Origin of the sequence: Nocardioides luteus (assembly GCF_015752315.1) — a bacterium.
Lineage (GTDB): Bacteria > Actinomycetota > Actinomycetes > Propionibacteriales > Nocardioidaceae > Nocardioides.
Window position 1 is genome coordinate 679,234 of record NZ_JADOVJ010000001.1, and the last position, 109,830, is coordinate 789,063.

The 109,830-nt window shown below is 69.5% G+C and carries 120 protein-coding genes and 1 pseudogene (2 of these 121 cut by a window edge); 87 read left to right on the plus strand and 34 right to left on the minus strand.

What is annotated here, in order from left to right; translation table 11 throughout:
- From HD557_RS03245 to HD557_RS03255, 3 genes are all read right to left on the minus strand, one after another.
- Positions 1-2,553 carry the 5' portion of a family 78 glycoside hydrolase catalytic domain gene (locus tag HD557_RS03245; protein ID WP_307785528.1) on the minus strand. It extends 2,112 nt beyond the left edge of the window, so only the first 2,553 of its 4,665 coding nucleotides appear in the window; its start codon is at positions 2,551-2,553; the stop codon falls past the left edge of the window.
- 109 nt (positions 2,554-2,662) lie between these two features.
- The gene (locus HD557_RS03250; RefSeq protein WP_196872803.1) at positions 2,663-4,312 is read right to left on the minus strand and encodes a DNA repair helicase XPB; all 1,650 of its coding nucleotides are present in this window, start codon (positions 4,310-4,312) and stop codon (positions 2,663-2,665) included.
- A gap of 49 nt (positions 4,313-4,361) precedes the next feature.
- Entirely contained in the window at positions 4,362-6,377 is a 2,016-nt protein-coding gene (locus HD557_RS03255) for a helicase-associated domain-containing protein (RefSeq protein WP_231380158.1), read from the minus strand.
- 282 nt (positions 6,378-6,659) lie between these two features.
- Between HD557_RS03255 and HD557_RS03260 the strand changes: the two genes are divergently transcribed.
- The 3 genes from HD557_RS03260 to HD557_RS28575 are packed head-to-tail and all read left to right on the plus strand — an operon-like array spanning position 6,660 to position 10,553.
- Positions 6,660-7,487, plus strand: a complete 828-nt coding sequence (locus HD557_RS03260; protein ID WP_008360931.1) for a PP2C family protein-serine/threonine phosphatase — start codon at positions 6,660-6,662, stop codon at positions 7,485-7,487.
- Positions 7,484-9,352, plus strand: a complete 1,869-nt coding sequence (locus HD557_RS28570) for an FHA domain-containing protein (RefSeq protein ID WP_196872805.1) — start codon at positions 7,484-7,486, stop codon at positions 9,350-9,352. The genes HD557_RS03260 and HD557_RS28570 overlap by 4 nt, the downstream gene beginning before the upstream one ends.
- 46 nt (positions 9,353-9,398) lie before the next feature.
- Entirely contained in the window at positions 9,399-10,553 is a 1,155-nt protein-coding gene (locus HD557_RS28575) for an RDD family protein (protein WP_196872806.1), read from the plus strand.
- A gap of 85 nt (positions 10,554-10,638) precedes the next feature.
- On the opposite strand, the gene lepB is transcribed toward HD557_RS28575, so the two are convergent.
- Complete coding sequence (gene lepB / locus HD557_RS03275) at positions 10,639-11,400, minus strand: signal peptidase I (RefSeq protein WP_196872807.1); 762 nt, start codon at positions 11,398-11,400, stop codon at positions 10,639-10,641.
- A 125-nt stretch (positions 11,401-11,525) separates the two neighbouring features.
- Between lepB and HD557_RS03280 the strand changes: the two genes are divergently transcribed.
- A complete protein-coding gene (locus HD557_RS03280; protein ID WP_050800896.1) occupies positions 11,526-12,371 on the plus strand; it encodes an ATP-dependent sacrificial sulfur transferase LarE in 846 nt (281 codons plus the stop codon).
- Positions 12,372-12,450: 79 nt separating this feature from the next.
- On the plus strand, positions 12,451-13,158 hold the full coding sequence (locus tag HD557_RS03285; protein ID WP_196872808.1) for a M50 family metallopeptidase: 708 nt from the start codon (positions 12,451-12,453) through the stop codon (positions 13,156-13,158).
- A gap of 25 nt (positions 13,159-13,183) precedes the next feature.
- Here HD557_RS03285 and HD557_RS03290 read toward each other — a convergent pair whose 3' ends face one another.
- Positions 13,184-13,582: a cold-shock protein gene (locus tag HD557_RS03290; protein ID WP_008360941.1), complete on the minus strand. Its 399-nt coding sequence runs from the start codon at positions 13,580-13,582 to the stop codon at positions 13,184-13,186.
- Positions 13,583-14,054: 472 nt separating this feature from the next.
- Here HD557_RS03290 and HD557_RS03295 point away from each other — a divergent pair, with 472 nt between their 5' ends.
- From HD557_RS03295 to HD557_RS03315, 5 genes and pseudogenes are all read left to right on the plus strand, one after another.
- Positions 14,055-17,363: a nitrate- and nitrite sensing domain-containing protein gene (locus HD557_RS03295; RefSeq protein WP_196872809.1), complete on the plus strand. Its 3,309-nt coding sequence runs from the start codon at positions 14,055-14,057 to the stop codon at positions 17,361-17,363.
- 77 nt (positions 17,364-17,440) lie between these two features.
- A pseudogene (locus HD557_RS03300) lies at positions 17,441-17,754 on the plus strand (roadblock/LC7 domain-containing protein).
- Positions 17,755-17,781: 27 nt separating this feature from the next.
- Positions 17,782-18,132, plus strand: a complete 351-nt coding sequence (locus HD557_RS03305) for a DUF742 domain-containing protein (protein WP_008360948.1) — start codon at positions 17,782-17,784, stop codon at positions 18,130-18,132.
- 13 nt (positions 18,133-18,145) lie between these two features.
- Entirely contained in the window at positions 18,146-18,724 is a 579-nt protein-coding gene (locus HD557_RS03310; protein WP_008360949.1) for a GTP-binding protein, read from the plus strand.
- Positions 18,725-18,911: 187 nt separating this feature from the next.
- Positions 18,912-19,706 carry a DUF3027 domain-containing protein gene (locus HD557_RS03315; protein ID WP_040756142.1) on the plus strand — a complete coding sequence of 265 codons (795 nt, stop codon included), beginning with the start codon at positions 18,912-18,914 and terminating at the stop codon, positions 19,704-19,706.
- Here HD557_RS03315 and HD557_RS28025 read toward each other — a convergent pair.
- Positions 19,703-20,089: a DUF2530 domain-containing protein gene (locus HD557_RS28025; RefSeq protein WP_008360952.1), complete on the minus strand. Its 387-nt coding sequence runs from the start codon at positions 20,087-20,089 to the stop codon at positions 19,703-19,705. The two genes, HD557_RS03315 and HD557_RS28025, sit on opposite strands and share 4 nt — an antisense overlap.
- Before the next feature lie 72 nt (positions 20,090-20,161).
- Between HD557_RS28025 and HD557_RS03325 the strand changes: the two genes are divergently transcribed.
- The 9 genes from HD557_RS03325 to HD557_RS03365 all read left to right on the plus strand — a co-directional run bounded on the left by HD557_RS03325 (position 20,162) and on the right by HD557_RS03365 (position 28,249).
- Positions 20,162-20,311 carry a DUF1059 domain-containing protein gene (locus HD557_RS03325; protein ID WP_008360959.1) on the plus strand — a complete coding sequence of 50 codons (150 nt, stop codon included), beginning with the start codon at positions 20,162-20,164 and terminating at the stop codon, positions 20,309-20,311.
- 77 nt (positions 20,312-20,388) lie between these two features.
- Positions 20,389-20,850: a MarR family winged helix-turn-helix transcriptional regulator gene (locus HD557_RS03330; protein ID WP_040756146.1), complete on the plus strand. Its 462-nt coding sequence runs from the start codon at positions 20,389-20,391 to the stop codon at positions 20,848-20,850.
- The gene (locus HD557_RS03335) at positions 20,847-22,097 is read left to right on the plus strand and encodes an MFS transporter (protein ID WP_196872810.1); all 1,251 of its coding nucleotides are present in this window, start codon (positions 20,847-20,849) and stop codon (positions 22,095-22,097) included. The genes HD557_RS03330 and HD557_RS03335 overlap by 4 nt, the downstream gene beginning before the upstream one ends.
- Before the next feature lie 263 nt (positions 22,098-22,360).
- Positions 22,361-22,732 carry a 30S ribosomal protein S12 gene (rpsL, locus tag HD557_RS03340; protein ID WP_008360965.1) on the plus strand — a complete coding sequence of 124 codons (372 nt, stop codon included), beginning with the start codon at positions 22,361-22,363 and terminating at the stop codon, positions 22,730-22,732.
- 1 nt (position 22,733) lies between these two features.
- Positions 22,734-23,204: a 30S ribosomal protein S7 gene (rpsG, locus tag HD557_RS03345; RefSeq protein WP_008360967.1), complete on the plus strand. Its 471-nt coding sequence runs from the start codon at positions 22,734-22,736 to the stop codon at positions 23,202-23,204.
- 83 nt (positions 23,205-23,287) lie between these two features.
- The gene (gene fusA / locus HD557_RS03350; RefSeq protein ID WP_008360969.1) at positions 23,288-25,402 is read left to right on the plus strand and encodes an elongation factor G; all 2,115 of its coding nucleotides are present in this window, start codon (positions 23,288-23,290) and stop codon (positions 25,400-25,402) included.
- Positions 25,403-25,486: 84 nt separating this feature from the next.
- Complete coding sequence (tuf, locus tag HD557_RS03355; RefSeq protein ID WP_196872811.1) at positions 25,487-26,680, plus strand: elongation factor Tu; 1,194 nt, start codon at positions 25,487-25,489, stop codon at positions 26,678-26,680.
- 162 nt (positions 26,681-26,842) lie between these two features.
- The gene (trmB, locus tag HD557_RS03360; protein WP_196872812.1) at positions 26,843-27,574 is read left to right on the plus strand and encodes a tRNA (guanosine(46)-N7)-methyltransferase TrmB; all 732 of its coding nucleotides are present in this window, start codon (positions 26,843-26,845) and stop codon (positions 27,572-27,574) included.
- Between the two features lie 57 nt (positions 27,575-27,631).
- Positions 27,632-28,249, plus strand: a complete 618-nt coding sequence (locus tag HD557_RS03365) for a hypothetical protein (RefSeq protein ID WP_196872813.1) — start codon at positions 27,632-27,634, stop codon at positions 28,247-28,249.
- On the opposite strand, the gene HD557_RS03370 is transcribed toward HD557_RS03365, so the two are convergent.
- Positions 28,246-29,100, minus strand: coding sequence for an RDD family protein (locus HD557_RS03370; protein ID WP_196872814.1), 855 nt, complete (start codon positions 29,098-29,100; stop codon positions 28,246-28,248). The genes HD557_RS03365 and HD557_RS03370 overlap by 4 nt on opposite strands.
- Before the next feature lie 23 nt (positions 29,101-29,123).
- Here HD557_RS03370 and HD557_RS03375 point away from each other — a divergent pair, with 23 nt between their 5' ends.
- Complete coding sequence (locus HD557_RS03375; protein ID WP_008360982.1) at positions 29,124-30,119, plus strand: stage II sporulation protein M; 996 nt, start codon at positions 29,124-29,126, stop codon at positions 30,117-30,119.
- Positions 30,120-30,121: 2 nt separating this feature from the next.
- Here HD557_RS03375 and HD557_RS03380 read toward each other — a convergent pair whose 3' ends face one another.
- From HD557_RS03380 to HD557_RS03400, 5 genes are read right to left on the minus strand one after another with little or no spacing between them, the layout of a single operon-like run.
- Positions 30,122-31,423, minus strand: a complete 1,302-nt coding sequence (locus HD557_RS03380; protein WP_196872815.1) for a DUF58 domain-containing protein — start codon at positions 31,421-31,423, stop codon at positions 30,122-30,124.
- Positions 31,420-32,403 (minus strand): AAA family ATPase, encoded by a 984-nt coding sequence (locus HD557_RS03385; RefSeq protein WP_196872816.1) that lies wholly within the window; start codon positions 32,401-32,403, stop codon positions 31,420-31,422. The genes HD557_RS03380 and HD557_RS03385 overlap by 4 nt, the downstream gene beginning before the upstream one ends.
- The gene (locus HD557_RS03390; protein WP_196872817.1) at positions 32,400-33,545 is read right to left on the minus strand and encodes a DUF4350 domain-containing protein; all 1,146 of its coding nucleotides are present in this window, start codon (positions 33,543-33,545) and stop codon (positions 32,400-32,402) included. Before HD557_RS03390 ends, HD557_RS03385 begins: the two co-directional genes overlap by 4 nt.
- Positions 33,542-34,153: a DUF4129 domain-containing protein gene (locus HD557_RS03395; RefSeq protein WP_196872818.1), complete on the minus strand. Its 612-nt coding sequence runs from the start codon at positions 34,151-34,153 to the stop codon at positions 33,542-33,544. The genes HD557_RS03390 and HD557_RS03395 overlap by 4 nt, the downstream gene beginning before the upstream one ends.
- A complete protein-coding gene (locus HD557_RS03400) occupies positions 34,153-35,214 on the minus strand; it encodes a hypothetical protein (RefSeq protein ID WP_196872819.1) in 1,062 nt (353 codons plus the stop codon). Before HD557_RS03400 ends, HD557_RS03395 begins: the two co-directional genes overlap by 1 nt.
- A gap of 413 nt (positions 35,215-35,627) precedes the next feature.
- Here HD557_RS03400 and rpsJ point away from each other — a divergent pair, with 413 nt between their 5' ends.
- The 39 genes from rpsJ (at position 35,628) to rplQ (ending at position 59,782) form a co-directional block, all read left to right on the plus strand.
- Positions 35,628-35,936 carry a 30S ribosomal protein S10 gene (rpsJ, locus tag HD557_RS03405; RefSeq protein ID WP_008360994.1) on the plus strand — a complete coding sequence of 103 codons (309 nt, stop codon included), beginning with the start codon at positions 35,628-35,630 and terminating at the stop codon, positions 35,934-35,936.
- Between the two features lie 10 nt (positions 35,937-35,946).
- Complete coding sequence (gene rplC, locus HD557_RS03410; RefSeq protein WP_008360995.1) at positions 35,947-36,603, plus strand: 50S ribosomal protein L3; 657 nt, start codon at positions 35,947-35,949, stop codon at positions 36,601-36,603.
- Between the two features lie 2 nt (positions 36,604-36,605).
- Positions 36,606-37,505 (plus strand): 50S ribosomal protein L4, sunset domain variant, encoded by a 900-nt coding sequence (gene rplD, locus HD557_RS03415; protein WP_008360997.1) that lies wholly within the window; start codon positions 36,606-36,608, stop codon positions 37,503-37,505.
- The gene (gene rplW / locus HD557_RS03420; RefSeq protein ID WP_008360999.1) at positions 37,502-37,798 is read left to right on the plus strand and encodes a 50S ribosomal protein L23; all 297 of its coding nucleotides are present in this window, start codon (positions 37,502-37,504) and stop codon (positions 37,796-37,798) included. The genes rplD and rplW overlap by 4 nt, the downstream gene beginning before the upstream one ends.
- 16 nt (positions 37,799-37,814) lie before the next feature.
- On the plus strand, positions 37,815-38,651 hold the full coding sequence (gene rplB / locus HD557_RS03425; RefSeq protein WP_008361002.1) for a 50S ribosomal protein L2: 837 nt from the start codon (positions 37,815-37,817) through the stop codon (positions 38,649-38,651).
- Between the two features lie 3 nt (positions 38,652-38,654).
- Positions 38,655-38,936, plus strand: a complete 282-nt coding sequence (gene rpsS, locus HD557_RS03430) for a 30S ribosomal protein S19 (RefSeq protein ID WP_008361004.1) — start codon at positions 38,655-38,657, stop codon at positions 38,934-38,936.
- Positions 38,933-39,352: a 50S ribosomal protein L22 gene (gene rplV, locus HD557_RS03435; RefSeq protein WP_008361005.1), complete on the plus strand. Its 420-nt coding sequence runs from the start codon at positions 38,933-38,935 to the stop codon at positions 39,350-39,352. Before rpsS ends, rplV begins: the two co-directional genes overlap by 4 nt.
- Positions 39,352-40,179 carry a 30S ribosomal protein S3 gene (gene rpsC, locus HD557_RS03440; RefSeq protein ID WP_008361007.1) on the plus strand — a complete coding sequence of 276 codons (828 nt, stop codon included), beginning with the start codon at positions 39,352-39,354 and terminating at the stop codon, positions 40,177-40,179. The genes rplV and rpsC overlap by 1 nt, the downstream gene beginning before the upstream one ends.
- Before the next feature lie 3 nt (positions 40,180-40,182).
- Entirely contained in the window at positions 40,183-40,602 is a 420-nt protein-coding gene (gene rplP / locus HD557_RS03445) for a 50S ribosomal protein L16 (protein WP_008361009.1), read from the plus strand.
- Complete coding sequence (gene rpmC, locus HD557_RS03450) at positions 40,602-40,844, plus strand: 50S ribosomal protein L29 (RefSeq protein WP_008361011.1); 243 nt, start codon at positions 40,602-40,604, stop codon at positions 40,842-40,844. Before rplP ends, rpmC begins: the two co-directional genes overlap by 1 nt.
- 1 nt (position 40,845) lies before the next feature.
- On the plus strand, positions 40,846-41,121 hold the full coding sequence (gene rpsQ / locus HD557_RS03455; RefSeq protein WP_008361013.1) for a 30S ribosomal protein S17: 276 nt from the start codon (positions 40,846-40,848) through the stop codon (positions 41,119-41,121).
- 172 nt (positions 41,122-41,293) lie between these two features.
- Complete coding sequence (rplN, locus tag HD557_RS03460; RefSeq protein ID WP_008361015.1) at positions 41,294-41,662, plus strand: 50S ribosomal protein L14; 369 nt, start codon at positions 41,294-41,296, stop codon at positions 41,660-41,662.
- Positions 41,662-42,021 (plus strand): 50S ribosomal protein L24, encoded by a 360-nt coding sequence (gene rplX / locus HD557_RS03465; protein ID WP_008361017.1) that lies wholly within the window; start codon positions 41,662-41,664, stop codon positions 42,019-42,021. Before rplN ends, rplX begins: the two co-directional genes overlap by 1 nt.
- Before the next feature lie 2 nt (positions 42,022-42,023).
- Positions 42,024-42,584 (plus strand): 50S ribosomal protein L5, encoded by a 561-nt coding sequence (gene rplE, locus HD557_RS03470; protein WP_008361018.1) that lies wholly within the window; start codon positions 42,024-42,026, stop codon positions 42,582-42,584.
- 1 nt (position 42,585) lies between these two features.
- On the plus strand, positions 42,586-42,771 hold the full coding sequence (locus HD557_RS03475) for a type Z 30S ribosomal protein S14 (RefSeq protein ID WP_008361020.1): 186 nt from the start codon (positions 42,586-42,588) through the stop codon (positions 42,769-42,771).
- 86 nt (positions 42,772-42,857) lie between these two features.
- The gene (gene rpsH, locus HD557_RS03480) at positions 42,858-43,265 is read left to right on the plus strand and encodes a 30S ribosomal protein S8 (protein ID WP_040755997.1); all 408 of its coding nucleotides are present in this window, start codon (positions 42,858-42,860) and stop codon (positions 43,263-43,265) included.
- Between the two features lie 23 nt (positions 43,266-43,288).
- On the plus strand, positions 43,289-43,828 hold the full coding sequence (gene rplF, locus HD557_RS03485; RefSeq protein ID WP_008361023.1) for a 50S ribosomal protein L6: 540 nt from the start codon (positions 43,289-43,291) through the stop codon (positions 43,826-43,828).
- Positions 43,828-44,211 (plus strand): 50S ribosomal protein L18, encoded by a 384-nt coding sequence (gene rplR / locus HD557_RS03490; RefSeq protein ID WP_008361025.1) that lies wholly within the window; start codon positions 43,828-43,830, stop codon positions 44,209-44,211. The genes rplF and rplR overlap by 1 nt, the downstream gene beginning before the upstream one ends.
- Positions 44,212-44,245: 34 nt before the next feature.
- Positions 44,246-44,860 (plus strand): 30S ribosomal protein S5, encoded by a 615-nt coding sequence (gene rpsE, locus HD557_RS03495; RefSeq protein ID WP_008361027.1) that lies wholly within the window; start codon positions 44,246-44,248, stop codon positions 44,858-44,860.
- The gene (gene rpmD, locus HD557_RS03500; RefSeq protein ID WP_008361029.1) at positions 44,860-45,042 is read left to right on the plus strand and encodes a 50S ribosomal protein L30; all 183 of its coding nucleotides are present in this window, start codon (positions 44,860-44,862) and stop codon (positions 45,040-45,042) included. Before rpsE ends, rpmD begins: the two co-directional genes overlap by 1 nt.
- A gap of 1 nt (position 45,043) precedes the next feature.
- Complete coding sequence (gene rplO / locus HD557_RS03505) at positions 45,044-45,484, plus strand: 50S ribosomal protein L15 (RefSeq protein ID WP_008361030.1); 441 nt, start codon at positions 45,044-45,046, stop codon at positions 45,482-45,484.
- Between the two features lie 183 nt (positions 45,485-45,667).
- A complete protein-coding gene (gene secY, locus HD557_RS03510; RefSeq protein WP_008361031.1) occupies positions 45,668-46,978 on the plus strand; it encodes a preprotein translocase subunit SecY in 1,311 nt (436 codons plus the stop codon).
- Positions 46,975-47,550, plus strand: coding sequence for an adenylate kinase (locus HD557_RS03515; protein ID WP_008361032.1), 576 nt, complete (start codon positions 46,975-46,977; stop codon positions 47,548-47,550). Before secY ends, HD557_RS03515 begins: the two co-directional genes overlap by 4 nt.
- Positions 47,551-47,595: 45 nt before the next feature.
- Positions 47,596-48,411 (plus strand): type I methionyl aminopeptidase, encoded by an 816-nt coding sequence (gene map, locus HD557_RS03520; RefSeq protein ID WP_008361033.1) that lies wholly within the window; start codon positions 47,596-47,598, stop codon positions 48,409-48,411.
- A 23-nt stretch (positions 48,412-48,434) separates the two neighbouring features.
- Entirely contained in the window at positions 48,435-49,046 is a 612-nt protein-coding gene (locus tag HD557_RS03525; protein WP_196872820.1) for a 4'-phosphopantetheinyl transferase family protein, read from the plus strand.
- 270 nt (positions 49,047-49,316) lie between these two features.
- Complete coding sequence (locus HD557_RS03530) at positions 49,317-50,402, plus strand: enterochelin esterase domain-containing protein (RefSeq protein WP_196872821.1); 1,086 nt, start codon at positions 49,317-49,319, stop codon at positions 50,400-50,402.
- Positions 50,403-50,432: 30 nt separating this feature from the next.
- Positions 50,433-51,470 carry an LLM class flavin-dependent oxidoreductase gene (locus HD557_RS03535; protein ID WP_008361036.1) on the plus strand — a complete coding sequence of 346 codons (1,038 nt, stop codon included), beginning with the start codon at positions 50,433-50,435 and terminating at the stop codon, positions 51,468-51,470.
- Positions 51,471-51,778: 308 nt separating this feature from the next.
- Positions 51,779-53,104: an ATP-binding protein gene (locus HD557_RS03540; protein WP_196872822.1), complete on the plus strand. Its 1,326-nt coding sequence runs from the start codon at positions 51,779-51,781 to the stop codon at positions 53,102-53,104.
- 29 nt (positions 53,105-53,133) lie between these two features.
- The gene (locus tag HD557_RS03545; protein ID WP_091052410.1) at positions 53,134-53,583 is read left to right on the plus strand and encodes a roadblock/LC7 domain-containing protein; all 450 of its coding nucleotides are present in this window, start codon (positions 53,134-53,136) and stop codon (positions 53,581-53,583) included.
- Positions 53,580-53,924: a DUF742 domain-containing protein gene (locus HD557_RS03550; RefSeq protein ID WP_008361041.1), complete on the plus strand. Its 345-nt coding sequence runs from the start codon at positions 53,580-53,582 to the stop codon at positions 53,922-53,924. The genes HD557_RS03545 and HD557_RS03550 overlap by 4 nt, the downstream gene beginning before the upstream one ends.
- Positions 53,902-54,492, plus strand: coding sequence for a GTP-binding protein (locus HD557_RS03555; protein ID WP_008361042.1), 591 nt, complete (start codon positions 53,902-53,904; stop codon positions 54,490-54,492). Before HD557_RS03550 ends, HD557_RS03555 begins: the two co-directional genes overlap by 23 nt.
- Positions 54,493-54,525: 33 nt before the next feature.
- Entirely contained in the window at positions 54,526-55,770 is a 1,245-nt protein-coding gene (locus HD557_RS03560; RefSeq protein ID WP_196872823.1) for a styrene monooxygenase/indole monooxygenase family protein, read from the plus strand.
- Positions 55,771-56,002: 232 nt separating this feature from the next.
- Positions 56,003-56,224 (plus strand): translation initiation factor IF-1, encoded by a 222-nt coding sequence (gene infA, locus HD557_RS03565; RefSeq protein ID WP_011757309.1) that lies wholly within the window; start codon positions 56,003-56,005, stop codon positions 56,222-56,224.
- Positions 56,225-56,250: 26 nt separating this feature from the next.
- Complete coding sequence (rpmJ, locus tag HD557_RS03570; RefSeq protein WP_008361054.1) at positions 56,251-56,364, plus strand: 50S ribosomal protein L36; 114 nt, start codon at positions 56,251-56,253, stop codon at positions 56,362-56,364.
- Between the two features lie 145 nt (positions 56,365-56,509).
- On the plus strand, positions 56,510-56,887 hold the full coding sequence (gene rpsM, locus HD557_RS03575) for a 30S ribosomal protein S13 (RefSeq protein ID WP_008361056.1): 378 nt from the start codon (positions 56,510-56,512) through the stop codon (positions 56,885-56,887).
- Between the two features lie 76 nt (positions 56,888-56,963).
- Positions 56,964-57,365: a 30S ribosomal protein S11 gene (gene rpsK / locus HD557_RS03580; RefSeq protein ID WP_008361058.1), complete on the plus strand. Its 402-nt coding sequence runs from the start codon at positions 56,964-56,966 to the stop codon at positions 57,363-57,365.
- A 34-nt stretch (positions 57,366-57,399) separates the two neighbouring features.
- A complete protein-coding gene (gene rpsD / locus HD557_RS03585) occupies positions 57,400-58,008 on the plus strand; it encodes a 30S ribosomal protein S4 (protein WP_008361060.1) in 609 nt (202 codons plus the stop codon).
- Positions 58,009-58,157: 149 nt separating this feature from the next.
- Positions 58,158-59,174 (plus strand): DNA-directed RNA polymerase subunit alpha, encoded by a 1,017-nt coding sequence (locus HD557_RS03590; protein ID WP_008361061.1) that lies wholly within the window; start codon positions 58,158-58,160, stop codon positions 59,172-59,174.
- Between the two features lie 74 nt (positions 59,175-59,248).
- Entirely contained in the window at positions 59,249-59,782 is a 534-nt protein-coding gene (gene rplQ, locus HD557_RS03595) for a 50S ribosomal protein L17 (RefSeq protein WP_008361063.1), read from the plus strand.
- A gap of 54 nt (positions 59,783-59,836) precedes the next feature.
- On the opposite strand, the gene HD557_RS03600 is transcribed toward rplQ, so the two are convergent.
- Positions 59,837-60,784 carry a ketopantoate reductase family protein gene (locus HD557_RS03600; RefSeq protein ID WP_196872824.1) on the minus strand — a complete coding sequence of 316 codons (948 nt, stop codon included), beginning with the start codon at positions 60,782-60,784 and terminating at the stop codon, positions 59,837-59,839.
- 68 nt (positions 60,785-60,852) lie between these two features.
- On the opposite strand from HD557_RS03600, the gene truA reads away from it, so the two are divergent.
- The 3 genes from truA to HD557_RS03615 all read left to right on the plus strand — a co-directional run bounded on the left by truA (position 60,853) and on the right by HD557_RS03615 (position 62,768).
- Positions 60,853-61,716, plus strand: a complete 864-nt coding sequence (truA, locus tag HD557_RS03605; RefSeq protein ID WP_307785529.1) for a tRNA pseudouridine(38-40) synthase TruA — start codon at positions 60,853-60,855, stop codon at positions 61,714-61,716.
- The gene (locus HD557_RS03610) at positions 61,703-62,311 is read left to right on the plus strand and encodes a class I SAM-dependent methyltransferase (protein ID WP_196872826.1); all 609 of its coding nucleotides are present in this window, start codon (positions 61,703-61,705) and stop codon (positions 62,309-62,311) included. The genes truA and HD557_RS03610 overlap by 14 nt, the downstream gene beginning before the upstream one ends.
- Positions 62,312-62,387: 76 nt before the next feature.
- Positions 62,388-62,768, plus strand: coding sequence for a hypothetical protein (locus tag HD557_RS03615; RefSeq protein ID WP_196872827.1), 381 nt, complete (start codon positions 62,388-62,390; stop codon positions 62,766-62,768).
- Between the two features lie 4 nt (positions 62,769-62,772).
- Here the strand turns inward: HD557_RS03615 and HD557_RS03620 are convergent, their stop codons facing one another.
- Positions 62,773-64,113, minus strand: coding sequence for a cytochrome P450 (locus tag HD557_RS03620; protein ID WP_231380161.1), 1,341 nt, complete (start codon positions 64,111-64,113; stop codon positions 62,773-62,775).
- A gap of 116 nt (positions 64,114-64,229) precedes the next feature.
- On the minus strand, positions 64,230-65,144 hold the full coding sequence (locus tag HD557_RS03625) for an alpha/beta hydrolase (RefSeq protein ID WP_231380162.1): 915 nt from the start codon (positions 65,142-65,144) through the stop codon (positions 64,230-64,232).
- A 118-nt stretch (positions 65,145-65,262) separates the two neighbouring features.
- Between HD557_RS03625 and HD557_RS03630 the strand changes: the two genes are divergently transcribed.
- Positions 65,263-66,960 carry an ABC-F family ATP-binding cassette domain-containing protein gene (locus tag HD557_RS03630; protein ID WP_196872830.1) on the plus strand — a complete coding sequence of 566 codons (1,698 nt, stop codon included), beginning with the start codon at positions 65,263-65,265 and terminating at the stop codon, positions 66,958-66,960.
- Positions 66,957-67,979, plus strand: a complete 1,023-nt coding sequence (locus HD557_RS03635; RefSeq protein ID WP_196872831.1) for a GNAT family N-acetyltransferase — start codon at positions 66,957-66,959, stop codon at positions 67,977-67,979. The genes HD557_RS03630 and HD557_RS03635 overlap by 4 nt, the downstream gene beginning before the upstream one ends.
- A 117-nt stretch (positions 67,980-68,096) precedes the next feature.
- Here HD557_RS03635 and HD557_RS03640 read toward each other — a convergent pair whose 3' ends face one another.
- From HD557_RS03640 to HD557_RS03650, 3 genes are all read right to left on the minus strand, one after another.
- On the minus strand, positions 68,097-69,380 hold the full coding sequence (locus HD557_RS03640; protein WP_231380163.1) for a S1C family serine protease: 1,284 nt from the start codon (positions 69,378-69,380) through the stop codon (positions 68,097-68,099).
- Between the two features lie 68 nt (positions 69,381-69,448).
- Positions 69,449-70,351 (minus strand): TIGR03621 family F420-dependent LLM class oxidoreductase, encoded by a 903-nt coding sequence (locus HD557_RS03645; RefSeq protein WP_196872832.1) that lies wholly within the window; start codon positions 70,349-70,351, stop codon positions 69,449-69,451.
- A 74-nt stretch (positions 70,352-70,425) separates the two neighbouring features.
- The gene (locus tag HD557_RS03650; RefSeq protein ID WP_196872833.1) at positions 70,426-70,989 is read right to left on the minus strand and encodes a MarR family winged helix-turn-helix transcriptional regulator; all 564 of its coding nucleotides are present in this window, start codon (positions 70,987-70,989) and stop codon (positions 70,426-70,428) included.
- Between the two features lie 70 nt (positions 70,990-71,059).
- Here HD557_RS03650 and HD557_RS03655 point away from each other — a divergent pair, with 70 nt between their 5' ends.
- Complete coding sequence (locus HD557_RS03655; protein ID WP_196872834.1) at positions 71,060-72,301, plus strand: MFS transporter; 1,242 nt, start codon at positions 71,060-71,062, stop codon at positions 72,299-72,301.
- On the opposite strand, the gene HD557_RS03660 is transcribed toward HD557_RS03655, so the two are convergent.
- From HD557_RS03660 to HD557_RS03680, 5 genes are all read right to left on the minus strand, one after another.
- Complete coding sequence (locus HD557_RS03660) at positions 72,298-72,948, minus strand: HAD-IA family hydrolase (protein WP_196872835.1); 651 nt, start codon at positions 72,946-72,948, stop codon at positions 72,298-72,300. The two genes, HD557_RS03655 and HD557_RS03660, sit on opposite strands and share 4 nt — an antisense overlap.
- The gene (locus tag HD557_RS03665) at positions 72,945-74,249 is read right to left on the minus strand and encodes a citrate synthase (RefSeq protein WP_008361084.1); all 1,305 of its coding nucleotides are present in this window, start codon (positions 74,247-74,249) and stop codon (positions 72,945-72,947) included. Before HD557_RS03665 ends, HD557_RS03660 begins: the two co-directional genes overlap by 4 nt.
- Before the next feature lie 69 nt (positions 74,250-74,318).
- Positions 74,319-74,510, minus strand: coding sequence for a hypothetical protein (locus HD557_RS03670; protein ID WP_008361086.1), 192 nt, complete (start codon positions 74,508-74,510; stop codon positions 74,319-74,321).
- 34 nt (positions 74,511-74,544) lie between these two features.
- Positions 74,545-75,573 (minus strand): helix-turn-helix domain-containing protein, encoded by a 1,029-nt coding sequence (locus HD557_RS03675; protein WP_196872836.1) that lies wholly within the window; start codon positions 75,571-75,573, stop codon positions 74,545-74,547.
- Between the two features lie 51 nt (positions 75,574-75,624).
- Positions 75,625-76,629: an alpha/beta hydrolase gene (locus tag HD557_RS03680; RefSeq protein WP_196872837.1), complete on the minus strand. Its 1,005-nt coding sequence runs from the start codon at positions 76,627-76,629 to the stop codon at positions 75,625-75,627.
- A 183-nt stretch (positions 76,630-76,812) separates the two neighbouring features.
- On the opposite strand from HD557_RS03680, the gene hrpA reads away from it, so the two are divergent.
- The 4 genes from hrpA to HD557_RS03700 all read left to right on the plus strand — a co-directional run bounded on the left by hrpA (position 76,813) and on the right by HD557_RS03700 (position 83,505).
- A complete protein-coding gene (gene hrpA, locus HD557_RS03685; RefSeq protein ID WP_196872838.1) occupies positions 76,813-80,706 on the plus strand; it encodes an ATP-dependent RNA helicase HrpA in 3,894 nt (1,297 codons plus the stop codon).
- Positions 80,707-80,760: 54 nt separating this feature from the next.
- Entirely contained in the window at positions 80,761-81,357 is a 597-nt protein-coding gene (locus tag HD557_RS03690; protein ID WP_040756003.1) for a hypothetical protein, read from the plus strand.
- Positions 81,358-81,600: 243 nt separating this feature from the next.
- A complete protein-coding gene (locus HD557_RS03695) occupies positions 81,601-82,011 on the plus strand; it encodes a type II toxin-antitoxin system PemK/MazF family toxin (protein WP_196872839.1) in 411 nt (136 codons plus the stop codon).
- 147 nt (positions 82,012-82,158) lie between these two features.
- Positions 82,159-83,505, plus strand: coding sequence for an ABC transporter substrate-binding protein (locus tag HD557_RS03700; RefSeq protein ID WP_196872840.1), 1,347 nt, complete (start codon positions 82,159-82,161; stop codon positions 83,503-83,505).
- Between the two features lie 162 nt (positions 83,506-83,667).
- Here HD557_RS03700 and HD557_RS03705 read toward each other — a convergent pair whose 3' ends face one another.
- Together HD557_RS03705 and HD557_RS03710 are read right to left on the minus strand one after the other, a co-directional pair.
- Positions 83,668-84,936 (minus strand): HRDC domain-containing protein, encoded by a 1,269-nt coding sequence (locus HD557_RS03705; protein WP_196872841.1) that lies wholly within the window; start codon positions 84,934-84,936, stop codon positions 83,668-83,670.
- Complete coding sequence (locus HD557_RS03710; RefSeq protein ID WP_050800902.1) at positions 84,933-85,571, minus strand: DUF3000 domain-containing protein; 639 nt, start codon at positions 85,569-85,571, stop codon at positions 84,933-84,935. Before HD557_RS03710 ends, HD557_RS03705 begins: the two co-directional genes overlap by 4 nt.
- 70 nt (positions 85,572-85,641) lie before the next feature.
- Between HD557_RS03710 and hemE the strand changes: the two genes are divergently transcribed.
- On the plus strand, positions 85,642-86,724 hold the full coding sequence (hemE, locus tag HD557_RS03715; protein ID WP_196872842.1) for a uroporphyrinogen decarboxylase: 1,083 nt from the start codon (positions 85,642-85,644) through the stop codon (positions 86,722-86,724).
- Here the strand turns inward: hemE and HD557_RS03720 are convergent.
- Positions 86,703-87,617, minus strand: a complete 915-nt coding sequence (locus tag HD557_RS03720; protein WP_196872843.1) for a LysR family transcriptional regulator — start codon at positions 87,615-87,617, stop codon at positions 86,703-86,705. The genes hemE and HD557_RS03720 overlap by 22 nt on opposite strands.
- 141 nt (positions 87,618-87,758) lie before the next feature.
- Between HD557_RS03720 and HD557_RS03725 the strand changes: the two genes are divergently transcribed.
- The 11 genes from HD557_RS03725 (at position 87,759) to hemG (ending at position 98,755) form a co-directional block, all read left to right on the plus strand.
- The gene (locus HD557_RS03725; RefSeq protein WP_196872844.1) at positions 87,759-89,000 is read left to right on the plus strand and encodes an acyl-CoA dehydrogenase family protein; all 1,242 of its coding nucleotides are present in this window, start codon (positions 87,759-87,761) and stop codon (positions 88,998-89,000) included.
- Positions 89,001-89,010: 10 nt separating this feature from the next.
- Positions 89,011-90,300, plus strand: coding sequence for an acyl-CoA dehydrogenase family protein (locus HD557_RS03730; protein WP_196872845.1), 1,290 nt, complete (start codon positions 89,011-89,013; stop codon positions 90,298-90,300).
- Positions 90,301-90,415: 115 nt separating this feature from the next.
- Positions 90,416-91,522: a dimethylsulfone monooxygenase SfnG gene (gene sfnG / locus HD557_RS03735; RefSeq protein WP_196872846.1), complete on the plus strand. Its 1,107-nt coding sequence runs from the start codon at positions 90,416-90,418 to the stop codon at positions 91,520-91,522.
- The gene (locus HD557_RS03740) at positions 91,519-92,727 is read left to right on the plus strand and encodes an SfnB family sulfur acquisition oxidoreductase (RefSeq protein ID WP_196872847.1); all 1,209 of its coding nucleotides are present in this window, start codon (positions 91,519-91,521) and stop codon (positions 92,725-92,727) included. The genes sfnG and HD557_RS03740 overlap by 4 nt, the downstream gene beginning before the upstream one ends.
- Positions 92,728-92,758: 31 nt before the next feature.
- Positions 92,759-93,904 carry an LLM class flavin-dependent oxidoreductase gene (locus HD557_RS03745; RefSeq protein ID WP_196872848.1) on the plus strand — a complete coding sequence of 382 codons (1,146 nt, stop codon included), beginning with the start codon at positions 92,759-92,761 and terminating at the stop codon, positions 93,902-93,904.
- Positions 93,901-94,767: an ABC transporter permease gene (locus tag HD557_RS03750; RefSeq protein WP_231380165.1), complete on the plus strand. Its 867-nt coding sequence runs from the start codon at positions 93,901-93,903 to the stop codon at positions 94,765-94,767. The genes HD557_RS03745 and HD557_RS03750 overlap by 4 nt, the downstream gene beginning before the upstream one ends.
- Positions 94,764-95,468 carry an ABC transporter ATP-binding protein gene (locus HD557_RS03755; protein WP_196872849.1) on the plus strand — a complete coding sequence of 235 codons (705 nt, stop codon included), beginning with the start codon at positions 94,764-94,766 and terminating at the stop codon, positions 95,466-95,468. The genes HD557_RS03750 and HD557_RS03755 overlap by 4 nt, the downstream gene beginning before the upstream one ends.
- Before the next feature lie 31 nt (positions 95,469-95,499).
- Positions 95,500-96,480, plus strand: a complete 981-nt coding sequence (locus tag HD557_RS03760; RefSeq protein ID WP_196872850.1) for an ABC transporter substrate-binding protein — start codon at positions 95,500-95,502, stop codon at positions 96,478-96,480.
- A 26-nt stretch (positions 96,481-96,506) separates the two neighbouring features.
- Positions 96,507-97,010, plus strand: a complete 504-nt coding sequence (locus tag HD557_RS03765; RefSeq protein ID WP_008361120.1) for a flavin reductase family protein — start codon at positions 96,507-96,509, stop codon at positions 97,008-97,010.
- 116 nt (positions 97,011-97,126) lie between these two features.
- Positions 97,127-97,417 carry a ribosomal protein L7/L12 gene (locus tag HD557_RS03770; protein WP_196872851.1) on the plus strand — a complete coding sequence of 97 codons (291 nt, stop codon included), beginning with the start codon at positions 97,127-97,129 and terminating at the stop codon, positions 97,415-97,417.
- Positions 97,418-97,450: 33 nt separating this feature from the next.
- A complete protein-coding gene (hemG, locus tag HD557_RS03775; protein ID WP_196872852.1) occupies positions 97,451-98,755 on the plus strand; it encodes a protoporphyrinogen oxidase in 1,305 nt (434 codons plus the stop codon).
- A gap of 1 nt (position 98,756) precedes the next feature.
- On the opposite strand, the gene HD557_RS03780 is transcribed toward hemG, so the two are convergent.
- From HD557_RS03780 to HD557_RS03800, 5 genes are all read right to left on the minus strand, one after another.
- Complete coding sequence (locus HD557_RS03780) at positions 98,757-99,392, minus strand: protein TPRXL (RefSeq protein ID WP_196872853.1); 636 nt, start codon at positions 99,390-99,392, stop codon at positions 98,757-98,759.
- Entirely contained in the window at positions 99,385-100,026 is a 642-nt protein-coding gene (locus HD557_RS03785; protein ID WP_196872854.1) for a hypothetical protein, read from the minus strand. Before HD557_RS03785 ends, HD557_RS03780 begins: the two co-directional genes overlap by 8 nt.
- Positions 100,026-101,234, minus strand: a complete 1,209-nt coding sequence (locus HD557_RS03790) for a hypothetical protein (RefSeq protein ID WP_196872855.1) — start codon at positions 101,232-101,234, stop codon at positions 100,026-100,028. Before HD557_RS03790 ends, HD557_RS03785 begins: the two co-directional genes overlap by 1 nt.
- 16 nt (positions 101,235-101,250) lie before the next feature.
- On the minus strand, positions 101,251-101,547 hold the full coding sequence (locus HD557_RS03795) for a flagellar protein FlgN (protein ID WP_196872856.1): 297 nt from the start codon (positions 101,545-101,547) through the stop codon (positions 101,251-101,253).
- A 197-nt stretch (positions 101,548-101,744) separates the two neighbouring features.
- Positions 101,745-102,665 carry an alpha/beta hydrolase gene (locus tag HD557_RS03800; RefSeq protein ID WP_196872857.1) on the minus strand — a complete coding sequence of 307 codons (921 nt, stop codon included), beginning with the start codon at positions 102,663-102,665 and terminating at the stop codon, positions 101,745-101,747.
- 58 nt (positions 102,666-102,723) lie between these two features.
- Here HD557_RS03800 and hemQ point away from each other — a divergent pair, with 58 nt between their 5' ends.
- The 4 genes from hemQ (at position 102,724) to HD557_RS03820 (ending at position 105,690) form a co-directional block, all read left to right on the plus strand.
- Positions 102,724-103,443 carry a hydrogen peroxide-dependent heme synthase gene (gene hemQ / locus HD557_RS03805; protein WP_008361137.1) on the plus strand — a complete coding sequence of 240 codons (720 nt, stop codon included), beginning with the start codon at positions 102,724-102,726 and terminating at the stop codon, positions 103,441-103,443.
- Positions 103,444-103,597: 154 nt separating this feature from the next.
- Positions 103,598-104,305, plus strand: coding sequence for a WXG100-like domain-containing protein (locus HD557_RS03810; RefSeq protein WP_196872858.1), 708 nt, complete (start codon positions 103,598-103,600; stop codon positions 104,303-104,305).
- A 9-nt stretch (positions 104,306-104,314) separates the two neighbouring features.
- Entirely contained in the window at positions 104,315-104,908 is a 594-nt protein-coding gene (locus HD557_RS03815; protein WP_008361140.1) for a Tox-REase-5 domain-containing protein, read from the plus strand.
- Between the two features lie 83 nt (positions 104,909-104,991).
- Positions 104,992-105,690: an Imm52 family immunity protein gene (locus HD557_RS03820; RefSeq protein ID WP_196872859.1), complete on the plus strand. Its 699-nt coding sequence runs from the start codon at positions 104,992-104,994 to the stop codon at positions 105,688-105,690.
- 6 nt (positions 105,691-105,696) lie between these two features.
- On the opposite strand, the gene HD557_RS03825 is transcribed toward HD557_RS03820, so the two are convergent.
- Positions 105,697-106,980, minus strand: a complete 1,284-nt coding sequence (locus HD557_RS03825; RefSeq protein ID WP_196872860.1) for a uracil-xanthine permease family protein — start codon at positions 106,978-106,980, stop codon at positions 105,697-105,699.
- 104 nt (positions 106,981-107,084) lie between these two features.
- Here HD557_RS03825 and HD557_RS03830 point away from each other — a divergent pair, with 104 nt between their 5' ends.
- Positions 107,085-107,855: an LLM class F420-dependent oxidoreductase gene (locus HD557_RS03830; protein ID WP_196872861.1), complete on the plus strand. Its 771-nt coding sequence runs from the start codon at positions 107,085-107,087 to the stop codon at positions 107,853-107,855.
- A gap of 25 nt (positions 107,856-107,880) precedes the next feature.
- Entirely contained in the window at positions 107,881-108,699 is an 819-nt protein-coding gene (locus HD557_RS03835; protein WP_196872862.1) for a hypothetical protein, read from the plus strand.
- A gap of 4 nt (positions 108,700-108,703) precedes the next feature.
- Here the strand turns inward: HD557_RS03835 and HD557_RS03840 are convergent, their stop codons facing one another.
- Both HD557_RS03840 and HD557_RS03845 read right to left on the minus strand, forming a co-directional pair.
- Positions 108,704-109,594 (minus strand): aminotransferase class IV, encoded by an 891-nt coding sequence (locus HD557_RS03840; RefSeq protein WP_196872863.1) that lies wholly within the window; start codon positions 109,592-109,594, stop codon positions 108,704-108,706.
- Positions 109,594-109,830, minus strand: partial view of a sulfotransferase-like domain-containing protein gene (locus HD557_RS03845; protein ID WP_269210699.1) — the 3' end only. The gene runs 459 nt beyond the window's last position; 237 of the gene's 696 nt are visible here — the last part of the coding sequence; its start codon lies off the right edge, out of view; it ends in the stop codon at positions 109,594-109,596. Before HD557_RS03845 ends, HD557_RS03840 begins: the two co-directional genes overlap by 1 nt.

Genomic DNA, 109,830 nt, shown 5'->3' on the forward strand with positions numbered 1-109,830 from the left:
GCCCTTGACGGAGCCGTCAGCGGCGATGAACGCCTGCTGGTAGGCAGCCCGGATGGCCTCGAAGCGCGCCTGGTAGGCAGCGGCGTCGGCGTCCCTGCCGATGGCCTTCGCCATCTGCGCGAACTCCCGCGTGCTCTTCGCGACGAACGCCGTGTCCAGGACGTCCGCAGGCGTCGGGTCGTCGAGGTTGAGCCAGTCCAGGTAGCCACCGGCGGACCGGATGTGTCCGGTCGAGTCGGCGTCGAGGAAGTCGACGTACCGCTTCATCATGTCGTAGTTCTCCGTGATGACGCCGGTGTCGCCGTAGGCCTGCCACAGCGTCCAGGGCACGTGCACGCCCGCGTCCATCCAGCCGGCAGACTCGTAGCCGCCGTCGAAGCGGCCCGGGACGACCGGGGCGACGCCGGGCAGCGACCCGTTCGGGCGCTGGGTGTCGCGCAGGTCCTGCAGCCACTTGGTCAGGAACGACTCGGAGTCCATGTTGTAGACCGCCGTCCGGGCGAACACGTTGATGTCGCCGGTCCAGCCCATCCGCTCGTCGCGTGCCGGGGTGTCGGTCGGGATGGACAGGAAGTTGCCGCGCATCCCCCACACGATGTTGCGATGCAGCTGGTCGACCAGGTCGGAGCTGGTGTCCAGGGTGCTGGTCAGGTCGCCGTCGGTGCCGACCACGACGCCGACGATGTCGGAGGCGTCGGGGGCCTCGTCCAGCCCGGAGATCTCGACGTAGCGGAAGCCGTGGAAGGTGAAGGACGGCTCGAAGGTCTCGGGCTCGTCGGAACCGATCGTGTAGGTGTCGGTGGCCTTCGCCGAGCGCAGGTTGGCCGTGTAGAGGGTGCCGTCGGGGTTGAGCACCTCGCCGTGGCGGATCGTGACCGTCTGGCCCTTCTCGCCCTGCACGGTGAGGCGGACGTGGCCGACCATGTTCTGCCCGAGGTCGTAGAGGTAGACGCCGTCGGTCGGCGAGTCGATCCGCTCGGCGGTCTCGAGCTCCTCGGTGACGCGTACGTCGACGGCCGTCTGCGGCTCGAGCACGTCGGTCGGCTCGTCCCTGACGGCGACCGCTGCCCAGTCCTGGGCGTCGAAGCCGGCCTCGTCCCAGCCGTCGACCTCGGCCGCGCGGCGGGCGTCGTACCACTCGCCGTCGAGGAGGTCGGCCTCGCGGGTCGGTCCGCCGGTCGTACGCCAGCTGTCGTCGGTGCGGACGACCTCGCTGGTGCCGTCGGAGTAGTCGACGACGAGCTCGGCGATCAGCGAGTTGTCGGTGCCGTAGACGTCGGTGCCGAACATCGCGACCTTGCCGGAGTACCAGCCCGGGGCGACCTCGGCCCCGAGCACGTTCGAGCCCGACCTCACCAGGTCCGTCACGTCGTAGGTCTGGTAGTCGATGCGCTTGTCGTAAGCCGTCCAGCCGGGCGCCAGCTCGGCGTCGCCGACCCGCTTGCCGTTGAGGCGCAGCTCGTAGACACCGCGTGCCGAGGCGTAGACGCGGGCGCGGGTGACCGTCTTCGACCCCAGGTCGACCTCCTTGCGCAGCAGCGGGACCGCGTCGTCGCCCCGCAGCCACGCCTCGCCGCCCGCGTTGTCGACACGGAGCCCGTCGGAGGTGACCGTCCCGGCGGTGAAGGTGCGGTCGCCGGTCGGGAAGTCGGTGTCCACGAGGACCGTGCCGCTCGCGCTGGTGACGGTCACGTCGTGGACCAGTCCGTGCTCGGACCCGCTCGTGCGGAAGCCCATCACCCCGGGCCCGCCGAAGGTGGCATCGGTGCGCCGGTCCAGCTGCTGCCCGTCGATCGTGGTGGTGATCGTGTCGCCGGCGACGGTGATCGCGTAGTCGTGCTCGGCGGCGAAGTCGAAGCCGCTCGGGACCGGCTTCGCCGGGAGAACGGAGTAGCCGCCCTTGCGCTTCACGTGCGGGCGGAGCGAGTCTTCGGCATCGCTGAACTGCCACATGTAGGCGTTCTCGGTGTTCTGGCCCCGGAAGTAGACGCCGAGCGCTCCGCCGATGTCGGAGGCGGTGAACTCGATCGTGTAGTCGGTCCACTCCGCGCCCAGCTCAGGAGTCTTCGCGCCGATCCAGTCCGCCGTCCACGCCTCGTTCCCGAGGCCGGTCGCGAACGTCGCCGGCTCGCTCCATGCGGACGCGACGCCCTCGTCGTCCCAGACCCGCACCGACCACACGTAGTCGGTGCGAGGCTTCAGCGCGGGCCCGGCGTACCGGACGTCGACGGACTGCCCGGACCGCACCTTCCGGCTGTCCCACACGTCGGGCGAGCTGAGCCGCCGCTCCGAGGTCGCGACCCGGATCTGGTACGCCTTCTGGGTCACCCCGCGGCGGTCGGAGTCGAGCTGCCACCCCAAGGTCGGGGCGGTGGTCGCGATGCCGAGCGGGTCGACCAGCGCATTCGTACGCAGCTCGCCGACGACGGGGACGGAGCCCGTCACCACGTCCTCGGTCGATGGGACGGCGCCGGCGGCGAGCGAGGGCAGTGCAGGCGAGAGGACGAGGGCGAGGGTGGTGGCCGTGACCAGCCCGGCGATGTGTCGGCGCACGCGGACTCCTGAAGGCGAGGGATTGAAACGCTTCAGCGAGTATGACGCTCGTCACATCGGATCGCAGTGAATTGACCGCATCCGGCCACGGCTAACGATTCAACGACCGTCAGGGCGTGAGGTCGCCGAGGGATTCGGCGTCGACGATCCGGTACGCGTAGCCCTGCTCGGCCAGGAATCGCTGACGGTTCTGAGCGAAGTCGGCGTCGACGGTGTCGCGGGAGACGATCGTGTAGAAGTGCGCGGTCTTGTTGCCGTCGCCGGGACGCAGCAGCCGCCCGAGCCGCTGGGCCTCCTCCTGGCGGGAGCCGTAGGCCCCGGAGACCTGGATCGCGACCTCGGCCGAGGGCAGGTCGATGGAGAAGTTGGCGACCTTGGAGACGACCAGGAGGTCGATCTCGCCGGAGCGGAACGCGTCGAAGAGCCGCTGCCGCTCCTTGACCGACGTCTTGCCCTCGATCACCGGGGCGTCGAGCGAGGCGGCGATCTCGTCGAGCTGCTCGAGATACTGCCCGATCACCAGCGTCGGCTTGTCGGCGTGGGAGGCGACGATCTCCTTGACCACGTCGATCTTGTGGTGCGTGCAGGAGGCGATCCGGTAGCGCTCGTCGGGCTCGGCGGTGGCGTAGACGAGCCGCTCGTCGGTGGGCAGGGTCACCCGCACCTCGACGCAGTCCGCCGGCGCGATCCAGCCCTGCGCCTCGATGTCCTTCCACGGAGCGTCGTAGCGCTTGGGGCCGATCAGGGAGAAGACGTCGCCCTCGCGCCCGTCCTCACGCACCAGGGTGGCGGTCAGGCCGAGGCGGCGGCGGGCCTGCAGGTCGGCGGTCATCCGGAAGATCGGGGCGGGCAGGAGGTGGACCTCGTCGTAGACGATCAGCCCCCAGTCGCGGGCGTCGAGCAGCTCCAGGTGCGGGTAGGCACCCTTCCGGCGAGCGGTCAGCACCTGGTAGGTGGCGATCGTGACCGGCCGGATCTCCTTGACCGACCCCGAGTATTCGCCGATCTCGTCCGGGGTCAGCGAGGTGCGGCGTACCAGCTCGTCCTTCCACTGGCGCGCGGAGACGGTGTTGGTGACGAGGATCAGCGTGGTCGCCTGGGCATGTGCCATGGCGGCGGCGCCGACCAGCGTCTTGCCGGCGCCGCAGGGGAGCACGACGACGCCGGAGCCACCGTGCCAGAACGACTCGGCTGCCTCGGACTGGTAGGGACGGAGCGCCCAGTCGGTGGTGTCCAGTGCGATCGGGTGGGCCTCACCGTCGACGTAGCCCGCATAGTCCTCGGCGGGCCAGCCGAGCTTGAGCAGCGCCTGCTTGAGGTTGCCACGCTCGGAGGGGTGGACGACGACGGTGTCCTCGTCGAGCCGCTCACCCAGCATCCCGGCGACCTTCTTGGCCCGGACGACCTCCTCCAGCACCGCGCGGTCGGAGGAGACCAGCACGAGCCCGTTGGCCGGGTTCTTCTCCAGCCGCAGCCGGCCGTAGCGGGCCATCGTCTCGGCGACGTCGACCAGAAGGGAGTGGGGAACCGGATAGCGCGAGAACTCCAGCAGCGTGTCCACCACCTGCTCGGCATCGTGCCCGGCGGCGCGCGCGTTCCACAGCCCCAGCGGGGTCAGGCGGTAGGTGTGGATGTGCTCCGGCGACCGCTCGAGCTCGGCGAAGGGCGCGATCGCCTTGCGGCACTCGGCGGCCCGGGCATGGTCGATCTCGAGCAGGAGCGTCTTGTCCGACTGGACGATCAGGGGGCCGTCGTTCACCGGACCAGCCTACGGGCCGAGCGATGCCGCGAGGTCCCGTGGCGGCGGCTCACGCCGGCCGGACGCTCCTGATCCGGGACAGTGCGAAGGAGCGCTCGTCGTCGTCGACCCGGGCCGTGAGCGAGCCGCCGTCGAGGTTCAGCGGCTCGACGCGCGCCTCGCCGGCGACCCCGCGGCCGTCGACGTAGGAGATGACGACCGGCTCATCGGCGTCGATGGCCTCATGGAGGATCGCCATCGTCGAGGCCGGCTCGGTCGGCGCCGGCTCGGCCGGGGCCGGGCGTGAGGCGGCGGTCTCGTCGCCGCCCTTGATGCGCGCCGCCACGGCGGTCGCACGCACGGTGAGATGGGCCTGCTGGGCACCGGCCGGGCGTGGGGCGTTGCGGGTCTTGGCGCGCATGGCGTCGGGCCGCGCCACGTGGACCGAACCGTCGGGCGCTTCGACGACCGGAGCCAGGCCGAGCTCGCGCAGCCGGGGGAGGAGCGAGTCGAGCGCGACGGTGCTGACCACCACCGTCGGCGCCAGGCGGCGCAGTCCCAGGGACTCGGCGGCCGGGTGGGCCAGCAGCTCGGCCAGCGCGGCCTCGTCGTCGCTGCGCAGGTAGGCGGCGGCGAACCCGACCCGGACCGTGCCGAACGTACGCGCTGTGTCGTCGACCAGGTAGGTCAGCGCCTGCGGCACCGGCGTGCGGGAGGCGGCGGTGAGGAACGCATGGATCTCGGTGGCGGTCCAGCCGCGGTCCATCGCCCGGCGCACGGACTCCTTGGTGAACCGGTAGACCGTCGCCCCGCCGTGCGACTCCACCGTCGCCACCACGGCCAGCGTGCGGGCCAACGCGGGCTCCAGGGGCCCCGGCGCGACCGCGGTCAGGTCACCCTGCAGCAGCACGTGGTCGACCGGCTCCGGCAGCAGGTCCGCCAGGATCGGGACCGGGTCCTCGCCCGCCACCAACCCCCGCCCGTACGCAGCCAGCCCCCCGAACGCCGCGAGCCCGAGCGTCTCCGCCTCGGTGAGCGTCCAGGACACCAGCGACTCCCGGGACTCGGTGCGGCTGCGCGGCCGGCGCGGCCGCTCCCAGGCCAGCCGTGCCACGACGGCGGCAGGGCCGGTGCCGGCGGCGAGCACCTCGCCCTCCGGGATGCCCGCGAGCAGCCCCAGCGTCAGCCGCCGCATCTCGACGGCCGACGCGCCGGCCATGTCGGGCGCCAGCGCGTTCCACGTCTTCCCGGCCGGGTCCCGCTGGCCGACAAGGCCGGGGAGCCGGGGCGAGGCGAGCCAGGCGGCGGCCACGTGCGCCCACCGGGCAGCCAGCGGCTGCTGCAGCCACTGGTCGAAGAGCTCGGTCGGCATCCAGGAGGGGTCGCCCTCCTCGTCGGTGCCCAGCGCCAGCAGCCCGGAGGCCCAGGACACCTCGATCAGCAGCGCGGCGGTGGGCTCGGTGACATGGAGCCGCTCGGCGGTCGCCCTCAGGTCGCGCACCGTCAGACCGGTGCCGCCGCGCAGCGAGCGCGGCGGGGTGGCGCCCCAGGCGTCGAGCAGCAGCTCGAGGTTGCGGACGAGCTCGAAGGCGGCGCCGGCGGCCGCCCGGTCGACGAGCGCGGATGCTCGCGAGGAGGTCGGCAGGGAGGGCGGGAGGTCCACCCGTTCGCGCGTCGTCCGCCCACCGCGCAGTGTGAGTCCGACCTCACCGGGGAGGATCAGCATCTCCTCGCCCGAGGACACCAGCAGCCCGTGTGCGATCAGCTCCTCCGCGGGTCCGGAGGCCTCAGCCACCGCCACGCGCGGGCGCGCGCGAGAGGAAGAGGCCTGCCCGCCGCCGGCGTCGACAGCCTCCAGCATCGCGCGGGCGTCGGCGGAGACGGCCGCCAGGCGGCGTACGACTTCTTCCTGGTCAGCCCCGAGATGGCCGGCGAACGGCTGCAGGCCGGAGGCTCCCGGGGAACCCCGCAACAGGGTCGCGACACCGGTGACGGCGCGCAGACCGCCGAGGGAGTGCCACACCAGGCCGCAGTCCTCCAGATGAGAAAGTGCCCGTGTCGCGGCGTCCACTTCCGCGTTCACCATGGAAGATAAGTGAGCTCGGGTGGTTTGATTCGCGAGGACAACGGCATCAAGCACGATCAGCTCGAGATGGTTAAGGTCATCCATCGCGTAGTGCAAGGATGTGCGAGTGGCTGCTCGGGCGGCGAGTTGGCCGGAGTCATGAGGGGACGGCGTGGCGAGATCAGGACGAGCAAGAAGCAGGCGTGAGATGCGCTCTGTGGGCCAAGAGCGCAACTGGTCTGCGAGTGAGCGGAAGCCTGTGTCCATCGGCATCACGCTATCCCGGCAGGCCTAGGGGGCGAGATGTCCAGGAAAGTAGTGATCGCGCACGGGGCCGCGACCGACGTCGGCCAGGTGCGGAAGGTCAACGAGGACTCCCACGTGGCCGAGCCACCCGTCTTCGTCGTCGCCGACGGCATGGGCGGCCATGACGGTGGTGACATCGCCAGCGAGATGGTGATCCAGGAGTTCGCCAAGCTCGGTGGCACCCATTACGTGTCCGAGTCCGGCAGCCAGGCGATGGTCGAGGCCCTCCAGGCCGCCCAGGACCGGATCGTGGCCTTCGCGCTCGAGCAGCGCTCGCGCGGAGCCTCGGACTACCAGTCCGGCACCACCTGTGCGGCGGCCCTGATCGCCGACGGCGGAAGCAGCCCGTTGTGGATCCTGCTCAACGTCGGCGACTCGCGCATCTACCGCTTCTTCGACGGTACGTTGAGCCAGCTCAGCCGCGACCACAGCCTCGTCCAGGAGCTGGTCGACTCCGGCCAGATCACCCGCGAGCAGGCCGAGCACCACCCCGAGCGCAACGTGGTGACCAGGGCGCTCGGCGGGATGGCCCCCGCGGTCCCCGACATCTTCCAGGTGACCCTGCCGGTGGGCGCCCGGCTGATGCTGTGCTCGGACGGCGTGAGCGGAATGATCTCGGATGCCGAGATCGCCGACATCCTCGCCGCCGAGGACACCGATGCACGTGACACGGCCGAGAAGCTCGTCGCCGCCGCGGTCGAAGCGGGTGGCAGGGACAACGCCACCGCGATCGTGGTCGATGTGATGGGATTGGCCGAGGAGAACCCGTATGACTCGGAGCAACAAAGGGTGAGTATGGAGCAGAAGCTAGGAGTGCTGCCATGAGTGAACAAGGAACCATCGCGAGCACGTCCTACACGCCGGGCACTTGGTTCGGCATCATCGGTGAGAGCGCCACGGTGCTGCTCCCGCCCTCGGAGAAGAGCCGCGCGGGTGCCCTGTGGGCTCTCGTCGACGACGGTGCCGGGTTCGACGAGGTGCTCGACGCCCTCGTCGCGACCGGGCTCAGCTCGTTGCCGGGCTTCGTCCTCGTCTCCGGGGACGTGACGCCTGACGGCGGCAGCGTACGCACCGTCGTGCGCGGTCCGTCGGTGGTCTCCTTCGAGGCCGGCGAGGGTGCCGTCGAGGTCGACGGCTCGTCGTCGAAGACGTGGGTCGAGCGCACCCTCGAGGGCGTCACCCGGATGTCCATCTCGCTCGGCGAGGAGGGCGCGACCGGTGAGCCGATGACCGCGCTCGGTGGCCTGCTGCGCGTCTCGGGCCTCGAGGTCCCGCCGCCAGCCCCGGAGTCCAGCCAGGACGACTCGCCCGAGAGCCGCGCGGGTTTCGTGCCCGCTCCGGTGGCGGTCGAGGAAGCCTCCGACGACAGCGACGACGGCGTGGACGAGCCGGTGCAGGCCGACCCGCTCACCGACCCGCTGCCCGAGGAGACCTACCCCGAGTCCGCCGAGGAGCAGGGTCTCGACGAGGAGGAGCCGGCCGCGGCTCCGCCGTCGCTCTCGGTCGTGCCGCCGATCCCGGTCTCGGGTGACCTCCCGGGTCTCGGGGCCGACGCCGACTCGGACGCCGACTCGGACGAGCCGGTCTCGGTCAACCGTGGTGAGGAGTCCGGCGAGGCGTCGGCGCCGCGCCACGACGACCTGACCGAGCCGACCGAGGCGTTCGAGATGCCGGCCGCGTCGGAGAATGCCGACGACCAGGACTACCCCGAGTCCGCCTCCCGGACCTACGAGGACGACTACGCCAGCGACGAGCACGCCGCCGCGGTGGCCTCGTCCTTCGGGCCGTCCGCGGTCTCCCCGGAGCCGGTGGCCGAGGACGAGGTCGCCCCCGACGCGGAGACCGAGGTTCTCGCCGCCGTCGAGGAGCAGCCCTACGACGAGCAGCCCTATGACGAGCCGCAGTCCTACGACGAGCCCGAGTCCTACGAGCCCGAGTCCGCCCAGGCGCCCGACTTCGGTCCGCCGTCGATGCCGCCTCCGCCGCCGCTGACCACGCCTCCGCCGCCGCCCGTCGACGTGCCGGCCGACGGTCTGATCGACTCCGCGCCGGTCGACGCCCCGATCGAGGCACCGCCCGTGGACGGCCCGCCGGCCCCCGCGCCGGTGACCGACATCCCTCCGGCGCCCCCGGCCCCGCCCGCCTTCCCGGCCCCGCCCGCGCCTCCGGCTCCGCCGGTGGCTCCGGTCCCGGAGACCCACGACGAGCCGGTCTGGGAGGAGCCCAACCCCGATGAGGACGACCACGACGGTCTGACCCGCATCGGTGTGGGCGAGGACCTCAACGCCGGACTCGCCGGGATCCCCGGCCAGCCCGAGGCCCCGAAGGTGACCGCCTACCCGGTCGCGCGGCTGGAGTTCTCCAGCGGCGACCGCGTCGAGGTCGACCGGGTCGTCCTCGTCGGCCGTGCCCCCGAGGCGAGCCGGTTCACGCCCACCGAGCAGCCGATGCTGGTGACCGTGCCGAGCCCTCACCAGGAGATCTCCTCGACCCACTGCGAGATCCGTCCGGGTGCCGGCGTCGACCACGGCGCCGCGGTGGTCACCGACCTCGGCTCGACCAACGGCACCGTCCTGGTCCAGCCCGGGCTCGGCCCGGAGGACCTGCGTCCCGGCGTACCCGTCCAGCTGATGCCCGGCGCCGTCATCGACCTCGGCGACAGTCTGACGATCCGGGTGACCAACCCGTGACCGAACGGCTCTCGCTCGTGTCGCCGCTCTCCTCGGAGGCGGCGGCATGAGCGTGGCCGGCCTCCAGGCTCCGTCGGTCGAGGCAGCGATCGCGGAGCCGGACCGCCGGTTCTACGCCTTCGCCATCGACCGGGTGATCGCGTGGGCGATCTTCGCCGCGGCGGGAGTCGCCGCCTGGCTGATCTTCTTCCGCAACGGGAACACGCTGGCCGGGACCGGCCTGATCGCCGGTGTGGTGCTGGTGGTCTGGCTGGTCGGCACCATCCTCACCGGCTCCGGTGGCAAGACGCCCGGCAAGATGGCCCTCGGGCTGCGCGTGGTCAGCGATGACTCCGGCGCCGCGGGCCGCCCGATCGGCGTCGGCAAGGCGTTCGTACGCCAGGCCCTGCTCGGTCTCTGCACGATCCCGACGCTCGGCATCGGCACCGCCACCTTCGCCTGGGTCGCGGCGATGGACGAGCGCGGCCGCCGCCAGGGATGGCACGACCGCCGTGCGGGCTCGGTCGTCGTCGACGTACGTCCTCCGGCCGTCGTCGAGGCCGAGGAGGAGGCCCCGGCGCCGCGTCGCATCGTCAACCTGACCACCATGCGTCTCAAGCAGGCCGAGGCCACCCCGGAGCGCGCCGAGCGGCCGCAGACTCCGGCGGCTCCGACCCAGAGCCCCGCCGCCCACGCAGCGGCTGCCCAAGCCGTGGCCGAGGCTCAGGCGGCTCCGACCCAGGTCGGTATGCCGGTCGCTCGTCAGGCGCCGCCGGCTCCCGTGCCGACACCGGCACCGCCCGCCCCGCCCGCCCCGCCGGCAGTGCCGCCCGTGGCCCAGCCCGCTCCTCCGGCGCCGCCCACAGCGGCTCCGCAGCCCGCGGTGACGGCTCGCTGGCGGGTCACGTTCGACACCGGCCAGAGCTTCGTGGTCGAGGGTCTGGCGATCGTCGGCCGCGGCCCCGAGCCGCGCCCCGGCGAGGAGGTCTCCCACCGGGTGGCCCTCTCCTCGAGCGACATGTCGCTGTCCAAGACCCACGCCCAGTTCCAGGTCGCGGCCGACGGCACCCTCGTGGTCATGGACCGTGGCTCCACCAACGGCACCACCCTGATCCGTCAGGGTGCCGCACGAGCCCTCGGCGCCCGCCGCCCCGCGGCTCTCATCGACGGCGACAAGGTCAAGTTCGGCGACCGCACCATGGACGTGGTCCGCGAGGCCTGACCCTCCCGCCGAATCTGTAGTTGTGGGCGACGAGACGACAGTTTCGTCGCCCACAACTGCGTTCTCGCCCGAGACAACGGCAGATTCAGTCGACGGAGTCGAAGGTCTCCGGGCGGTGCTCGACGTCGAAGTGGTCGGTGGGCCAGAAGACGACGGCGACGCGCCCGACGACGTCGGAGACCGGTACGAACGCGCTCTGGCACCCCTCGTCACCTGACTTCTGACGCTCGGGGCTGCACAGGTGGAAGGACGAGTCGGCGGAGTTGGCGCGGTTGTCGCCCATCACGAAGAGCCGGCCCTCGGGGACGACGGCCTTCCAGCCCCGGCAGCCGCCCTCGACGTACGACCCGTTGTCCTGCGCCATCGGACCGTCACAGGTATCGGACGGGGCGATGAACGAGGACTCGTCCAGAGGCGTCCCGTTGACCACGATGCGACCCGACTCGCAGCACTCCACGGTGTCGCCGGCGACTCCGATGACCCGCTTCACCAGGTGGTCGCCGGTCGGGTAGAGCCCGATCTTGGCGAGCACGGCCCGGAAACCGGTCGGCGCCGGCGGCACCTGGTTGGTTGAGAGCCAGTCGCCGGGATCGGCGAAGACGACCACGTCGCCGCGCTCGGGTGTGCCGGTCCAGTAGGACGGCTTCTCCACCAGCACCCGGTCGTTGACCTCCAGCCCGGGCCGCATCGACTCCGAGGGGATGTAGAACGCCTGGGCCAGGAAGGTCTTGATCACCACCGCGAGCAGGATGGCAGTCACCGCGATGATCACGATCTCGACGACCGACCTCAGACACCCCCTCGACTGCCCGCCCGACCTCGCCGTCCCCTCCACCTCTGCCCCCATGGCCCCGACCCTATCCAGAGGAGGGTCCACGTCCGGCGCAATCCGGAATTCGGGAGCGCGCGGCGTTCCCCGCCCTGGTAGCTCCTCGCTCCGGGCCCTCTGGCGCACGTCGATAAGGTCGGAGCGTGTCCGATCTCGACCAACGCCTCCACGCTCTCGAAGCGGATCTCAGGACTCGGGGGAGCGTGCTGGTCGCCTTCTCCGGTGGTGCCGACAGCGCCTTCCTCCTCGCGGCCGCGACCAGGGCTCTGGGCAGCGCCGACGTCGCCGCGGCGACCGGCTACTCACACAGCCTGCCGGTCTCCGAGCGGGATCCGGCCGCCGAGTTCGCGAGGAGCCTCGGCGTACGCCTCATCACCCCGCAGACCCATGAGATGGAGCGGGAGGGCTACCGGGCCAACGGCACCGACCGGTGCTTCTTCTGCAAGGCCGAGCTGCTCGACACCCTCACCCCGTTGGCCCGCGAGCTCGGCCTGGCCCACGTCGCGACCGGCACCAACGCCGACGACGCGATCGAGGGGCTCAACGGTCTCCGGCCCGGCATCCGCGCGGCCGCCGAGCGTGGCGCGATCACCCCGCTCAAGGACGCCGGCCTGACCAAGGCGCAGATCCGTGAGGCATCGCGCCGCTGGGACCTGCCGACCTGGGACAAGCCGGCGGCCGCCTGCCTCTCCAGCCGGATCGCCTACGGCCTCGAGGTCACCCCGCGACGGCTCGCGCGCGTGGAGCAGGCAGAGCAAGGCGTACGCAGCCTCCTGGCCACCCACGGCCACGACGCCGCCCGGGTGGACCTGCGCGTGCGCGACCACGGGGAGAAGGCGACGGTCGAGCTGTCGGCTAACCTCCTGCCTCTCGACCCCGACCATGCCGACGAGGTGCTCAGGACCGTGACAGACGCAGGATTTCCCGCCGCGGAGATCGACCCGCGGGGCTTTCGCTCCGGATCGATGAACCAGAAGGCCGTGAAGTGAGCGAGCGCCAGCGAGCGAGCCACGAGCACAACACGCCGTCTCCTTCGTATTCTCGCGCTTGCGCTACGGAGGTGGCGGCGTGAGGGAATTCTGGGCCACGATCACCGCCACCCAGACCGTTCCTGAAGCACCCTGGCTGATCGGCGCCGGGCTCGTCGCCCTGGCACTCGTCGTGTGGCGTACGTCCTGGCGCACCGTACGCCTCGGCGTCACCGTCGTCCACGAGGCCGGCCACGCGGTGGTGGCGGTCCTGGTGGGACGGCGTCTGGCCGGGATCAAGCTCCACTCCGACACCTCGGGCGTCACGCTCTCGCGCGGCAAGCCGTCCGGGCCGGGGATGGTGGCGATGCTCGCCGCCGGCTACCTCGCCCCGGCGCTCCTCGGCCTGCTCAGCGCGACCATGCTCGCCGCCGGCCACGCCCTCGGGCTGCTGTGGCTCCTGGTGGCGGCGATGCTCGTGCTGCTGGTGTGGGTACGCAACGGCTACGGCCTCGTCGTCCTGCTGGTGCTCGGCGCCGCGCTCGGCGCGATCAGCTGGTACGGCGACGACCGCATCCAGACCGTCGTCGCCACCCTGGTGACGTGGCTGCTCCTGCTCGCCTCGCCGAGGCCGCTCCTGGAGCTCCTCGGTCGCGGCGAGCGAGGCCGCCGCGGCTCCGACCCCGACCAGCTCGCCGGCCTGACCGGCATCCCGTCGGTGCTCTGGATCCTCGTCCTGCTGGTCGTGAACATCGCCGGCCTCGTGGTCGGCGTGCAGACCCTGATCCCGGACCTGAGCTGGATCTAGCCGGATCCAGCTCAGGTCCAGCCGGTCAGAGCTCGAACTCGTCGGCGATCTGGCGCAGCGCGGGGGAGACCTTCTTGGCCAGCTCGCGGGTGGGCGGGCGGCCCTGGGCGTAGCCGTCGCGGATGTCGTCGAGGAGCTTGATGACGTTCTCGACGATCAGCTCCATCTCCTCGGGCTTGCGGCGCTTGGCGGCGCGCTGGCGACCGGAGACGGAGGGGGAGCGCTCGAGGACGGTCACCGAGAGCGCCTGCTCGCCGCGGCGCCCCTGGGCGATGCCGAACTCCACCCGGGTGCCGGCCTTCAAGGTCTTGGCAGCGCCCTCGGGGAGCGCGTCGGCGTGGACGTACACGTCCGGACCGTCGTCCTGCGACAGAAACCCGAAGCCCTTGGTGGCGTCGAACCACTTGACCTTGCCAGTAGGCACGGCAGCTTGCCCCTTCCTCGCGCATCTGCGCTTCAAACGTACGTCGCCCGGCGACTGTGACGGCCGACGCGGGAGAGCCTAGTCCTCAGCGCCCAGCGACGCGTGAGGTATTCCCCTCTCCGGTCGCCTGCTGGCATCGACGGCATCCACGGACGGCTCGGTGTCTCGTCCCTCGTGCGGGTGGGGCATATACTCCGCCTACCCCTCCATAGATTTGCAAATGATTTCGTACACCATTGGTAATCGAGACCACTTATGACGTAAGTTTACGTCGCCAAAGACTGCAGACAGGCACGCCCGGGTGCCAGCAGGCTTCGCGGCGGGGGACTGGGGTGTGTGCCACAGACGGCGCATACCTCTCGGGAATGATGTGACATGGCCACGAGAGGGAGTAATGGCCGAGCCATACGCAAGCACAACCCACCGTCCGGAACGCAAGCCCTGGCAGGGAATTCGAGCGCGTCTGATCTTCGTGCTGCTCATCCCGACCATCGCGGCGATGGTGTTCGGCGGGTTGAGCATTTCGCGCGCCCTCTCAGCCCAGGCGGAAGCACGCCAGGCCGAGACTGTCGCCCAGGCACTGCCTGACACCTACAACCTCGCGATCAACATCCTGTTCGAGCGTGACGGTGCGCTCGCGGGTGTTCCCGAGGTCGTCATGCGGCCGCTGCAGCAGACGACCGACGAGTCGATCGAGGCCTGGAGCGCCAAGGCGAAGGAGATCGACGCCGGCGACGACAAGGACCTCGAGAACAGCATCGTCGAGATCCAGCAGGCGCTGAACGGCATCGACGACCTGCGCGCGCAGATCCAGGAACGGGACACCCAGGTCGAGGCCCAGCTGGCCTACACGACCGTGATGAACAACCTCTTCGGGATCTCGGCGCAGATGCCGACCCTGGAGAACGACGAGGTCTTCTCCAAGATCGCCGCGATCAGCAACGTGCGTCCCGCCTCGGAGGCGATGGGCACCGAGCGCGTGATCATGATGGAGGCGCTGAGCAAGAAGGCTGCCGCCGAGAAGAACGGCCAGGTCAACCCCGACGTCCTCACCGACGAGCAGTTCGCGGAGCTCGCCCGTGCCGAGGCCAAGTGGCGCCTGTCCACGGCCGACTACTACCTCAAGACCTCCGACGAGATCCGCCAGCAGCTCGACGAGCTGACCAACGAGACCACCACCAACGGCTCGATCGGGGCACCTGCCCACCGGGTCGTCAACCAGGTGATCACCAGCGGCGGCATGGACCGGGTCAAGATGACCCCGGACCAGTACACCGGCGCCAGCACGGAGTTCATCCGCGGTCTGCAGAAGATGATCGTCGAGACCGCGCAGGAGATCAGTGACGACGTCGAGCAGATCAAGAAGGACGCGACCCGCGACGCGATCGTCATCGGTGTCCTCGTCCTCGGTGTGCTGATCTTCGCCCTCGCCGTCGGTCTGGTCGCCGCCCGCTCGATCCTGTCGCCGCTGAGCCAGCTGCGCCGCCTGGCCTACAACCTGGCCAACCACGACCTGCCGGAGCGAGTCGCCTACATGAACCAGGCCGACGGCCCGGTCGACACCCATGTGGAACCGCTGGACATCGCCCGCCGAGACGAGATCGGTGACGTCGCGGACGCGTTCGATGCGGTCCACGTCGAGGCGATCCGGCTGGCGGGCGAGCAGGCCGAGCTGCGTACGAACGTCGACAAGATGTTCATGAACCTCTCCCGCCGTTCGCAGAGCCTCGTCGAGCGCCAGCTCCAGCTCATCGACCAGCTCGAGGCCAACGAGCAGGACCCCGACGACCTCGCGAACCTGTTCCGCCTGGACCACCTCGCGACCCGTATGCGCCGCAACGACGAGTCCCTGCTGGTTCTCGCGGGCGGCGAGATCGGTCACGCTGCTCGTGGCCCGGTCCCGGTCCTCGACGTGCTCCGTGCCGCGGCCTCCGAGATCGAGCAGTTCGCCCGGGTCGACATCGACTCCGAGGAGAACGCCGAGTTCGAGGGCGCGATCGCGGGTGACCTCGTGCACCTGCTCGCGGAGCTGATCGAGAACGCCACCAACTTCTCCCCGCCCGACACCGCGGTCACGATCCGCACCTTCCGCGCCGGCCCCGCCGCGCCGCTGCTGGTCGAGATCGAGGACCTCGGTATCGGCATGACGCCGGAGGAGCTCGACGCGGCCAACATGAAGCTGCGCCGCGCGACCGGCCTCGACGCCGACGTCGCCCGGATGATGGGTCTGGTCGTGGTCGCGCGCCTGGCGGCGCGTCACGGCCTCTACATCGAGCTCGTGCCCAACCGCCCCCGCGGCGTGGTCGCGCGCGTCGAGATGCCGGTCACCACGATCGTCGGCGCTCACGCCGAGGCCCCGTCGGGTCAGCAGCAGGGCTTCGACGCCTACGCCTTCCAGCAGGGCGCCTACGGCCAGCAGACCGGTGCCTATCCGGTGGCCGGCGAGCTTCCCTACGAGATGCAGTACGGGATGCCCGCCTACGACGCGCAGCCCTACGCCGGTGGCAATCCCTACGACGTGCCCGTCGGTGCGCTCCCGGCACCCGAGGCGCCCGCCGCCTCCGCGGCCGCGCCGCCGGCCCTGCCGAGCCGTACGCCCGGTGCGTCCAACCACCCCAACCTCTCCAACAACGGCGGTGGCGGCGGCTTCTCGCAGCAGGGCACGAACGGCCACAACGGCTTCGGCCAGAGCGGACCGCACACGGGCCAGCAGCCTGCCTTCGGCGGCGTTCCGCCGATGCCGGGCGACCCGGGCTTCGAGTCCCCGGCCGCGCGCACGGGCAGCTTCCCGGCCCAGCCCCAGCAGTACAGCGGCGGCCAGCCGCAGTACGGCGGCGACCCGTTCGGTGGTGACCCGTTCGGCGGCAACCAGCCGTCGCAGCCGGCGCAGTCGAGCGGACCGCAGCAGAACTTCCTGTCCAACATGCTGCCGGTGCGCAAGGCCGAGGACCTGGCCGCGCGCTTCCCCGACGGCCGCTTCGACCCGGGCACCGAGACCGGCGACCTTCCTCGCCGCGACCCGGGCGCCCAGGGTGGCAGCCCGTTCGGCACCGACACCGGCGCGTTCCGCACCTTCGAGCGTCCCGCCGAGCGCACCACGCCGCGTACGCCGCCGCCGGGCTTCGGTCCCGACGACGACCCGTTCGGTCCCGCCGGTGACGCGATCGCCCCGATGAGCCCGATGGCCCCGGAGCCGACCAACTCGCCGAACCCGCTCGACTCGACCACCGAGGTCCCGATCCTCGACGACGAGGGCAGCTCGATCTTCGACGACCTCCAGTCCGAGTGGTTCACCCGTCGCCGCCCGCTCGGCGCGCGCCGGGCGATGGAGGCGAAGGGCGGTGACCCGCTGAGCGACCCGCTCGCCGGCCCGGCTGCCGGCCCGGCCGCCAAGGCCGGCCAGGGCCCCACGCCCGGCGACGCCGCTGCGCCCGCCCCCGCGGCGGACCGCAGCGAGGCTCCGGTCGTCCAGGACGACGAGCCGACCACGCCGGTCAGCTGGTCCTCGCCGGGTGATGAGGGCTGGCGTCGGGCGCAGGAGCTGGAAAAGCTGCAGGAGCAGGAGCCGGCGACGGTCACCCAGGGTGGCCTCCCGGTGCGTGTCCCGGGTCAGAACCTCATCCCAGGCGCGGCCCCATCGGTCACACCACCGTCATCAGGTCCGCGTAACATGGACGCGCGCCGCACCCGTGGCATGTCCAGCTTCCAGAAGGGCGTCAGCCGCGCCCGCAACAACCCCGCTGAGGCGGAAAGCAACCCCGAAGGTGAGGAGCAGCAGTGACAACGGCCCCCGCAGGACTGGACTGGCTTGTCGACAGCCTGACCCAGCGCACCCCCGACATCGCTCACGCGATCTTGGTGTCGGCTGATGGCATGCCGATGGCCAGCTCCGTCGACTTCCCCCGGACCGGGCCGACCAGCTCTCGGCGATCGCCTCCGGTCTCACGAGTCTTACCCAGGGAGCTGCTCGGTGCTTCGCCGCGGGTAATGTCCAGCAGATGGTCATCGAGATGGACGGTGGCTATCTGGTCCTCATGGCGGTTGGTGAGGGTTCCAGCCTTGCTGCCCTCGCCGCCCCCGACTGCGATCTGGGACAGGTTGGCTACCAGATGCAGCTGCTGATCTCGCGCGTTGCCACCGCCCTCACCCCCGATACCAGAACCGGCGCCTGATGCGCGCCCGAGCTTAGGACCGAGATCGTGAGCAACCACGCCTCCGAACCGCCGCCCCTGGTCAGGCCGTATGCCCTGACTCGAGGCCGCACGCAACCCAAGCGCGTCTTCCCGATGGAAGCCCTGGTGATCACCGACCGCTACGTGATCGACGGCTACGTCCGGTCGCCAGAGGAGCGGACGATCGCGGAGCTCTGCCGCGAGAGCCGTTCCGTCGCCGAGGTTGCGGCGCTCATCCGGGTGCCCCTGGGTGTTGCCCGAGTCCTGATCGGTGACCTTGCGGAGCGCGGCGTGGTGCAGGTGCACGCCAGCAAGGTCCCGGACGCCCCGGACACCGCTCTCCTCGAGCGCGTGCTGTCCGGCCTGAGGAAGCTTTGACAGGAGTAATGCAGTGACCACCGACTCCAAGCAGGCGACGATGTCTGCGAAGATCGTCATCGCCGGCGGGTTCGGCGTTGGTAAGACGACCTTCGTCGGCTCCGTCTCGGAGATCGTCCCCCTGACGACCGAGGCCGTGATGACGCAGGCGACCGCCGGCGTCGACGACCTCTCCGCCGTGCCCAACAAGAAGACGACGACCGTCGCGATGGACTTCGGGCGGGTCTCTCTCGACTCCGACCTGATCCTCTACCTGTTCGGCACGCCCGGCCAGAACCGCTTCTGGTTCATGTGGGACGACCTGACCCAGGGTGCCATCGGCGCCGTGGTGCTCATCGACACCCGTCGACTCGCCGACTCCTTCGGCGCGATCGACTACTTCGAGTCCCGCAACGTGCCGTTCGTCGTGGCCCACAACGTCTTCGGCGCCAACCAGGCCTACAAGCCGGAGCAGATCCGCGAGGCCCTGGCTCTGCGCCCGGACATCCCGATCGTCACCTGTGACGCCCGCGACCGCCAGTCGACCAAGGCGACGCTGATCTCGCTCGTCGAGTACGTCCTCTCCATGGTCTCCACGCGCGCGCTCCAGTAGCCGAGCGTCACCCGACGCCCGCCGTAGCCACGCTCCGGCGGGTGTCGGCGTTTTGATGAGATCTCAATGGCTGCCGTGACTGTGCAGTAGCGGCGTGGGTCTGGGAGGATGACGCGTTGTGCGGAAGTTCAGGTTGTGGTGGCGCAAGGTGACCCCGAAGTGGAACCTGAGGCGCCTGTGGGCGAAGATGTGGTCCGTGATCACGACCCCGTACGCCGATGCGACGGCCGTCGCTGCCGTCGACGAGGCCCGCGCCGCGCTCCTGTCCGACGTCCCAGCCGGTGACGTCGGAGAACATCTCGGTCATGTGGCCGAGAATGGTGCCGGCCCAGGCGTCGTGACCCACCTGTTCGCCTGCACCCGCAAGGGCTACGTCGGCTGGCACTGGTCGGTCACGGTCGTCTACGTCCCGGTCCTGGGCGAGGCCTCCGAGGTGACCGTCAACGAGGTCGTCCTCGTTCCCGGCGACGCCGCGATCGTGGCCCCCGCCTGGGTGCCCTACCGCGACCGGATCAAGCCCGGCGATCTCTCGCCCGGCGACCTGCTCCCGGTCGAGGACGACGACGCCCGGCTGGTCCCGACGTACGCCTTCGGCGACGACCCGCTCGACGCCGACGAGAAGGCGCAGGTGCGCGAGGTCGCCAAGGATCTCGGTCTCGGTCGTGTCCGCACCCTGTCGACCTCGGGCTTCGATGCCGCCGCCGAGCGGTGGTACGCAGGTGAGGGCGGCCCCGAGGCGCCGCTCGCCCAGGCCGCCCCCGACCAGTGCCACAGCTGTGGCTTCCTGGTCCGCCTGACCGGCCACCTGGCCTCGACCTTCGGCGTCTGCGCCAACGGTGACGCCAACGACGACGGCAAGGTGGTCAGCCTCAACCACGGGTGCGGTGCGCACTCGGAGGTGCGGCTGGCGAAGAAGCACGAGCCGCAGCCGCTGCCGGACCCGGTCTTCGACACGATCAGCGACGACGTCGAGGCGTTCTAGCCGAGGCCCTCGGCCCGCAGCCGACGGGCCTTGCGGCGCCGGGTCAGCTCGATGCCGATGGCACCGATGCCGAACGCGGCCAGGCAGGTCCAGATCCACCAGGTCCAGCCGCGGTCGTTGAGCAGACCCCAGAAGGGGAGCAGGGCCACGAACCCGACGAGCCAGCCGAGGGTGGCGAGCTCGAAGGCGCGGATACCGTCCTCGTCGACCAGCTCGATCTTGGGCTCGGGTCGGACCTCGACCGGCTCCTCGACGGGCGGCTGGTCGTAGCCGTAGTCCTGGGAGTAGTCGCCGTCCGCGGGGTAGTAGTCGCCCTCGTACCCGTCGTACTGCTGCTCCGGGTAGCCGCCGGAGTAGTCGTCATCCCGGTACTGGTCACTCATGGCCCCAATCTATCGGGGGCTAGTCTGGAGACGCTGAGCCCCTGCGTACGACTCGACGACCTGGAGGTCCTGATGGCTTCGCTCCGCTGCCCTTGCGGCACCAACTTCCGCACCGAGACCGATGACGAGCTGGTCGAGCAGGTGCAGGAGCACCTCGCCGAGGCTCACCCCGGCCGCACCTACAGCCGGGACGACATCCTCATGCTCGCCGCGATGTCCTGACCGTGTGACGGCGCCCTCATCAGGGCGCCGTCTCTTTCCGGAATAGTTAGCGCCGGTAAGCAGTTATGCTTACCGACATGCCTACCGCACAGCCCGTCTCCGCGCCCGACGCGGCCTCCGACATCCCCGAGGTCGCCTCGGAGCTGCGCACCTCCGTCATGCGGATGCGCCGCCGCCTGGCCAACGAGCGCCACCCCGACAACGACCTCTCGCTGGGGTCGATGGCGGTCCTCGGGGCGCTGTACGCCAACGACGAGATGACCCTCGGCGCTCTCGCCGCACGCGAGCGGGTCCAGCCGCCGAGCATGACCAGGATGGTCAACTTCCTCGAGGAGGGCGGCTACGTCGTGCGCCGCCAGGGTGAGACCGACCGCCGCCAGGTGCTGGTCTCGATCACCGACAAGGGCCGCCGGACCGTACGCAAGGACCGGCTGAGCCGCGACGCCTGGCTCGCCCAGCAGCTCGTCGGCCTCGATGCCGACGAGCTCGCCGCCCTCCGCACCGCCGCTTCGATCATGGAGAGAATAGCCACCAGTTGAGTCCCACGTTCCGTTCCCTGCGCAGCCACAACTACCGCCTCTACCTAGCCGGAAGTGTCGTCTCCAACGTCGGCACCTGGATGCAACGCATCGCCCAGGACTGGCTCGTGCTCAGCCTGGGCGGCGGGGGAGCGGCACTCGGTATCACCACCGGTCTCCAGTTCCTCCCCATCCTCCTGCTCAGCCCCTACGCCGGCGTCATCGCCGACCGCTTCCCGAAGCGCCGCCTGCTGCAGGCCGCCCAGGGCTGGATGGCCCTGATGTCGCTGCTCCTCGGTGTGCTGGCGGTGAGCGGCCACGCCGAGGTGTGGATGGTCTACGTGATCGCCTTCCTGTTCGGCACCGGTGCCGCCTTCGACGGCCCCGGCCGGCAGTCGTTCGTCTCCGAGATGGTCCACCCCGACGACCTCACCAACGCCGTCGGTCTCAACTCGGCCTCGTTCAACCTCGCCCGCCTGGTCGGGCCGGCGCTGGCCGGTCTCCTCATCGGCTGGCTGGGCAGCGGCCCCGAGGCGACCGGCTGGGTCATCCTCGTCAACGCGGTCTCCTACCTCGCCGTGATCGGGCAGCTGCAGCGGATGAACACCGCCGAGCTGCACTCGCCCGAACCGGTCGCCCGGCGCCGCGGGATGCTGCGCGAGGGCATCGGTTACATCCGTACGCAGCCCAAGATGCTGATGGTCCTCGTCATCGTGTTCTTCGTCGGAACCTTCGGTGCGAACTTCCCGATCACCTCGGCGCTGATGGCGACCGAGGAGTTCGGCAAGGGCGCCAGCGAGTACGGCCTGCTCGGCACCGTCCTGGCCGTCGGCTCCCTCTCCGGTGCGCTGCTCGGCGCCCGCCGCACCCGGATCCCGCTCAAGCTGATCGTGGGGGCGGCCACCGGGTTCGGGCTGTCCATCATCGTGTCGGGGTTCATGCCGACGTACGCCTTGTTCGCCCTGACCGGGCCGATCGTCGGGTTCTGCACCATCACGGTCCTCAACGCCTGCAACGCCACCATGCAGACCGAGGCGGCCCCGGCGTTCCGCGGCCGGGTGATGGCGATCTACATGACCGTCCTGATGGGCGGCACCCCGCTGGGCGCCCCGCTCATCGGCTTCGTCGGCGAACACTTCGGCGCCCGCACGACCCTCTACGCCAGTGGCGCCCTTGTCCTCTTCGGTACGCTTGCGGGGGTGCTGCTCCTAGCCGCACTCCGAGGTGGTATCCGGGCCGTTTTGACCCCCTCTCAAGCCGCCGGGTAGCCTCTGAAGCGTGTCTGGGACAACCAGGCCGTCGCGCGTGCCCGGAACAAGCTCGAGAAAAGGGTCTCGGACCCGGGCTCGGCGCCCTCAAGTGGGGATTCGGTTCGAAAGATCCGTCTTCGTGCTGTTGAGGTAAGGGCGACACGCCCGACCTCGGGGGCGAGGCGGGACCAGTTGGTATCGCACCACCTGGACGCACACCATTGGATCCTTCGTGGCAGAGCGCCGCGTCGTGAGAGCAGAATAGAAGGGGAACCACCGAGGTGCCCACCATCAACCAGCTGGTCCGCAAGGGCCGCGAGGACAAGGCGACGAAGTCGAAGACGCCTGCCCTCAAGGGATCGCCGCAGCGCCGTGGCGTCTGCACGCGCGTCTACACCACCACCCCGAAGAAGCCGAACTCCGCCCTCCGGAAGGTCGCCCGTGTGCGCCTCTCCTCCGGCGTCGAGGTCACCGCTTACATCCCGGGTGTGGGCCACAACCTTCAGGAGCACTCCATCGTGCTCGTCCGCGGCGGTCGTGTGAAGGACCTCCCCGGTGTTCGTTACAAGATCATTCGCGGCTCGCTCGACACCCAGGGCGTGAAGAACCGCAAGCAGGCCCGGAGCCGCTACGGCGCCAAGAAGGAGAAGTGAGATGCCTCGTAAGGGTCCCGCTCCCAAGCGTCCGCTCGTCGTCGACCCCGTCTACGGCTCGCAGCTCGTAACCCAGCTCGTCAGCAAGGTCCTCCAGGACGGCAAGAAGCAGGTTGCGCAGCGCATCGTCTACACCGCCCTCGAGGGCTGCCGCGAGAAGACCGGCACCGACCCCGTGGTCACCCTCAAGCGTGCGATGGACAACGTGAAGCCGGCCATCGAGGTCAAGTCCCGCCGCGTCGGTGGCGCGACCTACCAGGTTCCGGTCGAGGTCAAGGGCACGCGTGGCACCACGCTCGCGCTGCGCTGGCTCGTCGGTTACGCCCAGGACCGTCGTGAGAAGACGATGGCCGAGCGCCTCATGAACGAGATCCTCGACGCGAGCAACGGCCTCGGTGCCGCTGTGAAGAAGCGCGAGGACACTCACAAGATGGCCGAGTCCAACAAGGCCTTCGCGCACTACCGCTGGTGACGTACGGCGGGGTGCTTGCAGAACCACGTGGGCACCCCGCCCATCCAGACCGAAGACAATCTCTTTAAGGAACGCTGAAGACAGTGGCCGTCGACATCACCACGGACCTCAATGTGGTCCGCAACATCGGCATCATGGCGCACATCGATGCCGGTAAGACCACCACCACCGAGCGCATCCTGTTCTACACCGGTATCTCCTACAAGATCGGTGAGGTCCACGAGGGCGCAGCCACGATGGACTGGATGGAGCAGGAGCAGGAGCGCGGCATCACGATCACGTCTGCCGCGACGACCTGCTGGTGGAAGGACCACCAGATCAACATCATCGACACCCCGGGACACGTCGACTTCACCGTCGAGGTGGAGCGTTCGCTGCGCGTCCTGGACGGTGCTGTCGCCGTCTTCGACGGTGTGGCCGGTGTCGAGCCGCAGTCGCAGACCGTGTGGCGTCAGGCGAACAAGTACTCCGTCCCGCGGATGTGCTTCGTCAACAAGCTCGACCGCACCGGTGCCGACTTCTACATGGTCGTCGACTCCATCGTCGACAAGCTGCACGCCACCCCGCTGGTCCTGCAGCTGCCGATCGGTGCCGAGTCCGACTTCATCGGCGTCGTCGACCTGATCGAGATGAACGCCAAGGTCTGGCGCGGCGAGACCCAGCAGGGTGAGGACTACGTCATCGAGGCGATCCCCGCCGACATGACCGACAAGGCCGCCGAGTGGCGCGAGAAGCTCGTCGAGACCCTCGCCGAGGCCGACGACGACATCATGGAGGTCTACCTCGAGGAGGGCGACGTCTTCGACGTTCCCACCCTGAAGGCCGCCATCCGTCGCGCGACCCTCGCCGACAAGCTCAACCCGATCCTCACCGGCACCGCGTTCAAGAACAAGGGCGTCCAGCCCCTGCTCGACGCGATCGTCGACTACCTGCCCTCGCCCATCGATGTCGAGTCGATCATCGGCCACGACGTCAAGGACGAGGAGGTCGAGGTCTCCCGCAAGCCTTCCGAGGACGAGCCGTTCTCCGGTCTGGTCTTCAAGATCGCCTCCGACCCGCACCTGGGCAAGCTGTTCTACCTGCGCGTCTACTCCGGCAAGGTCGAGGCGGGTGCGACCGTGGTCAACCCGATCAACGGCCGCAAGGAGCGCATCGGCAAGATCTACCAGATGCACGCGAACAAGCGTGAGGAGATCAACTCGGTGGGCGCCGGCCAGATCGTGGCCGTCATGGGTCTGAAGGACACCAAGACCGGCCACACCCTGTGCGACCCGTCCAACCCGGTCGTGCTCGAGTCGATGAGCTTCCCGGCCCCGGTGATCGAGGTCGCCATCGAGCCGAAGACCAAGGGTGACCAGCAGAAGCTCGGTACGGCGATTCAGCGCCTCACCGAGGAGGACCCGACCTTCACGGTCAAGACCGACGAGCAGACCGGCCAGACCATCATCGCTGGTATGGGCGAGCTCCACCTCGAGGTCTTCGTCGACCGGATGAAGCGTGAGTTCAAGGTCGAGGCGACCGTCGGCAAGCCGCAGGTCGCCTACCGCGAGACGCTCCGCAAGAAGGTCGAGAACCACAGCTACACCCACAAGAAGCAGACCGGTGGTTCGGGCCAGTTCGCGAAGGTCGTCATCTCCGTCGAGCCGAACGTCGACGAGGAGACCGGCCAGGGCGCGGGCTACGAGTTCGTCAACAACGTCACCGGTGGTCGCGTGCCGAAGGAGTACATCCCCTCGGTCGACCAGGGTGCTCAGGACGCCATGGAGTTCGGTATTCTCGCCGGCTTCCCCATGGTCGATGTGAAGGTCTCGCTCGAGGACGGCGCCTACCACGACGTCGACTCCTCCGAGCTCGCCTTCAAGATCGCCGGCAACCAGGCCTTCAAGGAGGCCGCCCGCATGGCGAAGGCCGTCCTGCTGGAGCCGATGTTCGCCGTCGAGGTCACGACCCCCGAGTCGTTCCTCGGCACCGTTATCGGTGACATCAACTCCCGTCGCGGCCAGGTGTCTTCGCAGGAGGAGCGCCACGGCGACATGGTCGTCCAGGCTCTCGTCCCGCTGTCCGAGATGTTCGGGTACGTCGGTGACCTCCGGTCCAAGACCAGCGGTCAGGCGTCGTACTCGATGGAGTTCGACTCGTACGCCGAGGTTCCCACGAACGTCGCCGACGAGATCATCAAGAAGGCCCGTGGCGAGTGACCTTCGGGTCGCCCGTCCAGGGACTTCGGCAGCAACACCACTCAGTACGAGTCAGTAAGAAAATCACACCAGGAGGAGCCCACAGTGGCTAAGGCGAAGTTCGAGCGGACCAAGCCGCACGTCAACATCGGTACCATCGGTCACATCGACCACGGTAAGACCACTCTTACCGCGGCGATCTCGAAGGTGCTGCACGCGAAGTACCCGGACCTGAACCCGGAGTTCGCGTTCGAGGACATCGACAAGGCTCCCGAGGAGCGCCAGCGCGGGATCACGATCTCGATCGCGCACATCGAGTACCAGACCGAGTCGCGTCACTACGCCCACGTCGACTGCCCGGGTCACGCGGACTACATCAAGAACATGATCACCGGTGCCGCGCAGATGGACGGCGCGATCCTCGTGGTCGCCGCCACCGACGGCCCGATGCCGCAGACCAAGGAGCACGTGCTCCTGGCCCGCCAGGTCGGCGTGCCGTCGATCGTCGTCGCGCTCAACAAGTGCGACATGGTCGACGACGAGGAGCTCATCGAGCTCGTCGAGATGGAGGTGCGCGAGCTCCTCAGCGAGTACGAGTTCCCGGGTGACGACATCCCGGTCGTGCGCGTTGCCGCCTTCCCCGCCCTGCAGGGCGAGGAGAAGTGGATGAACTCGGTCGCCGAGCTCATGCAGGCCGTCGACGACTACATCCCGACCCCGGCTCGCGAGACCGACAAGCCGTTCCTGATGCCCGTTGAGGACGTCTTCACGATCACCGGTCGTGGCACCGTCATCACCGGTCGTATCGAGCGCGGCGTCGTCAAGGTCGGCGAGGAGGTCGAGATCGTCGGCATCCGCGAGACCTCTCAGAAGACCACCGTCACCGGTGTCGAGATGTTCCGCAAGCTGCTCGACGAGGGCCAGGCCGGTGAGAACGTCGGTCTGCTGCTCCGTGGCACCAAGCGCGAGGACGTCGAGCGCGGCATGGTTGTCATCAAGCCGGGCACCACCACCCCGCACACCAACTTCGAGGGCTCTGTCTACATCCTCTCGAAGGAGGAGGGTGGCCGTCACACCCCGTTCTTCAACAACTACCGTCCGCAGTTCTACTTCCGGACCACGGACGTGACCGGGGTTGTGACCCTCCCCGAGGGCACCGAGATGGTCATGCCGGGTGACAACACCGAGATGTCGGTCGAGCTCATCCAGCCCATCGCGATGGACGAGGGTCTGAAGTTCGCTATCCGTGAGGGCGGTCGCACCGTCGGCGCGGGTCGGGTTACGAAGATCATCAAGTGATCGTCTGATCCACAGTGAAGGGCCCCCGGAGCCGCAAGGCGAAGGGGGTCCTTTGCTGTGGTCAAGCGATCGAACGAGCGCTGACTCGGCGCAAACGGACCGGAGCGAAGCGAGGACCGGATTGCGCCGCGTCGGCGCGGGCACGAGACCAAGGCGAAAGAAATGACAGAGCCAGACAAGGGCGTACGCCCCGCAAGACCTCACCAAAAGCTCCTGGACGACGGCCGCACGGTACGAGAGGTCCTCACCTACACCCGCCGAGGCAGCCGCCTGGACACCAAGCAGCAGAAGGCCTGGGACGCGTACGCCGCCGAATGGGTGATCCCCGACGAGGCGGTCGACGAGGCGGGCTTCTCGCTGGAGAGCTGGTTCGGTCGCCAGGGTCCGCTGGTCGTCGACATCGGCGGCGGCGTGGGGGAGGCGACCGCGGTGCTGGCGGCCAACCGACCCGAGGCCAACATCCTGGCGCTGGAGGTGTGGCGGCCCGGTGTCGCGGAGAGCCTCGGCCGTGTGGGCGCGGCGGGCGCGACGAACGTGCGGTTCTGCAGCGTCGACGCGCTCTGGATGCTCGAGAACATCGTCGCCCCGGAGTCGGTCCGCGAGATCTGGACGTTCTTCCCCGACCCGTGGCACAAGACCCGCCACCACAAGCGCCGCCTGGTCACTGCCACCAACGCGCGGATGATCGCGGAGCGGCTCGAGTCGGGCGGGACCTGGCGGCTGGCGACCGACTGGGTCGAGTACGCCGAGCAGATGGTCGAGGTCCTCGACGCGGAGCCGCTGCTGAGCGGTGGGGTGGTCGAGCGCTGGGACGAGCGCCCGGTGACCAAGTTCGAGCGCAAGGGTCTGGCCAAGGATCGGGTCATCACCGATCTGCTCTACCGGAGGCGTTGACCCCAACTACCCGTGTCGTCACTGATCTGTGGGCTCGGAGCCGTCAGGATCGACGACATGAAGTTGTACGCCGACACGCCCTCGCGCCGCGTTGCCCAGCTTTTCGCCGACCTGCTGACGGTGGCGTGGATCGTCGGTTGGGTCCTCCTCGGGAAGCTCGTCCACGAGCTGGTCTCGGCGCTCGCCGTGCCCGGCGAGAAGATGGACGAGGCCGGCACCGCGCTCTCCGCGAAGATGCTCGAGGCGGCCGGCCGGGTCGATGACCTGCCGCTCGTCAAGGACGGCATCGCCGCGCCGTTCGAGGGGGCCGCGAAGGCGGCCGACCAGCTCCGCGCGGCCGGGGAGGCCCAGGTCGATGCCGTCTCCACCATCGCGATCGGGCTGGCGATCGCCGTCGTGGTCGTCCCGGTGCTGATGTGGCTGCTGGTCTACGTCCCGCTGCGGTGGCGGTTCATCCGCACCGCGACCTCGACCCAGCGGTTCCTGGAGGCAGGCACCGGCGCCGACCTGGTGGCGCTGCGGGCGATGTCGACCCAGCCGCTGCACAAGCTCGTCAAGATCAGCGACGACCCGGTCAGGGCCTGGCGCGACGGCGACGCCGACGTGGTGGCGAAGCTCGCCGAGCTGGAGCTGAAGGCGGTCGGGCTCAGCGCCAAGCGGCTCAGGAAGCCCTAGCGAGCGGTGAGGCGAGCCCGGAGCTCCTCGTCGCGGGCCAGCCGGGCCGCGTCGCGGTCACGGCGGGTGGCGAGCACTGCGGCCAGGTACGCCTCCGGCGGTGTGCCCGGGGGAGGGCCGGGGGCGACGTACTCCTGCACGCTGGTCGCCAGACGCTCGGCCAGCGCGTGGCGGCGGACCGGGTCGGTGTGCGTGCCGACTTCCCCGGACAGGAACCGCCGCACCGCCAGGGACAGCCCGACCGGGATGGTGGCGACGTCGGCACGGGAGGCCCAGGCGGCGAGCGGCGGAGGCATCTGGATCGGTGCCGGCGGGCGCAGCGGGACCCGCACCCGGATCACGTACGTCCCGGCCGCGATGTCACCCAGGCGCTTGCCGCGCGGGTGGATCATCGCGGTGAGGAAGGCCGCCGCGCCGCTGGTGCCGTAGATCTCGATGACGCCGACCAGGGCGCGCACGAACGCATGGTGGAAGCTGATCGCGCCGCCGTCGTCGCGCACCGTGCGCAGGCCGAGCGCGAGCTTGCCGAGCGAGCGGCCGCGCGTGAGCGTCTCGATGATCGTCGGGAAGACCAGCAGGACCGAGGCGGTGGCGGCGATGTAGGCGGCCCAGGCGAGGGCCTCGTCGGTCGCCGGAGCGGCGGTCATGAAGACGAACAGCGTCACGACGAGCAGCGCGGTCACCACGAGCACGTCGATGAGGCCCGACAGCAGCCGCATCCCCAGGCCGGCGGCCGGAAGGTCCAGGGCTACCGCGTCTCCGGTGATCAGATCGTCCTCGGTGAGCAGTGCCCGCTCGGGACGTGCCCGCTCCTGGGGGCGCTGCTCGGGCGATTGCGGCGCGGGGGTCATGGCGGTCAGCGTACGCTGCGGGCGTGGATCTCGATGCGTATCTGGCTGCGACCGCGGCCGACCGGACCAGGCTCGAGCAGCTGCTGGGGGAGCGCCGGCTGAGCGGTGCGCAGGCCGACGAGCTGGTCGAGCTCTATCAGCGGGTGAGCACCCAGCTGTCCGTGGTCCGCAGCAACGCCCCCGACCCGACCGTCGTCCAGCACCTATCGGTGCTGCTGGCCGCGGCCCGCAACCGCACCACCGGCACCCGGACGAGCACCTGGTCGGGCTTCCTGCGGTTCTTCACCCACCGGTTCCCGGCCGCGCTCTACCGGCTGCGGTGGTGGTGGCTGGGGATGATGGCGGCCAACGTGATCCTCACCGCGGTGATGATCTGGTGGCTGCTGCGCCACCCGGAGGTCGAGCAGTCGCTGCTCGGGCCGGAGCAGATCAAGCAGCTGGTCGAGCACGACATCGAGGGCTACTACAGCGAGCACGCGGCCTCGTCGTTCGCCACCCAGGTCTGGGTCAACAACGTCTGGGTCTCGTTCATCTGCATCGCTCTGGGCGTGCTCGGGCTGCCGGTGATCTACTCGATGTTCCAGAACATCTCCAACCTGGCGATCATCGGCACCCTGATGCACCGCAACGACCGCGGCGGCCTGTTCTGGGGCCTGATCCTGCCCCACGGTCTGCTCGAGCTCACCGCCGTCTTCGTCGCCGGCGCCGTCGGCCTGCGGATCTTCTGGTCCTGGATCGACCCCGGCTCGCTGACCCGCGGTCAGTCGATGGCCCGGGAGGGCCGCACCGCCGGCGGCATCGCCCTCGGCCTCATCGTCGTGCTGCTGATCTCGGGGATCATCGAAGCCTTCGTCACCCCCTCGCCCCTGCCCACCTGGGCACGTGTCGGCATCGGCATCCTCGCCGAGCTCGCCTTCTTCGCGTACGTCTTCATCGTCGGCCGTGCCGCCGCCTCTCACGGCGAGACCGGCGACATCGACGAGCGTCTCCTCGAGGACCGCGTCGCCACCCAGGCCTAGCGTCAGAGCTGACCGGTGGCCTTGAGCTGCAGGTAGTGGTCGGCGAGAGCGGGCGGGAGGGACTCGGCGTCGGCGTCGACGATGTCGACGCCGAGGGTGCGGAGCATGGCGGCGGTGTGGTCACGGCGGCGGAGGGTCTGCTCGGCGGCAGCCGCGGCGTAGACGTTGTCGAGGGTGTCGCGGGAGGCGGCGGTGGCCTCGAGCTCGGGGTCGCGGACGGAGGCGAGGACGACGCGGTGGTGCTGGGTCAGGACCGGTAGGACGGGGAGGAGCGACTCCTCGATCGCGTGCGGGTCGAGCGGCGTCAGCAGGACCACGAGGGCGCGGTGGCGGCCGAGGCCCGCGACGGCGCCGGCGAGATTGGACCAGTCCGCCTCGGCGATGACCGGCTCGAGGTCGGCCATCGCCTCCTGCAGCCGCTGGGTGACGTCGCGCTGGCCGGCGAGGCGGACCCGGGAGCGTACGCGCAGGTCGCCGGCGATGAAGTCGATCCGGTCGCCGGCCCGGGAGGCGATGGCGGCGAGCAGGAGCCCGGCGTCCATCGCCGAGTCGAGCCGCGGCACCCCGCCGCCGGCACCCTCGACCCGGGCGGCCGAGGTGCGGGAGGTGTCGAGCACCAGCACCACCCGGCGGTCGCGTTCGGGCTGCCATGTGCGGACCACGACGGTGCGGGAGCGGGCGGTGGTGCGCCAGTCGATGGAGCGTACGTCGTCGCCGCGGACGTACTCCCGCAGCGAGTCGAACTCGGTCCCCTGTCCGCGCACCCGCACCGCGGCCCGGCCGTCGAGCTCGCGCAGCCGCTGCAGCCGGGAGGGGAGGTGCTTGCGCGACTCGAAGGCGGGCAGCACCCGCACCGAGCCCTCCACCGGGACCGTACGCTGCCGGGCGCCGAGGCCGAGCGGCCCATAGGCCCGCACCGTCACGCCCAGCGCGCGCAGGTCTCCGCGGCGGCGCGGCCGCAGCGGCGTACGCAGCCGGGTGCTGTCGCCGCGGCCGAGCCGGATCCGGTGGCGGTTCGCCGTGGCCCCGGCGGTGGGCTGCCAGGCATCCCGCGTCAGCGCCCGGACACGCCGGGCAGGGGAGCGGACCAGGAGCTCCGAGGTCGTCGACTCTCCCAGTCGGATCCCGCCCAGTCGCGCCCGGCTGATCTCGAGGGTGGCCGGCTTCGGCGCCAGGAGCACGTCGGCCAGCGTCAGCACCACGACGAGCAGAACCCAGATCGCGGCCGTGCCGGCGGCAGGCCGCAGCACCACCGGGACGATGCCGGCCAGCAGCAGCAGCGGCACCCGCCAGGTGATGGTCATCGCGGGACGGGGACGGCGCCGATGGCGGAGGAGAGGACCTGGGAGACCTGGACGCCCTCGAGCTCGGCCTCGGGACGCAGGGCCAGCCGGTGCGCCAACGTCGCGTGGGCGAGGGACTTCACGTCGTCGGGGGTCACGAAGTCACGGCCGGCGAGCCACGCCCAGGCGCGCGCGGAACGGAGCAGCGCGGTGGCGCCACGCGGGGACACCCCGGCCGACAGCGACGGGGACTCGCGGGTCGCCCGGGCGATGTCGACGATGTAGCCGGTGACCTCCGGAGACACCTGGACGGAGCCGACGTGCTGCCGGGCGGCCTCGATGTCGGCGCCGGAGGCAACCGCCGTGACCCCCGCGCCCGCGACGTCGCGCGGGTCGAAGCCGGAAGCGTGCCGGGTGAGGATCTGCACCTCGTCGGCGCGCTCGGGCACCGGCAGGACCACCTTCAGCAGGAACCGGTCCAGCTGCGCCTCGGGGAGCGGGTAGACACCCTCGTACTCGATCGGGTTCTGGGTCGCGGCCACCAGGAACGGGCGGGGCAGGTCGCGGGTGACACCGTCGACCGAGACCCGGCCCTCCTCCATCGCCTCGAGCAGTGCCGACTGCGTCTTCGGCGGGGTGCGGTTGATCTCGTCGGCGAGGAGCAGGTTGGTGAAGACCGGGCCTTCCCGGAACGTCAGCGAACCGTGGGAGGACTCGACCACCATCGAGCCGGTGATGTCGCCGGGCATCAGGTCGGGGGTGAACTGCACCCGGCGCGTCTCGACCGACAGAGCGGCGGACAGCGACCGCACCAGCAGGGTCTTTGCGGTGCCGGGTACGCCCTCCATGAGCACGTGGCCGCCACAGACCAGCGCGACCAGCAGCCCGGAGACCGCGGCGTCCTGACCGACGACCGCCTTGGCGACCTCGGCCCGGACCGCGGCGAGCCGCTCCCGTGCGCCGTCCGGCGACACGGACGGGATGGTCTCGGATTGGGTCATGGGTGTCGTACCTCTTCCTCAAGGGCCGCCAGCGCGTTGGCCAGCGTGATCAGGTCTTGGTCGTTCTCGATCGGAGCATCGGTGAGCAGCGCGGAGACCTCGAGATCGGGTCGTCCGGTGCGGTGGGCGACCGCGCGTACGACGGCCTCCGGGGTGGCGTCCCGGCCCAGCCGCAACCGCCGGGCGAGGCGGGTGCGGGCGGTCTGGCGCAACGTCGTCGCGGCGTGGGTGCGATCGCCGGAGCGGCGGTAGAGCCGGCCCAGGCTGCGTGTCGACTCACCGGCGCGCACGTGGACCGGCAACGGCTCCACGGCCAGCGGACCCAGCCGTCGGCCGCGGGCGATGGCGAAGGCGATGACCGCGAGCAGCACGAGCCACAGGGCCGGGTCGATCCATCGCGGCAGCAACGACGAGGGGGAGTGAGCCTCGTCGGGGGCGAGGTCCTCGACGGAGGGGATGTACCAGACCAGGTGGTCGCTCTCCCCCAGCAGCCGCAGCGCCACCGCGGCGTTGTCCGCGCGCAGGATCTGGTCGTTTGTCAGCACCTGCGGGGCGCCCCAGACGGTCAGTCCGTCCGCGGGCGCGAGCACCGCGCCACCCTCGTGCGGGAAGCACGAGCCGGCGTCGTACGCAAGGACCTCATCGGCATGGATGCTGAGTCCCTCCCAGCGCCGGTCGTCGCAGTCGGCCTCGACCCTCTCGGACGTCTGGGCGACCGCGTAGGGGATGCCGAGCATGGCCGACACGTAGGGCGCCGGCTCGGCCAGGATCAGGTCGCCGGCGTCGTCGGTGCGCTCACGCAACCGGGAGGCGGTGTCCGCGCCGAGCGCGTCGGTGCCGGTGACGAAAACGGTCGTGTCGCTCTCGATCCCGGTGTCGTCGAGGGCCTCGGAGGAACGCACGATGTCGACCTCGACGCCATGGTCCTCGAGCACCCGGACCAGCGCCCGGGTGCCGTCGGGATCGGGGCTCTCGGGGTCGTAGGGAGCGTAGGACTCCCCGCCCTTCGGCGCTGCGAGGTACGCCAGGACGACCGCGATCACGAAGGCCAGCGCCACGGCCAGAATCGGCCGGTTCCGCAGGAACCGGCCCCGCAGACGTTCGGCCCACCCGGCCGACGGTTCCGTGGTCTGCGTGCTCATCGGGCCACCGCCAGCTCCTGTTCGAGGGCGAGCACACCCTCGGCCTGCTCACGCGTGGCGGGATGATGACCGTAGAGCACCTCGTTGAACAGCTCCGCAGCCTTCCCCGCGCGGCCCTCGAGCGACATCTCCCGCTCCAGGCTCGCCGCCACCTCGGCGGCGGTGAGTCCCGGGTCCTCGGCGAGCCGGCCGCGCTCGACCTGACGCCTGGCGAGTGCCCGGAACCCGTCGATCACCGCGGCGCCATGATCACCCGAGGCGTACGCAGCCTCCGCCCGGGCCCGGAGCGCAGCAGCGGAGAGCGACTCGTCGGTGAGGACGTCGCCGTTGCGGTCGCGGGCGACCCGCGGACTGCGTCGGGCACGCGAGACCAGCAGGCCGAGACCGACGAGGATCGCCGCGAAGACGACCATCGCGGCGACGGTCTGCGCCCAGGGCACGTCGCCGGCCGAGGGAAGGCCGTCGGACAGGGTGCGCTCGATCCAACGCATGATCCGCTCGACGAGGTCGAACTCGTGGTACTCGGGCCCGGCCAGCTCCCGCCGGAGCCAGGAGCGACCCTCCTCCGGCGTCGGCGCCAGGGGAGGGGTCTGTTGGAGGAAAACCATCAGCTCAGCAGCCCGGCCTGTTCCATCAGCTCGACCTCGTAGGACTCCTTGCGGATGCGCTGGTCGAGATACTGCAGGTTGGTCACCGCGCCGGTGAACGGGGTCACGATCGCAGCGGCCACCACGGTCGCGAGGGCGGTGCCGGCGATGGTCGCGAGGAAGTAGAGGTCCGGGGCGGCGACCGAGACGATGCTGGAGACCAGGCTGATCGGGAAGCTGACGATCTGGGAGGCGAACCCGGCGATGAGCGCGGTGAGCAGCCAGATCCCGAAGAGCCGCCAGAACTGTCGCGAGGAGAGCTGCCAGGCCCGCCCGAAGGCACCGAAGACGCCGGTGTGCTCCAGCATCAGCGCCGGCACTGCGAGCAGGTAGAGCCGCACCATCAGGAACAGCGAGGCGACGATCAGGAGCAGGATCATCAGGAGGCCGACCAGGACGGCCGGGACAGGACTGTCGACGACGATGGCGAGCGCCACGACCGGCGCCGCCGCGACCGCCATGACGAGGACGTAGGCCAGGGTCACGAGCAGCGCCAGCCCGATCAGCCGCCAGCGGTTGCCGTGCGTGGCCGCCCAGGCCTGGCCGAGGGTGAGCTTCTTGCCGATCGCGGCCGCGTGGGCGACGTGGGAGATCATCCCCGACACCAGGATCGTGCCGAAGGCCTGCAGCACCGTGCCCACGAGCAGCGAGCCGATCGCGGCCACGATCCCGATGATCTCGGAGCTGCCGGGCACGTAGGCGGGGTCCTCCAGCGAGCGGCCGAAGAACTCGAGGCTGTCACCGGAGAACGTGATCGCCGCGGTGACCACCAGCGGGATGGCCTGCGCGATCGCTGCCACGAGGACCGAGGCGCCGACCGTGGCGCCGGGGTTGAAGCGTACGAGCCGGAAGGCGCCGTCGAGCATGTCGCCGAGGCCCAGCGGCCGCAGCGGGATCGCCCCCGGTTTGTGGGCCGGCGGCAGCGGCTGGGTCCAGGCCGGTTGCGGCTGGGGGAAGGCCGACGTGTTCGTCGCGCCCTGTTGAGGTTGCTCACCCGGTGGGGGCGGCCACACTCCTGACATGCTGATGCTCCTCGTCGCGACGGCCGGCGAACTCGCTCGGTTGGGGGCATCCTCTCAGAGCGACCCAGCCGACACCGTTGATTTGGAGCCGCCTGCGTACGCGTGACAAGATTCTCTGGTTGCTCCAGTGAATGTGCGCTGGGGTGTGCACACCTTGACTACTGAATCGCGTCACCTGAGCAGGCTGATCAGCCTGTCCGGATGTGGTCTGTGGTCGTCGTGTGCCCATCCCGAAGGCGTGGTTCCAGTGAAGCTGATGGTGAAAGTCCCGTCGAGAAGTCGGCGTTCGCTTGTGAAAAATAAGCGACACGCCCGACCGCGGGGGTCGGAGCCAGAGGTGAGCAACCGGGCCGACTCAGCCGGAGGAAGCCTGTAGCACGCGGCACGCTGACCAAGAAGGACGAGAGAGACAGATGGCGGGACAGAAGATCCGCATCAGGCTCAAGGCCTATGACCACGAGGTGATCGACACCTCGGCGCGAAAGATCGTGGACACGGTCACCCGTACGGGTGCCAAGGTCGCCGGCCCGGTGCCGCTGCCGACCGAGAAGAACGTGTACTGCGTCATCCGCTCGCCCCACAAGTACAAGGACTCGCGCGAGCACTTCGAGATGCGCACCCACAAGCGCCTCATCGACATCATCGACCCGACCCCGAAGACTGTTGACTCCCTCATGCGGCTCGACCTGCCTGCTGGTGTCGACATCGAGATCAAGCTCTGAGGTTGACGACATGACGATCGAACGCAACGTGAAGGGTCTCCTGGGCACCAAGCTCGGCATGACCCAGCTCTGGGACGAGAACAACGTCGTCGTCCCCGTGACCGTGATCGCGGCGAACACCAACGTCGTGACCCAGGTCCGCACTCCCGAGGTCGACGGCTACAACGCCGTGCAGATCGGCTACGGCGAGATCGACGGCCGCAAGGTGAACAAGCCGGGCGCCGGCCAGTTCGAGAAGGCCGGCACCACGCCGCGCCGCCACCTGGCCGAGATCCGCACCGCCGACGCCGCGTCGTACTCCGCCGGCCAGGAGCTCTCCGTCGACACCTTCGCCGTGGGCGAGGAGATCGACGTGACGGGCACCTCGAAGGGTAAGGGTTTCGCGGGCACCATGAAGCGCCACGGCTTTGCCGGCGTCAGCGCTTCGCACGGTGCTCACCGCAACCACCGCAAGCCGGGATCGATCGGCGCGTGCGCCACCCCGGGTCGCGTGTTCAAGGGCGTCCGCATGGCCGGCCACATGGGTACTGACACCGTCACCACCCAGAACCTGACCGTGCACGCCGTCGACACCGAGAAGGGCCTCATCCTGGTCAAGGGCGCCATTCCTGGCCCCAAGGGTGGCCTCGTGGTCCTCCGCTCGGCTGCTAAGAAGCTGGAGGCCTGATCATGGCTATCAAGACCGTCAAGGTCGACTTCCCGGCTGAGATCTTCGATGTTGAGCTCAACATCCCGCTGATCCACCAGGTCGTCGTCGCGCAGCAGGCCGCTGCGCGCCAGGGCACGCACGCCACCAAGACCCGCGGCGAGGTCCGCGGTGGTGGCCGCAAGCCCTACAAGCAGAAGGGCACCGGTCGCGCCCGCCAGGGTTCGACCCGCGCGCCGCAGTTCGCCGGTGGTGGCACCGTCCACGGCCCGCAGCCGCGTGACTACAGCCAGCGCACCCCCAAGAAGATGAAGGCCGCCGCCCTCCGCGGTGCCCTCTCCGACCGGGCTCGCGCCGGCCAGATCCACGTGGCCGAGTTCGCCTTCGAGGCGCCCTCGACCAAGACCGCGCTGACCGCCCTCAAGGCGATCTCCGACGCGAAGCGCTTCCTCGTGGTGCTGGACCGTTCCGAGTCCGCCGCCGCGCTGAGCCTGCGCAACGCGCCCGAGGTGCACCTGCTCTGGGCCGACCAGCTCAACACCTACGACGTCCTCGTCTCCGACGACGTGGTCTTCTCCAAGCCGGCCTACGAGATCTTCGTCTCGGGCAAGCCGGTCGTCGCTGCCAAGGAGACCGTCACCATCGGTGAGGTCGAGAAGGACGCGGCCAAGAAGCCCGCCGCCGAGCCCGCCAAGGATGCCGACCTTCCCGAGGGCGCTGTCGCGCCGCTCGAGGACGGTTCCGCTCCCGAGGGCTTCGACATCAAGGGCAACGTCAAGGGCAAGGACAAGAAGTTCCACGCTCCGGGCGGCCGTTGGTACGAGTCCACCAAGGCGGAGTTCTACTTCAAGTCCGCCGAGGACGCCATCGCCGCAGGCTTCGTCGAGGCCGGCAAGAAGAAGGCTGAGGAGGCTGACAAGTGAGCACGCTGCACTACGACCCCCGCGACATCCTGATCGCGCCGGTGGTCTCCGAGAAGAGCTACGGCCTCCTCGACCAGAACAAGTACACCTTCATCGTTCGCCCCGACGCGAACAAGACCGAGATCAAGATCGCGGTCGAGAAGGTGTTCGACGTCAAGGTGACCTCGGTCAACACGATCAACCGCAAGGGCAAGGCCCGCCGTACGCGTTACGGCCTGGGCAAGCGCCCCGACACCAAGCGCGCGATCGTCTCCCTGGCTGAGGGCGACCGCATCGACATCTTCGGCGCGTGAGAAGGACTGACTGAACATGGCTATTCGTAAGTACAAGCCGACCACCCCGGGCCGTCGTGGCTCGTCGGTGGCCGACTTCGCCGAGATCACTCGGACCACGCCCGAGAAGTCGCTGACCAAGCCCCTCCCCAAGAAGGGCGGCCGCAACAACCAGGGTCGCGTGACCACGCGTCACCAGGGTGGCGGTCACAAGCGTGCGTACCGGATCATCGACTTCCGTCGCTACGACAAGGACGGCGTGCCGGCCAAGGTCGCTCACATCGAGTACGACCCGAACCGCACCGCCCGTATCGCCCTGCTGCACTACTTCGACGGCGAGAAGCGCTACATCCTCGCGCCCGTCGGCGTGAGCCAGGGCACCGTCGTGGAGTCCGGCCCGACCGCTGACATCAAGCCCGGCAACAACCTGCCGCTGCGCAACATCCCGGTTGGTACCACCATCCACAATGTTGAGCTGCGTCCGGGTGGCGGCGCGAAGATCGCCCGCTCCGCCGGCATGAGCGCCCAGCTGGTCGCTCGCGAGGGCTCCAAGGCCACGCTGCGTATGCCTTCGGGTGAGATGCGCTTCGTCGACGTGCGCTGCCGCGCCACCGTCGGCGAGGTCGGCAACGCCGAGCAGTCCAACATCAACTGGGGTAAGGCCGGCCGCATGCGGTGGAAGGGCGTTCGCCCGACCGTCCGTGGTGTCGTCATGAACCCGGTCGACCACCCGCACGGTGGTGGTGAGGGTAAGACCTCTGGTGGCCGTCACCCGGTCAGCCCCTGGGGTAAGCCCGAGGGCCGTACGCGCAAGCGCAAGGCCTCTGACTCGCAGATCATCCGCCGCCGTAAGAGCGGGAAGGGTAGGAAGTAAGCAATGCCTCGCAGCCTGAAGAAGGGCCCCTTCATCGACGATCACCTTCAGAAGAAGGTCGACGCCGAGAACGAGAAGGGCACCCACAACGTCATCAAGACCTGGTCGCGCCGGTCGATGATCGTGCCCGAGATGATCGGTCACACCATCGCCGTGCACGACGGTCGCAAGCACGTCCCGGTCTTCGTGTCCGACTCCATGGTCGGTCACAAGCTGGGCGAGTTCGCCCCGACCCGCACTTTCAAGGGTCACATCAAGGACGACCGGAAGGGACGCCGTCGATGAGCACCACCGAGCGTGTGCGCGTAAGCGCCCGCCGCGACTCCCTGCTCGGCGACCAGCCGGGCGCCTTCGCGAGTGCCCGCTTCGTGCGGATCACCCCGCTGAAGGCGCGCCGGGTCGTCGACCTGGTCCGCGGCCTGCCTGTCGACGAGGCCCTGTCCCTGCTGCAGTTCGCGCCGCAGGCAGCCTCCGAGACTGTCTACAAGGTTCTCGAGAGCGCCATCGCCAACGCGGTGTCGACCGAGGGTCTGGACCGTGACGACCTCGTCGTCTCGGTCGCCATGGTCGACGAAGGTCCGACCATGAAGCGCTGGCGTCCCCGCGCCCAGGGCCGTGCGACCCGCATCAACAAGCGGACCTCGCACATCACCCTGGTCGTGCAGCCGGCCGACGTCGTCGAGAAGGGCGGTAAGAAGTAATGGGTCAGAAGATCAACCCGAACGGCTTCCGCCTGGGCATCTCGACCGACCACAAGTCGCGTTGGTACGCCGACAAGCAGTACAAGGAGTACGTCGGCGAGGACGTCAAGATCCGCAAGCTCCTGTCGAAGGGCATGGAGCGGGCCGGCATCGCCAAGGTCGAGATCGAGCGCACCCGTGACCGCGTCCGTGTGGACATCCACACCGCGCGTCCGGGCATCGTGATCGGCCGCCGCGGCGCCGAGGCCGACCGCCTCCGCACCGAGCTGGAGAAGCTCACCGGCAAGCAGGTCCAGCTGAACATCCTCGAGGTCAAGAACCCCGAGGTCGACGCTCAGCTGGTCGCCCAGGGTGTCGCCGAGCAGCTCAGCGGTCGCGTGCAGTTCCGCCGCGCGATGCGCAAGGCCATGCAGACCACCATGCGCTCCGGTGCCAAGGGCATCCGGATCCAGTGCTCGGGTCGTCTGAACGGCGCCGAGATGTCGCGTACGGAGTTCTACCGCGAGGGCCGCGTCCCGCTGCACACGCTGCGTGCCGACATCGACTACGGCTTCTACGAGGCCCGCACGACCTTCGGCCGCATCGGCGTGAAGGTCTGGATCTACAAGGGCGAGGTCTCCGGATCGCGCGCCGAGCGTCAGGCCGCCCAGGCCGCCCGTGCGGGCGTCCCGGGTCGCGGTGGCAACGACCGTCGCGGTGGCCGCGGCGACCGTCCGTCGCGTGGCTCCCGTGGGGACCGCCCGAACCGCGCTGACCGCGCGGCGAAGACTGAGGCGCCGGCTGCCGCTGAGGCTCCCGCCGCCGAGACCACGTCCCAGGAGGGCTGACCCATGCTGATGCCCCGTCGCGTCAAGCACCGCAAGCAGCACCACCCCAAGCGCACCGGCGTGGCCAAGGGTGGCACCAAGCTGGCCTTCGGTGACTACGGCATCCAGGCGATCGAGGGTCACTACGTGACCAACCGCCAGATCGAGGCAGCGCGTATCGCGATGACTCGTCACATCAAGCGAGGCGGCAAGGTGTGGATCAACATCTACCCCGACGTCCCGCTGACCAAGAAGCCTGCCGAGACCCGCATGGGTTCCGGTAAGGGTTCGCCCGAGTGGTGGGTGGCCAACGTCAAGCCGGGCCGCGTCATGTTCGAGCTCTCCGGAGTCGACGAGAACACGGCCCGCGAGGCGATGCGCCGCGCGATCCACAAGCTGCCCATGAAGTGCCGTTTCATCACGCGAGAGGCTGGTGAGTTCTGATGGCTAACTCCCTGCAGGCGTTCGAGCTGGACGAGCTCACCGACGTCGACCTCGAGGCGAAGCTGCGCGAGGCGAAGGAGGAGCTGTTCAACCTCCGGTTCCAGGCGGCCACCGGCCAGCTGGAGAGCCACGGTCGGCTCCGCACCGTCAAGAAGGACATCGCCCGGATCTACACCGTGGTGCGCGAGCGCGAGCTCGGCATTCGCGTGGCCCCGGGCACCGAGACCACCGAGGAGGCCTGAGATGGCTGACACCACTGAGACCACCGAGCGCAACACGCGCAAGGTGCGCGAGGGCCTCGTCGTCAGCGACAAGATGGACAAGACCATCGTCGTCGAGGTCGAGGACCGCGTGAAGCACCCGCTCTACGGCAAGGTCATGCGCCGTAGCAGCAAGCTCAAGGCTCACGACGAGCAGAACACCGCCGGCATCGGCGACCGCGTCCTGGTCATGGAGACCCGGCCGCTGTCCGCGACCAAGCGGTGGCGCCTCGTCGAGGTCGTCGAGCGCGCCAAGTGATCCTCGTCTCTTAGGAGACGGATCCGGCTGGCGACAAACGTCGCCAAATTGACCAAAGGGTGCAGGTCCAGCGACCATTGTTCGCTGGGCCTGTGCCCATCAAATCCCATTACGTTCGGCAAGGCTCGACCGCCCTGGATGCGGTTGAGAACCAGCTCGACAAGGAGAAGTAATGATCCAGCAGGAGTCGCGACTCAAGGTCGCCGACAACACTGGTGCGAAGGAGATCCTTTGCATTCGTGTGCTCGGTGGTTCCGGTCGTCGCTACGCCGGCATCGGCGACACCATCGTCGCCACCGTCAAGGACGCTATCCCCGGTGGCAACGTGAAGAAGGGTGACGTCGTCAAGGCCGTCATCGTGCGCACCGTCAAGGAGCGCCGCCGCGCTGACGGCTCGTACATCCGCTTCGACGAGAACGCCGCCGTCATTCTCAAGAACGACGGCGAGCCGCGAGGCACCCGCATCTTCGGCCCGGTCGGCCGTGAGCTGCGCGACAAGAAGTTCATGAAGATCATCTCGCTCGCGCCGGAGGTGCTGTGATGGGTCGCTCGCACATCAAGAAGGGCGACACCGTCAAGGTGATCGCCGGTAAGGACAAGGGCGGCTCCGGCAAGGTGATCGCTGTCCTCACCAACGAGGACCGTGTGATCGTCGAGGGCATCAACCTCATCAAGAAGCACACCAAGGTCCAGGACCAGGGCGGTCGCGCCGGCACCACCGGCGGCATCGTGACCACCGAGGCCCCGATCCACGTTTCCAACGTCCAGCTGCTCGAGGGTGGCGAGCCGGTTCGCGTCGGCTTCCGCCGTGAGACGGTCCAGAAGCGTCGCCCCGACGGGTCGACGTACGCCGCTGAGCGCAGCGTTCGCATCTCGCGCAAGACCGGTAAGGACATCTGATCATGACCGACACCGCTGTGGCCCCGCGCCTCAAGACGAAGTACCGCGAGGAGATCGCCCCCGCACTCCAGCAGGAGTTCGGCATCTCCAACGTCATGCAGATCCCCGGTCTGACCAAGATCGTCGTCAACATGGGTGTCGGCGAGGCTGCTCGCGACTCCAAGCTGATCGAGGGCGCTGTCAACGACCTGACCGCGATCACCGGCCAGAAGCCGCTGATCAACAAGGCGAAGAAGTCGATCGCGCAGTTCAAGCTGCGTGAGGGCATGCCGATCGGTGCGCACGTCACGCTGCGCGGCGACCGCATGTGGGAGTTCCTCGACCGCCTGCTCTCGCTCGCGCTGCCCCGCATCAGGGACTTCCGCGGCCTCAACGGCAAGCAGTTCGACGGCAACGGCAACTACACCTTCGGTCTCACCGAGCAGGTCATGTTCCACGAGATCAACCAGGACAAGATCGACCGCTCGCGGGGCATGGACATCACCCTCGTGACGACTGCCACCAACGACGACCAGGGTCGCGCGCTGCTCAAGGCGCTCGGCTTCCCGTTCAAGGAGAACTGAGATGGCGAAGACCGCTCTCAAGGTGAAGGCCGCGCGCAAGCCGAAGTACGCGGTTCGCGCCTACACCCGCTGCCAGCGCTGCGGCCGCCCGAAGGCTGTGTTCCGCAAGTTCGGCCTGTGCCGTATCTGCCTGCGTGAGATGGCCCACCGGGGCGAGCTGCCCGGCGTCACCAAGTCCTCCTGGTGAGCGATCACCGTTCCAACCACTGACGTTGAAGGTCCTCATGACTCCGTGTCGTGAGGAAACCACTACGAGAAAGGGCCGTTCGGCCAATGACGATGACTGACCCGATCGCAGACATGCTCACTCGTCTGCGTAACGCCAACCAGGCGTACCACGATGCGGTTTCGATGCCGTACAGCAAGCTGAAGCAGGGCGTCGCTGAGATCCTCCAGCAGGAGGGTTACATCACCAAGTACGAGGTGCTGGAGCCCACCGAGGGCCAGGTCGGCAAGACCCTGTCGATCACCCTCAAGTACGGCCGCAACCGTGAGCGCTCGATCGCCGGCGTCCGCCGCATCAGCAAGCCCGGTCTGCGTGTCTACGCGAAGCACACCGGTCTCCCCAAGGTGCTCGGCGGCCTCGGTGTCGCGATCATCTCGACGAGCCAGGGTCTGCTGACCGACCGCCAGGCGAACAAGAAGGGCGTAGGTGGGGAAGTCCTCGCCTACGTCTGGTAATCAGGGAAGGGAGAGAGAAGAACATGTCGCGTATTGGCAAGCTCCCCGTCCCGGTTCCGGCCGGCGTGGACGTCACCATCGACGGCCAGGTCGTGAACGTCAAGGGCCCCAAGGGCACCCTGTCGCACACCGTGGTCGACCCGATCACCGTCGAGAAGGGTGACGGCGTCCTCGACGTCAAGCGCCCCGACGACAGCCGGGACAGCAAGGCCCTTCACGGCCTGTCCCGCACGCTGATCAACAACATGGTCCTGGGTGTCACCGAGGGCTACGAGAAGAAGCTCGAGATCGTCGGCGTGGGTTACCGCGTCCTGTCGAAGGGCCCGACCAAGCTGGAGTTCCAGCTGGGCTACTCGCACTCGATCATCTTCGACGCGCCGGAGGGCATCACCTTCACCACCGACGGCCCGACCAAGCTCGGCGTCGTGGGCATCGACAAGCAGCTCGTCGGTGAGGTTGCGGCCAACATCCGCAAGCTGCGCAAGCCGGAGCCGTACAAGGGCAAGGGCGTTCGTTACGCCGGCGAGAACATCCGCCGCAAGGTCGGAAAGGCTGGTAAGTGATGGCCATCTCGCTGTCGAACAACAAGCACACCGCTTCTCGTGTCCGCTCGCGCCTGCGTCGTCAGGCTCGTGGTCGCAAGAAGATCGAGGGTACGCCGGAGCGTCCGCGCCTCGTCGTGACCCGGTCGGCCAAGCACATCACCGCCCAGGTCGTCGACGACCTGGCCGGCAAGACGCTTGCCTCGGCCTCGACCATCGAGGGCGACCTGCGGTCGGCCTCGGGCGACAAGACCGCCAAGGCCAAGCAGGTCGGCGAGCTGGTCGCGTCGCGTGCCAAGGCCGCTGGGGTGGAGACCGTGGTCTTCGACCGTGCCGGCAACAAGTACCACGGCCGTGTCGCCGCGCTCGCCGATGGCGCGCGCGAGGCCGGTCTGACCTTCTGATCGCAACGATCGAACGAGAGAAGAGGAAAGTCTGATGAGCGGAGCCCAGCGCGGACAGCGTGGTGGCGAGCGCCGAGGTCGCGACGACCGTCGCAACCAGAGCGCCGACAAGACCGCCTACATCGAGAAGGTCGTCGCGATCAACCGAGTTGCCAAGGTCGTGAAGGGTGGTCGTCGCTTCAGCTTCACCGCCCTCGTGATCGTCGGTGACGGTGAGGGTCTGGTCGGCGTCGGCTACGGTAAGGCGAAGGAAGTTCCCGCGGCGATCGCCAAGGGTGTCGAGGAAGCGAAGAAGCACTTCTTCCGCGTTCCCCGCATCCAGGGCACGATCCCGCACCCGGTGCAGGGTGAGAAGGCCGCTGGTGTGGTCCTTCTCCGTCCGGCCGCCCCTGGTACCGGTGTCATCGCCGGTGGCCCGGTGCGCGCCGTCCTGGAGTGCGCCGGCATCCACGACGTGCTGAGCAAGTCGCTCGGTTCGTCCAACCAGATCAACATCGTCCACGCGACGGTGGAGGCCCTCAAGATGCTCGAGCAGCCTGAGGCCGTCGCCGCCCGCCGTGGTCTCCCGGTCGAGGACGTTGCCCCGGAGGCGCTGCTGAAGGCGCAGGCCGAGGTCGCGGAGTCGCCCAAGGTGGAGGTGTCGGCCTGATGGCGCAGTTGAAGGTCCAGCAGAAGAAGGGCCTCGTTGGTCTCAAGCAGAACCAGCGGGACACCCTGCGTACGCTCGGTCTCAAGCGGATCGGCGACGTGGTCGTCAAGGAGGACCGCCCGGAGATCCGCGGCATGGTCCAGACCGTCCGTCACCTGGTGACGGTCGAGGAGGTCGACTGATATGGCACTCAAGGTGCACAACCTGGCGCCGGCTCCCGGTGCCAAGAAGGCCAAGACCCGCGTGGGTCGTGGTGAGGCGTCCAAGGGTAAGACGGCCGGCCGTGGTACCAAGGGCACGAAGGCCCGTTACCAGGTCCCCGCCTACTTCGAGGGTGGCCAGACCCCGATGCACATGCGGCTCCCCAAGCTGAAGGGCTTCAAGAACCCCTTCAAGGTGGAGTTCCAGGTCGTCAACCTCGACAAGCTCAACGAGCTGTTCCCCGAGGGTGGCGTCGTCACCCCCGAGACCCTGATCGAGAAGGGTGCCGTCCGCAAGGGCCACCCGGTCAAGGTCCTGGGCCAGGGTGACCTGACCGTCAAGGTCGAGATCAGCGCCAACGCCTTCTCCGGCTCTGCCAAGGAGAAGATCGAGGCTGCTGGCGGAACTGTCACGGTTCTCTGACAGTTCTACTAACGTAGAGCCTGTCACGTGGGAGCGCGGCCGGGTCGCCCCTTCGGGGTCCCGCCCGCGCTCCCGCTGTTTCAGCCCTACGTGCAAGAACTTCCGTGGGGGCTGTTAGGCTGCCACGGGTTTTCGCATCGGCGCAGGCCCTGCGACCCCTGATTGTCGAAAGAGGAACCATTCGTGCTTGGCGCGTTCGCATCAGCGTTCCGTACTCCGGACCTGCGCAAGAAGCTGCTCTTCGTTCTCCTGATCGTCGTGATCTTCCGAGCGGGATCCCAGATCCCTGCTCCTGGCGTTCACGTCGCGAACGTCCAGCAGTGTCTTGACGCCGCCCAGACCGGTGACAGCGCCGGCCTCTACAACCTGGTCAATCTCTTCTCCGGCGGCGCTCTGCTGCAGCTGACCATCTTCGCGCTCGGCATCATGCCGTACATCACCGCGAGCATCATTCTGCAGCTGCTCGTCGTGGTGATCCCCCGCCTGGAGCGCCTCAAGAAGGAGGGCCAGTCCGGGCAGACGAAGATCACCCAGTACACCCGTTACCTGACCCTCGGCCTCGCGGTCCTGCAGGCGACCGGCATCGTCGCGCTGGCGCGCTCCGGCGACCTGCTCCAGGGCTGCACCCAGCCGTTGCTGCACGACGACGGCACCGCCACCTTCCTGGTCATGGTCGTCACCATGACCGCCGGCACCGCGGTCATCATGTGGCTCGGTGAGCTCATCACCGAGCGCGGTATCGGCAACGGTATGTCGATCCTGATCTTCACCCAGGTCGTCGCGACCTTCCCGGCCACCATGTGGGCGGTCAAGAACGACAAGGGCTGGTGGACCTTCGCCATCGTGATCGTCATCGGTCTGGCGATCATGGCCGCGGTCATCTTCATCGAGCAGGCCCAGCGCCGGATCCCGGTCCAGTACGCCCGCCGGATGGTCGGTCGCAAGATGTTCGGCGGCTCGTCGACCTACATCCCGCTCAAGGTGAACCAGGCCGGTGTCATCCCGGTCATCTTCGCCTCGTCGCTGCTCTACCTGCCGGCGATGGCGGCGCAGTTCAACCAGAACGCGCAGAACCCGCCGGCGTGGGTCGACTGGATCAACACCTACTTCGTCCGTGGCGACCACCCGGTCTACATGGCGACGTACTTCGCGCTGATCATCTTCTTCACCTACTTCTACGTGTCGATCACCTTCAACCCGCCGGAGGTCGCCGACAACATGAAGAAATACGGTGGCTTCATTCCAGGAATTCGGGCCGGGAAGCCGACCGAGGACTACCTGTCCTACGTTTTGTCCCGTATCACACTGCCGGGCTCGCTCTACCTCGGTCTGGTTGCGCTCATCCCGCTGATCGCGCTGGCGCTCATCAACGCGAACCAGAACTTCCCGTTCGGTGGCACCTCGATCCTCATCATGGTCGGCGTCGCCCTCGACACGGTGAAGCAGATCGAGAGCCAGCTCCAGCAGCGCAACTATGAAGGGTTCCTCCGATGAGACTGATCATCATGGGCCCGCCGGGAGCCGGTAAAGGCACCCAGGCGAAGTTCATTGCCGAGCACTTCGGGATCCCGGCGATCTCGACCGGCGACATCTTCCGTGCCAACGTCTCCCAGGGCACGCCCCTGGGCATCGAGGCCGCGTCCTACATGGACAAGGGAGAGTACGTACCGGACTCGGTGACGAACCTGATGGTCCGTAACCGCATCGACGAGCCCGACGCCGCCAAGGGATTCCTCCTCGACGGCTACCCGCGCACCCTCGCGCAGGTCGAGGAGCTCGACGGGATGATCAAGTTCACCGGCCACGCGCTCGACGCGGTGGTCGTGCTGACCGTCGACAAGGACGAGATCGTGCAGCGGCTGCTGCAGCGTGCCGAGCTCGAGGGTCGCGCCGACGACACCGAGGACGTCATCCGCCGTCGCCAGGAGGTCTACCTCGAGGAGACCGCGCCGCTGATCGAGGTCTACAAGGGTCGCGGCCTGGTCCACGAGATCGACGGCATGGGTGAGGTCGACGACGTCACGAAGCGGATCTTCGACGAGCTCGACATCATCCCGGAATCCTGAGCCGGGAATCCTGAGAAGGACAACTTTGTACGCAACGGGGGAGCAGTGGGCTTCTTGAGCAAGGTCCAGATCAAGACCCCTGAGCAGATCGAGAAGATGCGTAGGGCCGGCCTCGTGGTCGGCGAGACGCTCGAGGTGCTCCGGGCCGCAGCGCGGCCCGGAGTCACCCTTCTCGAGCTCGACGCCATCGCCGAGGACTCGATCCGGTCCCGAGGTGGCGTCCCGTCGTTCAAGGGCTACCACGGCTTCCCGGGCTCGATCTGCGCCTCGGTCGACGAGGTCGTGGTCCACGGCATCCCCGGTTCCCGGGTGCTCGAGGACGGCGACATCATCTCGATCGACTGCGGTGCGATCGTCGACGGCTGGCACGGGGACGCCGCCATCACGGTGGCCATGGGCTCGGTGCCCGACGAGGTCTCCGAGCTGATGCGCGTCACCGAGGAGTCGATGTGGCGCGGCATCGCCGCGGCCCGCCTCGGCGGACGGGTCACCGACATCTCACACGCCATCGAGACCTACGTCGACTCCCAGGGCGACTACGGCATCCTCGAGGAGTTCAGCGGCCACGGCATCGGCACCGAGATGCACATGGAGCCGTCGGTGTTCAACTACGGCAAGCCGGGCAAGGGCCCCAAGCTGCAGCGCGGGATCGCGCTGGCCGTCGAGCCGATGCTCACCCTCGGTGGTCCCGAGGTGACGACCCTGGAGGACGACTGGACCGTCGTGACCGACGACGGCTCCTGGGCGGCCCACTTCGAGCACACCTTCGCCCTCACCTCCGACGGCGCCTGGGTGCTCACCGCGCTCGACGGCGGCGAGGAGATGCTCGGCAAGCTCGGCGTGCCGTGGGGCGGTCACTGAGCCGCCCAGGTTCCGGAACCGGGATGAGCGAGATCGTTCGCTTCGCGACGGTGGCCGAGGTCGATGCCGACCTCGGGCTGCTGACCGCCGCCGAGCGGGCTCGCCACGAGCGGCTGGTGGCCGCCGCCGACAAGCAGGCGTACGCCGCCGCCCACGTCCTGGTCCGCGAGTGCGCCGCGGAGCTGCTGGGCACGAGGCGTGCGGAGGTCGTGATCGAGCAGCGCTGTGAGCGGTGCGGCAGCGTCGAGCACGGAGCGCCGTCGGTGGCCGGCGCCGAAGCGGTCCGGGTGAGCCTCAGCCATGCCCGCGGCCGGGTCGCCGCGGTGGCCGCGACGCGGCGGTGCGGCATCGACGTCGAGAGGATCTCGCGCGGACCCGACCGAGCGCTCTCGCCGCGCGAGACGGCCTGGGTGGCGGGGCAGGAGGACGCTGCGTACGCGTTCACGCGGTTGTGGGTGCGCAAGGAGGCACTGGTGAAGGCCGGGCACGGCAGCATGGCCGCTGCACAGCGTCTCGACGTGCTCGCCGAGGACGGTCCGGCCGACCGGATTGGGGACGTCCGGATCACCCAGTGGGAGGGCGCCGGATTCCTCGGCGCCGTCGCGATCTGTGCCGACATGTGGACCGAAAACTGATAGGAAACTGAACGAATCCCGCCTATCCACAGCTTTGACTAGCGGATATGCGACATCACCTATCAGTTGACAGAGAAAGGGACCTCAGGATCTCGCGTCTCGCCCCGACTGTGAGTAACTTGGTCAGCCCGCGGGGACAGGGAGAGCCCCGTACTCGGGAGGAAGAACCGGATGAGTACGCAGTTGCGACCCCCAACGGCGGCGCGACCCAATCCATCAGCACGGACGCGGAGCGCGATCATCGACCGCCTCAGTCCTGAGGACATCGAGATGTTCTGGGACCAGATCGCCACCTCGCTTCCGCTCGTCGAGGAGACCGGCGCGGGCGCCGCGGACGACGAGGTGATCGTCACGTTCTGCTGGCGTGACGACGAGGCCGAGGAGGTGCTCCTCTTCGCCAACCGGCTCACCGACGAGCGTCACCTCGCCGAGACGATGCTCGAGCGGAAGGCCGGCACCGACCTGTGGCACGCCTCGTTCCTGATGAAGGGCGACTGGCGGGCCTCCTACTCCTTCCTCTGCAAGCACCCCGGCGAGCTGGCTCCCTGGGAGAGCGAGGGGCAGGTCGAGCTGCGTGCCGTCCTGCACCGTGGCTACCTCGACCCGCTCAACCCCGACTGGTGCCACAACCGGCAGGGCATCAAGCAGTCGGTCGTCTCGCTGCCCGACGCCCCGCTGCAGCCGTGGCTGTTCCGCCGTGACGACGTCGTCCCCGGCACCGTCACGCTGGAGGCGGGCCCCGACGGCCGAGACGTCTGGCTCTACGACCCCGCCGGCGCCGGGCTCAACGTCGACCTGCCGCTCGTGGTCGCGCTCGACGGTGAGATCTGGACCGACCACCACTCGCTGCCGACCACGCTCGACAACCTGATCGCCGACGGCCACCTCCGCCACGTACGCTGCGTCCTGCCCGCCTCCGGCGGCCGTGACAAGCGGTGGGAGGAGCTCGCGGGCGGCGAGGGTGCCGACTACATCGTCAACCAGCTGCTGCCGTGGGTGCGTGAGCGTCGTGCGGTCTCCGAGGAGACCTACGTCGTGGGCCAGAGCCTCGGTGGCGTCACCGCCCTGCGGGCCGGTCTGACCTATCCCGAGCACATCCACGGTGTCGCTAGCCAGTCGGCCTCGCTGTGGCTCGACGACCTGGCCGACGCGGTCACGCCCGAGGCCAAGACCCGTGTGCACCTGGCGCACGGCACCCAGGAGTGGGTCCTCGACGAGCTCCACCACGACCTCGTCGACCGCCTCCGTACGGCCGGGATCGACGTCGTCTCCGCCGAGCACAACGGCGGCCACGACTACGCCTGGTGGCGCTCGGCGGTCGCCGACGGCCTGCGCGCCCTGCTGCCACCGGAATAACCGACGCCCGGGACGGGGTTGAGACCTCACGTGAAGCTGAGCGTTCTCGACCTCGTCCCTGTCCGCAAGGACCAGTCCTCCGCTGATGCCCTGGCTGCGACGCTGTCGCTGGCGAAGGTGGCCGACGAGCTGGGCTTCGAGCGCTACTGGCTCGCCGAGCACCACAACATGCCGGCGGTCGGGTCGACCAACCCGCCGGTGCTGATCTCGCTGGTGGCCGGTGCGACCGAACGTATCCGGGTGGGGTCCGGGGGAGTGATGCTGCCCAACCACGCACCGCTGGTGGTGGCCGAGCAGTTCGCGCTGCTGGAGGCGGCCTTCCCCGGGCGCATCGACCTCGGCATCGGCCGCGCCCCGGGGACCGACCCGGTGACGTCGTGGGCGCTGCGCCACGGCGCCGGGGGAGTGACCGACGACGCGGTCAACCGGTTCCCGGAATACCTCGACAACATCGTCTCGATGATGGCGCCCGAGGGTGTCGGGCTGATGGCGGGCGGCCGCCAGCACGTGCTGCACGCGACCCCCTCGGCCGCGTCGGTCGCCGAGCTCTGGCTGCTCGGCTCCTCCGACTACTCCGCGCGCCTGGCGGCCCAGAAGGGCCTGCCCTACGTCTTCGCCCACCACTTCGCGGGCAACGGCACCGACACCAAGGCGATGATCGAGCTCTACCGCTCGACCTTCCAGCCCTCCGAGCTGCTCAGCGAGCCGAAGACGTTCCTGACGGTCAACGCGAGCGTCGCCGAGACTGCCGAGGAGGCCGACCGCCGGGCGCTGCCGCAGCTGCTGACCATGCTGAAGCTGCGTACGGGTCAGCCGCTGACCGCACAGCCCAGCATCGACGAGGCCGAGAAGACCGAGATCCCCGAGGCCCACCAGGGGCTCGTGGAGACGATGCGTGGACGCTGGGTCATCGGCTCCGCCGCGTACGCGAAGGCACGGCTCGCGGGGATGGCCGAGGAGTACGGCGTGGACGAGGTCATGGTGAACCCGGTCGGATCTGCGTACGAGGGGACGGACCCGCGCACGGCGCCGGCTCGCGAGGAGACCCTGCGCCTGCTGGCGAGCTGATTTCGGGGAGTGCGTAGGATCGGCTCACCTTGTCGTGAGGTCGCGGCGCGCCTGAGCCGGTCGGGACGAGGGACCTAGGACACTGTCTGGTTCCGGGCGCGTATCGCTACGCTCGCGCACCGGTTGTGCCAATCTGTTCACCGCTCTGTTTCCTTCTCCACATTTGAAAGTGCCGCCTCATGACACGCTGGAGCCTGCGCTTGTCGAAGCGCCGGGGGCCCCAGGCTGCGACGCTCGCTGAGCAGTCAGATCCGGGTCTTGCTCGCTCATTCCCACCGACCGGCGGTCAGGGTGTGCCCTTTCCGCCGGTGCCACCCACACCTGTGACGCCACCGATCTCCTCCACGCCTCCACCACCACAGGAGGACGAGGACGAGGCCTGGCCAGAGATCATGGAACAGTTCGGCATCCAGCTCATCAGCCTCGCTGAGCAGATGCGCATCTCGCTCGACGGGCTCGAGGCCGACGAGGACGACCCCGAGCGGCTGAAGAAGCTCTACGAGGTCGACCACGCCGTCACCCGCATGCGCCGGGCGAGCCGCGACCTGCGTACGCTCGCGGGCCGTGCCGAGGACGAGATGGGCGGCATCGACACCTCGCTGCTCGACATCATCCGGATGGCGCTGTCGGGCATCGAGCGCTACAACCAGGTGACGATCGGCCGGGTCAGCGACCTGGCCGTCATCGGCTACGCCGCCGACGACGTCTCCTGCCTGATCGCGGCGCTGCTGGACAACGCGACCAAGTACTCCCCGGGAACGGTGACGATCAACGTCCACCTCGCCGACGCCGGCGACGTGCTGTTCCGCATCGAGGACACCGGGATCGGCATCCCGGAGCGCTCGGTGGGACGCCTCAACGCGCTGCTGGCGGGCCCGATCGTGGAGCTGGTCAGCAAGTCCGGCAGCCATACCGGCTTCCCGGTGGTGCACCGGATCGCGCGCAAGTACGACATCGACGTACGCCTCGCCACCCGCCCCGCTCCGGGCAACGGGATGATCGCGATGGTGAAGGTGCCTGCCCAGCTGCTGTGCGAGGTCCCGGTCGCACCGATCGAGCGGGCCGAGGCGCCGACGACGTCGAGCGCGAGCAGCGTCGCGGTCCTGCCTCCGGCCCCGCGCCGGCGAGGACCTCAGGCCGTGCCGCGGCCGGCAGCCCAGCCCGCGGCGCAGCCTCCTGCCCGGCCGGCGGCTCAGCAGGCGGCTCAGCCGGCTCGTCTGGAGACGCGACCGTCCTCCCTCGAGCCCGTTCGGAGGCCGATGCACCAGTCCTCGCCGGAGACCGGATCGATCCCCGTGCAGCCACCGACCCGACAGCCGGCGGCCCAGTTCGCGCCGCCACCCAGCGAGCAGCCGACGCCGGACCTGTCCACCGACACCATGAAGACGCCGATCTCGTTCCCGGGTGAGACGGCTGGGACGGATGAGACGAACGAGACCTCCGCGCCGGAGGAGCAGAGCGGCCCAGTAGAGTCAGGTGCGCTCCCGCGCCGGGAGCCGGTCAGCCTGCGCACCAAGCAGGCTGAGCCGGATGCAGCCGTTGGACAGCAGACCGCTGAGACGTCACCCGAGGACCAGTCGGCGGCCCGGCACTCCTTCGCCGACGACCTCGACGCGTTCTCCCTTGGTAGCTAAGCCCCAGTAGTGAAAGGAACCCTTTCGTCATGGAAAGCCCGGTCGTCCCCCGCGACCCCAAGGAATTCAGCTGGCTGATCGACAACTTCGCCAGCTCCACCCCCGGTGTGACCCATGCGCTGATCGTCTCCTCCGACGGCCTCCCGCTGATCGGTGCCGGCGGCATGTCCGCCAACGTCGCCGACCCGCTCGCCGCGATGACCGCCGGAGTGATCAGTCTCGGCAACAACATCGCCCGCGAGGTGGGCGAGCCTGGCTGTGACCAGGTGATGCTGAAGTTCCACACCGGACACTTCCTCTTCATGGGCATCGGTGACCTGGCCGGCTTCGCCGTCCTCGTCGGCGCCGGTGCGAACCTGGGCGTCGTCGCCCACAAGATGGCCCAGATGGTCGACGCCGTCGGCCACGTACTCACCCCGCAGATGCGCGACGAGCTGCGTCAGATGACGGTCAGCTCGATGGCAGGGGAGAGGGCGTGAGCGGAAACCCCTGGGTGCGTCCGTACGTGCTCACCGGCGGCCGCACCCAGACCAAGCACCAGCTCTATGTCCACACGCTGATCTCCGCGGCGCACTTCGACGCGCGCGCTGCGGCCAAGCTGACCCCGGAGTCGCGCCGGCTCTACGACCGCGTACGTCTCGGGCCGCAGTCGGTCGCGGAGCTCTCCGCCCACTGTGGGATCTCCCTGGGCGTGACTCGTGTGCTGCTCGAGGACCTCGCCTCGACGGAGCACCTGCAGATCAATGACGGGGCCTACGACTCCCCGTTCGACCACCGTCTGTTGAAGAGAGTTATCGATGGCCTTTCCGAGCTCGGCTGACCGCCCGGCGCTGACCGTCACCTCTGCCAAGATCGTGGTCGCGGGTGGTTTCGGCGTCGGGAAGTCGACCATGGTCGCCTCGGTCTCCGAGATCCCGCCGGTCAACACCGAGGCGTGGATGACGCAGGCCGGTGAGTCGGTGGACCCGCTCTCGGACGCGAGCGCGAAGACGACCACCACGGTCGCGATGGACTTCGGCCGGGTCACCCTCGCCCCCGACCTGCTGCTCTACCTGTTCGGCACCCCGGGGCAGCCCCGGTTCTGGCCGATGTGGGACGACCTGTGCCGCGGTGCCAGCGGCGCCGTCGTGCTCGTCGACACCCGTCAGCTCGACGCGTCCTTCCCGGCGGTCAACTACTTCGAGAACGACTCCGACGTCCCGTTCATCGTCGCGGTGAACCTGTTCGACGGGAAGCTGACGCACTCCCTGGAGAAGGTGCGCGACGCGCTCTGCCTCGACGAGCGGACGCCGCTGGTGACCGTGGACGCCCGCGACCGCAGGTCGACGGCGAAGACCCTGGTCACCTGCCTGACGCACACGATGAAAACCACCCCCACACGCGCCTGAGCCCGGAGGCGTCCCAACTCCGAAGGAGTTTCATTGCGCAAGATCCTGATCGTCGGCGCCGGACAGGCGGGCATGCAGCTCGCCCTCAGCCTGCAGGTCGAGGGCTATGAGGTGACGGTCATGTCGGCGCGTACGCCCGACGAGCTGCGCGACGGCTGGCCGATGTCGACCCAGGTCATGTTCGAGCCCGCCCTCGCCTACGAGCGCGCCTACGGCCTGAACCTGTGGGAGGACGAGGCGCCCCGCATCCCCGCGGTCGGCATCTCGGTCAGTCCCGAGCCCGGCGTCCGGGCGCTGAAGTTCGACGGCCCGTGGGAGCCGTACGCCATGTCCGTCGACCAGCGCCTGAAGATGTCGACCTGGCTGGAGCTGTTCGAGGACCGCGGCGGCCGGATCATCTACCACCCCGTGATGACCTCCGACCTGGCCGGCCTGGCGTCGATGTACGACCTGACGCTCATCGCGGCGGGCAAGGGCGAGATCGTCGACCTGTTCGACCGCGACCCGGTGAGGTCGAAGTACGACAAGCCCGGCCGTGCGCTGTCGGCCATCTACCTCCACGGCATGGTCGAGCCCGACGACTTCCCGGCCGGGAGCATGCGGATCAACGTCGCGCCCGGGGTCGGCGAGCTGTTCGTGATCAGCGCCCTGACCCAGTTCGGACCGAGCCGGGTGGCGTTCGTCGAGGCGATCCCCGACGGTCCCCTGGACTGCTTCTGGGACCGCCCGCGCCCCGACGAGCACCTGCGCCGGCTGCAGCACGTGATGCTCGAGCACATGCCGTGGGAGGGCGAGCTGATGCGCGACTGCGAGCCGACCGACGCCCGGGCCTCGCTCTCCGGCGCGTTCACCGGCATGGTCCGCAAGCCGTACGCCGAGGTGGCCAACGGCACCTACGTCTTCGGTATGGGCGACGTCGTCGTGGTCAACGACCCGATCGCCGGGCAGGGCTCCAACAACGCCGCCCACTGCGCGGGCATCTACACGCAGGCGATCCTCGAGCGCGGCGATCAGCCGTTCGACCCGGAATGGATGCAGGCGACCTTCGAGACCTTCTGGGAGAACCGGGCCCAGCACTCGACCGGTCTGACCGACGCGCTGCTCAACCCGCTGCCCGATCACGTCCAGCAGGTGCTCGGCGCGGCCACCCGGTATCAGCCTGTCGCCGACCGGTTCACCCGGCTGTTCCCGCACCCGGAGGACCTCGGGCCGTTCCTGGGCGACCCGGAGGCTGCGCTCGCGTACGTCGCGGAGATCGCCGAGGCCGCCAGGGCTTGACGATTAGGGCATTGCTGTTCTAGGGGTCTAGGCTTGGTAGTCGGTCCAACGTGGGTCTGTCTCGTCGTGCCTCGCGGCTGCCCGGTCAGCGCGCTTCTGTGCGCTCGCGGGTGAGACATGCAGATGGCTTCACGAGGTCCACTCCGAGTCTCGGAGAGGTTCCCGGACCGCCCGCGGGTCATCCGATCCGTGGTTTGAACGGTAGATGACCGACCAACAGATTGCAGAGGGCATGCCGAAGAAAGAAGGCGTGATCGAGATCGAGGGCACCGTAGTGGAGGCTCTCCCCAACGCCATGTTCCGTGTGGAGCTGAGCAACGGACACAAGGTTCTCGCCCACATCAGCGGCAAGATGCGACAGCACTACATCCGGATCCTTCCTGAGGACCGCGTGGTGGTCGAGCTGTCCCCCTACGACCTGACGCGCGGTCGGATCGTCTACCGGTACAAGTAAGCCGGTCTAGACAAGAAAGGGCTGACATGAAGGTCAACCCGAGCGTGAAGAAGATCTGTGACAAGTGCAAGGTGATCCGTCGCCACGGCCGCGTCATGGTGATCTGCGAGAACCCGCGCCACAAGCAGCGCCAGGGCTGAGTCCCAGCTCGCAGCACAACTGAATACTTCATCGAGTCGCTAGGACGCAGGTCCGAAGTCACCTCCGGAGCAGAGGCCGGAGCCCGAGGGTGCCACCCCGGGACGCGACCCGACCGACACCTCTGACGCAACCAGAAGGAACACAATGGCACGCCTCCAAGGTGTTGACCTTCCGCGCGACAAGCGCGTGGAGATCGCTCTCACCTACATCTACGGCATCGGCCGTACCACCTCGCAGAAGCTCCTCGAGGCCACCGGCGTCAACCCGAACACCCGGGTGCACGCTCTGGCCGAGGACGAGCTGGTCAAGCTCCGCGACGAGATCGAGGCCCAGGGCATCCAGACCGAGGGTGACCTCCGTCGTGAGGTCCAGGCTGACATCCGTCGCAAGATCGAGATCGGCAGCTACCAGGGTCGCCGTCACCGCCAGGGCCTCCCGGTCCGCGGTCAGCGCACCAAGACCAACGCGCGCACCCGCAAGGGCCCGAAGCGCACCGTCGCCGGCAAGAAGAAGGCCAAGTGATCCTGACGCGCACAGCGCGCCGGTGATCCGAGTCTTCGCCTCGATCTCACAGACCAGCCAACACAGGAGTTAATGCATGCCTCCGAAGACCCGCCAGGGTGCGACGAAGATCCGTCGCAAGGAGAAGAAGAACGTCGCTCAGGGCGAGGCCCACATCAAGAGCACGTTCAACAACACGATCGTCACGATCACCGACCCGACCGGTGCGGTGATCTCGTGGGCCTCGGCCGGCACCGTCGGCTTCAAGGGCTCGCGTAAGTCCACCCCGTTCGCCGCGCAGATGGCCGCCGAGGCCGCTGGCCGCCGCGCGATGGACCACGGCATGAAGAAGATCGACGTCTTCGTCAAGGGCCCGGGCTCGGGCCGCGAGACCGCGATCCGTTCCCTGGGTGCGATCGGCCTCGAGGTCGGCACCATCCAGGACGTCACGCCGGCCCCGCACAACGGTTGCCGTCCGCCCAAGCGCCGCCGCGTTTGATCCCCACCGAGACATAGAAGGAGACTGAAGAGTAATGGCCCGTTACACCGGACCCATGACCCGCAAGTCGCGCCGTCTCGGTGTCGACCTTGTCGGCAACGACGCAGCGTTCGAGAAGCGCCCCTACCCGCCGGGACAGCACGGCCGCGGCCGCATCAAGGAGAGCGAGTACCTCCTCCAGCTTCGTGAGAAGCAGAAGGCTCGCTTCACCTACGGCGTGATGGAGAAGCAGTTCGCTTCCTACTACGCCGAGGCCCACCGTCGCGACGGCAAGACCGGTGACAACCTGCTCCAGCTGCTCGAGGGCCGCCTGGACAACGTCGTCTACCGTGCCGGCTTCGCCCGCACCCGCCGCCAGGCCCGCCAGCTGGTCGTCCACGGCCACTTCCTGGTCAACGGCAAGAAGGTCAACGTGCCTTCGTTCCAGGTCTCGGCTCACGACGTCATCGACGTTCGCGAGAAGTCGCTGGAGATGACCCCGTTCATCGTGGCTCGCGAGACCCACGGCGAGCGCGTCGTCCCGGCCTGGCTCGAGGCTGTCCCGAGCCGGATGCGCATCCTGGTTCACCAGCTCCCCGTCCGGGCCCAGATCGACGTCCCGGTCCAGGAGCAGCTGATCGTCGAGTACTACTCGAAGCTCTGATCAGCCCTCAGCAGTAACCACGGTGAGTCCCCGGCGTTCAAACTTCACAGAAGACGTACGCCGGGGCCTTGCCGCCCCCACAGCCTTCCGTCATCACCCCTTGAAGTTCGGGTCCGTCAAATAGCGGTCGGCCCGGAAAGGACAAATCAGTGCTTATCGCACAGCGCCCCACCCTGTCGGAAGAGTCCGTCGAGGAGTTCCGCTCCCGCTTCGTGATCGAGCCCCTGGAGCCGGGCTTCGGTTACACGCTGGGCAACTCTCTTCGCCGCACCCTGCTCTCCTCGATCCCCGGTGCCTCGGTCACCTCGATCAAGATCGACGGTGTTCTCCACGAGTTCTCGACCATCGAGGGCGTCAAGGAGGATGTCACCGAGATCATCCTCAACCTCAAGGGTCTGGTCGTCTCCTCCGAGCACGACGAGCCCGTGACCATGTACCTGCGCAAGTCCGGTGCCGGTGACGTCACCGCCGCCGACATCGCGCCGCCGGCCGGTGTCGAGGTGCACAACCCCGACCTGAAGATCGCGACGCTGTCCGACAAGGGCAAGATCGAGCTCGAGCTCGTCGTCGAGCGTGGTCGTGGCTACGTCTCCGCGGTCCAGAACAAGGGCGCCGAGAACGAGATCGGCCGCATCCCGGTCGACTCGATCTACTCGCCGGTCCTCAAGGTCAGCTACAAGGTCGAGGCCACCCGTGTCGAGCAGCGCACGGACTTCGACAAGCTCGTCATCGACGTCGAGACCAAGCCGTCGATCGCTCCCCGCGACGCGATCGCCTCGGCCGGTAAGACCCTGGTCGAGCTCTTCGGTCTGGCCCGTGAGCTGAACGTCGACGCCGAGGGTATCGACATCGGCCCGTCGCCGGTCGACGAGCAGCTCGCCGCCGACCTCGCCCTCCCGGTCGAGGACCTGCAGCTGACCGTCCGTTCCTACAACTGCCTCAAGCGCGAGGGCATCCACACCGTGGGTGAGCTCATCTCGCGCTCGGAGCAGGACCTGCTCGACATCCGCAACTTCGGCGCCAAGTCGATCGACGAGGTCAAGCTGAAGCTGCACGAGATGGGCCTGTCGCTCAAGGACAGCGCTCCCGGCTTCGACCCGTCCGCCGCCCTCGCCGCCTACGGCGACGATGACGACGACGCATTCGTCGAGGACGAGCAGTACTGAGTTTCCACCAAAACCGCCCCGTGAGGGGCGTCTACCCCGGTACCTGATACGGCCGGAGAGAAGGAGCAGGCACGATGCCTACCCCGAAGAAGGGTGCCCGCCTCGGCGGTTCGCCCGCGCACCAGAAGCTGATCGTCTCGAACCTCGCCACCGCGCTGTTCGAGAACGGCCGCATCACCACCACCGAGGCCAAGGCCCGGGTTCTCCGCCCCGTCGCGGAGAAGCTGATCACCAAGGCCAAGAAGGGTGACCTGCACAACCGTCGCGAGGTCCTCAAGACCATCCGCGACAAGTCCGTCGTGCACACCCTCTTCACCGAGATCGCCGAGCAGTTCGCGGAGCGTCCGGGTGGCTACACCCGGATCACCAAGATCGGTCCCCGCAAGGGTGACAACGCTCCGATGGCTGTGATCGAGCTCGTCAACGAGGCCTACGAGCCGAAGACCAAGGCTGCTCCGGCTGCCGCGGCTCCGGTTGCCGCCCCCGCTGAGGAGAAGGTCGAGGAGGCGCCGGTCGAGGAGACCGCTGCCGAGGAGACCACCGAGACCGAGGCTGCTGCCGAGGAGGCTCCCGCTGCGGAGACCACCGAGGACGACGCCAAGGCCTGATCGGCTTCTGAGCTGTGGCCCGTCACCCGCGAGGGTGGCGGGCCACAGCGCTTGTCAGAGACCGGCGAGGAAGGCGGCGCCGTCGATGCTGCCGGGCTGGGCGCCGGTGCGGGCGATGTCGTGGACCGCGCGCTGGATGGCCTCGTTGACCGGGGTCGGCACGCCGTGGAGCCGGCCGAGCAGCACGATCTCGCCGGAGAGGTAGTCGATCTCGACGCCGCTGCCGCGGGCGAGACTCTGCCACGTCGAGCTGTGGTTGCGACGGCCGCGCGCGGTGATGTGGCCGGCCCGCCGGGTCCGGTCCTGGTCGGCGGTCACGACGTCGATGCCCGCGGCGGCGAGCACTGCCTCGGCCTCGGCCAGGCAGCGGGCGTAGATCTCCTCGTCGCTGGGGCCGGGGGTGATCGCCGCGTTGATGCCGTTGCCGAGGTTGTTGAGCAGCTTGCGGTGCTTCCAGGCCATGATGTCGGCGCGCGGCTCGCTGAGGAACCCGGCCTTGACCAGGTCGTTCGCGATCGCTTCGGCGGTCTCGTCGACGCCGGTGGGGTAGCGGCCGATGTCGAGGATGCCGGGCCTGTTACCGGAGTCCTGCACAACCGTGCCCGGGGTCAGGAAGGTGGCGGGAAGGACGACATGGATGGCGTACGTCGCGGCGAACCGCCGCAGGATCCGCGCCTCGTTCGCGACGCCGTTCTGCAGGGCGACCACCGGTGTGCCCGGCGGAGCGTACGCAGCGAGATCCTCGAGCGCGGCCTCGGTCTGCTGGCCCTTGACGCTGAGGAGCACGACGGTGTCCTCGGTCCAGGAGACCTTGCCGGCGTCCTCGACGGCCGCGACGTCGAGGGTAAGGACGCCGTCGGGGGTGTCGAGGCTGAGACCGGCGTCCTGGATCGCGCGGAGGTGCTCGCCGCGGGCCACCAGGGTGACCTCGACCCCCGCCCGGTGCAGCAGACCGCCCACGACGCCGCCGACCGCGCCCGCTCCGAAGATCACATAGTGCATGGACAAAGTGTGGCAAAGCGTCCTCGCGCATTCCGCTCGGGGCACGTGTTGCTGGGACAATGAGTGACGTGCGCATCAGGATCGACCTCGCCTACGACGGCACCATGTTCCACGGCTGGGCGACCCAGCCGGGGCTGCGTACGGTCCAGGGAGAGCTGCAGGCCGCGCTGGCGACCGCGTTGCGGGTGCCGTCGACGGGGGAGCGGTCCCAGGTGTGGGTCACCGTCGCCGGGCGCACCGACTCCGGCGTGCACGCCCGCGGCCAGGTGGCCCACTTCGACATCGACGCCGCCGTGCTCGAGTCCTCGCGGGGACGCTCGGAGCAGTCGCCGCTCGACTCGCTGGTGCGCCGGCTGAACGGGATCCTCCCCGCCGATCTGCGGGTCCATCGGGCCGTCGAGGCTCCGGAGGGGTTCAACGCCCGGTTCTCGGCGCTGTCGCGACGCTACGTCTACCGGATCGTCGACGACCCGGCGTTCGTCGACCCGCTGCTGCGCGGGCACGTGCTCTACCGCACCCGGCCCTTGGACCTGTCGCTGATGAACGTCGCCTCCGCCGATCTGGTCGGCCTCAACGACTTCGCGAGCTTCTGCAAGCCACGGGAGGGCGCGACCACGATCCGCGACCTTCGCCAGCTCACCTGGGACCGGCGCCCGGACGGGATCATCGAGGCGAAGGTCCTCGCCGATGCCTTCTGCCATTCGATGGTGCGCTCGCTGGTCGGGTGCCTGATGGTGATCGGGGAGGGCCGCAAGGACGTTGCCTGGGCCAAGGAGTCGCTGGCCGCGCGCTCGCGCTCCTCGTCCATCCCGATCGCTCCGGCCAACGGGCTGACCCTCGAGGAGGTCGCCTATCCGCCGGACGACATGCTGGCGGCCCAGCACCAGCGCACCATGAACCGCAGAGAGGCGAACGAGGTTGACGGGGACTGACGACGAGCACTACTTCTCCGCCGACCCGTCGGTGCCCTTCGAGCGGATCCCGGTCTCGGCGACCGTGTGGGACATGGACCTCTCCCTGGTCTCGGGATCGGGCGTCTTCGCCAAGGGGCGCCTCGACGTCGGCACCGCGGTGCTGTTCCGGGAGACCGACCCGCCCGAGGGCGGCCGCATCCTCGACCTGGGCTGCGGCTACGGGATCATCGGCCTCGCCTGCGCGCTAGCCGCACCCTCCGCCCAGGTCACCGGCGTCGACGTCAACGAGCGCGCCGTCCTGCTCGCGAACGAGAACGCCGCGAAGCTCGGACTCGGTGACCGGTACCGCGCCGCGGTCCCGGCCGAGATCGATCCGGGGACGACGTACGACGAGATCTGGAGCAACCCGCCGATCCGGATCGGCAAGCAGGCCCTCCACGGGCTGCTCCTGACCTGGCTGCCCCGTCTCGCGCCTGACGGCCGCGCGGTCATGGTCGTCGGCAAGAACCTCGGCGGCGACTCCCTCCAGCGCTGGCTCGGCGAGCAGGGGTTCCCGACCGAGCGGATCGGCAGCGCGAAGGGCTTCCGCGTCCTGGAGACGCGCCGCGCCTGAACGGCGTAGATGCCGGTTTCCGCCGTCTCGCGCGTCTCGCGGCCGGCCGCGCGGCGTGCGCTGCCAGAATCCGCCCATGACCAGTCCTGCGATGACGACACCTGTGCTGACGAACCGTCAGCGCCTGGCCCGTTCCTACAAGGCCTGGGGCGTGGCCGCGCTGTTGAGCCTGGTGACGGTGCTGCCCGTCTACCTCGCCGTCACGAGCTCCGGGATCGAGCTGTCGCGGCTGGTGAGCGTGCCGGTGATGGTCGTGGTGGGGCTGATCGGGCCGGTGGTCGGGGCGTTCCTGAGCGCACGCGCTGGGCTGGGGCGGTTCTGCACCGGGGCCGCGTTCGTGATCATCGCGACCCCGATGACGAGCCTGCCGCTGCTGGCCATCCCGGCGTACGTCCTGGCGCCCTGGATCGCCGTGGCGATCAGCGAGGAGCCGGCGCCCGAGCGCTGGAACGGCTGACCGCTCAGGCGGGGACCGGGTCCTTGGCGAGCCGGACCGGGAGGCGGTCGAGGCTGTAGACGACCGAGAGGTCGCGCCAGCCGAGGTCGCCGGGGTCGTCGGTGGCCATGGCCAGGTCGGGGAAGCGGCGGGCGAGGCCGGTGAGGGCGGCGCGGAGCTCCATCCGGGCCAGCTCGGCGCCGACGCAGCGGTGCATGCCGTGGCCGAAGGCGAAGTGCATGGTCTCGGCGTTGCGGAGGTCGAACTGCTCCGGCTTCGGCACGACCGCGGGGTCGCGGTTGGCGCCGGTGAGGCTGACCAGGACGACGGCGCCCTTCTTGACCGGCAGGCCGAAGAGGTCGTGGTCCTCGCGCGCGAACCGGGGGAACGCGATCTGCACCGGGCACAGGTAGCGGAGCAGCTCCTCGACCACCTTGTCGACCTCGGCCCGATCGCCCGAGCGCAGGATCTCGTAGGCCTCCGGGTTCTGCATCAGCACGTACGCGCCCATGGAGAGCATCGAGGCGGAAGTCTCGTAGCCGCCGAGGAAGACGCCGTCGGCGAGGCCGCCGAGCTCGACGTCGTCGTACTCGGCGCCCTTGGTGCGGATGATCTCGCCGATCATGCCGTCGCCGGGCTCGACCCGCTGCTGGCGGACCTGCTCGATCAGGAACGTCCTGGTCTCGGTGGCGGCCCCGAAGGCGCCGGCACCACCCTCGGACAGGTCGAACCGGGCCATGCCGAGCTTGTGGAACTCGTCGCGTACGTCCTCGGGCATGCCCAGCAGCTCGCAGATCACCCGGAACGGGATCTCGAAGCCGAAGTGCTGGACGAGGTCGACCTCGGGGCCGTTGGCCTCCATGTCGTCGAGGGCGTCGGTGACGATCCGGTCGATCATCCCGTTGAGACGGCCCAGGCGGCGCATGGTGAACTCCGGGGTCAGCAGGCCACGGAGCTTGGTGTGGTCGGGCGGGTCGGTCATGCCGAGGCCACCGATGCCCTCGGCATCGGTGCGCTTGCGGGTGCCGAGCAGGTGGCGCATGTCGTTGGAGTAGGTGTCCTTGGCGGCCAGCACGTGCTTGGACTCGGCGTGGCCGGTGACCAGCACGATGTCGAGGCCGAGCACCGAGCCGAGCTTGGTGACCGGCGCCTGCGCCCGGCTCTCGGCGAGTAGCGGCACCGGGTCGACGCCGTCGCGGCGCAGCGGGAACGTCAGATGCTCCGGGATCTTGCGCAGCGTGGTGATGTCGGGGATCGGCGACTCCTTGCCCCGCATCGCGAACTGCAGGGCAAGCTTGCGGACGCGCTCGGTCAGCGGTCGCGTCATCGCCCGTAGAGAGGAACTGACCTGGACGGCAATCGGCATGCGGCCCAGTCTGGACCATCCTCAAACCTCGGGCATCAGGAATACCCCTGGTTTGAGTACGTGTCCTCGATCACCCCCGGCAGCGCCCCGGGAACGTCCGCCGGGACGGCCCGGGATCACCCGTGAAGCACCGTCCTGAACAGCGCACACGTCTCCTCGATCGCGAGCTGTGCCGCCTGCGAGTGGTGGCCCATCGCGAAGAAGCCGTGGATGAGGCCGTCGCAGTGGTGGTAGGTCGTGGGGACCCCCGAGCTCTCCAGCGCCTTGGCGTACGCGATGCCCTCATCACGCAGCGGATCGAACTCCGCGGTCACCACGACCGCCGGCGCCAGGCCCTCCAAGGAGCCCTTGATCGGGCTCAGCCGCGGGTCGGCGCGGTCGGCGTCGCCGACGTAGTTGTCGGAGAACCACTTCATCGTCGGCAGCTCGAGGAAGTAGCCGTGGCCGTTCTCGGCGTAGGAGGGGTAGCCGCTGGTCATGTCGGTCGCCGGGTAGATCAGCAGCTGGCCGGCGAGCTCCCGCCCCTCGGCGCGGAAGGCCTGGGCGACGGCGGCCGACAGGTTGCCGCCGGCGCTGTCGCCGGCGACCGCGACCCTGCCGTCACCACCGAGCGTCGCGGTGTTGTCGCTGACCCAGCGGGCCGCGGCCAGGGCGTCGTCGTAGGCGGCGGGGAAGGGGTGCTCGGGAGCGAGCCGGTAGTCGACCGCGACGACCACGGCGTCGCAGATCGTGGAGAGGTTGCGGGCCTGGTCCTCATGGGTGTCGAGGTCGCCGACCACCCAGCCGCCGCCGTGGAACATCACGATCGTCGGCAGCGGGCCCTGGGTGGTGGGCCGGTAGATGCGTACGTCCAGGTCGCCCGCCGGCCCTGGGATCACGGAGGCCTCCACCGAGCCGACCGGTGGAAGTGGGACGCCCTCGGCCAACGCGCGGTAGAGCGCTCGTGCCGTCGGCGGGTCGTAGGACTCCAGGGGCTGGCCCTTCGCGAAGAGGGTGAGCAGGTCAGCGATCTGGCTGTCGAGCGGAGGCATGGCGACAGTCATATCGGTAATCGCCAAAATGTGTCGAGCATCACGTTCTACTGATGGGACCGATTTGTCGAACGTGACCGGGAATAACCATTCGACAGGGGTGCCAGACTGGACGGCTGTGGGACATGTGGACGTTGCTGGAGTGCGGTTCCAGCTGCCTGACGGTCGAGTGCTGCTCGACGACGTCTCCTTCCGGGTGGGAGAGGGCGCGAAGGTGGCGCTGGTGGGCGCCAACGGCGCCGGGAAGACGACGCTGCTGCGGATCGTCACCGGCGAGCTGACCCCGACGGCCGGATCCGTCGTCCGCTCCGGCGGCCTCGGGGTGATGCGGCAGATGGTCGGCAGGGGCTCCTCGACCGTCGGCGAGCTGCTGCTCTCGGTGGCGCCCGCGCGCGTGCGCGAGGCCGCCGCGTCCGTGGAGGCGTGCGAGCTGGAGCTGATGTCGTCCGAGGACGAGCGGCTGCAGATGCGCTACGCGACCGCGCTGGCCGAGTACGCCGACGCCGGCGGCTACGACCTCGAGGTCGTCTGGGACGTGTGCACCATGGCCGGGCTCGGGGTGCCCTACGACCGCGCCCGCTACCGCTCCCTGGACACCCTGTCCGGCGGCGAGCAGAAGCGGCTGGTGCTCGAGTATCTGCTGCGCGGCCCCGACGAGGTGCTGTTGCTCGACGAGCCGGACAACTTCCTCGACGTACCCGGCAAGATCTGGCTGGAGCAGCGTATCCGGGAGTCTCCGAAGACGATCCTCTACGTCAGTCACGACCGTGAGCTGCTGGACAACACCGCGACCAGGGTGGTCACGGTCGAGCTCGGCGCCTCCGGCGCCGGCAACAGCACGTGGACGCATCCTGGTGGGTTCGCCTCGTACCACGAGGCCCGCAAGGACCGGTTCCTGCGCTTCGAGGAGCAGCGCCGTCGCTGGGACGAGGAGCACGCCAAGATCAAGGCGCTGGTCCTGCGGCTGAAGGTCAAGTCGGAGTACAACGACGGGATGTCCAGCCAGTACAAGGCGGCCCAGACACGGCTCCGGAAGTTCGAGGAGGCCGGGCCGCCCGTCGAGCAGCCACGAGAGCAGGCGGTGCAGATGCGGCTGCGCGGCGGCCGCACCGGCAAGCGGGCGGTGGTCTGCGAGGCGCTCGAGCTCACCGGACTGATGAGCCCGTTCGATCTCGAGGTCTGGTACGGCGAGCGGGTTGCCGTGCTCGGCTCCAACGGCTCGGGCAAGTCCCACTTCCTGCGGCTGCTCGCCCGCGGAGGCACCGACCCGGACGTGGAGCACCGCCCGGTCGAGGACACCCCCATCGAGCCGGTGCGCCACCGTGGGAAGGCCAAGCTCGGCGCCCGCGTGCGGCCGGGCTGGTTCGTGCAGACCCATGCCCACCCGGAGCTGGTGGGACGTACGCTGCTCGACATCCTGCACCGCGGCGACGTCACGCCTGACGGGCGAGGACGCGCCGGGATGGGGCGGGAGGCCGCCTCCAGGGTGCTCGACCGCTACGAGCTCGCGCAGGCCGCGGAGCAGACCTTCGACTCGCTCTCGGGCGGGCAGCAGGCGCGGTTCCAGATCCTCCTGCTGGAGCTCTCCGGTGCCACGCTGCTGCTCCTCGACGAGCCGACCGACAACCTCGACGTCCAGTCGGCCGAGGCGCTCGAGGCGGGGCTGGAGGCGTTCGAGGGCACCGTGATCGCGGTGACCCATGACCGCTGGTTCGCCCGTGGCTTCGACCGGTTCCTGGTCTACGGCGCCAATGGTGACGTCTACGAGTCCCCGGAGCCGGTGTGGGACGAGACGAGGGTGGAGAGGTCACGATGACCGAGCTGGTGATCGAGCGGGTCGACCCGTTCGACGACGAGGTCTTCGACGACTGGCACGACGTGATGACCGCGTCGTGGCTCGATGTACGTGGCCCCGACGCGGACCTGTGGGCGCGCGAGGAGCAGCGCGTCGAGCTGCAGCAGCAGACCGAGAAGACCGACCGCAGGGCCTACGTGGGCCGTGTCGGCGGCGAGGCGGTCGCCGCCGCCTGGATGGCCATGCCGCTGCTCGACAACCTCCACCGGGCGACCCTCGTGGTCGCCGTGCTGCCAGCCCACCGGCGACGGGGCCATGGCACCACCCTGCTGAACCATGTCGAGGCGGAGGCCCGCGCCCAGGGACGTACGTCGCTGACGGGTGAGATCTGGTGGCCGTGGTCGCTCGGCTCCGGCGGAGAGGGCTCGCCGGGTCGGGACTTCGGGATCGCGCGCGGCTATGCGCCCGCGCTGGTGGAGGTACGCCGCCTGCTGCGGCTGCCGGTGCCCGACGACGTCCTCGACCGGCTGGCGGCGCAGGCCGCCGAGCGGCACGGCGACTACACGCTGAGGTCCTGGGTCGGCCGGGTGCCCGACGACATCGTCGAGAGCTGGGCGGTGCTCGACGCCAGCCTGGAGACCGAGGCGCCGACCGGCGACCTCGACATCGAGGCGCCCGAGCCCGACGTGGCGAAGGTCCGCGAGACCGAGGCGCTGGTCGCGGCCCAGCAGCGCACCCTCTACCACTCGGTCGCGCTGGACCCGGAGGGCCGCGTCGTGGCCTACACGGTGATCGGCTACTCGAGCCTGGACGGCAACAGCTACCAGTGGGGCACCCTCGTCGAGGCGGCTCACCGCGGCCACCGGCTCGGGCTCGCGGTGAAGGTCGCCAACCTCAGGCTGCTCCAGGCCGAGCGGCCGGAGGTGCCGACCCTGAGCACCTACAACGCCGAGGTCAACTCCCACATGATCCAGGTCAACGAGGCCATGGGCTTCGAGCCCGTGGAGTGGCTGTGCAGCATCCAGAAGCAGGTCTCCTGACCCTCGTCCGCACGACGCACGAGCGCCTCATACCCGGTCAGAGACGGGCATGAGGCGCTCGGATGGTGGCACCCCGCGGCACTGAGACCCTGCGGACCCCAGCGTCTTGCGGGGAGATCAGGAGGCGTCGGAGTCCAGCGTCACCTTCTCGGTGTGCACGTCGCCGTTGCGCGACCAGGTGACCTCGACCTCGTCGTTGGGTCGGTAGGAGCGGACGGTCGCCACCAGGGAGTCCGATCCGGTGATGACGTGGTCGTCGACCTTGGTGATGACGTCGCCCTTCTCCAGGCCGGCCTTCTGGGCGGTGCTGCCCTGGGTGACCTCCTGGACCAGCGCTCCGGTCACCGACGTCTGGCCGTTCTGCGCCTCGGGGGCGTCGGAGACGGAGATGCCGAACTGCGCGTGGGTGGCCTGCTCGCCCTTCTCGAGCTGCTCGACGATCGGGTAGATCTCGTCGATCGGGATGGCGAACCCGATCCCGATGGAGCCCGCGTCCTCGCTGCTCGCGCCGCCGCCGGAGCGGATCGAGGCGTTGATGCCGACGAGGTTGCCGTTGAGGTCGACGAGCGCGCCACCCGAGTTGCCCGGGTTGATCGCGGCGTCGGTCTGCACCGCCGGGTAGACGGTCGCCGCACCGTTCTGGTCGACGCCGACGTTCACCGGGCGGTCGAGCGCGCTCACGATGCCGGTGGTCACCGTGGAGTCGAGCCCGAACGGGGAGCCGATCGCCACGACGCTCTGGCCGACGGTGAGGTTGGCGGACTTGCCGATCGTGATCGGGGTCAGGCCGGAGACGCCCTTCGCCTTGATCACGGCGGTGTCGGTGAGCGGGTCGGTCCCGAGGACCTCGGCGGAGGCCTTGGTGCCGTCGTTGAAGTCGACCGTCACCGTCCCGCCGTTGGCGGCCAGCTCGACCACGTGGTTGTTGGTCAGGATCGTGCCGTCGGAGGAGATGACGACGCCGGAGCCCGAGCCGGAGCCCTGCTGCGAGGTGACCTCGATCTTCACCACGGAGGGGAGGACCTTGGCGGAGACCTTCTCGATGCTGCCCTCGGGGGCCTTCGCGTCGACGACCTGGGAGGTGGCCGGGGTGTGCGCCCCGCCGCTGCTGCCGTCACCGGCGAGGGCGTCGTAGATCGCCGCGCCCCCGACGCCAGCGGTGCCGCCGGCGACCAGGGCACCGGCGAGGACCGCGGCGACGAGGCCGGTGCGGCCGATGGCGCGCTTCTTGGTGGGCGTGCCGGGCGTGCCGGGAGCACCGGGCACGGCAGGCATGACGGAGGTCTGGGCCGGCGGGGCCGCGAACGGGCCGGCGGGAGGCTGGGTGGATCCGGCAGGAGGGGCCGGGGGAGTCCACTGCGGCGGGGTCCCACTCGGCTGCTGAGGAGGGAGTTCGGTCATGTCTTCGAGTCTGGCCAGCGTCCCTGTGAACCGGCTGAGACAGCGCTATGCGGTCGCGAAGAGATGGCTCAGGACCCGGCGAGCAGCCCCACGACCGGTGCGAAGGCCTCCATCAGCTCGTCCCCGACCAGGATGTAGGAGACGCCCAGCCGCTCCCTGCGCTCACGGAGCTGGTCGGCCATCTCCGCGGGCGAGCCGCTCACGACGCCGACGGCGCCCGCGGCGGCGAGCGCGGCAGGATCGAGCCTTCCGGCCAGGTAGCGCGGGACCGTGTCGCCCACCGCCATCAGGTTCATGTTGAGCTCCGGGATGGCGCCGGGGCGGTCGGCGGAGCGTACCTGGTCGACGGCCGCCCGCACGGCAGATTCCTCGGCGTCGAAGGGGATCCCGAGGGCCGCGATGTCGGCGTGCTCGCCGGCGATCCGCAGCATCCGCGGGCCGCCGCCGGCGACCAGGAGCGGCACCTGCTGGGGTGGGGTGCCGTAGGGCAGCACCGAGGCCTCGACGGCGCGGTGGTGGGGACCCTCGACGGTGACGGTCTCGCCGGCGAGGAGCCGCTTGATCAGCCCGATCGACTCCACGAGCCGGTCGACGCGTACGCCGGGCCGGTCGAAGCCCAGCCCCAGCATCGCGTTCTCGCGCTCCGAGTCGGGGCGGCCGGCGCCGAGGCCCAGCTCGAAGCGGCCGCCCGAGAGCACGGCGAGGGTGGCCGACTCCTTGGCGACCTGGACCGGGTGGCGGAAGTCGTTGGCCAGGACGTACGTCCCCACCCGCAGCGTCGTGGTCACGGCCGCCGCAGCGGCCAGCGCGGGGAAGACGGCATGGCCGAAGGACACGTTGTCCGGCATGACGAGGGTGTCGTAGCCCGCGCTCTCGACGCGGCGGGCGAGGTCGCTCCACGCGGCTCCGGTCGGGGCCTGGGCGGCGACGACGCCGAAGCGGAAGGGTCTGGTCTCAGGTGTGCTGGTCATGCCCCCAGGCTCGTCCTGAGGGGGCGCGGGCGGATCCGTCCGCGGGCGGTCGCGGCGTACGCAGATCTGCGCAGCTACTCGGCCTCGATCCGCAGGGTCACCTGCTTGAGCAGCGCCGCGAGCTCGGTACGCCGCTCCGGGCTGAGCGCCTCCAGCAGTCTGTTCTCGGCCTCGCCGCGCAGGTCCATCGCCCGTCGCCAGATCTCGATACCGGCCCTGGTCGCCTCGACGCTGATCTTGCGGCGGTCCTCCACCGATGCGGTACGCCGCACCCACCCGGCCTTCTCCATGCTGTCGAGCCGTCCCGTCATCCCGGCCGGGCTGATGTCGAGGTCCTTCGCGAGGGCGGTGGGCGAGGCGTGGCCAGGGGTGTCGCGGATCATCAGCATGTGGAGGGTCATGTACTCGAAGTCGGCCAGCCCGACCTCGCTCGCCGCTGCCCGGCGCGCGTCGCTGAAGAACTTGGAGATGGATCCGATCCGCACCGTGATCGCCTCGATCTCGTCGTCGAAGTCGATGTCGAGCCAGTGGTCGCGCCACCGCGCCACGTGACGGTCGGCCCGGTCCTCGGTGAGGTCCTCGGTGAGCTCCTCGGTGAGGTCTTCGCGGGACGTCTCGGAGGCTCGCATCTCAGGCATGTGCCGATCCTACCTTTCGCCGGCTGATAATTCGTTGACGAATAGTTCGCTGGCGAACTACCTTCCCGCTATGACTGCCACCACCCCACCGCCGACCGCGCGTCGCTCGCCGCTGAGGCATCGCAACTTCCGCCGCCTCGTGACCGGCACGGCGTCCTCGTCGCTGGGCAACGCGATCACCCCGGTCGCGCTGGCGTTCGCGGTGCTCGACCTGGGTGGCACGGCGACGCAGCTGGGCCTGGTCGAGGCCGTGTTCGCGGCCTGTCAGGTGCTGACCACGCTGGCCGGGGGAGTGCTCGGCGACCGGGTCTCGCGCAAGGTGATGATGGAGGGCACAGCGGCGATCAGCGCCGTCGTCGTCGGGTCGCTGGCGGCGACGGTGATCCTCGACGTCGCGACGATCCCGTCGATCGCGGTGATGGGCGGTCTCGCCGGCATCGTCGCCGCCCTCAACCAGCCCTCGGCGATGGCGATGACCAAGGTGGTCGTGCCCGACGAGGACCTGGGCGCCGCGGTCTCCCTCCGGTCGCTGCTCCAGACCACCGCCTCGACCGTCGGCTACGCCCTCGGCGGGGTGCTCGTCGCGGCCGTCGGGCCGGGGTGGGCGATCACGATCGACGCGCTCACCTTCGCCATCGCCGCCGTCGCCTACGCGGGGATGCGGGTCCCGCACGACCGCGAGCCGCGCAAGGCCTCGATGCTCGCCGACCTCGGCGAGGGCTTCCGCGAGGTGATGCGGCACTCGTGGCTGTGGTTCCTGATCCTGCAGGCGCTGCTCTACCACCTGTTCTGGTCCGGGGCTCACAGCGTGCTCGGCCCCATCGTGGTCGGTGAGGGGATCGGCCGGGCCTCGTGGGGCTTCGCGCTGGCCGCGCTGATGGCGGGATTCGTCGTCGGCGGCCTGGTCTGCCTGCGGTTCCGCCCGCGTCGGCTGCTCTCCGTGGGCGTGGTCTTCCTGGCGATGACCGGCCTCTTCCCGGTCTCCATGGCCCTCTCGGACACGCTCTGGCCGATCCTGATCGGCGCCTTCCTGCACGGGTTCGGGCTCCAGATCTTCGACGTCTTCTGGCAGATCGCGATCCAGCAGGAGATCCCCGAGGAGAAGCTCTCCCGGGTCTACGCCTTCGACATCGTGGGATCGTTCGTCGCCCGCCCCGTGGGGCTCGCGCTCGTCGGCCCGGTCGCCGTCGCGGTGGGCTTCGACACCTGGCTGCTCGTGGTCGCCGCGGTGATCTCCGGCAGCGCCCTGCTGTCGATGTCCTTCGCGGGCGTACGCCGCCTGGAGCGCGCGCCCGACCAGGGTCTCGTCTAGAGCGCCGTCACCGGGAGGCCGAGCGAGACCAGGTCCCTGCGGAGCTGCTCGGCCCCGGTGAACTGGAACGCCTGCATGCCGAGTGCCGCGGCGGCGGCCACGTTGGCGGCGCTGTCGTCGACGAAGGCCAGCCGCTCCAGCGGTGTCCCGGCGCGCTCGGCGACGAGCCGGTAGATCGCCGGATCGGGCTTCGCCAGGCGTACCTCACCGGAGACGACGACGTCGCGGAGCAGCCCGATCACGTCGTAGGACGCCGGAGCATGGGGATAGAGCTCGGCGGACCAGTTGGTCAGCCCGAGTTGCGGGAACCCGGCAGCGGCGAGCTCGCGGACCAGCTCATGGGTGCCGGGGACCGGGCCGAGGAGCGAGAGCGGGAAGTTGTCGACGTACGCCGCCCCTGCAGCGATCCACTCAGGAGCCTCGTCCTCGAGCACCGTGAGCGCCTGGGCCCAGGTGCGGCCGGCGTCCTGGGCGTAGTTCCACGAGCCGAAGTCGTAAGACTCCAGGAACGCACGGGCATCGGCGTCACCGATCCCGGCGGCGATCGCCGGGAGCGGGTCCCAGCGGATCAGCACGTTGCCGAAATCCCAGACGACCCCGTCCACCACGGCGGTGGTGGACGGGGTCTGCGTGTCGGGAGCCGTCACGCCCAGCGCACGTCGCGCGGCACGAACTCGAGGCCGCGCTCGCCGGTGTAGATCTGCTTCGGACGGGCGATCTTCTGCTCCTTGTCCTGGACGAGCTCCAGCCACTGGGAGAGCCAGCCCGGCGTGCGCCCGATGGCGAACAGCACGGTGAACATCTCCGGCGGGAACTCCAGGGCCTCGTAGATGAGGCCGGAGTAGAAGTCGACGTTCGGGTAGAGCTTGCGCTTGACGAAGTACTCGTCCTCGAGCGCGATCTTCTCCAGCTCCTGGGCGATGTCGAGGAGCGGGTTGGTGCCGGTCACCTCGAACACGTTGTAGGCCTGCTGCTTGATCAGCTTCGCGCGCGGGTCGTAGTTCTTGTAGACCCGGTGGCCGAAGCCCATCAGCCGCTCGTTGCCGGCCTTGACGCCCTCGATGAAGGCGGGGATGTTCTCGACCTTGCCGATGCGGCGCAGCATCCGGAGCACGGCCTCGTTGGCGCCACCGTGGAGCGGGCCGAAGAGGGCACCGACGCCGGCGGCGACCGAGGAGTAGGGGTCGACCTGGGTCGAGCCGACGCTGCGGACCGCGTTGGCGGAGGCGTTCTGCTCGTGGTCGGCGTGCAGGATGAAGAGGGTGTCGAGCGCCTTCTCGATGCGCTCGTCCGGCGCGTACTTCGACTCGCTCATCTTGAAGAGCATGGAGAGGAAGTTGCCGGTGTAGGACAGGTCGTTGTCCGGGTAGACGTAGGGCTTGCCCTGCGCGTGCCGGAACGCCCAGGCGCCGAGCGTCGGCATCTTGGCGATCAGCCGGATGATCTGCAGGCGGCGGTTGTCGGGGTCGGAGATGTTGGCGGCGTCCGGGTAGAACGTCGACATCGCACCGACCGACGCCATGAGCATGCCCATCGGGTGGGCGTCATAGCGGAAGCCCTGCATGAACTCCTTGATGTTCTCGTGCACGAACGTGTGGTAGGTGATCTCGTGCACCCACGCGTCGTACTCCTCCTTGGTCGGCAGCGCGCCGTGGACCAGAAGGTAGGAGACCTCGAGGAAGTTGGAGTTCTCCGCGAGCTGTTCGATGGGATAGCCGCGATATTCGAGGATTCCCTTGTCACCGTCGATGTAGGTGACGGAAGATCGGCACGAAGCGGTGTTGACGAAACCGGGGTCGTAGACCGCCAGGCCGGGCCCCTCTTCGTTGTTAGCCGGGTCCGCGGCCTTGATCTTCCCCAGGTCGGCGGCGCGGATGGTGCCGTCGGTGATCGGGATGTCGTACTCCACCCCGGTGCGGTTGTCACGCACTGTTAGAGATTCGGTCACGATCAGCAACGGTAACCCTCTTGAAATCGCCTACGTAACTCGGTGTCCCACCCATTGGCCGATTTCGGCTCAGAGCCGGAACCTGCTGCGCGCCGGTTTGGTGTCGCCGGACGGCTCGTCGTCGCCGAACCGGGTCAGCGCATCGCGCAGCCGATGAAGGTCGAGAACGGTCTGCACAGACCTCTCGTTGAGGGTGTCGTCCTCTCCACGGAGCGCACGCAGCGCGTCCTGGACCTCGGTCTCGCTCGGCTCCCCGGTCATGGGGACATAATCTAGGTGCCCAGGCCAAGACCGCCTAGTGCGGCTCGTCCATGACTTCCGGGTCGGCGCCATGGGCCACCCGCCACAGCAGCACCGCGACCGCCGCGCGCTGCCGCCCGCGCCCCTTGACGGGCGAGTAGCCGAGCTGGCCGCTCAGCCAGGTCAGTCGCTCCTGGAGCGTCGAGTGGTGCACATGGAGCATCGCGGCCGACTGCCTCAGGCTCGGCTGGTCGAGCACCGCATGGAGGGTGTCCACGACCCAGGGATGGCCGGCGAGCAGCTCGTCGAGACGTCGTACGTCACCCACCCCCGCCGCCTCCTGGGGGCTGATCCGCTCGGCGATGACGGCCAGTGCACCGAGGTCCTCGTGACGGACCACCGACGGTGCGAGGCCGCCGACCGTCGCGGCGAGCCGGAGTGCGGTCCGTGCCTGCTCCAGCGCGGTCGGCAGCCGGAGCGGGTCGGAGGCGACCGCGGCCCCGGCCCGGATCCCCTCCGGGAGTGCGGGCGTGCCGGGAAGCAGCCCGACGACCAGCGAGCCCATGGTGCTGATCAGGGTCGCCCGCACGTCGGCGGAGGTGCTCAGCACCACCGTCACGGGACCGGTGAGCCCGAGCCGGGCGACGGCGTCACGCCTGTCGGCATCGGCCGCGCCGGGGTCGCACGCGATCCTCACCAGGCCGCTGGTCGAGGGCGGTGCCGAGCCGGTGCTCAGTGCCTGCAGGGCGCGGGCGGCGCGCTCGAGGATGAGGGCGTCCAGGGGGCCGTCGCCCCCGGCGCGCTCCAGCCAGAGCCACGAGCCCGGCTGGCCGGGGACGGGCTCGTGGCGCCAGTCGCCCTCGTCCTTCCCGGTCAGCGTCCGGCCGTCGGGGGTGAACCGCCGCACCAGGGCCCGGGCCGCGTCGTGGAGGCCCGCCGTGGCGCCGGACAGCGCTGCGGCGGCGCGTACGACCGCCGCAGTCGACGCTCTCTCGTCCACGAGCCGGTCGAAGTGGTCGATGACGCGCAGCGCGCTGGCCGCGTCGTCGTCGACCACCTCGAGCTTGCCGATCAGATCTCGCACCTGAACCTCCCCGGCCTACTCTCGCCCACCGGACGCGAGCAGGCCAGCGGATCAGCCCTCGAGAGCTCTGCGGATGAACTCGTCGCGGGTCGCGATCGAGGCGCGGGAGACGGCGGCGTGTGCGGCCATCATGTCGAAGCCGTGGAATCCGCCGCCCCACATGTGGAGGTCGACGCTGACGCCGGCCTCCGAGAGCCGCCGGGCGTAGTCCAGGGTCTCGTCGCGGAACGTCTCCGCCGAGCCGGTGTCGATGTAGGTGCGGGGGAGGCCGGTGAGGTCCTCGGCGCGTGCCGGCGCTGCGTACGGGGAGACGTCGGGGCCGCCGCGGCGGTCGCCGAGCAGCGCCGTCCAGCCGAACAGGTTCGCCTGGCGGTCCCAGACGCCCTCGTCGTCGAGCATGTGGCTGCTGTGGGTCTGGAACCGGTCGTCGAGCATCGGGCAGATCAGGATCTGGTGGCTCAGCTTCGGGAAGGCGCGGTCGCGGGCGAGCAGCGCCGTGCCGGCGGCGAGGCCGCCACCGGCGCTCGCTCCCGCGATCATGATGCGCTCGGGGTCGATGCCGAGCTCGGCCGCGTTCTTGGCGGTCCAGGCCAGGCCGGCGTAGCAGTCCTCCACGGGCGCGGGGTCGGGATGCTCCGGAGCGAGGCGGTACTCCACCGAGACGACCACGGCGTTGCCGGCCGCGACCTGGTCGAGGAACATCTCCACCCCGAGCCGGCGGTTTCCGATCACCATCCCGCCGCCGTGGGTGTGGTAGACCGCGGGCCGCGGCGGGCCGTCGGTGGCGGGGCTCAGGATCAGCAGCGTGATGTCGGGGTCGCCCTCCGGGCCGGGGACCTGACGCTCCTCGACCGTGACCGCACCGCCGACGGTCAGGTCCACCGGCTCCATGCCGGGGAAGCCGTCGACGCTCTGCTGCCGCGCCACCGCGAGGGTCTCGGCCGAGAGCGACGGCATCGCCTCGCGTACCAGCTCGAGGACCGGCACGAGCTCCGGATCGAACGGCGGGCGGACGGGGGCGTCGGGGAAGATCTGGTCGGTGGTCGTCTCGGTCATGGGCCACTCCTTCGGTGAACGGGGGTGTACCCAGCGTCCTCCCGGCTTCATACCTCACGGAACCCGGCCTGTGGCGGGAATCACATCGACCGGTCCCGCCATCCGGCGGGCCGGGTCCGGGCTGAGCGCCTCGCCGGGCCGCCGGAGAAACCGATGTGCGGTGGAGGGGTGCGCCGGGGGAGAATGGGAGACCTCATGTCCGAGTCCGACCAGCCCGCCGCCACCTCCGTCGCGATCACCTATCCCGCGGAGCTCCCGGTCACCCAGCGCCGCGAGGACATCGCCGCGGCCATCCGTGACCACCAGGTCGTGATCATCGCCGGTGAGACCGGGTCCGGGAAGACGACCCAGCTGCCCAAGATCTGCCTGGAGCTGGGCCGGGGTTCGAACGGGATCATCGGGCACACCCAGCCCCGCCGGATCGCGGCACGATCGGTCGCGGAGCGGATCGCCTCCGAGCTCGGCACCGAGCTCGGCGACCTGGTCGGCTATCAGGTGCGGTTCACCGACAAGTCGTCTGCCGCGAGCCGGATCAAGCTGATGACCGACGGCATCCTGCTCGCCGAGCTGCAGCGCGACCGCGACCTGCGCCGCTACGACACGATCATCATCGACGAGGCCCACGAGCGGTCGCTCAACATCGACTTCCTGCTGGGCTACCTGCGCCGGCTGCTGCCGCGGCGCCCGGACCTGAAGCTGATCATCACCTCGGCGACCATCGACCCGGAGCGGTTCGCGGCCCACTTCTCCGATGTGAGCACCGGTGAGCCGGCGCCGATCATCGAGGTCTCCGGGCGCACCTATCCGGTCGAGGTCCGCTACCGGCCGCTGATGGAGCTCTCCGAAGAGACTGGGCCTGAAAAGGATGGGGAGGGCGAGGTCGTCGTCCGCGACCAGACCGAGGCCATCGTCGACGCGGTCGAGGAGCTCTCCGCCGAGGGGCCCGGCGACGTGCTCGTCTTCCTCCCCGGTGAGCGGGAGATCCGGGACGCGGCCGATGCGCTCGGCGATGCGCTGGGGTTGAACCGCGGCGGCCCGTCGACCGGTCTCGTCGAGATCGTGCCCCTGTTCTCGAGGCTCTCGGCCGCCGACCAGCACCGGGTCTTCTCACCCCACACCGGCCGCCGGATCGTGCTCGCGACCAACGTCGCCGAGACCTCGCTGACGGTCCCCGGGATCAAGTACGTCGTCGACACCGGTGTCGCCCGGATCTCGCGCTACTCCGCACGCACCAAGGTGCAGCGGCTGCCCATCGAGCCGATCTCGCAGGCCTCGGCGAACCAGCGCTCGGGACGTACGGGGCGGGTCGAGGCGGGCATCGCGATCCGGCTCTACTCCGAGGAGGACTTCGAGGGACGGCCGGAGTTCACCGACCCGGAGATCCTGCGGACCAACCTGGCGTCGGTCATCCTGCAGATGGCCTCGCTCGGGCTCGGTGACATCGCCCGGTTCCCGTTCGTGGAGGCGCCGGACCGGCGCAACATCACCGCCGGCGTACAGCTGCTGGAGGAGCTCGGCGCGATGCGCGGGCAGCGGCTGACGAAGCTGGGCCGGCGGCTGGCCAGGCTGCCCATCGACCCGCGGCTGGCGCGGATGGTGCTCGAGGCCGAGCGGCTCGGGTGCGTACGCGACGTCATCGTCGTCGCCGCCGCGCTCTCGCTCCAGGACCCGCGTGAGCGGCCGGGCCAGGACCACCCCAAGGAGCAGGCGCAGGCCGACCAGCTGCACGCGCGGTTCAAGGACGAGACCTCCGACTTCCTCACCTGGCTCAACCTGTGGCGCTATCTGAAGGAGCAGCAGCGCGAGCTCTCGTCCTCGGCGTTCCGGCGGCTGTGCAAGCGGGAGTTCCTCCACTACGTACGCGTCCGGGAGTGGCAGGACCTGGAGTCGCAGCTGCGGCAGGTGTGCCGGGAGATGAAGATCGATCTCGGCAAGGGGCATCGCGACGTCGGTCACGAGGCCGGGGAGGACAAGGCCGCCTACGACGCCGACGGGATCCACCAGGCGCTGCTCTCCGGGCTGCTCTCGCACATCGGGGCGCTGGAGGAGCGGGACCAGAAGGCCGACGCGGCGCGGGCCCGGGAGAAGCGGCGGCCGGGACCGCGGGAGTACCTGGGCGCCCGGGGTGCGAAGTTCGCGATCTTCCCCGGCTCGACGCTGCACCGGAAGAACCCGCAGTTCGTGATGTCGGCGGAGCTGGTCGAGACCTCCCGCCTCTGGGCCCGGCAGAACGCCTCGATCAAGCCCGAGTGGGCCGAGCGACTCGGCGGTGACCTGGTCAAACGCACCTACTCCGAGCCGCACTGGTCGCAGAAGCGCGCCTCGGTGATGGCCCGGGAGAAGGTGACCCTCTACGGCGTTCCGCTGGTCGCGGACCGTCCCGTCGCCTTCGGCAAGATCGATCCCGAGCTGTCTCGTGAGCTCTTCATCCGGCACGCGCTGGTCTACGGCGAGTGGCGCACCAACCACCGTTTCCTCCGCGACAACGCGAAGCTGATGGAGGAGGCGGAGGAGCTCGAGCACCGGGCCCGCCGCCGCGACATCGTGGTCGACGAGCACGCGCTCTTCGACTTCTACGACCGCCGGCTCCCGGCGTCCATCGTGTCCGGGGCCCACTTCGACCAGTGGTGGAAGCAGGCCCGGCGGGAGACGCCCGACCTGCTCACCTTCGACCTGTCGATGCTCACCAACGAAGCCGCGGGCGAGGTCACCGAGGCCGACTTCCCGGCCGAGTGGGACGCAGGGCCGCTGACCTTCTCGCTGAGCTACCAGTTCGAGCCGGGTGCCGCCGACGACGGGCTGACGATCGACGTACCGGTCGCCACGCTCAACCGCGTCGGCGCCGACGACTTCTCCTGGCTGGTGCCGGGGCTGCGCGAGGAGCTGGTGACCGCGCTGATCCGGTCGCTGCCCAAGCCGCTCCGGGTCAGCTTCGTTCCGGCTCCCGACAAGGCGCGTGCCTTCCTGAAGGAGACCCCGCCGGGGGAGGAGCCGCTACTGACCGCGCTGGAGCGCTGGGCGCGCTCGACCGCGGGCGTGCACATCCCGCGCGAGGCGTGGGACTGGGCCAAGGTGCCCGAGCACCTGCGGCCGACCTACCGGGTCGTCGGCGAGGACGGTCGCGAGACGGCCCGCGGCAAGGACCTGGACGCGCTCAAGGCGCCGCTGGAGGGCGAGTTCGAGGCAGCGATCGCCGAGGTCGCCGCCTCGGCCGGCCACACCCGCACCGGCGAGACGACCTGGGTCTTCGGCTCGATCGAGACCACGGTCACCGAGAAGCGCGCCGGCCACGAGGTCACCGTCTTCCCGTGCCTCTCCGACGAGGGCACGACGGTCGGTCTCGTCGTCGCCGGCTCCGCCGAGGAGGCCGAGGCGCGTCATCGTCTCGGCGTCGTCAGGCTGCTGCTCCTGGCCCTGCCCGACGTCGGCAAGCAGGTCGTCGACGGGCTCTCCACCATGGAGAAGCTCGCCCTGGCCGGGTCTCCCTACCCCAGCGCCGCCGAGCTCGTCGAGGACTGCCGTGCCGCCGTCGTCCGCCAGCTCGTCGATGCCCGTCCGCTGCCGCGGACCGAGGAGGCGTACGCCGCGCTGCTGGCCGCCGCCGGCACGCCGGCCGACCTCGTCGCCGCCGTCCGGGCGGTCCTCGCCGACGTGATGCGGGCGCTCGAGGCGTACCGCGAGACCGACAAGGCGCTCTCCGGGCGGGCCGACATGTTCCAGCTCCCGGCCCTGACCGACATGAAGGACCAGCTCGCCCGGCTGGTCCACCGGGGCTTCGTCGCCGAGGCCGGTGCCCAGCAAATCCGGCGGTACCCGACCTATCTGAAGGCCATCGTCGAGCGCCGTCGCAAGCTCGACGCCGACCTGCGCGCCGACCGCACCACCCACGACCGGATCGCGTCGCTCCAGGAGGCCTACCTGCACCAGGTCGAGGCGCTGCCCGAGGGCCGGCCGCCCGGGCCGAGGCTGCGGCAGGTGCGGTGGATGCTCGAGGAGTACCGCGTCCAGCTCTGGGCCCAGCATCTCGGCACCGCCGAGAAGGTCTCCGACACGCGGATCCGCAAGCTGCTCGGCTGACGGACCCGACCGATCGGGATGCGTCCGGCGGTGGCGATGGCTACGCTCGTAGGGATGCCCAGAGAGTTTCATTCGCCGATGCGTCCCGGGGACGGCTTCTTCGACTCCCTTCTCGGGGGCCACGACCCTGCCCTGGTGCAGGAGGCGGCCGACGCGGCGGCGGCGGCGCTGGTGCGCGGTGCCCGCGACAGCGACGACCCGGCGGTCGCCGAGCGGATCCTCCATCTGGCCGAGTCCGAGGGCATCGAGACGATCGCGGAGGTGTGGTCGAGCTCGCCGGCGGAGTCGCTGGCCGGCTGCCTGTGGCGGCTCTACCTGCTCCGCAGCTGGGTCTACGCCGACCCGGTCGGTGCCGCCCGCGAGTTCGAGGCCGGCCGGGCGAAGGCCCAGGTCGCGCAGGTCGTGGCCGGGGTCGCGGAGCCTCCGGGGCCGCAGGAGCTCAAGGCGATGGTCGACGAGGTGCTGCGCGGCATCGCGGGCAGCGACTTCGCCGTGGTGCTCCTCCGTGCTGCCGCCTTCTCCCGCGTCATCGCCGCCGGCCGCGCAGCCCTGGACCCGGACGCCGCCGTCAAGGACGTACGCAACATGCTCCAGCTCTCCGAGCAGCTCGAGGCCGCGGGACATGCGGAGCTGGAGCAGCGGCTCACGTAAGTGCTGCTGAAGCGGAGCCCGGAGCGATGCGTGCGGTAGCCTCCTGCTCGCTTTGATGTGGCTGAGGTTGGCGGCACCGTTACACTGGTCGCCGAGCACGTCGGGCTGCGGCAGCCCCGGGTCCCAACTTCAGCCGCTACGAGCGGCCTTGCGCCGTGAGGCGCTCCCGGTCCGGCGTGTTCATCTAATTTTCGATGTCCCTCGGCCGGGTGGCCTGACGAAGCCACCGACCCAGGAGCCGAAGTGACCGACACCCAGCCCACCTCGCGCGAGGGCGCCATCTCCTACGAGCCCGAGATCGGCGACGGCAACGCCGACCCGGGCGAGGTCGTGTGGGGCTGGGTGCCCTACGAGGACGACGAAACGCAGGGCAAGGACCGGCCCGTCCTCGTCATCGGCCAGAAGGCCGGCCTGCTCCTCTGCCTGATGCTGACCAGCAAGGACCACGATCGTGACGAGGCCCAGGAGGCCCGGTACGGTCGGCACTGGATGGATGTCGGCACCGGCGGCTGGGACCGTCAGGGCCGGCCCTCGGAGGTGCGCCTGGACCGGCTGATCCGGATGGACCCCGCCGACGTACGCCGTGAGGGCGATGTGCTGGCCAAGGAGATCTTCGATGATGTGATCAAGGCCGCACGCGATCACCTCGCCTGAGGCGGTCCGGGGGCCTTCCCAGGCTGTGCTTTCTCAGGAAGTGTCCAGGTACGTATCGTAAAGTGAATCGCTGGTAAACCGGGTCTGTGGTTCCATCACAGACCCGGTCCTGGTGTTGAGATGGAGGAAATGGTGCGGCGCACGCGGATGGCAACGGCGCTTCTGGTGACGGTTCTCTCGGTGTCCCTCGCCGCCTGCGGCGGTGAGCCGGCCTCGAAGCCCTCGCCGAGCACCGCGACGAAGGCGCCGACCAAGGTGAAGCTCGTCTTCGGGGTCTCCGGCCACAAGACGCTGGTCGACACCTACAAGCAGCTGGCCGCCGAATACACCCAGGACGTCCCCAACGTCACCGTCGAGGTGAAGTCCTGGCCGACGGCCGACCAGCTCACCGCGGCGGTCACCGGCGGCGAGAAGGTCGACGTGGTGCTGACCCCCCGCGCCGACGTGAAGATGTTCGCCGAGGACAAGCGGATCCAGCCCGTCGACACCCTGCTCGAGGCCCGCAACGTCGACTTCGGCGACAAGTACTCCCGCGAGGCGATGGAGGACTTCTCCGTCGAGCGTCGCCTCGAGTGCATGCCCTACTCCGTCTCGCCGCAGGTCGTCTACGTCAACACCGGGCTGATCGACTTCGACGCCATGAAGGAGGAGGGCCTTCCGACCCCCACCGTCCGGGCCGACGGCTCGCTGCGGGGCTGGACCCTCGAGCAGTTCGGCTCGGCGATGACCTACGCCGCCGAGCACCACAAGGGTGTCCGGGGCACCTACGTCGAGCAGAACCTCTCCGCGCTGATGCCCTGGCTGGCCGGCGCCGGTGCCACGCTCTTCGACGACCCGCTGGCCCCGACGACCACGGCGCTCGGTGACTCGGCCGGGGCCTACGAGGACCTGGTCGAGGTGCTCGCCCAGCCCAACGTGCTGGCCACCGCGAAGGACCTCGGCGGTCGCACCCCGTTCCAGGCCTTCAAGCAGGGCCGCCTGGTCGCGCTGGCCGGCGACCGTTCGCTGGTCTCGGACCTGCGGGCGACCGACGGCATGGAGTGGGACGTGATGCCGATGCCGGGTGGCAACGGCACCACCGGTGACTACGCCGGCCTGTGCATGGGCTCCGAGGCCGCCGACCCCGACGCCACCGCCGACTTCCTCACCTACCTCATCTCGACCGAGTCGGTCGTGAAGATGGTCCGCACCGGCCACTTCGTGCCGGTCAACTCCGAGGTCGGCTACGCCCCGGTCTTCACCCAGCCCGAGCGCAACCCCAGGAACGCCCGCATCTTCACCGACACCGTGCGTGACATGCAGGTCCTCCCCGAGGCCGCCCAGCTCGCCCAGCTCCAGAAGGTCGCCGCCGTCGCGGTCCGGGGCTCGCTGGCGGTCGCCGAACCCGACCAGGTCGAGGAGTTCGCGGTCCAGATCGACGAGCTGTCCAAGACCGTCTTCCCCCAGCCGACGCCGTCGGGCTCGCCGTCGCCGTCGACCTCACCCAGCTCCTAGCAGCCGAGGCGTCAGTGACCGCCGGTCGAGCCGCGAGGCCGCCTGCGGCCGAGCGTGTCGAGACCAACACAGTCCTATCGAGCGCCGACGGGACTGTGTTGGTCTCGACACGCCTCCGCCTAGCGGCTCCGGCGGCTCGACCAGCGTGAGGCTGGGATCGGATCAGGGCTCGATGTCCGCGTGAAGGACGGCGTCGGTGAGGAGCGGGGCGGTGAGAGCGATCTGCCAGCCGCGCGCGCCGAAGCCGGAGAGGAGCTCGATGATGCCGTCGAGCAGAGCCCCGGGGTCACGGGTCGCCGGCGGCGTCCACATCGCGCGACGCAGGAAGTCGGGGGTGAGGAGGTTCTCGGCCGGAAGGTTGCGGGCCTCGGCGAGGGCGTTGACGGACTCACGCGCCAGCGCGAGGCGCCGGGCGGCGGCGGGGTCCTTGTCGGCCCACGCGCGTGGCGGGGGAGGACCGTCGGCACGCGGTGACCGCACCGGGAGCTCGTCCTCGTCCATCGTGACCGCGCGGTTGAGCGCCTTCACCCACGAGGTGACGTAGCGCTCGGCGCCGCGGCCGTGGAAGCCCTTGAGCCCGAGCAGCGCGGCCTTGTCCTGCGGGAGGTCCTGTGCGGCGGCCACGATCGCGGCGTCGGGGATGATCCGGCTCGGGGTGACGTCACGCTGCTGCGCGATCCGGTCGCGCTCGGTCCACAGCTCCCGCACCGCGGCGAGGCCGCGCCGGCCGCGGACGCGGTGCATGCCCGAGGTGCGCCGCCAGGCATCCGTACGCACCGGCGCCTCGAACCCGCGCAGCCAGTCGAACTCCTGACGGGCCCAGGCGTCCTTGCCCTGCGCGACGAGCTCGGCGGCCAGCGCCTCGCGCAGCTCGACGAGGACCTCGACGTCCAGCGCGGCGTACTCCAGCCAGGCGTCCGGCAGCGGCCGGGTCGACCAGTCGGCCGCGGAGTGCTCCTTGAGCATGGTGAAGCCCAGCACCGTCTCGACCAGGGTGCCGAGGCCGACCCGCGGATAGCCCAGCAGCCGTCCCGCGAGCTCGGTGTCGAACAGGGCGGCCGGGTGCAGGCCGAGGTCGCTGAGGCAGGGGAGGTCCTGGGTGGCGGCGTGCAGGATCCACTCGGTGCCCTCGAGCGCCTCGACGAGCGGCTGCATCGTGGTCAGCTCGATCGGGTCGATCAGCCAGATCCCGGAGCCCTCGCGGCGCAGCTGGATCAGGTAGGCGCGGTTGGAGTAGCGGTAGCCGGAGGCACGCTCGGCGTCGATCCCGACCGGCCCGGTCCCGGCGGCGATGGCCGCCGCGGCCTTCACCAGACCCTCGTCGGTGTCGGTCACCGGAGGCAGTCCGTCACGCAGGGTCAGCAGCGGCGCCGGAGCAGCATCTTCAGGTGTGTCCGGCCCCGTCTCGGCCTCGGCGTTGTCTTCGATCACGCGCCTCGCTGCCCTCGCCGGCTCGGTATGACGGTGACGCCCTCCGGCACCGGAGGAAGTCCCGCAGCCGTGCAGAGCAGCTCGCCCCATGCCTCGGTGTGCGGTCGCAGGTCCAGCTCGCCCGAGACGCTCCCCACCGGAGTCCAGGAAGCGCGGATCTCGATCTGGGCGGTGCCGTCCTCATCGGCCATCCCGCCATAGGACTCGGTGGCGACGCGGGTCACGGTGCCCGCAGCGGCGACGTGCTCGGCGCCGTGACCGGACAGGGCGTCGAGAAGCCAGGACCAGCCGACCTCGCCCAGCAGCGGGTCGCTGATGTGCTCGACGTCGATGTCGGCCCGTGCGTACGCCACCAGCCGGAACGTGCCGGGCAGTCCGTGCACCGTGCCCCAGGCGTCGTTGCCGTCCGGGTCGTGCAGCAGGATCAGCCGACCGGTCGCCACGTCGACGTCGCCGACGGTCACATCGGCCGACAGCGCCGCGGCGTAGGGAGCGATCCGCTGAGGCGCCGGCATCTCCTCGGCCAGCACCTCGGGCCGGAAGGTCGCGGCGCGCATTCCTTCCGCGGCGGACCGGAACACGGCAGGACCGCTCTCCGGTCCCGCGGCGGGACGCGACTCTCCACGGACGACCATGTGAACAGGGTATGTCTTCTGCGCGATTCGCGATGTGCGTACACGCCGCACCGGATGGGACCATTGCCCGGTGGCCGCTGTGAATACTCCTGGGAAGACCTCCGACGCGCTCGCTTCTTCCCCGTTCCTGCAGGCACTCGCGGGGCAGAAGCCGAGCCGTACGCCGGTGTGGTTCATGCGTCAGGCCGGCCGCTCGTTGCCCGAGTACCTGAAGGTCCGCGAGGGCATCGGCATGCTCGAGTCCTGCCAGAACGCCGAGCTGATCACCGAGATCACCCTCCAGCCCGTACGCCGCTACGGGGTCGACGCGGCCATCTTCTTCTCCGACATCGTGCTGCCGCTGAAGGCGGTCGGGGTCGACCTCGAGATCAAGCCCGGTGTCGGCCCCGTGGTCGCCGACCCGGTGCGCACCATGGCCGACGTGGAGGCGATCCCGGACCTGACCCCGGAGCACGTCCCCTACATCACCGAGGCCGTTCAGAACCTCACCGGCGAGCTGGCCGGCATCAACGGCGGCACCCCGCTGATCGGCTTCGCCGGCGCCCCGTTCACGGTCGCCTCCTACCTGGTCGAGGGCGGCCCCTCGAAGGAGTACGCCAAGACCAAGGCGCTCATGTTCGGTGCTCCCGACGTGTGGGACGCCCTGATGCGCAAGATCGCCGGGATCTCCGCCGCCTTCCTCGAGGTCCAGGTCCGCGCGGGCGCCTCCGCGGTGCAGCTCTTCGACTCCTGGGCCGGCGCCTGCACGCCCGCCGACTACGAGCGTCACGTGCTGCCCCACTCCACTGCGGTGCTGTCCCGGATCGGCGAGCTCGGCGTCCCGCGGATCCACTTCGGCGTCAACTCCGCCATGCTCCTCCCGCTGATGGGCAGCGCCGGTGCCGAGGTCGTCGGCGTCGACTGGCGCACCCCGCTGGACTGGGCGATCGACCAGCTCGGCGACGGCTTCGGCGTCCAGGGCAACCTCGACCCCGCCCTCGTCTTCGCACCCACCGAGGTCATGCTCGAGCAGGCCGGCAGGATCATCGAGACCGGCCGCCGGGCCAAGGGCCACGTCTTCAACCTCGGCCACGGCGTCATCCCCAGCACCGACCCCGACCAGCTGGCCCGGCTCACCGAGTTCGTCCAGGGCTACGAGCCGGCCGCGGGCTGAGACCGGGCAGCCGTCTCGGCGAGCAGGTCGAGCAGGCTGCGCGCCCCCGAGGTCGCACGCGCGTTGTGCCGCTGCACCGCGACCATCGTCACCCGGGAGCGATCCCCGGCCAGGGGACGTACGGTGATGTGCCCGCCGGTCTCGCGCGGGTCGCCGACGACGCTGTAGTCGGGCAGGAGAGTGAGCCCGAGGCCCTCGCCGACCATCATCTTGCCCATCTCGGCGCCGTCGGTGGCGTGCCAGTGGTGGGGGAGCTCGCGCCCGAAGACGCGGTGGGCGAAGCGGTACATCAGATAGCCCGAGCGCATGCCGACGAACGGCTCCTCGCGGAGCTCCGCGACGGTGATCTCGTCGCGGGAGGTGAGCGGGTGGCCGGCGGGCAGCACGACGATCGGCCGCCCGTGGAGCAGTACGGTGCCCTCGACCGTCGGCGGCAGGTCGTCGCCGTCGAGCAGGTTGACCAGGCCGATGTCGATCGTGCCCTCGGTCAGGGCGAGGTAGATGTCCTCCTGCACCATCGTGCGCACCTCGACGCTGGTGCGCGGATGCTCGTCCGCGAATCTCCGCAACGTCGGGAGCAGCACCGTCGAGGTGCCGGCGTGGACCGTGCCGACCCGGACCGAGCTGATCCCGGCGTGCTGGTCGCCGGCGGCCAGGCGGAGCCGGTCGACGGCCTCGAGGACATCCGACATGGAGTGCAGCAGGTCCTGGCCCTCGCGGCTGATCCGGGCACCCGCCCGGCGCCGGTCGAGCAGGGTCACGCCGAGCTCGCGCTCGAGCTTGGTGATCGCCTCGCTCAGCGCCGGCTGGGAGATGTGGAGCTGCTCGCTCGCGCGGCGCAGTGAGCCGTGCTGGGTCACGGCCGCGATGTACTCCAGCTGCTCGATCCTCATGTCGCTCCCTTGGAGGTGATCGGTCATCCCGAGCGGGTGATCGGTGATCGCTGGCGTCCATCCGGCGACCACCTGCTCATTCTCTACTAATTTAGTCGACTAAGGATGCAAGGTTCCACGACACAAGACTGAGAGGGCGCGATGACCACAGAGGCTGTACGCAACGCCGCGGAGTTCGATGCGGCACCCACGACCCCCGAGGGCTGGATCGACCGGGCACGCGAGGTGGCGACCCGTCTCTCCGTGGACGCGGTCGCCCGCGACCGGGCCAACCAGGTCCCGACGTACGAGGTGGACCTGCTCAAGCAGAGCGGCCTGGTCACCCTGCTCGGTCCGACCGAGCACGGCGGCGCCGGCCAGGACTGGACGACCGCGCTGCGCGTCGTCCGGGCGGTCGCCGCGGGCGACGGCTCGATCGGGCAGCTGCTCGGCTACCACTACCTCTGGGCCTGGGCGGCGCGACTCGTCGGCACCCCGGAGCAGATCGCCGCCGTCGAGCAGCTCTACACGGAGAACAACTTCTTCTTCGGCGGCGCGGTCAACCCCCGCGACGACGACCTGGTGATCACGGTCGAGGGCGACGAGCTCGTCTTCACCGGTCGCAAGTCGTTCTCGACCGGCGGTCGCATCTCCGACCTGACCGTGCTCGAGGGCGTCATCGAGGGCACCGAGAAGCACGTCTTCGCGATCGTCCCGACCCAGCAGGAGGCCATCGTCTTCGCCGGCGACTGGGACAACCTCGGTCAGCGGCTCACCGAGTCCGGCGCCGTCGAGATCAACGGCGTGCGGGTCCCGTGGGAGGCCGCGGCCGGCTACGTGAAGCAGGCCGACGGCTCGTTCGAGTTCCAGCCGCGGGTCTACAACACGCTCAACGTGCCGCTCATCCAGATCATCTTCGCCAACTTCTACATCGGGATCGCCGAGGGCGCGCTCAAGACCGCGGCGACCTACACCCGCGACACGACCCGGGCGTGGCCCTACGCCGGCGACGTCAAGGAGAGCGCGAGCGAGGAGTTCTACATCCAGGAGACCTACGGCGACCTCACGTCCAAGCTCTGGGCGGCCGAGGCGCTGGTCGAGCGGGCCGCGACCGTGATCGAGGCCATCAACTCCCATGCCGACGAGGTCACCGAGCAGGACCGTGGCGAGGCCGCGGTCGTGATCGCAGCGGCCAAGCAGGTCGCGATCGACGTCGGCCTGGAGATCGGCACCAAGGTCTACGACCTCACCGGTGCCCGGGCGACCTCCAACAAGGTCGGCCTCGACATCGCCTGGCGCAACATCCGGACCCACTCGCTGCACGACCCGGTGGCGCACAAGCGGGCCGAGGTCGGGCGCTACGCGCTGCTCGGCGAGATCCCGGCTCCGACCTGGTACACGTGAGGAGGCGGAGGTGACGACGCTCGACAACACCTTCCTGACCCGGCCGACCATCCGGACCGAGCGGCTCGACAAGCTGCGCGCCCGCTTCGCCCCGATCTTCGAGGAGATCGCGGCAGGCGCCCTCGAGCGCGAGCTGTCCGGAGAGCTGCCGACCGAAGCCGTCGACCGGCTCAAGCGGGCCGGCTTCGGCGCCGTCCGGGTCCCTGAGGAGTTCGGTGGCGCCGGCGCGACCCTCCCGGAGCTCACGCAGCTCTGGATCGACCTGGTCGCGGCCGACGCCAACCTCGCCCAGGCGCTGCGCGGGCACTTCGCCTTCGCCGAGGACCGGCTCTGGCACCACCACGCCGGGACGGGTCAGGAGATCTGGTTCGAGCGCTTCGTGTCCGGTGAGATCGCCGGGAACGCCTGGTCGGAGGTGGGGTCGACGACCATCGACACCCAGCAGACCGTGCTCACGAAGCGGTCGGACGGGACGTACGTCCTGAACGGGTCGAAGTACTACACGACCGGGACGATCTTCGCCGAGTGGGCCGACGTGTATGCACTGCTGGACGAGCCTGCCGGTGACGGCGCGCGGCCCGACGGTGAGAAGCAGTTCGTCATCGCGATCACCGACACCCGGGAGAACGGCGTCACCACGACCGACGACTGGGCGGGCTTCGGCCAGCTCGGCACGGGGTCGGGGACGACGACGTTCGAGAACGTCACCGTCCAGGCCGAGAACGTGCTCCCGTTCGGGCAGCGCTACCCCTACCAGACCGCGCTCTACCAGCTGAACCTGCTGGCGACGCTCGCTGGCATCGCCAGGGCGGCCACGGCGGACACGGTCGAGGCGGTGCGGGCGCGGGAGCGCAACTACTCCCACGCCAACGCCCCGCGGGTGCGCGACGACCCGCAGGTGCTCGCGCGTGTGGGTGAGATCGCCTCGGCGGCGTACGTCGTGGAGGCGGCGACCCTCCGCACCGCGACCGCGCTGCAGGAGAACGCCGACCTGGCCGGCTCGGGGGATGAGGCCGCGATCGCGGCGGCCAACGAGCGCGCCGAGCTCGAGTCCTCGGCGGCCCAGGTCGTCGTGACCGAGCAGGTGCTCACCGCGGTGACGAACCTGTTCGACACGCTCGGTGCCTCGGGCACGGAGCGGGAGCGTGGGTTGGACCGGCACTGGCGCAACGCCCGCACGGTCTCCTCGCACAACCCGCGCATCCTCAAGGCGAAGGTCGTCGGTGCGCACCTGGTGAACGGCACCCCGCCGCCGTACGCCTGGGCGATCGGCACCACCTCTCGCCCTGCCGCCTCCTGATAGGCGGCGCCTATCACGGGATCGGGTCTTCCGGTGGTCCACATCGGAAGATCCGGTCCCATCGCCTGTTTAATCCGATAAGTTTAATAGACATTAGCGATCCAAGGAGACCAGCATGACTTCACCGGCAACCGAGCCCCTGAAGTTCGCCTACTGGGTGCCCAACGTCAGCGGCGGCCTGGTGGTGAGCAAGATCGAGCAGCGCACCGACTGGAGCTACGACTACAACAAGAAGCTCGCGCAGCTGGCCGAGAACAACGGCTTCGAGTACGCGCTCTCCCAGGTGCGCTACATCGCCTCCTACGGCGCGGCCTACCAGCACGAGTCCACCTCGTTCTCGCTCGCGCTGCTGCTGGCCACCGAGCGGCTGAAGGTGATCGCCGCCGTCCACCCGGGGCTCTGGCAGCCCGGCGTACTCGCCAAGTGGCTGGCCACCGCCGACCACATCTCCGGCGGGCGCGCGGCCGTCAACGTCGTCTCCGGCTGGTTCAAGGACGAGTTCACCAAGCTCGGCGAGCCATGGCTCGAGCACGGCGAGCGCTACCGCCGCTCGGAGGAGTTCATCCGCTACCTGCGCGAGATCTGGACGAGCGACGCGGCCGAGCTCAACGGCGACTTCTACCGGTTGCACGACTTCGACCTGAAGCCGAAGCCGCTGGCCAGCGAGGGCCGGCCGCACCCGGAGATCTTCCAGGGCGGCAACTCCTCCGACGCCAAGGGCATGGCCGGCCGGGTCTCGGACTGGTACTTCGCCAACGGCAACACCCCCGAGGGCCTGGCCGCGCAGATCAAGGACGTCAACGCCGTCGCCGAGCCGCTGGGTCGCCGGGTCCGGTTCGGCATCAACGGCTTCATCGTCGCCCGCGACACCGAGAAGGAGGCGCGCGACACCCTCCGGGAGATCATCGACAAGGCCGACCGCGAGGCCGTGGAGGGCTTCGGCTCCGCGGTCAAGCAGGCCGGGCAGTCGACCGGCGACAAGACCGGGATGTGGCAGGACTCGAGCTTCGAGGACCTGGTGCAGTACAACGACGGCTTCCGCACCGGGCTGATCGGGACGTCCGAGCAGGTCGCCGAGCGGATCGTGGAGTTCAAGCGGGCCGGCGCCGACCTGATCCTCGGCGGCTTCCTGCACTACCTCGAGGACGTGGAGTACTTCGGTCAGCGCGTGCTCCCGCTCGTGCGCGAGCTCGAGGCGCAGCAGCTGGAGCCCGTGGCTTGAGCACGACGGAGATCGCCCGGCTCGACGCCGAGACCGCGCCCCTGGTCGCCCGACGGGTGGCCGAGGAGCTCGCGCTCGGCGACGGCGCCCGCGACCGGGACCGGGCGCTGCCCTACGACCAGGTCAAGGCGTACGCCGCCGCCGGGCTCGGTGCGCTCACCGTCCCGCTCGAGTTCGGCGGTCCCGCGCTCCCGGCCACGACCGTGGCCGAGGTGTTCCGGCTGGTCTCGTGGGGTGATCCCAACGTCGGCCAGGTGCCGCACAGCCACTTCGTCTTCCTCAACCAGCTGCGGCTGAACGGCACGCGTGAGCAGCAGCAGCGGATCTACAGCGAGGTGCGGGCCGGGGCGCTGGTCGCCAACGCGCAGTCGGAGTTCGGTACGAAGCACGTGCGGGACATCCGGACGATCCTCACACCTGCTCGGGAGGAGGGGGAGTGGCTGCTGAACGGCGAGAAGTTCTACTGCACCGGCTCCCTGTTCGCCGACTACCTCGCCGTCCTCGCCCGCCGTGACGTCGACGGGCCGCTGCAGGTGGCGTGGATCCGCACCGAGAGCCCCGGCGTCGAGATCATCGACGACTGGGACGCCGTCGGGCAGCGTACGACCGGGTCCGGGACGGTGCGCCTCACCGACGTCGTGGTTCCGGAGGAGTGGATCACCCCGTTCGCGATCACGTTCGACGTGCCGACGACCTATGGCGCCTTCGCGCAGCTGCTGCACGCGGCCATCGACGCCGGGATCGCCCGGCGTGCGCTGGACGAGGCCGCCGCGTTCGTCTGCACGAAGTCCCGCCCCTACGCCGACGCCGTCGCGATCGCCGGGGTCGAGACGGCCGCGCAGGACCCGCTGGTCGTCCAGGCCTTCGGCGAGATGGAGCTGGCCGTACGCAGCGCCGAGGCCCTCCTCGCCGAGGCGGGCCGACGCGTGGACGAGGCCGACGCGAACCTCACCGAGAAGTCGGCCGCGGAGGCGAGCCTCGCCGTGGCGGCCGCCCGCGCGTCGACCGCCAAGGTGTCGGTCGACGTCACCAGCCGGCTGCTCGAGGTCTCCGGCGCCCGGTCGGCTCTGACGACGACCGGCCTCGACCGCCACTGGCGCAACGCGCGCACCCACACGCTGCACGACCCGGCCGCCTGGAAGGTCCAGCACCTCGGGCGGTGGGCCGTCGACGGCACCCTGCCGCCACGGCACGGGCAGCTCTGACATCCCCACCACATCCCACCGAAAGGCAGTGATGAACACTCTCAAGTTCCACTGGTTCCTACCGACGAACGGCGGCGACGGCCGTCATGTGATCGGCGGCGGCCACGGCGTCAGCGCGCTGGCGGCGGGCCGTCCCGCGACCGTGCCCTACCTCGGGCAGATCGCCCGCAGCGCCGAGCAGCTCGGCTTCGAGGCGGCGCTGACGCCGACCGGGGCGTGGTGCGAGGACGCCTGGGTGACGACCGCGATGCTCAGCTCCCTCTCGGAGCGACTGAAGTTCCTGGTCGCCTTCCGGCCCGACTCGGTCTCGCCCTACCTGGCCGCGCAGATGGCGGGCACCTTCCAGAACCTGTCGGGGCAGCGACTGCTGCTCAACGTGGTCACCGGCGGCGAGGACCACGAGCAGCGGATGTATGGCGACTTCCTCGCCAAGGACGCGCGGTACGAGCGGTGCGGGGAGTTCCTGCACATCGTCCGCCGGCTCTGGGCGGGGGAGACGGTGACCTTCTCCGGCAAGCACCTCTCGGTGGAGAACGCGCGCCTGGAGCAGCGGCCGACACCGGTCCCGGACGTCTACTTCGGGGGCTCCTCGCCCGCGGCGCTGGACGTCGCCGCCGAGCACGCCGACGTCTACCTGACCTGGGGCGAGCCTCCGGCCGCGGTCGCCGAGAAGATCGCTCGCGTTCAGAAGCTGGCTGCCGACCGCGGGCGTGAGCTCCGCTTCGGGATCCGGCTGCACTCGATCGCCCGGGAGACCTCGGCAGCCGCGTGGGCCGAGGCCGACCGGCTGCTCGAGAACATCTCCGACGAGGACATCGAGCATGTCCAGGCGGGACTCTCCCGCAGCGTCTCGGAGGGCCAGCGGCGGATGCTGGAGCTCAACAAGGGCTCGCGCGACGGGCTCGAGATCCACCCCAACCTGTGGGCCGGCATCGGGCTGGTCCGAGGTGGCGCCGGGACCGCGCTGGTCGGCTCCTACACGGAGATCGCCGACCTGATCGAGGCCTACCACGCGGTGGGGATCACCGAGTTCGTGCTCTCGGGCTACCCGCACCTGGAGGAGTCCTACTGGTTCGGTGAGGGCGTCCTGCCCGAGCTCGCCCACCGGGGCCTGTGGTCCCACCCCGCCCCGGTCGTCGGCCGCGGGGCCGCGGTTCCGTTCGGACCCCCCCGATGAGCCAGGTGGCAGGTCTGGCCGCAACCGACCCGGCCGTCGAGGAGGTCGCCGGAGCAGCGCCCGCCGGGCGGGCGGTCTCGGCGCGCAGGAGCGTGCTCTCGCCACGGACCCTCAAGATCCTGCGCTCGCTCAGCCCGGTGTTCGTGCTGGCGGCTTGGCAGCTGTTCTCGTCGCTCGGGATCCTCGACGAGCGCACCCTGGCTTCGCCGGTGCAGCTGGCCGGCACCGCCTGGGAGCTGATCGGCAGCGGGCAGCTGCAGGAGGCGATCGCCGTCTCCGCGCGCCGTGCCGCCCTCGGCTTCCTGCTCGGAGCGCTGATCGCGTTCGTGCTCGGCGGGATCGTCGGCCTGAGTGCCCTGGGTGACGCCCTGGTCGACCCATTGGTGCAGATGCTGCGGACCCTGCCGCTGTTCGGGCTGGTGCCGCTGTTCATCATCTGGTTCGGGATCAAGGAGGAGCCGAAGATCTACCTGGTCGCGCTCTTCGTGATCGTGCCGCTCTACCTCAACCTGGTCGCGGCCCTGCGCGGTGTCGACCCGGACCTCGTCGAGGTCGCCGGTGCGCTGCGGCTCACCTGGTCCGAGCGCCTGCGCCACCTGTACCTGCCGGCGGTCACGCCCGGCCTGCTGGTCGGGCTGCGGCAGGCACTCGGCATGGCATGGATCGCGCTGATCGTCGCCGAGCAGGTCAACGCCGGCGCCGGTCTCGGCTTCCTGATCAACAACGCGCGCGACTTCTTGCAGACCGACGTGATCGTGGTCGGCCTGCTCTGCTACGCCGCGCTCGGCCTGGTCACCGACTGGGCCGTACGACTGCTCGAGCGCCGCGCTCTGCGCTGGCGTGACGAAGGGAGAAGCGCATGAGCGTCGTCGCCTCGCTGGCGCGGGTTGACCGCGCCTTCGGTGAGCACGAGGTGCTCGCCGGGATCGATCTGGAGATCCGCTCCGGGGAGTTCGTGGCCCTGCTGGGCCGCTCCGGCAGCGGCAAGTCCACCCTGCTGCGCATCATCGGCGGCCTCGACACCGGTGCCACCGGGACGGTGGTCACCGGCACCGCCCCGGCGGTCGTCTTCCAGGACCCGCGGCTGTTCCCGTGGCGTACGGTCCTCGACAACGTCGCCCTGGGTCTGCGGGGGCCCGGCGCCGTCGCCCACGCCCGGACGATGCTCGCGGAGGTCGGCCTGGAGGGGCGCGAGAAGGCGTGGCCGCGCCAGCTCTCCGGCGGCCAGCGCCAACGGGTGGCTCTGGCTCGTGCGCTGGTGCGCGAGCCCGACCTGCTCCTCCTCGACGAGCCGTTCAGCGCGCTGGACGCTCTCACCCGGATCGCCGCCCAGGACCTCGTACGCCGCCTGGTCGACGCCCACCGCCCGGCCGTCCTCATGGTCACCCATGACGTCGAGGAGGCCCTCCTGCTCGCCGACCGGGTGATCCTCATCGACGAGGGCGCCATCGTCCACGACGAGCAGATCGCACTGCCGCACCCGCGTCGACGCGACCACCCCGAGATCGTCGAGCGCCGAGCGGCGCTGCTGACGCTCCTGGGCGTCGTCGACCAGGCCGCATGACCCCCACCGACAGATAGAAGGCATCCCTACCGTGTCCCCACACAGCATCCTGACGCGTCTCCTCGTGGCCCCGGCCGCGCTCGTCCTGCTCGGCGGTGCGTTGGCCGCCTGCGGCTCGTCCGGCTCGGCCGACGCGGACAAGCCGGTCCTACGGGTCGGCGTCCAGAAGGACGGCATCCGCTCCGTGCTGACCCAGGCCGGCCTCCTGGAAGACCTTCCCTACGAGATCGAGTGGTCGGAGTTCACCGCTGGGCCGCCGATCATCGAGGCCGCTGCCGCCGACCAGATCGACGTGGCCTGGGTCGGCTCGGCCCCGCCGATCTTCGGTGCCGCGGCCGGAGCCGACTTCAAGGTCGTCGCCACCGTCGAGGAGCAGGACGAGAAGACCGACTCGATCCTGGTCCCGAAGGGGTCGGACATCACGTCCTCCGCCGACCTGAAGGGCAAGAGGATCGCGGTCGGCAAGGGCACCTCCGCCCACGGCCACCTGCTGCTGGCGCTCAAGTCGGCCGGCCTGACCCTCGACGACGTCGATCCGCAGTATCTCCAGCCCGCCGAGGGGCTGGCGGCGTTTCAGGCCGGCGAGGTCGACGCCTGGTCGATCTGGGACCCGTTCGTCACCCAGGCCGTCAACGAGGACGGCGCCGTCGACATCACGGCGGACGAGGGCGGCACCACCGACCCGTACCTCGCCTTCGAGATCGCCTCGGCCGCCTCGCTGGAGGAGACCGACACCCGCGGGTCGATCGAGCACTTCGTCGGCCTGGTCAGGGACGGCTTCGAGTGGGCACAGCAGAACCCCGACAAGTGGGGTGAGGGCTGGGCCTCGGAGTCAGGCCTCCCGGTCTCGACGACCAGCGAGGTGGCAGCGAAGAAGGCCTCCGTGGTCGGCCCGGTGACCGAGGAGCACATCGCCTCCGAGCAGCAGCTGGCCGATGCCTTCTTCGAGGCGGGCGAGATCCCCGAGAAGGTCGACTTCACGTCGGTCGTCGAGCCCGGGCTCATCGAGTAGATGACATCGCGACGAGAGGACGAGAGATGACGAACGTACCGCCGCTGACGACCAACCAGGATCTGGATCCGCAGGCACTGAGGAAGGCGTTCGGGGTCTTTCCGACGGGTGTGGTCGCGGTCGCGGCTCTGGTCGACGGCAAGCCGATCGGCCTGGCCGCCTCCTCGTTCACCTCGGTGTCCCTGGACCCGCCGCTGGTGTCCTTCTCGGTGGCCAGGACGTCGAAGACCTGGCCCGATCTGCGCCGCTCCTCGCACCTGGGTGTCACGGTGCTCGCCGAGCACCACGGCGAGGTCTGCCGCCAGCTCGCCGGTCCGGTCGACTCCCGCTTCGACGGGCTGGTCGTCAGCGAGACCGTCGACGGGGCGCTGACCCTGGACGAGGGCCTGGCTCGCTTCGACTGCACGGTCTACCGCGAGGTCGAGGCCGGCGACCACATCGTCGTACTCCTCCAGCTCCACGCCGCCGACCACGGCGCCGGCCAGCCCCTGGTCTTCCACCGCTCCAACTTCGGAAAGCTGGCCAGCTGACCCGATCCGGCCGGGGCGTCACGTACGTCGGCCGAGACGTCACATACGTCGGCCGAGTCGGCACTGCGGTGCCGGCTCGGCCGACGGGGGTGACGCCTCGGCACTAGGGTTCGACTGTGGATGTCTTCGGAGTCGTAGCCCTCGTCGGTCTGGTTCTGCTCTACCTCGTGATCGAGTCCTCGTCGAGCAGGACTCGCATGGAGCTCACCCGCCGGCTGAACCGGCTCGAGGACAAGGTCGACCTGCTCCTGAAGCACGCGGGGCTGGAGGAGCCGCCGGTGCCGCGTCAGGACGAGGTGGTGGCGCTCGTGCGCGCGGGCAAGAAGATCGAGGCGATCAAGGTCTATCGGGAGGCGACCGGCGTCGGCCTGGTCGAGGCCAAGAACGCGGTCGAGCGGCTCGGCTGACCCAGGTCATCGTCAGGGTGCGAGACTTCTCCTGTGCGTGTCATCGTCGTCGGAGCAGGGATCGCCGGACTGACCGCGGCCCGCGACCTGTCGCTGAAGGGCCACCGGGTCACGGTGCTGGAGGCCTCGGACCGGGTCGGAGGGAAGATCCGCGGGGAGTCCGTCGCCGGACACCTGGTCGACGTCGGTGCCGAGGCGATGCTCAACCGCCGGCCGGAGGGCGTGTCCCTCGCTCGTGAGATCGGCCTCGAGATCGTGCACCCGACCGACGCGAAGTCCTCGATCTGGTCGCGCGGCGCGCTGCGGCCGATCCCGCGCTCGATCATGGGCGTACCCCTCGACCTGCCCGCGCTGGAGTCGGCCGGTCTCCTCTCCGAGGAGACCCTGGAGGTCGTACGCCGCGAACCCACGCTCCCACCGGCGAAGACGGACGAGGACATCTCCGTCGGCGACTTCATCGCGTCCCGGTTCGGGGACGAGACCGCCGATCGGCTCGCGGACCCGTTGCTCGCCGGGGTCTACGCCGGCCACGCCCGCGCGATCTCGGTGAAGGCGGCCGCGCCGCAGCTGTTCATGCTGGCCGAGAAGGGGTCGCTGCTGGAGGCCGCCGCCGCGCTGCCGACCTCCGACGTGCCGGTCTTCGCAGGCATCGACGGCGGCATGTCCCGGCTGCCCACGACCCTCGCCGAGGGCCTCGACATCAGGCTCAACACCCCGGTCGACACCGTCACCCGGACCCCGCAGGGATTCCTGATCGAGACCGGCGACGAGGTGGAAGCCGCCGATGCCGTAGTGGTCGCGACTCCCGCTCCGGTGGCCGCACAACTGCTCCGCTCGACGGCCCCCTCGGTCGCCCGCGAGCTGTCCGCGATCGAGACCGCCAGCGTCGCCGTGGTGACCTTCGCCTTCTCCGAGCTCCCCGCGGAACTGTCTGGCAGGTCGGGATTCCTCGTCCCACCGGTGGAGGAGTGCGCGATCAAGGCCTCGACCTTCTCCTTCGCCAAGTGGGCGTGGGTGGGGGAGCGCGGCAACTACCTGCGCACCTCTATCGGGCGTCACGGCGAGCCGCCCTCGGACGACGACGACCGTCTGGTCGCCGACTCCCTCGCGGCCCTCGAGCAGATCGTCGGGATCACGGCGACACCGACCGACGTGCACGTCCAGCGCTGGACCGACGGGCTCCCGCAGTACCCGGTCGGTCACCTCGACCGGGTCGCCCGGATCCGCCAGGGGCTCCGCGCGGTGCCCGGTCTGACCCTCGCCGGCGCCTCCTACGACGGCGTCGGGATCCCGGCCACGATCGCCTCGGCGCACCGAGCCGCCGAGGACCTGAGCTGACTCAGGCCGGCACCCACCGGAGGGTCGAGACGCAGACGTCCAGAGCCAGCTTCCACGCCAGGAACTTCTCGTCGGTCGCGGCCATGTCCATCGGCCGGGCGAGCGTCGCGGTCAGCTGGAGCCCCCGGCGCCGCTTCGAGCCGGGGACGGGGGTCATGTAGACGATCGACGTCACGATCACGGCCTCGTCGCCCTCGGCGGTCCGGGTCGACTCGCGCTCGTAGCGGATGAACCGTTTGTCCCCGAAGAGCGGCTGGGCGCCGTGGTCACGGATCAACGCGGCGACGTGGGTGTCGAGGGTCCCGCCGCTGTGGGCGTGGAACGTCGTCGCGACGATCGCGCCGGGGATGATGGCGAGGCTGTCGGTCGGCGCGGTGGCAGCGAAGTAGGCCTTGACCTGCTGCTGCTTCATGAGTGCGTACGCCTGATCGAGCTGGGCACGCATGGAGGCGTGGAGCTCGGGCCTGTTGATGCTCATGAAGCGCTTCTTCAACGCCGCGTCCATCGCGGCTCGGTCGGCCTCATCCGGGGAGTGTCGTTCCCAGCCGGGGAGCAGCCTCAGCTGGAACTCCGGCTCTTTGGCGCCACCGAGCATCTCGCGTAGCGAGGACTGTGGGGCTGATGCTGCCTCAGACAAAGGACGAGTCCTCCCAGACGTCGAACGGGTCGCTCGGCATACCGGGGACCGGCTCTGCCGAGAACGGGGTGCCATCGGGGCGTACGACCTCGAGCTCGGCGAGGAAGAGCGGCATGTCCGCGATGGTGAGACCGAAGATCTCGGGTGCGCCTGCCTCGACCACGACCATCACGCTGATCTCCTGCGTCGAGAAGACGAAGATTCCGGTGAGGAACTCGACGGCCTCACCGTCGAGCTCTCCGGTCTTGGACGCGAGACATCTCAGTCCGGGACCGAGAGCGGCCCCGGCGTACTCATCGACGTCGAAGCCCTCCTGCCGCCACTCCTCGGCCGAGGTCGGCTCGCCGCCCCCGAGTACGACCCGCACCCGGCTGACGACCGGCGCGGGCAGCGGCCAGTGGAGCATCGAGGCCAGCGTCCCGGGGTGGAGGTCGTCGGCGAGGTGGTGCGCGAGCAGGGCCCGCGCGTCGGGGTCGACCTCGTCGGTCCACTCGCCGTCCCAGGTGTCGCGGAGGGAGGCGAGTACGTCCTCGACCCACCTCTCCGCACCCGCGGCGTCGAGCTCGCCCGAGTTCGGGACCCAGATCCATCGCTCCGACGGCTGGGCGATCTCAGCGTGCCATGTCTCCGGCATCATCCCTCCGAGGGCTGTGCGCTCTGCTGGTCATGGGTGCGCCGCTCGTTCAGCGACCGGCTCGTCGAGGTGGTGCCGTACCACTCGCCTGCCCACTTGCCCAGGCCGCTGAGCCCGTCGAAGCCGGCCCCGACCTTCTGGGCCCAGGTCCCTGTGCGCACCGCACCGAAGATCGCCATCCCGGTAGCGATGTCGGAGCCGCTCATGATGCCCACGGGAATGTCCTTCGGGGGCTTGAACGGGTTGGCCATCCAAGCAGCCCTGGTGCGGGGCACCTCCCTGAAGCCGGTGGAGATGGAGAGCGCGGTCTTGAACTTGGCGCCGAACGTGACATTCACGGGAGGTGGGTTCAGCGGCACCGCTCGTTTCAGAGCGAAGTTTCCGTAGCCTCGTCCGGCCGCGCCGGCGGTCTTTCCGCCGGAGGCGGCACCCTTCCCCAACTGGCCCCAGGCCTTGCCGATCTGACCGAGCTTTCCGAAGGGAAGAACGGCGAGTACTGCCAAGAGCACATCCGTGACCTCGCATTTGCCTGCTGACGCCTGGACGATCTTGCCGATCAGCACCAAAGCTCCGAGGGCGAATCCGATGACGGCGACGATGCCACCGAGGAAGAGTCCGGCGATCATGAAGACCATGGCGATGACCTCGAGGATGTTGATGAGGAAGCCGAAGATCTCCCAGAAGCCGTCCTTGATGCTGCCGGCCATCTCGTTGCCGATGCCGTTGACCGCGAGGTCGTAGGCGTCTTCCCAGGTGTCGTACTGGGCATCCCAGCTCTCGGCGTCGTCGTGCCACTCGTTGTAAGCGGTCTCCTTGGCCTGGCCTTCCTCGTCGTCGGCCTCGCGGTCTCCCGGGAGCGCCTCGTAGGTCGCCCACTTGTCCGTGCACGAGTCGACCAACGGGCCCATCTTGGCCTGGAGCTCGCCGAGACTCGTGCCGTACGCAGCGATCAGGGGCCCGACGGGGGTGTACAGCTCGCTGGCCTCCCGCAACGTCTCGTAGGAGGACCCGATCTTGTCCTGGAGCTCAGCGACGGCCTTGCCCTGCATCTGGCCGTCGGCCAGCTCACCGGTGGCGATCTGCTCGAGCACGGTGGCCGCCTCGGACATCTGCACGCCGAGCTCTTCGATCTTGTTGCCGCGAGCGACGATCACCGCCGAGTCGCCGGTGAGGGGTTGGATCTCCCGACCCTTGGGTGACTGATCCATGACTCACTCCATCCGTCTATTTCTGCTGGAACAGGAGAGCCGTCTCGCTGTCCCAGTTCTGGAATCCCTCGACGACGCCTTTGATGTGGTCCCGCACGTCGGAGAGCTCGTCCTTGAGGTCCTTGCGCTTCATGTCCCAGCGCTGCTCGAAGTCGTCGGCCTGACCGCGCAGCTCACCACGGTGGAACGGGTTGCCGATGGCGCCTTCGAGCGCATCGGCGTTGCCGACGGCGTGGTCGAACTCGTCGATGATCGAATCAAGCTTCTTGACCGTCTGATCAAGGGTCTCGATCTTGATGGAGACGTCTGCCATGTCACCACGCCTTTCCGGTGTGCCCAGGGCTCGTCGAGGACACGCGAAAGCGCTCTCAGCCGCGGGCGAATGGGGGGATCGAGGTGGCGCACAACCCGAGACAACCTGGCGATGGACACCCGAGTGGAACGTTACAACACGGCCTGGCGTGGAGGGTTAACAAACTCCCAATCGATGGTTGAAAACTGTCGATGATCTCACCGCAGGAACGCGACGATCCCGGCGAGAGCCTCCGGTGCGGCCGGGGCGACCCCGGGGAGCGACATGAACCCGTGGAACGCGGTGTCGTAGTCGACCAGCGAGACCGGCGTGCCGGCAGCACGCAGGGCCTCCGCATACCGGGTGCCGTGGTCGCGGATCGGGTCGTGCAGCGCGGTGATGATGTGGGCCGGCGGCAGGTCGGCGTGGGAGGCGGCGCGCAGGGGAGAGGCCTGCCAGGACTCGTCCCCGTAGCGCTCGCCCATGTAGAGGTGGCCGAAGGTGCTCATCTGCGTCGAGGTGAGCACCGGCCCGTTGGCGTTGGCGGCCTCGGAGGGGAACTTCTCGTACATCTCCACCGCCGGGTAGATCAGCACCTGCGCCCGCACCGAGGGACCGCCCGCATCACGGGCCATCAGCGACACCACGGCCGCCAGGTTGCCGCCGGCGCTGTCGCCCATCACCGCGATCCGCGAGGGGTCGCCGCCCAGGTCGGCCGCATTCTTCGCGACCCACTCCAACGCCGACCAGGCGTCCTCGACGGCAGTCGGGAACGGATGCTCGGGCGCCAGCCGATAGGACGGCGCGACCACGATCGACCCGGTGCCCGCGGCCACGTGAGAGGAGACCCACGCGCTCTGCTCCGGCGTCCCGAGGCACCAGCCGCCACCGTGGTAGTTGATGACGACCGGCGCGGCCTCGCCGACGCCGGGAGGCGTGTAGATCACGAAGCGGCGCCCGTCGACGTACGTCTCCTTGACCGCGACGTCCGCGGGGCGCCCGAAGAGGAAGGCGGTGACCGGGCCGGTGCGGAGCCCCTCGCGCTGGGCGCGCAGGGCGATCATCTCCTCGGCGTTCAGCGGCGTCTTGACCAGGCGCTCCTGGAGGAAGGCGAAGATGCGGGTACGCAGCGGCAGCATGGGCTCACCATAGAGCCCGGTGGGGACCCGGTGACCTGCCTTGGCGCAAAATGGGGGCATGACCGACCCGCAGGCCGACATCAAGTCCAACGCAGCCAAGATCAACGAGCTCAACGCGACCATCCGCTACACGATGTGGTCGGTCTTCTCCCTGGAGGAGACCCTCGGCGACGCCGACCGCAAGGCCGAGGCGGTCGAGGTCGAGGAGCTCTTCGCCGCCTTCGCCGAGGAGGACATCGTGGTGCGCGGCACCTACGACGTCGCCGGCCTGCGCGCCGACGCCGACGTGATGTTCTGGCTGCACGCCGACTCCTCCGACAAGCTCCAGTCGGCCTACCACCGCCTGCGCCGCACCGCCTTCGGCGGCCGCCTGGTGCCCGTGTGGTCGCAGATGGCCCTGCACCGCCCGGCCGAGTTCAACCGCAGCCACCTGCCGGCCTTCCTCGCCGACGAGCGCACCCACGACTACGTCGCGGTCTACCCGTTCATCCGCTCCTACGAGTGGTACCTCCTCGACGACAAGGAGCGCCGCCGCCTCCTCGCCGAGCACGGCCAGATGGCGCGCGACTACCCCGACGTGCGGGCCAACACCGTCCCGTCCTTCGCGCTCGGCGACTACGAGTGGATGCTGGCCTTCGAGGCCGACGATCTCTCCCGCATCGTCGACCTGATGCGCCACCTCCGCGGCTCCGAGACCCGCCGCCACGTACGCGAGGAGGTGCCGTTCTACACCGGCGCCCGCGTCGACATCGCCGACCTCCTGGATCGCCTTCCCTGACCGGTCGGTCGCGTCTCTGAAATTCGCTGTCGGCCCCCGTACGTCTCCACTAACCTCGTCCGTCGCGGTGGCTCGTGCTCGGGGTCGATTTGCCGATCCCTTCACGTCCTGCTGAGACATCCACGTGACACCTTGGGAGGGCAGAGACGTGGGGATGACGATCCCTGGGGAGCTGGATTTCGTTCTCGACCTGCTCGGCTATGAATGGCCGAACGTCGATGAAGATGCCGTACGCGACGCCGCGCAGCTGCTGCGTGGGCTGGAGTCGGATCTTCGCGGCACGCTCGATCATCTGGAGATGCGGGTCAGCGAGCTCGGTGACGGTGCCACGGCTCAGTCGGTGAACGCGCTGATCAGGGCGTGGACGGAGAACCGCACGGCCAACATGGACGCGGTGCTCGACGCCCTGCCCGAGGTTGCCACCGGAATCGACCTGCTCGCGGACGCGATCGTCGGCCTGAAGGTCAAGGTGATCGCCGAGCTGACGATCACCGCTGCACAGATCGCGGCGGCGGCCGCGACCGCCGTGGTCACCGCCGGCCTCAGCGTGGCCGGCAACGCCGCGCTCATCGCGGTGCGGAAGAAGGCGCTCGACATCGCGACCGACATCGCGATGGAGGAGCTGATCGGGCAGGTGGCGAGCATGGTGATCGAACCGCTGACCGGCACGATCACCGATCTCGCCATGTCGATCGCGGAAGCACCGTTGGTGACCGACGGGGAGGCGACCGCCTCGACCCAGCTCAGCTACGACCTGATGGAGCAGATCGCCACCGCGCTGAGCGACTGCGGCGCCGACCAGTACGAGCTGTGCCGCACGTTCGCCGCCGAAGTGTCCGCCCTTCCCCTCTTCGCCTCGTAGGAGACCTCTATGGCCAAGCAGCTCGGCGACATCGCCAAGGAGGCCCTCGACAAGGCGGGCGAGGTGCTCACCGAGGTCGGGGACTCGCTCAAGAAGAACGCCGACGACGTCGCCGAGAACATCCGGAAGCAGGCGGATGCTCGACGCGACCTGGACGGCAGGCTGGGCCCCGGTGAGTGGAGGCCCGTCAACAGGAACCACAAGTTCCTCCAGCAGAAGCTCGGCGCCGAGTTCGAGCGCCAGGTGACCGGCAAGGACGACGGGCTGGAATTCGTTCTTCGTGGATCGCTCGACAACGAGGTCAAGTTCGACGGAATTCTCGATGGGAAGCTGATCGAGACGAAGCACGGATACGGGAAGATGATCGACTCGTGGGGATATCCCAACGGTGCCAAGGAAAAGGAATGGCTGGATCAGGCCCTGCGGCAGGTGGACGCAGCGGGCGATACCCCGGTTGAGTGGGTCTTCTCGAACAAAGAGGCCATGGAAGCGGCACGGACCCTGTTCGAGGACTTCGATCTCCCGATCTCGGTCAGGCACCAGGAGTTCGTCAACCCGCCAGGTGATTGGGACGGCTGGAATGCGCCCAAGAGCAATGGATGAGGCGCAGGTGATCACAGGGAGAGCCCGGTGGGCGCCGAGGACGGCGGCCGATACGAAGAAGGAGCGGTGATACGGTCATGGCCGTGGATGAAGAACTGATCGCGCGAGGGTTCTGGGGCCCACGCCAGGAGACTGCCGAGCAGGTCGCAGACGAGCTGGTGGCATTCATCGCAGGCCTGGACAAGGTTCTCGGCGAGACGGTCTCCTGGTCCTCGCCCGCGCTTCCCGGGAATTCGCTTGGTGAGCGGGATACTGCCCTGCAAGCGATATCCGCCGCATTTCGGGAGAATACCGATGCTCCTCATGTCGGAATCAGCCAGTCTTATCGGGCTCGTGGAAATCGAATCGCGACGGCGGCCATCACCTTTGTCGTCGGCGGATATGTCGAGTCTGCCAAGGTGCGCAACAGCTTTGTGGTGAAGTGGCGAGGTGCCGATATCGCCACGCTCGCCGATCCGATCCTCCGTGAGCTCGTCTCTGCCTGGGACCCTGACTGGGCGGCCGTGACCTCGAGGTCCTTCACCGACGCTCTCGCAGAGGTGCAGCCGGTCGGGAGGCCGGGGCCGAAGCTCGGCTATCTCAACTACCTTTCCGAGGCCAGGGCGCAGGCCCTGCCGGGCGGCATGGACAAGCACCTCACCAAGCTCGGCAACGGTGGCGTCATCATCGGGTCGGGCGAGGCAGACGGCTTCCTGTCCGTCGACAAGGCCACCGAGTTCGCCAAGGTGCTCAGGCTGAGCGCCGCCTTCTCTCCCACTCCGACGACGCGCAGCAAGTTCTGAGCCGGGTCAGCGACCTCGCAGGCGCGCCAGGGCGCGCATCCCGTGGTAGATCACGACCGCGGCGATGGTGCCCAGCGCGATGCCGGTGAAGGTGAGATCGCCGAAGGTGAGGGTCAGGTTGCCGATGCCGATGACCAGGGCGACGGCGGCGGTGAACTGGTTGACCGGGTCGGCGAAGTCGACGCGGTTGTCGAGCCAGATCCGGATACCGATCAGGCCGATGAGGCCGTAGAGCGCCACCGTGATGCCGCCGAGCACACCGGCCGGGATGGTGTTCAACAACGCGCCGAACTTCGGCGACAGCGAGAGCAGGATCGCCACGACGCCGGCGACCCAGTAGGCGGCCGTCGAGAAGACCCGGGTCGCGGTCATGACGCCGATGTTCTCGCCGTACGTCGTCGTCGCCGAGCCGCCGAAGCCACCGGCGATGGTGGTGGCGAGGCCGTCGGCGAACAGGGCCCGGCCGGTCTCGCGGTTGATGGTGTCGTCGCCGGCGAGGTGGGCGACGCTGCGTACGTGGCCGACGTTCTCGGCGACGAGGACGAGCACGACCGGCAGGAACATGGGCACGACCGACCAGGACACGTCGGGCGTGGTGAAGGACGGCAGCCCGAACCAGGCGGCCTTCTCGAACGCCGAGGTGTCGATCTGGCCCAGGAGCAGCGCGGCGATGTAGCCGACGACGACGCCGACCAGGATGGAGAGCCGAGCGATCAGTCCGCGGAAGGCGACGGCGACGACCAGCACGGTGGCCAGGGTGATCGCGGCGACCAGCACCGCGCCGTTGTCGGGCTTCGCGGGGTCACCGCCGACCACGTTGTTGGTCGCGGCACCGGCCAGGTTGAGACCGATCAGCGCGACGATCGCGCCGGTCACCACGGGCGGCATCAGCGCCTCGATCCAGCCGGTGCCGGTGACCATCACGATCACGCCGACCAGCGCCAGCAGTGCGCCGGTGACCAGGATGCCGAAGAGCGCAGCGCCCATCCCGCCGCCGCCCATCGCGGCACCGATCGGCGCGATGAAGGCGAAGGAGGAGCCGAGGTAGCTGGGCAGCCGGTTGCGGGTGATCAGCAGGAACAGCAGCGTGCCGACGCCGGAGAAGAACAGCGTGGTGGTCGGCGGGAAGCCGGTCAGCAGCGGCACCAGGAACGTGGCGCCGAACATGGCGACCACGTGCTGGCCGCCGAAGCCGATCGTGCGGGGCCAGCTCAGCCGCTCACCGGGCTTGACGATCGCCCCCTCGCGTACGTTCTTGCCGTCTTCGTGCAGGTCCCACCCGAGTCGCATCTCGCACCCCTCTTCAGCTCTCGTACGGCACGATCCGCCGCCTGCCGAACGATAGGGCCGATTCACGCGAGGACGAAAGCCAGCCGCTCCGTAGGGTTGGACACATGACCATCCGCATCGGAGTCCAGATCCAGCCCCAGCACGCCGACTATGCCCAGATCCGCGACGCCGCGCGCCGCGCGGAGGAGATCGGCGTCGACGTGATCTTCAACTGGGACCACTTCTACCCGCTCTACGGAGAGCCCGACGGCAAGCACTTCGAGGCGTGGACGATGCTCGCCGCCTGGGCCGAGCAGACCACGCGCGTCGAGATCGGCTGCCTGGTGACCTGCAACTCCTACCGCAACCCCGAGCTGCTCGCCGACATGGCCCGCACCGTCGACCACATCTCCGACGGCCGGCTGCTGTTCGGCATCGGGTCGGGCTGGTTCGAGCGGGACTACACCGAGTACGGCTATGACTTCGGCACCGCCGGCTCCCGCCTCGACGCGCTCGGCGAGGCGCTCCCGCGCATCGAGAAGCGCTGGTCCGAGCTCAACCCCGCGCCCGTCCGGAAGATCCCGGTCATGATCGGTGGCGGCGGGGAGAAGAAGACCCTGAAGTACGTCGCGAAGCACGCCGACATCTGGCACTCCTTCTCCGACATCCCCACCCTCGAGCGCAAGCACGGCATCCTCGCCGAGCACTGCAAGAACGTCGGCCGCGACGTCTCCGAGATCGAGATCTCCGTCGAGGTCAGCGACGTCGAGTCGGCCAAGGAGTTCGCCGACGCCGGAGCCACGCTGTTCACCCACGGCGTCAACGGCCCCGACTACGACCTCTCGTTCCTGGAGGAGCTCGTCGCCTGGCGCGACGGCCAGGGCAGCGCAACGTAGGCCCCGCCTCGGCCGTCATAACAACATGTGGCGATATGGGTGGGTGCTGCTCCTGGTGGCGGCGAGCGCATGTGGGAACGACCGGGTGCTCGACCCGGCCACTGGGAGCGGCACCGTCCGCTCGACGGGCACCGTGACGGTGCTCGACGACGGCGGTGGCCCGCAGCTGTGCTATGGGGCGATCGCGGAGTCGATGCCGCCGCAGTGCGACGGGCTCGAGATGACCGGCTGGGACTGGGCCGACCATCCCGAGCACGAGGAGCACGCGGGCACGCGCTGGGGTGATTTCCAGGTCACGGGCACGCTCGGCGACACGACGTTCGCCGTGACCGACGCGGTGCCGGCCGCCGACGCGTCGGTTCCGCCGGTCGAGGAGATCGACTTCAGCAGCCCGTGCCCGGAGCCCGAGGGCGGCTGGAAGGTGCTCGATCCCGAGCGGACCACGATGGAGACCCAGGAGGCGACCGTCGCCGCCGCCCAACGGCTGCCGGGCTACAGCGACCTGTGGCTCGACCAGACGCGGGTGGCGAGCCCGATGAACGACCCGCGCAAGCTCATCCTCAACGTACGCGTCACCGGTGACCCCGCCGCGGCCGAGAAGGAGCTGCGCAAGACCTGGGGCGGGATGCTCTGTGTCTCGCGCGCGACCGTGTCGCAGGAGGAGCTCGGCGAGATCCAGGAGGAGCTCGCCGACCAGCCGCACCACGTCAGCAGCGGTCTGTCGCGTGGTGTCGTCCACCTGCGGGTGCTGATCGGCGACGGCGGTCTGCAGGAGCGCCTCGACGAGACGTACGGCAAGGGCACGGTCGTCCTCGACGGCGCCGTCTTCGAGCGAGTGGGGTGAGGCGTCAGGCGACGACCGTCCCCGAGGTCGCCTGCAGGTCCGCGTACGCCTTGGCGAGCTGCTGCGTCACCGGGCCGCGCTCGATCGGGCGGCCGTCGAGCGAGACCACCGGGGTGATGCCGCCCATGGTGCCGGTGACGAAGGCCTCGTCGGCCGTGTGGGCGTCGGTGAGCGAGAAGTCGCCGACGTCCACCGGCAGGCCCAGCTCGGCGGCGAGCTCGAGGACGGTGGCGCGGGTGATCCCCTCGGGGCACGCCCGGGTCGTCGAGGTGCGCAGCACCCCGTCGCGTACGTGGAAGAAGTGGGTGGCGTTGGTCTCGGCGATGTAGCCCGCGTCGTCGAGCATGAGCGCGTCGTCGGCGCCGGCGTTGTTGGCCTCGACCTTGGCCAGGATCGAGGGGATCAGGTTGTTGTGGTGGATCTTCGGGTCGAGCATGTCGGCGCGCGGGCGGCGCTGGGCAGCGGTGACGAGCGTGATCCCCGAGTCGTCGTAGACCGGCGACTTGAACTCGGCCAGCACGATCAGCGTGGGGCCGGACTGGTTGAGCCGCGGGTCCATGCCCGAGGTGACCTTCACGCCGCGCGAGAGGGTGAGCCGGATGTGGACGTCGTCGTGCATCGCGTTGGCGGCCAGGCACTCGCGGATCGCCTGGGTCATGAACTCGTCGGACGGGATGTCGGAGAAGGCCATCGCCCGCGCCGAGCGCCGCAGCCGGAGCAGGTGCTCGGAGAGCTTGAAGATCCGTCCCCGGGTGAGCCGCAAGCCCTCCCAGACGCCGTCACCGCCCTGGGCGAGCGAGTCGAACGGCGAGATCCGCGCCTCCAGACGGTGGCTGAGCTCGCCGTTGATCCAGACCTGGATGTCGTCGTTGCGGGGGTCGTATGTCTGCAGCATCAGTCAACTTTCATGACATAGGGGGCGAGGCGATCGTAGTAGGGCAGGCAGCGCTCCAGCAGCGGCGCCAGGCGCGAGGGCAGCGGATCGGCCGCGCCGGGGGAGGAGGCCGCGAAGCCGGTCGATGCCCACACGCCTGAGTACCAGTGCGGCGCCCACACGCCGTCGGAGTCGCGGCGCCCGGCCGGCCACGACAGCATCGCCTCGTCGAACCCGATGCCCAGTGCCTCGCACAG

What these genes read in the sequence shown, in the direction of transcription:
- HD557_RS03255 (WP_231380158.1), bottom strand. Translation starts at nt 6,377, where the DNA reads ATGGTGAACGCGGAAGTGGACGCCGCGACACGGGCACTTTCTCATCTG.
- HD557_RS03260 (WP_008360931.1), top strand. Translation starts at nt 6,660, where the DNA reads ATGTCCAGGAAAGTAGTGATCGCGCACGGGGCCGCGACCGACGTCGGC.
- HD557_RS28570 (WP_196872805.1), top strand. Translation starts at nt 7,484, where the DNA reads ATGAGTGAACAAGGAACCATCGCGAGCACGTCCTACACGCCGGGCACT.
- HD557_RS28575 (WP_196872806.1), top strand. Translation starts at nt 9,399, where the DNA reads ATGAGCGTGGCCGGCCTCCAGGCTCCGTCGGTCGAGGCAGCGATCGCG.
- lepB (WP_196872807.1), bottom strand. Translation starts at nt 11,400, where the DNA reads ATGGGGGCAGAGGTGGAGGGGACGGCGAGGTCGGGCGGGCAGTCGAGG.
- HD557_RS03315 (WP_040756142.1), top strand. Translation starts at nt 18,912, where the DNA reads ATGTGGTCCGTGATCACGACCCCGTACGCCGATGCGACGGCCGTCGCT.
- HD557_RS28025 (WP_008360952.1), bottom strand. Translation starts at nt 20,089, where the DNA reads ATGAGTGACCAGTACCGGGATGACGACTACTCCGGCGGCTACCCGGAG.
- HD557_RS03325 (WP_008360959.1), top strand. Translation starts at nt 20,162, where the DNA reads ATGGCTTCGCTCCGCTGCCCTTGCGGCACCAACTTCCGCACCGAGACC.
- HD557_RS03330 (WP_040756146.1), top strand. Translation starts at nt 20,389, where the DNA reads ATGCCTACCGCACAGCCCGTCTCCGCGCCCGACGCGGCCTCCGACATC.
- rpsG (WP_008360967.1), top strand. Translation starts at nt 22,734, where the DNA reads ATGCCTCGTAAGGGTCCCGCTCCCAAGCGTCCGCTCGTCGTCGACCCC.
- trmB (WP_196872812.1), top strand. Translation starts at nt 26,843, where the DNA reads ATGACAGAGCCAGACAAGGGCGTACGCCCCGCAAGACCTCACCAAAAG.
- HD557_RS03365 (WP_196872813.1), top strand. Translation starts at nt 27,632, where the DNA reads ATGAAGTTGTACGCCGACACGCCCTCGCGCCGCGTTGCCCAGCTTTTC.
- HD557_RS03370 (WP_196872814.1), bottom strand. Translation starts at nt 29,100, where the DNA reads ATGACCCCCGCGCCGCAATCGCCCGAGCAGCGCCCCCAGGAGCGGGCA.
- HD557_RS03380 (WP_196872815.1), bottom strand. Translation starts at nt 31,423, where the DNA reads ATGACCATCACCTGGCGGGTGCCGCTGCTGCTGCTGGCCGGCATCGTC.
- HD557_RS03385 (WP_196872816.1), bottom strand. Translation starts at nt 32,403, where the DNA reads ATGACCCAATCCGAGACCATCCCGTCCGTGTCGCCGGACGGCGCACGG.
- HD557_RS03390 (WP_196872817.1), bottom strand. Translation starts at nt 33,545, where the DNA reads ATGAGCACGCAGACCACGGAACCGTCGGCCGGGTGGGCCGAACGTCTG.
- HD557_RS03395 (WP_196872818.1), bottom strand. Translation starts at nt 34,153, where the DNA reads ATGGTTTTCCTCCAACAGACCCCTCCCCTGGCGCCGACGCCGGAGGAG.
- HD557_RS03400 (WP_196872819.1), bottom strand. Translation starts at nt 35,214, where the DNA reads ATGTCAGGAGTGTGGCCGCCCCCACCGGGTGAGCAACCTCAACAGGGC.
- rpsJ (WP_008360994.1), top strand. Translation starts at nt 35,628, where the DNA reads ATGGCGGGACAGAAGATCCGCATCAGGCTCAAGGCCTATGACCACGAG.
- rplC (WP_008360995.1), top strand. Translation starts at nt 35,947, where the DNA reads ATGACGATCGAACGCAACGTGAAGGGTCTCCTGGGCACCAAGCTCGGC.
- rplD (WP_008360997.1), top strand. Translation starts at nt 36,606, where the DNA reads ATGGCTATCAAGACCGTCAAGGTCGACTTCCCGGCTGAGATCTTCGAT.
- rplB (WP_008361002.1), top strand. Translation starts at nt 37,815, where the DNA reads ATGGCTATTCGTAAGTACAAGCCGACCACCCCGGGCCGTCGTGGCTCG.
- rpsS (WP_008361004.1), top strand. Translation starts at nt 38,655, where the DNA reads ATGCCTCGCAGCCTGAAGAAGGGCCCCTTCATCGACGATCACCTTCAG.
- rplV (WP_008361005.1), top strand. Translation starts at nt 38,933, where the DNA reads ATGAGCACCACCGAGCGTGTGCGCGTAAGCGCCCGCCGCGACTCCCTG.
- rpsC (WP_008361007.1), top strand. Translation starts at nt 39,352, where the DNA reads ATGGGTCAGAAGATCAACCCGAACGGCTTCCGCCTGGGCATCTCGACC.
- rplP (WP_008361009.1), top strand. Translation starts at nt 40,183, where the DNA reads ATGCTGATGCCCCGTCGCGTCAAGCACCGCAAGCAGCACCACCCCAAG.
- rpmC (WP_008361011.1), top strand. Translation starts at nt 40,602, where the DNA reads ATGGCTAACTCCCTGCAGGCGTTCGAGCTGGACGAGCTCACCGACGTC.
- rpsQ (WP_008361013.1), top strand. Translation starts at nt 40,846, where the DNA reads ATGGCTGACACCACTGAGACCACCGAGCGCAACACGCGCAAGGTGCGC.
- rplN (WP_008361015.1), top strand. Translation starts at nt 41,294, where the DNA reads ATGATCCAGCAGGAGTCGCGACTCAAGGTCGCCGACAACACTGGTGCG.
- rplX (WP_008361017.1), top strand. Translation starts at nt 41,662, where the DNA reads ATGGGTCGCTCGCACATCAAGAAGGGCGACACCGTCAAGGTGATCGCC.
- rplE (WP_008361018.1), top strand. Translation starts at nt 42,024, where the DNA reads ATGACCGACACCGCTGTGGCCCCGCGCCTCAAGACGAAGTACCGCGAG.
- HD557_RS03475 (WP_008361020.1), top strand. Translation starts at nt 42,586, where the DNA reads ATGGCGAAGACCGCTCTCAAGGTGAAGGCCGCGCGCAAGCCGAAGTAC.
- rpsH (WP_040755997.1), top strand. Translation starts at nt 42,858, where the DNA reads ATGACGATGACTGACCCGATCGCAGACATGCTCACTCGTCTGCGTAAC.
- rplF (WP_008361023.1), top strand. Translation starts at nt 43,289, where the DNA reads ATGTCGCGTATTGGCAAGCTCCCCGTCCCGGTTCCGGCCGGCGTGGAC.
- rplR (WP_008361025.1), top strand. Translation starts at nt 43,828, where the DNA reads ATGGCCATCTCGCTGTCGAACAACAAGCACACCGCTTCTCGTGTCCGC.
- rpsE (WP_008361027.1), top strand. Translation starts at nt 44,246, where the DNA reads ATGAGCGGAGCCCAGCGCGGACAGCGTGGTGGCGAGCGCCGAGGTCGC.
- rpmD (WP_008361029.1), top strand. Translation starts at nt 44,860, where the DNA reads ATGGCGCAGTTGAAGGTCCAGCAGAAGAAGGGCCTCGTTGGTCTCAAG.
- rplO (WP_008361030.1), top strand. Translation starts at nt 45,044, where the DNA reads ATGGCACTCAAGGTGCACAACCTGGCGCCGGCTCCCGGTGCCAAGAAG.
- HD557_RS03515 (WP_008361032.1), top strand. Translation starts at nt 46,975, where the DNA reads ATGAGACTGATCATCATGGGCCCGCCGGGAGCCGGTAAAGGCACCCAG.
- HD557_RS03525 (WP_196872820.1), top strand. Translation starts at nt 48,435, where the DNA reads ATGAGCGAGATCGTTCGCTTCGCGACGGTGGCCGAGGTCGATGCCGAC.
- HD557_RS03530 (WP_196872821.1), top strand. Translation starts at nt 49,317, where the DNA reads ATGTTCTGGGACCAGATCGCCACCTCGCTTCCGCTCGTCGAGGAGACC.
- HD557_RS03545 (WP_091052410.1), top strand. Translation starts at nt 53,134, where the DNA reads ATGGAAAGCCCGGTCGTCCCCCGCGACCCCAAGGAATTCAGCTGGCTG.
- HD557_RS03555 (WP_008361042.1), top strand. Translation starts at nt 53,902, where the DNA reads ATGGCCTTTCCGAGCTCGGCTGACCGCCCGGCGCTGACCGTCACCTCT.
- infA (WP_011757309.1), top strand. Translation starts at nt 56,003, where the DNA reads ATGCCGAAGAAAGAAGGCGTGATCGAGATCGAGGGCACCGTAGTGGAG.
- rpmJ (WP_008361054.1), top strand. Translation starts at nt 56,251, where the DNA reads ATGAAGGTCAACCCGAGCGTGAAGAAGATCTGTGACAAGTGCAAGGTG.
- rpsM (WP_008361056.1), top strand. Translation starts at nt 56,510, where the DNA reads ATGGCACGCCTCCAAGGTGTTGACCTTCCGCGCGACAAGCGCGTGGAG.
- rpsK (WP_008361058.1), top strand. Translation starts at nt 56,964, where the DNA reads ATGCCTCCGAAGACCCGCCAGGGTGCGACGAAGATCCGTCGCAAGGAG.
- rpsD (WP_008361060.1), top strand. Translation starts at nt 57,400, where the DNA reads ATGGCCCGTTACACCGGACCCATGACCCGCAAGTCGCGCCGTCTCGGT.
- rplQ (WP_008361063.1), top strand. Translation starts at nt 59,249, where the DNA reads ATGCCTACCCCGAAGAAGGGTGCCCGCCTCGGCGGTTCGCCCGCGCAC.
- HD557_RS03600 (WP_196872824.1), bottom strand. Translation starts at nt 60,784, where the DNA reads ATGCACTATGTGATCTTCGGAGCGGGCGCGGTCGGCGGCGTCGTGGGC.
- HD557_RS03615 (WP_196872827.1), top strand. Translation starts at nt 62,388, where the DNA reads ATGACCAGTCCTGCGATGACGACACCTGTGCTGACGAACCGTCAGCGC.
- HD557_RS03620 (WP_231380161.1), bottom strand. Translation starts at nt 64,113, where the DNA reads ATGCCGATTGCCGTCCAGGTCAGTTCCTCTCTACGGGCGATGACGCGA.
- HD557_RS03625 (WP_231380162.1), bottom strand. Translation starts at nt 65,144, where the DNA reads ATGCCTCCGCTCGACAGCCAGATCGCTGACCTGCTCACCCTCTTCGCG.
- HD557_RS03635 (WP_196872831.1), top strand. Translation starts at nt 66,957, where the DNA reads ATGACCGAGCTGGTGATCGAGCGGGTCGACCCGTTCGACGACGAGGTC.
- HD557_RS03640 (WP_231380163.1), bottom strand. Translation starts at nt 69,380, where the DNA reads ATGACCGAACTCCCTCCTCAGCAGCCGAGTGGGACCCCGCCGCAGTGG.
- HD557_RS03645 (WP_196872832.1), bottom strand. Translation starts at nt 70,351, where the DNA reads ATGACCAGCACACCTGAGACCAGACCCTTCCGCTTCGGCGTCGTCGCC.
- HD557_RS03650 (WP_196872833.1), bottom strand. Translation starts at nt 70,989, where the DNA reads ATGCCTGAGATGCGAGCCTCCGAGACGTCCCGCGAAGACCTCACCGAG.
- HD557_RS03655 (WP_196872834.1), top strand. Translation starts at nt 71,060, where the DNA reads ATGACTGCCACCACCCCACCGCCGACCGCGCGTCGCTCGCCGCTGAGG.
- HD557_RS03670 (WP_008361086.1), bottom strand. Translation starts at nt 74,510, where the DNA reads ATGACCGGGGAGCCGAGCGAGACCGAGGTCCAGGACGCGCTGCGTGCG.
- HD557_RS03680 (WP_196872837.1), bottom strand. Translation starts at nt 76,629, where the DNA reads ATGACCGAGACGACCACCGACCAGATCTTCCCCGACGCCCCCGTCCGC.
- hrpA (WP_196872838.1), top strand. Translation starts at nt 76,813, where the DNA reads ATGGGAGACCTCATGTCCGAGTCCGACCAGCCCGCCGCCACCTCCGTC.
- HD557_RS03690 (WP_040756003.1), top strand. Translation starts at nt 80,761, where the DNA reads ATGCCCAGAGAGTTTCATTCGCCGATGCGTCCCGGGGACGGCTTCTTC.
- HD557_RS03700 (WP_196872840.1), top strand. Translation starts at nt 82,159, where the DNA reads ATGGCAACGGCGCTTCTGGTGACGGTTCTCTCGGTGTCCCTCGCCGCC.
- HD557_RS03710 (WP_050800902.1), bottom strand. Translation starts at nt 85,571, where the DNA reads ATGGTCGTCCGTGGAGAGTCGCGTCCCGCCGCGGGACCGGAGAGCGGT.
- HD557_RS03720 (WP_196872843.1), bottom strand. Translation starts at nt 87,617, where the DNA reads ATGAGGATCGAGCAGCTGGAGTACATCGCGGCCGTGACCCAGCACGGC.
- HD557_RS03725 (WP_196872844.1), top strand. Translation starts at nt 87,759, where the DNA reads ATGACCACAGAGGCTGTACGCAACGCCGCGGAGTTCGATGCGGCACCC.
- sfnG (WP_196872846.1), top strand. Translation starts at nt 90,416, where the DNA reads ATGACTTCACCGGCAACCGAGCCCCTGAAGTTCGCCTACTGGGTGCCC.
- HD557_RS03745 (WP_196872848.1), top strand. Translation starts at nt 92,759, where the DNA reads ATGAACACTCTCAAGTTCCACTGGTTCCTACCGACGAACGGCGGCGAC.
- HD557_RS03750 (WP_231380165.1), top strand. Translation starts at nt 93,901, where the DNA reads ATGAGCCAGGTGGCAGGTCTGGCCGCAACCGACCCGGCCGTCGAGGAG.
- HD557_RS03755 (WP_196872849.1), top strand. Translation starts at nt 94,764, where the DNA reads ATGAGCGTCGTCGCCTCGCTGGCGCGGGTTGACCGCGCCTTCGGTGAG.
- HD557_RS03765 (WP_008361120.1), top strand. Translation starts at nt 96,507, where the DNA reads ATGACGAACGTACCGCCGCTGACGACCAACCAGGATCTGGATCCGCAG.
- HD557_RS03785 (WP_196872854.1), bottom strand. Translation starts at nt 100,026, where the DNA reads ATGCCGGAGACATGGCACGCTGAGATCGCCCAGCCGTCGGAGCGATGG.
- HD557_RS03790 (WP_196872855.1), bottom strand. Translation starts at nt 101,234, where the DNA reads ATGGATCAGTCACCCAAGGGTCGGGAGATCCAACCCCTCACCGGCGAC.
- HD557_RS03795 (WP_196872856.1), bottom strand. Translation starts at nt 101,547, where the DNA reads ATGGCAGACGTCTCCATCAAGATCGAGACCCTTGATCAGACGGTCAAG.
- HD557_RS03800 (WP_196872857.1), bottom strand. Translation starts at nt 102,665, where the DNA reads ATGCTGCCGCTGCGTACCCGCATCTTCGCCTTCCTCCAGGAGCGCCTG.
- hemQ (WP_008361137.1), top strand. Translation starts at nt 102,724, where the DNA reads ATGACCGACCCGCAGGCCGACATCAAGTCCAACGCAGCCAAGATCAAC.
- HD557_RS03810 (WP_196872858.1), top strand. Translation starts at nt 103,598, where the DNA reads ATGACGATCCCTGGGGAGCTGGATTTCGTTCTCGACCTGCTCGGCTAT.
- HD557_RS03815 (WP_008361140.1), top strand. Translation starts at nt 104,315, where the DNA reads ATGGCCAAGCAGCTCGGCGACATCGCCAAGGAGGCCCTCGACAAGGCG.
- HD557_RS03825 (WP_196872860.1), bottom strand. Translation starts at nt 106,980, where the DNA reads ATGCGACTCGGGTGGGACCTGCACGAAGACGGCAAGAACGTACGCGAG.
- HD557_RS03830 (WP_196872861.1), top strand. Translation starts at nt 107,085, where the DNA reads ATGACCATCCGCATCGGAGTCCAGATCCAGCCCCAGCACGCCGACTAT.
- HD557_RS03835 (WP_196872862.1), top strand. Translation starts at nt 107,881, where the DNA reads ATGTGGCGATATGGGTGGGTGCTGCTCCTGGTGGCGGCGAGCGCATGT.
- HD557_RS03840 (WP_196872863.1), bottom strand. Translation starts at nt 109,594, where the DNA reads ATGCTGCAGACATACGACCCCCGCAACGACGACATCCAGGTCTGGATC.